Annotated in this window: 107 protein-coding genes and 1 pseudogene (1 of these 108 cut by a window edge); 44 read left to right on the forward strand and 64 right to left on the reverse strand. The window is 62.4% G+C overall.

The annotated features are described in order from the left end of the window. The first annotated feature begins 281 nt into the window (after positions 1-281). Both FHE74_RS02180 and msrB read left to right on the forward strand, forming a co-directional pair. Positions 282-1,499, forward strand: a complete 1,218-nt coding sequence (locus FHE74_RS02180) for a glycosyltransferase family 87 protein (RefSeq protein WP_246049155.1) — start codon at positions 282-284, stop codon at positions 1,497-1,499. Continuing rightward, entirely contained in the window at positions 1,492-1,902 is a 411-nt protein-coding gene (msrB, locus tag FHE74_RS02185) for a peptide-methionine (R)-S-oxide reductase MsrB (protein ID WP_139464794.1), read from the forward strand. The genes FHE74_RS02180 and msrB overlap by 8 nt, the downstream gene beginning before the upstream one ends. A 6-nt stretch (positions 1,903-1,908) precedes the next feature. Here msrB and hemQ read toward each other — a convergent pair whose 3' ends face one another. Beyond that, positions 1,909-2,610 carry a hydrogen peroxide-dependent heme synthase gene (gene hemQ / locus FHE74_RS02190; RefSeq protein WP_139464795.1) on the reverse strand — a complete coding sequence of 234 codons (702 nt, stop codon included), beginning with the start codon at positions 2,608-2,610 and terminating at the stop codon, positions 1,909-1,911. A gap of 134 nt (positions 2,611-2,744) precedes the next feature. Between hemQ and FHE74_RS02195 the strand changes: the two genes are divergently transcribed. After that, positions 2,745-3,368, forward strand: a complete 624-nt coding sequence (locus FHE74_RS02195; protein ID WP_246049156.1) for a DUF3000 domain-containing protein — start codon at positions 2,745-2,747, stop codon at positions 3,366-3,368. Next, entirely contained in the window at positions 3,369-4,556 is a 1,188-nt protein-coding gene (locus tag FHE74_RS02200; protein ID WP_139464797.1) for an HRDC domain-containing protein, read from the forward strand. Here the strand turns inward: FHE74_RS02200 and dxs are convergent. From dxs to dut, 4 genes are all read right to left on the reverse strand, one after another. Continuing rightward, the gene (gene dxs, locus FHE74_RS02205) at positions 4,553-6,421 is read right to left on the reverse strand and encodes a 1-deoxy-D-xylulose-5-phosphate synthase (protein ID WP_139464798.1); all 1,869 of its coding nucleotides are present in this window, start codon (positions 6,419-6,421) and stop codon (positions 4,553-4,555) included. The genes FHE74_RS02200 and dxs overlap by 4 nt on opposite strands. A 95-nt stretch (positions 6,422-6,516) precedes the next feature. Then, positions 6,517-7,728 carry a class I SAM-dependent RNA methyltransferase gene (locus FHE74_RS02210; protein ID WP_281279382.1) on the reverse strand — a complete coding sequence of 404 codons (1,212 nt, stop codon included), beginning with the start codon at positions 7,726-7,728 and terminating at the stop codon, positions 6,517-6,519. After that, positions 7,729-8,502, reverse strand: a complete 774-nt coding sequence (locus FHE74_RS02215; RefSeq protein WP_139464799.1) for a DUF3710 domain-containing protein — start codon at positions 8,500-8,502, stop codon at positions 7,729-7,731. It lies immediately after the preceding gene. A gap of 107 nt (positions 8,503-8,609) precedes the next feature. Further along, positions 8,610-9,092 (reverse strand): dUTP diphosphatase, encoded by a 483-nt coding sequence (gene dut / locus FHE74_RS02220; RefSeq protein WP_246049157.1) that lies wholly within the window; start codon positions 9,090-9,092, stop codon positions 8,610-8,612. 62 nt (positions 9,093-9,154) lie between these two features. Between dut and FHE74_RS02225 the strand changes: the two genes are divergently transcribed. Next, entirely contained in the window at positions 9,155-9,670 is a 516-nt protein-coding gene (locus tag FHE74_RS02225) for a DUF3093 domain-containing protein (protein WP_246049158.1), read from the forward strand. 10 nt (positions 9,671-9,680) lie between these two features. Here FHE74_RS02225 and FHE74_RS02230 read toward each other — a convergent pair whose 3' ends face one another. Together FHE74_RS02230 and FHE74_RS02235 are read right to left on the reverse strand one after the other, a co-directional pair. Continuing rightward, complete coding sequence (locus tag FHE74_RS02230; protein WP_139464801.1) at positions 9,681-9,971, reverse strand: DUF4193 domain-containing protein; 291 nt, start codon at positions 9,969-9,971, stop codon at positions 9,681-9,683. 198 nt (positions 9,972-10,169) lie between these two features. Beyond that, positions 10,170-11,021, reverse strand: a complete 852-nt coding sequence (locus FHE74_RS02235; RefSeq protein ID WP_139464802.1) for an inositol monophosphatase family protein — start codon at positions 11,019-11,021, stop codon at positions 10,170-10,172. A 36-nt stretch (positions 11,022-11,057) separates the two neighbouring features. On the opposite strand from FHE74_RS02235, the gene ppgK reads away from it, so the two are divergent. Together ppgK and FHE74_RS02245 are read left to right on the forward strand one after the other, a co-directional pair. Beyond that, positions 11,058-11,810, forward strand: a complete 753-nt coding sequence (gene ppgK / locus FHE74_RS02240; protein ID WP_139464803.1) for a polyphosphate--glucose phosphotransferase — start codon at positions 11,058-11,060, stop codon at positions 11,808-11,810. A gap of 374 nt (positions 11,811-12,184) precedes the next feature. Then, positions 12,185-13,810 (forward strand): RNA polymerase sigma factor, encoded by a 1,626-nt coding sequence (locus tag FHE74_RS02245; RefSeq protein ID WP_139465128.1) that lies wholly within the window; start codon positions 12,185-12,187, stop codon positions 13,808-13,810. An 82-nt stretch (positions 13,811-13,892) separates the two neighbouring features. On the opposite strand, the gene FHE74_RS10610 is transcribed toward FHE74_RS02245, so the two are convergent. Further along, positions 13,893-14,033 (reverse strand): hypothetical protein, encoded by a 141-nt coding sequence (locus FHE74_RS10610; RefSeq protein ID WP_180339655.1) that lies wholly within the window; start codon positions 14,031-14,033, stop codon positions 13,893-13,895. A 311-nt stretch (positions 14,034-14,344) separates the two neighbouring features. On the opposite strand from FHE74_RS10610, the gene FHE74_RS02250 reads away from it, so the two are divergent. Continuing rightward, complete coding sequence (locus tag FHE74_RS02250; RefSeq protein ID WP_180339656.1) at positions 14,345-15,637, forward strand: alpha/beta hydrolase; 1,293 nt, start codon at positions 14,345-14,347, stop codon at positions 15,635-15,637. A 96-nt stretch (positions 15,638-15,733) separates the two neighbouring features. Here the strand turns inward: FHE74_RS02250 and FHE74_RS02255 are convergent, their stop codons facing one another. Genes FHE74_RS02255 through FHE74_RS02270 form a run of 4 tightly spaced genes read right to left on the reverse strand, consistent with a single transcriptional unit; the run spans position 15,734 to position 19,534 of the window. Next, the gene (locus FHE74_RS02255; protein WP_139464805.1) at positions 15,734-16,924 is read right to left on the reverse strand and encodes a DUF418 domain-containing protein; all 1,191 of its coding nucleotides are present in this window, start codon (positions 16,922-16,924) and stop codon (positions 15,734-15,736) included. 3 nt (positions 16,925-16,927) lie between these two features. Next, positions 16,928-17,479: a hypothetical protein gene (locus tag FHE74_RS02260; protein ID WP_139464806.1), complete on the reverse strand. Its 552-nt coding sequence runs from the start codon at positions 17,477-17,479 to the stop codon at positions 16,928-16,930. Positions 17,480-17,528: 49 nt separating this feature from the next. Beyond that, positions 17,529-19,280 (reverse strand): DEAD/DEAH box helicase, encoded by a 1,752-nt coding sequence (locus FHE74_RS02265; RefSeq protein WP_139464807.1) that lies wholly within the window; start codon positions 19,278-19,280, stop codon positions 17,529-17,531. Further along, positions 19,277-19,534 carry a DUF3039 domain-containing protein gene (locus FHE74_RS02270; RefSeq protein WP_139464808.1) on the reverse strand — a complete coding sequence of 86 codons (258 nt, stop codon included), beginning with the start codon at positions 19,532-19,534 and terminating at the stop codon, positions 19,277-19,279. The genes FHE74_RS02265 and FHE74_RS02270 overlap by 4 nt, the downstream gene beginning before the upstream one ends. 51 nt (positions 19,535-19,585) lie before the next feature. On the opposite strand from FHE74_RS02270, the gene FHE74_RS02275 reads away from it, so the two are divergent. From FHE74_RS02275 to galE, 6 genes are all read left to right on the forward strand, one after another. Next, positions 19,586-20,002 (forward strand): DUF3099 domain-containing protein, encoded by a 417-nt coding sequence (locus tag FHE74_RS02275; protein WP_139464809.1) that lies wholly within the window; start codon positions 19,586-19,588, stop codon positions 20,000-20,002. Then, on the forward strand, positions 19,999-21,471 hold the full coding sequence (locus FHE74_RS02280; RefSeq protein ID WP_139464810.1) for a DUF7782 domain-containing protein: 1,473 nt from the start codon (positions 19,999-20,001) through the stop codon (positions 21,469-21,471). Before FHE74_RS02275 ends, FHE74_RS02280 begins: the two co-directional genes overlap by 4 nt. Next, positions 21,472-21,903, forward strand: a complete 432-nt coding sequence (gene dtd / locus FHE74_RS02285; RefSeq protein ID WP_139464811.1) for a D-aminoacyl-tRNA deacylase — start codon at positions 21,472-21,474, stop codon at positions 21,901-21,903. Between the two features lie 133 nt (positions 21,904-22,036). Continuing rightward, positions 22,037-23,032: a sigma-70 family RNA polymerase sigma factor gene (locus tag FHE74_RS02290; RefSeq protein WP_139464812.1), complete on the forward strand. Its 996-nt coding sequence runs from the start codon at positions 22,037-22,039 to the stop codon at positions 23,030-23,032. 122 nt (positions 23,033-23,154) lie between these two features. After that, positions 23,155-23,838 (forward strand): iron-dependent transcriptional repressor DtxR, encoded by a 684-nt coding sequence (locus FHE74_RS02295; RefSeq protein WP_139464813.1) that lies wholly within the window; start codon positions 23,155-23,157, stop codon positions 23,836-23,838. A 10-nt stretch (positions 23,839-23,848) separates the two neighbouring features. Next, positions 23,849-24,811, forward strand: coding sequence for a UDP-glucose 4-epimerase GalE (gene galE, locus FHE74_RS02300; RefSeq protein WP_139464814.1), 963 nt, complete (start codon positions 23,849-23,851; stop codon positions 24,809-24,811). Here galE and FHE74_RS02305 read toward each other — a convergent pair whose 3' ends face one another. Then, positions 24,812-25,999 carry a DUF4192 domain-containing protein gene (locus tag FHE74_RS02305; protein ID WP_180339657.1) on the reverse strand — a complete coding sequence of 396 codons (1,188 nt, stop codon included), beginning with the start codon at positions 25,997-25,999 and terminating at the stop codon, positions 24,812-24,814. Positions 26,000-26,120: 121 nt separating this feature from the next. On the opposite strand from FHE74_RS02305, the gene FHE74_RS02310 reads away from it, so the two are divergent. The 4 genes from FHE74_RS02310 to hrpA all read left to right on the forward strand — a co-directional run bounded on the left by FHE74_RS02310 (position 26,121) and on the right by hrpA (position 34,643). Then, on the forward strand, positions 26,121-27,215 hold the full coding sequence (locus FHE74_RS02310) for a PAC2 family protein (RefSeq protein ID WP_139464817.1): 1,095 nt from the start codon (positions 26,121-26,123) through the stop codon (positions 27,213-27,215). Continuing rightward, positions 27,175-29,739, forward strand: a complete 2,565-nt coding sequence (locus tag FHE74_RS02315) for a DEAD/DEAH box helicase (protein WP_425456315.1) — start codon at positions 27,175-27,177, stop codon at positions 29,737-29,739. The genes FHE74_RS02310 and FHE74_RS02315 overlap by 41 nt, the downstream gene beginning before the upstream one ends. A 64-nt stretch (positions 29,740-29,803) precedes the next feature. Beyond that, on the forward strand, positions 29,804-30,742 hold the full coding sequence (locus FHE74_RS02320; protein WP_139464821.1) for a hydrogen peroxide-inducible genes activator: 939 nt from the start codon (positions 29,804-29,806) through the stop codon (positions 30,740-30,742). A 31-nt stretch (positions 30,743-30,773) separates the two neighbouring features. After that, positions 30,774-34,643, forward strand: coding sequence for an ATP-dependent RNA helicase HrpA (gene hrpA / locus FHE74_RS02325; RefSeq protein WP_139464822.1), 3,870 nt, complete (start codon positions 30,774-30,776; stop codon positions 34,641-34,643). 6 nt (positions 34,644-34,649) lie between these two features. Here the strand turns inward: hrpA and nrdR are convergent, their stop codons facing one another. Continuing rightward, positions 34,650-35,105: a transcriptional regulator NrdR gene (nrdR, locus tag FHE74_RS02330; RefSeq protein WP_139464824.1), complete on the reverse strand. Its 456-nt coding sequence runs from the start codon at positions 35,103-35,105 to the stop codon at positions 34,650-34,652. Between the two features lie 32 nt (positions 35,106-35,137). Then, the gene (locus FHE74_RS02335; RefSeq protein ID WP_139464826.1) at positions 35,138-35,458 is read right to left on the reverse strand and encodes a DUF1757 domain-containing protein; all 321 of its coding nucleotides are present in this window, start codon (positions 35,456-35,458) and stop codon (positions 35,138-35,140) included. Between the two features lie 260 nt (positions 35,459-35,718). Here FHE74_RS02335 and lexA point away from each other — a divergent pair, with 260 nt between their 5' ends. Next, positions 35,719-36,396 (forward strand): transcriptional repressor LexA, encoded by a 678-nt coding sequence (gene lexA / locus FHE74_RS02340; protein WP_139464828.1) that lies wholly within the window; start codon positions 35,719-35,721, stop codon positions 36,394-36,396. A 133-nt stretch (positions 36,397-36,529) separates the two neighbouring features. Then, entirely contained in the window at positions 36,530-37,321 is a 792-nt protein-coding gene (locus FHE74_RS02345; protein ID WP_139464830.1) for a DeoR/GlpR family DNA-binding transcription regulator, read from the forward strand. A 14-nt stretch (positions 37,322-37,335) separates the two neighbouring features. On the opposite strand, the gene ptsP is transcribed toward FHE74_RS02345, so the two are convergent. Then, entirely contained in the window at positions 37,336-39,024 is a 1,689-nt protein-coding gene (ptsP, locus tag FHE74_RS02350; RefSeq protein ID WP_139464832.1) for a phosphoenolpyruvate--protein phosphotransferase, read from the reverse strand. A gap of 239 nt (positions 39,025-39,263) precedes the next feature. Between ptsP and FHE74_RS02355 the strand changes: the two genes are divergently transcribed. The 3 genes from FHE74_RS02355 to FHE74_RS02365 are packed head-to-tail and all read left to right on the forward strand — an operon-like array spanning position 39,264 to position 42,559. Then, positions 39,264-40,199, forward strand: coding sequence for a 1-phosphofructokinase family hexose kinase (locus FHE74_RS02355; RefSeq protein WP_139464834.1), 936 nt, complete (start codon positions 39,264-39,266; stop codon positions 40,197-40,199). A 13-nt stretch (positions 40,200-40,212) separates the two neighbouring features. Further along, the gene (locus FHE74_RS02360) at positions 40,213-42,252 is read left to right on the forward strand and encodes a PTS fructose transporter subunit IIABC (RefSeq protein WP_139464836.1); all 2,040 of its coding nucleotides are present in this window, start codon (positions 40,213-40,215) and stop codon (positions 42,250-42,252) included. Between the two features lie 43 nt (positions 42,253-42,295). Further along, on the forward strand, positions 42,296-42,559 hold the full coding sequence (locus FHE74_RS02365) for an HPr family phosphocarrier protein (RefSeq protein WP_139464838.1): 264 nt from the start codon (positions 42,296-42,298) through the stop codon (positions 42,557-42,559). A gap of 515 nt (positions 42,560-43,074) precedes the next feature. Here FHE74_RS02365 and FHE74_RS02370 read toward each other — a convergent pair. Both FHE74_RS02370 and hflX read right to left on the reverse strand, forming a co-directional pair. After that, positions 43,075-44,355 carry a uracil-xanthine permease family protein gene (locus tag FHE74_RS02370; protein ID WP_139464839.1) on the reverse strand — a complete coding sequence of 427 codons (1,281 nt, stop codon included), beginning with the start codon at positions 44,353-44,355 and terminating at the stop codon, positions 43,075-43,077. Between the two features lie 21 nt (positions 44,356-44,376). Then, entirely contained in the window at positions 44,377-45,879 is a 1,503-nt protein-coding gene (gene hflX, locus FHE74_RS02375) for a GTPase HflX (protein WP_139464841.1), read from the reverse strand. A 51-nt stretch (positions 45,880-45,930) separates the two neighbouring features. On the opposite strand from hflX, the gene FHE74_RS02380 reads away from it, so the two are divergent. Beyond that, a complete protein-coding gene (locus FHE74_RS02380; protein ID WP_139464843.1) occupies positions 45,931-46,668 on the forward strand; it encodes a hypothetical protein in 738 nt (245 codons plus the stop codon). A gap of 18 nt (positions 46,669-46,686) precedes the next feature. Here the strand turns inward: FHE74_RS02380 and dapF are convergent, their stop codons facing one another. Both dapF and FHE74_RS02390 read right to left on the reverse strand, forming a co-directional pair. Then, complete coding sequence (dapF, locus tag FHE74_RS02385) at positions 46,687-47,511, reverse strand: diaminopimelate epimerase (RefSeq protein WP_139464844.1); 825 nt, start codon at positions 47,509-47,511, stop codon at positions 46,687-46,689. Between the two features lie 10 nt (positions 47,512-47,521). Further along, a complete protein-coding gene (locus FHE74_RS02390; protein WP_139464846.1) occupies positions 47,522-48,595 on the reverse strand; it encodes an ABC transporter permease in 1,074 nt (357 codons plus the stop codon). Between the two features lie 95 nt (positions 48,596-48,690). Between FHE74_RS02390 and FHE74_RS02395 the strand changes: the two genes are divergently transcribed. Next, positions 48,691-49,290 (forward strand): TetR/AcrR family transcriptional regulator, encoded by a 600-nt coding sequence (locus tag FHE74_RS02395; RefSeq protein ID WP_139464847.1) that lies wholly within the window; start codon positions 48,691-48,693, stop codon positions 49,288-49,290. Here FHE74_RS02395 and miaA read toward each other — a convergent pair. Beyond that, positions 49,259-50,158, reverse strand: a complete 900-nt coding sequence (miaA, locus tag FHE74_RS02400) for a tRNA (adenosine(37)-N6)-dimethylallyltransferase MiaA (protein WP_139465129.1) — start codon at positions 50,156-50,158, stop codon at positions 49,259-49,261. The genes FHE74_RS02395 and miaA overlap by 32 nt on opposite strands. 88 nt (positions 50,159-50,246) lie before the next feature. Between miaA and FHE74_RS02405 the strand changes: the two genes are divergently transcribed. Genes FHE74_RS02405 through FHE74_RS02415 form a run of 3 tightly spaced genes read left to right on the forward strand, consistent with a single transcriptional unit; the run spans position 50,247 to position 52,951 of the window. Beyond that, positions 50,247-51,596 (forward strand): DUF349 domain-containing protein, encoded by a 1,350-nt coding sequence (locus FHE74_RS02405; RefSeq protein ID WP_139464849.1) that lies wholly within the window; start codon positions 50,247-50,249, stop codon positions 51,594-51,596. Further along, positions 51,596-52,618: a GNAT family N-acetyltransferase gene (locus FHE74_RS02410; protein ID WP_139464851.1), complete on the forward strand. Its 1,023-nt coding sequence runs from the start codon at positions 51,596-51,598 to the stop codon at positions 52,616-52,618. The genes FHE74_RS02405 and FHE74_RS02410 overlap by 1 nt, the downstream gene beginning before the upstream one ends. Before the next feature lie 33 nt (positions 52,619-52,651). Further along, the gene (locus FHE74_RS02415; RefSeq protein WP_139464853.1) at positions 52,652-52,951 is read left to right on the forward strand and encodes a helix-turn-helix domain-containing protein; all 300 of its coding nucleotides are present in this window, start codon (positions 52,652-52,654) and stop codon (positions 52,949-52,951) included. A gap of 232 nt (positions 52,952-53,183) precedes the next feature. On the opposite strand, the gene FHE74_RS02420 is transcribed toward FHE74_RS02415, so the two are convergent. From FHE74_RS02420 to FHE74_RS02435, 4 genes are read right to left on the reverse strand one after another with little or no spacing between them, the layout of a single operon-like run. Then, positions 53,184-56,318 carry a type I restriction endonuclease subunit R gene (locus tag FHE74_RS02420; protein ID WP_139464854.1) on the reverse strand — a complete coding sequence of 1,045 codons (3,135 nt, stop codon included), beginning with the start codon at positions 56,316-56,318 and terminating at the stop codon, positions 53,184-53,186. After that, on the reverse strand, positions 56,319-57,122 hold the full coding sequence (locus FHE74_RS02425) for an abortive infection family protein (RefSeq protein ID WP_139464855.1): 804 nt from the start codon (positions 57,120-57,122) through the stop codon (positions 56,319-56,321). Beyond that, entirely contained in the window at positions 57,119-58,189 is a 1,071-nt protein-coding gene (locus FHE74_RS02430; RefSeq protein WP_139464857.1) for a restriction endonuclease subunit S, read from the reverse strand. Before FHE74_RS02430 ends, FHE74_RS02425 begins: the two co-directional genes overlap by 4 nt. A gap of 35 nt (positions 58,190-58,224) precedes the next feature. Continuing rightward, a complete protein-coding gene (locus tag FHE74_RS02435) occupies positions 58,225-59,793 on the reverse strand; it encodes a class I SAM-dependent DNA methyltransferase (protein ID WP_139464859.1) in 1,569 nt (522 codons plus the stop codon). 134 nt (positions 59,794-59,927) lie between these two features. On the opposite strand from FHE74_RS02435, the gene FHE74_RS02440 reads away from it, so the two are divergent. Both FHE74_RS02440 and FHE74_RS02445 read left to right on the forward strand, forming a co-directional pair. After that, positions 59,928-60,128: a hypothetical protein gene (locus FHE74_RS02440; RefSeq protein ID WP_139464860.1), complete on the forward strand. Its 201-nt coding sequence runs from the start codon at positions 59,928-59,930 to the stop codon at positions 60,126-60,128. Between the two features lie 305 nt (positions 60,129-60,433). Next, positions 60,434-61,426 carry an Abi family protein gene (locus FHE74_RS02445; protein WP_180339658.1) on the forward strand — a complete coding sequence of 331 codons (993 nt, stop codon included), beginning with the start codon at positions 60,434-60,436 and terminating at the stop codon, positions 61,424-61,426. Between the two features lie 727 nt (positions 61,427-62,153). Here FHE74_RS02445 and FHE74_RS02455 read toward each other — a convergent pair. The 5 genes from FHE74_RS02455 to FHE74_RS02475 all read right to left on the reverse strand — a co-directional run bounded on the left by FHE74_RS02455 (position 62,154) and on the right by FHE74_RS02475 (position 66,381). Beyond that, entirely contained in the window at positions 62,154-62,747 is a 594-nt protein-coding gene (locus FHE74_RS02455) for an Rv2732c family membrane protein (protein ID WP_139464862.1), read from the reverse strand. A 4-nt stretch (positions 62,748-62,751) separates the two neighbouring features. Then, positions 62,752-64,227 (reverse strand): tRNA (N6-isopentenyl adenosine(37)-C2)-methylthiotransferase MiaB, encoded by a 1,476-nt coding sequence (gene miaB / locus FHE74_RS02460; RefSeq protein ID WP_139464864.1) that lies wholly within the window; start codon positions 64,225-64,227, stop codon positions 62,752-62,754. A 58-nt stretch (positions 64,228-64,285) separates the two neighbouring features. Next, positions 64,286-64,867: a recombination regulator RecX gene (gene recX, locus FHE74_RS02465; RefSeq protein WP_425456317.1), complete on the reverse strand. Its 582-nt coding sequence runs from the start codon at positions 64,865-64,867 to the stop codon at positions 64,286-64,288. Beyond that, positions 64,857-66,005, reverse strand: a complete 1,149-nt coding sequence (recA, locus tag FHE74_RS02470; protein ID WP_139464868.1) for a recombinase RecA — start codon at positions 66,003-66,005, stop codon at positions 64,857-64,859. The genes recX and recA overlap by 11 nt, the downstream gene beginning before the upstream one ends. Positions 66,006-66,162: 157 nt before the next feature. Next, positions 66,163-66,381, reverse strand: coding sequence for a DUF3046 domain-containing protein (locus FHE74_RS02475; protein ID WP_139464869.1), 219 nt, complete (start codon positions 66,379-66,381; stop codon positions 66,163-66,165). A gap of 57 nt (positions 66,382-66,438) precedes the next feature. On the opposite strand from FHE74_RS02475, the gene FHE74_RS02480 reads away from it, so the two are divergent. Genes FHE74_RS02480 through FHE74_RS02490 form a run of 3 tightly spaced genes read left to right on the forward strand, consistent with a single transcriptional unit; the run spans position 66,439 to position 68,239 of the window. After that, on the forward strand, positions 66,439-66,972 hold the full coding sequence (locus tag FHE74_RS02480) for a biotin transporter BioY (RefSeq protein ID WP_139464871.1): 534 nt from the start codon (positions 66,439-66,441) through the stop codon (positions 66,970-66,972). Further along, positions 66,969-67,646 (forward strand): energy-coupling factor ABC transporter ATP-binding protein, encoded by a 678-nt coding sequence (locus FHE74_RS02485; protein WP_139464873.1) that lies wholly within the window; start codon positions 66,969-66,971, stop codon positions 67,644-67,646. The genes FHE74_RS02480 and FHE74_RS02485 overlap by 4 nt, the downstream gene beginning before the upstream one ends. Next, positions 67,637-68,239, forward strand: a complete 603-nt coding sequence (locus tag FHE74_RS02490) for an energy-coupling factor transporter transmembrane component T family protein (protein ID WP_139464875.1) — start codon at positions 67,637-67,639, stop codon at positions 68,237-68,239. The genes FHE74_RS02485 and FHE74_RS02490 overlap by 10 nt, the downstream gene beginning before the upstream one ends. A 35-nt stretch (positions 68,240-68,274) precedes the next feature. On the opposite strand, the gene FHE74_RS02495 is transcribed toward FHE74_RS02490, so the two are convergent. From FHE74_RS02495 to FHE74_RS02510, 4 genes are read right to left on the reverse strand one after another with little or no spacing between them, the layout of a single operon-like run. Continuing rightward, the gene (locus FHE74_RS02495) at positions 68,275-69,123 is read right to left on the reverse strand and encodes a PspA/IM30 family protein (protein ID WP_139464877.1); all 849 of its coding nucleotides are present in this window, start codon (positions 69,121-69,123) and stop codon (positions 68,275-68,277) included. A 56-nt stretch (positions 69,124-69,179) separates the two neighbouring features. Further along, on the reverse strand, positions 69,180-69,506 hold the full coding sequence (locus FHE74_RS02500) for a helix-turn-helix domain-containing protein (RefSeq protein WP_139464879.1): 327 nt from the start codon (positions 69,504-69,506) through the stop codon (positions 69,180-69,182). Continuing rightward, positions 69,506-70,003 (reverse strand): CinA family protein, encoded by a 498-nt coding sequence (locus FHE74_RS02505; protein WP_139464880.1) that lies wholly within the window; start codon positions 70,001-70,003, stop codon positions 69,506-69,508. The genes FHE74_RS02500 and FHE74_RS02505 overlap by 1 nt, the downstream gene beginning before the upstream one ends. Continuing rightward, positions 69,988-70,527, reverse strand: a complete 540-nt coding sequence (locus FHE74_RS02510; RefSeq protein WP_139464881.1) for a CDP-alcohol phosphatidyltransferase family protein — start codon at positions 70,525-70,527, stop codon at positions 69,988-69,990. The genes FHE74_RS02505 and FHE74_RS02510 overlap by 16 nt, the downstream gene beginning before the upstream one ends. 20 nt (positions 70,528-70,547) lie before the next feature. Between FHE74_RS02510 and FHE74_RS02515 the strand changes: the two genes are divergently transcribed. Further along, positions 70,548-70,835, forward strand: a complete 288-nt coding sequence (locus tag FHE74_RS02515) for a YciI family protein (protein ID WP_139464882.1) — start codon at positions 70,548-70,550, stop codon at positions 70,833-70,835. 4 nt (positions 70,836-70,839) lie between these two features. Here the strand turns inward: FHE74_RS02515 and FHE74_RS02520 are convergent, their stop codons facing one another. The 7 genes from FHE74_RS02520 to dapB form a co-directional block, all read right to left on the reverse strand. Continuing rightward, positions 70,840-71,985 (reverse strand): TerC family protein, encoded by a 1,146-nt coding sequence (locus tag FHE74_RS02520; protein WP_139464883.1) that lies wholly within the window; start codon positions 71,983-71,985, stop codon positions 70,840-70,842. Between the two features lie 175 nt (positions 71,986-72,160). Continuing rightward, complete coding sequence (locus tag FHE74_RS02525) at positions 72,161-74,908, reverse strand: FtsK/SpoIIIE family DNA translocase (protein ID WP_139464885.1); 2,748 nt, start codon at positions 74,906-74,908, stop codon at positions 72,161-72,163. Between the two features lie 50 nt (positions 74,909-74,958). Next, complete coding sequence (locus tag FHE74_RS02530) at positions 74,959-75,582, reverse strand: TIGR03085 family metal-binding protein (protein WP_139464887.1); 624 nt, start codon at positions 75,580-75,582, stop codon at positions 74,959-74,961. 10 nt (positions 75,583-75,592) lie between these two features. Then, positions 75,593-77,611, reverse strand: coding sequence for a ribonuclease J (locus FHE74_RS02535; RefSeq protein ID WP_139464889.1), 2,019 nt, complete (start codon positions 77,609-77,611; stop codon positions 75,593-75,595). Positions 77,612-77,613: 2 nt separating this feature from the next. Then, positions 77,614-78,522 (reverse strand): 4-hydroxy-tetrahydrodipicolinate synthase, encoded by a 909-nt coding sequence (dapA, locus tag FHE74_RS02540; protein WP_139464891.1) that lies wholly within the window; start codon positions 78,520-78,522, stop codon positions 77,614-77,616. A gap of 51 nt (positions 78,523-78,573) precedes the next feature. Next, on the reverse strand, positions 78,574-79,167 hold the full coding sequence (locus tag FHE74_RS02545; protein ID WP_139464892.1) for an FAD-dependent thymidylate synthase: 594 nt from the start codon (positions 79,165-79,167) through the stop codon (positions 78,574-78,576). 12 nt (positions 79,168-79,179) lie between these two features. Continuing rightward, on the reverse strand, positions 79,180-79,920 hold the full coding sequence (gene dapB, locus FHE74_RS02550; protein WP_139464894.1) for a 4-hydroxy-tetrahydrodipicolinate reductase: 741 nt from the start codon (positions 79,918-79,920) through the stop codon (positions 79,180-79,182). A 66-nt stretch (positions 79,921-79,986) separates the two neighbouring features. Between dapB and FHE74_RS02555 the strand changes: the two genes are divergently transcribed. After that, a complete protein-coding gene (locus FHE74_RS02555) occupies positions 79,987-80,637 on the forward strand; it encodes an AMIN-like domain-containing (lipo)protein (protein ID WP_139464895.1) in 651 nt (216 codons plus the stop codon). A 59-nt stretch (positions 80,638-80,696) separates the two neighbouring features. Here FHE74_RS02555 and FHE74_RS02560 read toward each other — a convergent pair whose 3' ends face one another. The 4 genes from FHE74_RS02560 to FHE74_RS02575 form a co-directional block, all read right to left on the reverse strand. Further along, entirely contained in the window at positions 80,697-82,952 is a 2,256-nt protein-coding gene (locus FHE74_RS02560; RefSeq protein WP_139464897.1) for a polyribonucleotide nucleotidyltransferase, read from the reverse strand. An 84-nt stretch (positions 82,953-83,036) separates the two neighbouring features. Further along, on the reverse strand, positions 83,037-83,315 hold the full coding sequence (rpsO, locus tag FHE74_RS02565; protein ID WP_139464898.1) for a 30S ribosomal protein S15: 279 nt from the start codon (positions 83,313-83,315) through the stop codon (positions 83,037-83,039). A gap of 137 nt (positions 83,316-83,452) precedes the next feature. Next, the gene (locus FHE74_RS02570; protein WP_139464900.1) at positions 83,453-84,406 is read right to left on the reverse strand and encodes a nucleoside hydrolase; all 954 of its coding nucleotides are present in this window, start codon (positions 84,404-84,406) and stop codon (positions 83,453-83,455) included. 21 nt (positions 84,407-84,427) lie between these two features. Beyond that, positions 84,428-85,378 carry a bifunctional riboflavin kinase/FAD synthetase gene (locus tag FHE74_RS02575; RefSeq protein WP_139465131.1) on the reverse strand — a complete coding sequence of 317 codons (951 nt, stop codon included), beginning with the start codon at positions 85,376-85,378 and terminating at the stop codon, positions 84,428-84,430. Positions 85,379-85,425: 47 nt separating this feature from the next. On the opposite strand from FHE74_RS02575, the gene truB reads away from it, so the two are divergent. After that, positions 85,426-86,307, forward strand: a complete 882-nt coding sequence (gene truB, locus FHE74_RS02580) for a tRNA pseudouridine(55) synthase TruB (protein WP_139464902.1) — start codon at positions 85,426-85,428, stop codon at positions 86,305-86,307. Here the strand turns inward: truB and FHE74_RS02585 are convergent. From FHE74_RS02585 to rimP, 9 genes are all read right to left on the reverse strand, one after another. Next, complete coding sequence (locus FHE74_RS02585; RefSeq protein ID WP_139464904.1) at positions 86,304-86,945, reverse strand: 4'-phosphopantetheinyl transferase family protein; 642 nt, start codon at positions 86,943-86,945, stop codon at positions 86,304-86,306. The two genes, truB and FHE74_RS02585, sit on opposite strands and share 4 nt — an antisense overlap. Beyond that, positions 86,938-87,711, reverse strand: a complete 774-nt coding sequence (locus FHE74_RS02590) for a metallophosphoesterase family protein (protein WP_139464906.1) — start codon at positions 87,709-87,711, stop codon at positions 86,938-86,940. The genes FHE74_RS02585 and FHE74_RS02590 overlap by 8 nt, the downstream gene beginning before the upstream one ends. Beyond that, positions 87,708-88,982, reverse strand: coding sequence for an MATE family efflux transporter (locus FHE74_RS02595; RefSeq protein WP_139464908.1), 1,275 nt, complete (start codon positions 88,980-88,982; stop codon positions 87,708-87,710). Before FHE74_RS02595 ends, FHE74_RS02590 begins: the two co-directional genes overlap by 4 nt. Then, complete coding sequence (locus FHE74_RS02600; RefSeq protein WP_139464910.1) at positions 88,979-89,917, reverse strand: DHH family phosphoesterase; 939 nt, start codon at positions 89,915-89,917, stop codon at positions 88,979-88,981. The genes FHE74_RS02595 and FHE74_RS02600 overlap by 4 nt, the downstream gene beginning before the upstream one ends. Beyond that, positions 89,914-90,339, reverse strand: a complete 426-nt coding sequence (gene rbfA / locus FHE74_RS02605) for a 30S ribosome-binding factor RbfA (RefSeq protein WP_139464912.1) — start codon at positions 90,337-90,339, stop codon at positions 89,914-89,916. Before rbfA ends, FHE74_RS02600 begins: the two co-directional genes overlap by 4 nt. A 121-nt stretch (positions 90,340-90,460) precedes the next feature. Continuing rightward, positions 90,461-93,184, reverse strand: a complete 2,724-nt coding sequence (infB, locus tag FHE74_RS02610) for a translation initiation factor IF-2 (protein ID WP_139464913.1) — start codon at positions 93,182-93,184, stop codon at positions 90,461-90,463. An 85-nt stretch (positions 93,185-93,269) separates the two neighbouring features. Continuing rightward, positions 93,270-93,560 (reverse strand): YlxR family protein, encoded by a 291-nt coding sequence (locus FHE74_RS02615; RefSeq protein WP_139465132.1) that lies wholly within the window; start codon positions 93,558-93,560, stop codon positions 93,270-93,272. Positions 93,561-93,694: 134 nt separating this feature from the next. Further along, on the reverse strand, positions 93,695-94,660 hold the full coding sequence (gene nusA / locus FHE74_RS02620; RefSeq protein WP_139464915.1) for a transcription termination factor NusA: 966 nt from the start codon (positions 94,658-94,660) through the stop codon (positions 93,695-93,697). Continuing rightward, the gene (rimP, locus tag FHE74_RS02625; RefSeq protein WP_139464917.1) at positions 94,657-95,190 is read right to left on the reverse strand and encodes a ribosome maturation factor RimP; all 534 of its coding nucleotides are present in this window, start codon (positions 95,188-95,190) and stop codon (positions 94,657-94,659) included. The genes nusA and rimP overlap by 4 nt, the downstream gene beginning before the upstream one ends. A 20-nt stretch (positions 95,191-95,210) precedes the next feature. On the opposite strand from rimP, the gene FHE74_RS02630 reads away from it, so the two are divergent. Both FHE74_RS02630 and uriH read left to right on the forward strand, forming a co-directional pair. Further along, positions 95,211-95,960 carry a hypothetical protein gene (locus FHE74_RS02630; protein ID WP_139464918.1) on the forward strand — a complete coding sequence of 250 codons (750 nt, stop codon included), beginning with the start codon at positions 95,211-95,213 and terminating at the stop codon, positions 95,958-95,960. Next, entirely contained in the window at positions 95,960-96,895 is a 936-nt protein-coding gene (gene uriH / locus FHE74_RS02635; protein WP_139464920.1) for a uridine-preferring nucleoside hydrolase UriH, read from the forward strand. Before FHE74_RS02630 ends, uriH begins: the two co-directional genes overlap by 1 nt. A 3-nt stretch (positions 96,896-96,898) precedes the next feature. Here uriH and FHE74_RS02640 read toward each other — a convergent pair whose 3' ends face one another. Continuing rightward, positions 96,899-98,608: a proline--tRNA ligase gene (locus FHE74_RS02640; RefSeq protein WP_139464922.1), complete on the reverse strand. Its 1,710-nt coding sequence runs from the start codon at positions 98,606-98,608 to the stop codon at positions 96,899-96,901. Positions 98,609-98,633: 25 nt separating this feature from the next. Here FHE74_RS02640 and FHE74_RS02645 point away from each other — a divergent pair, with 25 nt between their 5' ends. Beyond that, positions 98,634-99,314, forward strand: coding sequence for a YaaA family protein (locus FHE74_RS02645; protein WP_139464939.1), 681 nt, complete (start codon positions 98,634-98,636; stop codon positions 99,312-99,314). Here the strand turns inward: FHE74_RS02645 and FHE74_RS02650 are convergent. The 4 genes and pseudogenes from FHE74_RS02650 to cobA all read right to left on the reverse strand — a co-directional run bounded on the left by FHE74_RS02650 (position 99,311) and on the right by cobA (position 102,849). Further along, a complete protein-coding gene (locus tag FHE74_RS02650; protein WP_139464940.1) occupies positions 99,311-100,618 on the reverse strand; it encodes a TRAP transporter large permease in 1,308 nt (435 codons plus the stop codon). The genes FHE74_RS02645 and FHE74_RS02650 overlap by 4 nt on opposite strands. A 12-nt stretch (positions 100,619-100,630) precedes the next feature. Further along, positions 100,631-101,062 (reverse strand): annotated as a pseudogene (locus FHE74_RS02655) (TRAP transporter small permease); the annotation flags it as partial. Next, the gene (locus tag FHE74_RS02660) at positions 101,059-102,084 is read right to left on the reverse strand and encodes a TRAP transporter substrate-binding protein (protein WP_139464944.1); all 1,026 of its coding nucleotides are present in this window, start codon (positions 102,082-102,084) and stop codon (positions 101,059-101,061) included. The gene FHE74_RS02660 and the pseudogene FHE74_RS02655, both read right to left, overlap by 4 nt. A 27-nt stretch (positions 102,085-102,111) precedes the next feature. Then, a complete protein-coding gene (gene cobA, locus FHE74_RS02665) occupies positions 102,112-102,849 on the reverse strand; it encodes a uroporphyrinogen-III C-methyltransferase (protein WP_139464946.1) in 738 nt (245 codons plus the stop codon). An 18-nt stretch (positions 102,850-102,867) separates the two neighbouring features. Between cobA and FHE74_RS02670 the strand changes: the two genes are divergently transcribed. After that, positions 102,868-103,962, forward strand: coding sequence for a protein adenylyltransferase SelO family protein (locus tag FHE74_RS02670; protein WP_139464948.1), 1,095 nt, complete (start codon positions 102,868-102,870; stop codon positions 103,960-103,962). Here FHE74_RS02670 and mqo read toward each other — a convergent pair. Beyond that, complete coding sequence (gene mqo / locus FHE74_RS02675) at positions 103,959-105,458, reverse strand: malate dehydrogenase (quinone) (protein WP_139464949.1); 1,500 nt, start codon at positions 105,456-105,458, stop codon at positions 103,959-103,961. The two genes, FHE74_RS02670 and mqo, sit on opposite strands and share 4 nt — an antisense overlap. A gap of 89 nt (positions 105,459-105,547) precedes the next feature. Here mqo and FHE74_RS02680 point away from each other — a divergent pair, with 89 nt between their 5' ends. Beyond that, complete coding sequence (locus FHE74_RS02680) at positions 105,548-106,483, forward strand: alpha/beta hydrolase (RefSeq protein ID WP_139464951.1); 936 nt, start codon at positions 105,548-105,550, stop codon at positions 106,481-106,483. A 49-nt stretch (positions 106,484-106,532) separates the two neighbouring features. Continuing rightward, on the forward strand, positions 106,533-107,897 hold the full coding sequence (gene mtr / locus FHE74_RS02685) for a mycothione reductase (protein WP_139464953.1): 1,365 nt from the start codon (positions 106,533-106,535) through the stop codon (positions 107,895-107,897). On the opposite strand, the gene map is transcribed toward mtr, so the two are convergent. After that, positions 107,894-108,754 (reverse strand): type I methionyl aminopeptidase, encoded by an 861-nt coding sequence (gene map, locus FHE74_RS02690; protein WP_139464955.1) that lies wholly within the window; start codon positions 108,752-108,754, stop codon positions 107,894-107,896. The two genes, mtr and map, sit on opposite strands and share 4 nt — an antisense overlap. 26 nt (positions 108,755-108,780) lie before the next feature. Between map and FHE74_RS02695 the strand changes: the two genes are divergently transcribed. Next, on the forward strand, positions 108,781-110,163 hold the full coding sequence (locus FHE74_RS02695) for a DUF5129 domain-containing protein (protein ID WP_139464956.1): 1,383 nt from the start codon (positions 108,781-108,783) through the stop codon (positions 110,161-110,163). Here FHE74_RS02695 and ispG read toward each other — a convergent pair. The 3 genes from ispG to dxr are packed head-to-tail and all read right to left on the reverse strand — an operon-like array spanning position 110,160 to position 113,633. Further along, positions 110,160-111,323 (reverse strand): flavodoxin-dependent (E)-4-hydroxy-3-methylbut-2-enyl-diphosphate synthase, encoded by a 1,164-nt coding sequence (gene ispG / locus FHE74_RS02700; RefSeq protein ID WP_139464958.1) that lies wholly within the window; start codon positions 111,321-111,323, stop codon positions 110,160-110,162. The two genes, FHE74_RS02695 and ispG, sit on opposite strands and share 4 nt — an antisense overlap. A gap of 54 nt (positions 111,324-111,377) precedes the next feature. Then, the gene (locus FHE74_RS02705; RefSeq protein ID WP_246049162.1) at positions 111,378-112,466 is read right to left on the reverse strand and encodes a M50 family metallopeptidase; all 1,089 of its coding nucleotides are present in this window, start codon (positions 112,464-112,466) and stop codon (positions 111,378-111,380) included. A gap of 3 nt (positions 112,467-112,469) precedes the next feature. Continuing rightward, on the reverse strand, positions 112,470-113,633 hold the full coding sequence (dxr, locus tag FHE74_RS02710; RefSeq protein WP_139464960.1) for a 1-deoxy-D-xylulose-5-phosphate reductoisomerase: 1,164 nt from the start codon (positions 113,631-113,633) through the stop codon (positions 112,470-112,472). Between the two features lie 115 nt (positions 113,634-113,748). Here dxr and FHE74_RS02715 point away from each other — a divergent pair, with 115 nt between their 5' ends. Then, a protein-coding gene (locus tag FHE74_RS02715; protein ID WP_139464961.1) for a DUF2631 domain-containing protein crosses the window boundary here: on the forward strand, positions 113,749-114,064 show its 5' portion. 137 nt of this gene lie beyond the right edge of the window; the window shows 316 of its 453 coding nt (coding positions 1-316); the start codon lies at positions 113,749-113,751; its stop codon lies beyond the right edge, outside the window.

Below are 114,064 nucleotides of genomic sequence, written 5' to 3' on the forward strand. Positions count from 1 at the left end.
CCGGTTGCTGCTGGGCCTGCTGAGCAGGTGGGTATCAATCTTGTGGGGGTGCAGTGACTCCAAACAGGTTGACATCCACCGTCCTGTCATCATTTGCACTTCCGAGAAGCTTCGCGCCCCGCCAAACCACGCGCCCCGCCAAACCACGCGCTCCCGCCAAACCACGCGCCCCCGCCAAACCACGCTCCCACCAAACCACGCTCCCACCAAACCACGACCGCCCCGCACAATCGGCCAGGCCTCGCCGCCAACCCACTTACCTGCCACTAGCCTGTTCAAGGGTGAGCACTCCCCTTCTAACGAGTTCCCCAGCAGCTTCGAGCATCAGCCGGGTAGTCAGAGTCGGCGCATGGCCCCTGGCAGTGACCCTCGTCATCCACGCCATTGCCGTCTTGGCCGTCGAGGGCTCCCCTACCGACGACTTCACTACCGTCTACTCCGCGATCAGGCGCTTCCTTGACGGAGTCCCTGTGTACAACGAGGTCTACCATCACGTTGACCCGCATTACCTGTACAACCCCGGCGCCACGCTGCTGCTCGCACCTCTGGGAATGATCACCAACTTCACTCTGGCACGCGGGTTGTTCATCCTCGCGAATGCTGCCGGGATTATTGCCAGCCTTGCTATTCTCACTCGCCTCGTCGGTCACAAGCTCAGCGGGGCGCTCTTCCCGCTTTCGATCGTTGTCGCCTTCTGCACCGAGGCAGTGCGCAGCACCCTGGTGTTTTCCAACATCAATGGGCTCTTGCTCCTCGCACTCGTTGGCTTCTACTGGCTGTGGCTTAGCAACCGTCGAGGAGCGGCCGGACTCGTTCTCGGGCTCGCCATCGTAATCAAGCCGATGTTCGCCCCCGTGGCTGTCATCCCGATTGTGCAGCGCTGCTGGAAGACACCCCTCATGGCCGCCCTCGTTCCTGCTGTTCTCAACCTCGTTGCCTGGCCGATCATCCCCGGAGCACAGGGGTACCTCACCGAGGTCGCGCCCTACCTGAAGATCACGCGCGATTATGCCAACGTGTCGCTTCCTGGGTTGACCACCTACTTCGCCACTCCCCCTGTGGTTTTTTGGTCCCTCGCCGTGGTCGTCGCGGTCAGTGTCATCCTTGGCGGGTTGGCGCTTCTGCGCTTGATGCGTATCGACGACTTCACCTGGCTAGTCACCACCACAACCCTGGTGCTCACCGGCGTGTATCTCCTGTCCTCCCTGGGACAGCAGTATTACTCGCTAATGCTCATTCCAGCCTTGTTCACCGCGCTTCGCCCGTCCAGCGCCTTCCACACCACTCCGGCGTGGCTCGCCGCAGTCATGTTCCTGGCACCGCTGGACTGGGCAACTCATGAGTGGCCGACGCTGGGGCGCTGGTTCACGCTTTTCCTGCCCACCATGGGTTGGCTCATGCTCGTGGTGACGATCGCTGCCTGGGCAATCAGCCGCCCAAAAGCAAGCGATAAACTACATCCACCCCACACGGACAAGAAAGTGATTGCCCATGACTGATTTCAAACTGATCCCGGATGCGCAGTGGCGCGAGCGCTTGACGCCGGAGGAGTACCACGTGCTCCGGGAAGCTGGAACCGAGCCGCCTGGGGTGGGCGAATACACCAACACCACCACCGAAGGTGTGTATTGCTGCCGCGCCTGCGGAACCGAACTATTCCGCTCCACGGAGAAGTTCGAGTCTCACTGCGGATGGCCGTCATTCTTCTCCCCCGCCGATTCTGACAAAGTGATCGAACGCGAGGACCGCTCACTCGGCATGGTGCGCACAGAGGTCATCTGCGCGAATTGCGAGTCCCACCTGGGGCATGTCTTCGCCGGCGAGGGTTATCAGACCCCCACCGACCTGCGCTACTGCATCAACTCGATCAGTTTGCGTCTCGACGAGCGCCCGGTGGACTAATCCCTCTTAAGGAAGGACCGCGATGAGTTCGCGGATGCCTGCCACGCGCCGTCCGCTAAAGAACGGCGTCTCCTCGCGCACGTGCAAGCGAGCCTCCGTGTAGCGCATCTTGTGCATGAGATCGACGATGCGGTGCAGCTCGGGTGCCTCGAAGGCGAGCATCCACTCGTAGTCGCCCAGTGAGAACGCCGGCACCGTGTTGGCGCGCACATCCGGGAAAGCCCGGGCGTTCTGGCCGTGCTCGGCCAGGATGCGGCGGCGATCCGTTGGCTCGAGCAGGTACCAGTCGTAAGAGCGGATGAACGGGTAAACGGTGATCCAGTCGCCCGGTTCCTCTCCCATGATGAAGCTGGGCAGGTGCGACTTGTTGAACTCAGCCGGGCGGTGCAGGCCGTTGCCAATCCAGGCGATCTCCAGGCACTGCCCCAGCACGGTGTCTCGTCGCAAGCGGGCAAGCGCGTCCTGGATTTGCTCGAACTCCTCGGCGTGCCACCAGATCATAATGTCGGCTTCCGCGCGGATGCCCGAGATGTCGTAGATGCCACGGACGGTCACCTGGCCGGCTTCCTCCAGCTCGGAGAAGAATGCTTCGGCTTGCGCGATGATCTGTTCGCGCTCGCTACCAAGGGCTCCCGGGATAGCCCGGAAGGTCACCCACTGGGTGTAGCGCTGCACCGCATTGAGTTTCTCGTAATCAAGTTTGGCCATGGAGCCCACGGTCCTTTCGCATCAACCGATCTAACAACGCATCCATCATAAGTTGTAGATGCGGTTTACGGGAACGCCGGGTGTCCGGCGCGCCTCCACCGTGAATCTGCCACCTGAAAGTAGCCTTGGCGCCCGTGAGCAACTCCGATTCTTCTCAGGTGCGCGCCGTTTCTTCCGCCGACGATCAGAACGGCACCCCGCCCGCGTTTACTCGTGCTGTTGAAGCGATGCACGAGGCCTCACTCCGGGCTGAACTGACCCTGGGAACGATTCGTCCGCCCCAGCGCCTCGCCCCGTTCTCCCATGCGGTTGGACTCGAGGTCCACGCAGTTGATGAGGATTTGGGCCAAATCCCGGAGGATTCTCAAGGCGATGCCTTCGGCCGCTTGATCCTGCTGCACGACCCGGGTGCCGACGACGCCTGGGACGGACCTATGCGCCTTGTCGCCTACATCCAGGCCGACATGGACGATGAGGTTGCCGGAGATCCCTTGCTGCCCGACGTCGCGTGGCAGTGGCTCAACGAGGGATTGCACGAGTGTGGCGCGCGCTTTACCAACCTCGGAGGCACAGTAACGTCCACCGCCTCCGTGCGCTTCGGGGAAATCGGGGGCCCGCCACGCGCCCACCAGCTGGAAATGCGCGCCAGCTGGACGGCGGAAGATGTCGAGCTGGCGGCCCACGTGGAGGCGTTCTCCCATGTGCTGGCCAACGTCGCGGGCCTGCCGCCGGTGGGTGTGACGGAGCTCGGCCGCTAGATGTTCCCGCGCCCTGGGCACTTCCAGCTGGTAAATACCCCGGCGGGCTTCGAGGAGGCCGCAGGTCTACTGGCCCAAGGATCAGGTCCTATTGCGGTAGACACCGAGCGTGCCTCCGGCTACCGCTATGACGACCGCGCGTTCCTTGTGCAGGTACATCGGCGCGGTGCCGGGGTTTTTCTCTTCGATCCGGAAGGTCAACGCCAAGACTTTCGCTCAATCCTCGGCCCAGTTCTTAGCGGCCAGTGCTGGGTTGTGCACGCTGCTGCCTCTGATCTCCCGTGCCTGGCCAGCCTCGGGCTGCGCCCAGGCACACTGGTAGACACAGAGCTGGGCGGTCGCCTGCTGGGTATGCCCAAGGTCAATCTCGCCGCGATGCACGAGGAGCTGCTGGGCATCCATCTGGCCAAAGGGCATGGTGCCGAGGACTGGTCTCGCCGGCCGCTGCCGCCCAGCTGGCTCGACTACGCAGCCGATGATGTGGCGTACTTGCTCGATGTGGCGGAGGTGCTCGTCGAAAAGCTCGATCTCGACGGCAAGCTCGACATCTTTGCGCAGGAGTGCGCGCACATCCTCGCCCAGCACGCCCACCCGCTTCAGCCCCCGACCTTCGGTCAGCTTAAGGGGGTGCATCGGGTGCGAGACCCGCGTCAGCTGGGTACGGCACGCGCGCTTTTCGACGCCCGGGACAACCTGGCAAGAAAGAACGACCTATCACCCCAGAGGATCCTGAAGAGTAAGGATCTGATCGAGATAGCGCTCAGTGAGAGACAGCGCCGGCACGTATTTCCGCGATACGTGAAGCCGCGCTATCGCGCCGCGCTTCAGAAGGCTTTGCGCGAGCCTGTCGTACCCGGGCAGGAAACGTCCCTGCCGCCCAAAAACAGCGACTGTCCGTCGAAGTCGAGCTGGCCGGCTGTAGACCCGCATTCCTGGGATGTTCTGACAGCCGTGCGCGATCAGCTCAGTGATTTGGCTGATAGTGTGCGCATCCCCGTGGAAAACCTCATTCAGCCGGCTATCCTCCGTGAGGCTGTCTGGGAGTGCGCGGGGCCGGCGGGGGCCTGGCCTGTGACCGTTAACAGGATCCGAGTGATCCTGGAAAGAGCTGGAGCACGCGCCTGGCAGATCGATGCGGTGGCCGGAATTATTTTTGCCTGCCTCCGGGAGGCTGAAACCGCGCTCTAGAGCACTCCGCGGATAGTCGAGGTCAAGCCCGCAGTATCGAGGCCTACTTCTGCCAGCAGCTCATTGCGGGAGGCGTGCTTGGGGAAGATATGCGGGAATGCCGCGCGAGTGACCGGGGTGGTGATGCCGCGCAGATCCAGTTCCTCGGACACCGCGGAGCCGATGCCGCCGCGAACGAGTCCGTCTTCCACCACGATGACACGGTCCGCCGAGCGTGCAAGCTCCACGATGGAGTCACGGATTGGGAATACCCAGCGCGGATCGACCACTGTCAGCTCCGCATCGGTATCAGCGACAGCTTGCGCTGCCTCCACCGCGTTCTGCGCCAGCGAACCGGTAGCTATCACCAGGACCTTTGTACCTTCGCCTGGCTGCTCGAAGAGGACATCCACACCGTCTTCGGTACGGCGTAGCGCCGGCACCGTGGCTCCCACGGATCCCTTGGGATAGCGCACCACGCTCGGCCCGGTCTCGATGGCAACCGCCTCGTGGAACAGCTCCACCAGGGTGTCCCCATCGCGCGGGGCCGCGATGTGAATCCCCGGAACGATCGAGGAAATAGCCATATCCCAGACGCCATTGTGGCTGGCTCCATCCGAGCCAGTAACTCCGGAACGATCCAGCATCAAAGTGACGGGCAAGTTGAGCAGGCCCACGTCCATGAGCAACTGGTCAAAGGCTCGGTTGAGGAAGGTCGAGTAGAGAGCCACGACGGGGTGCACGCCGGTCATCGCCAGGCCGGCCGCCGACGTGAGGGCGTGGGCCTCGGCGATTCCTACGTCGTAGAAGCGCTCCGGGAAGGCATCGGCAAAGTCCTGCAGTCCGGTAGGTCCGGCCATCGCAGCAGTGATGGCCACAACGTCGTCACGCTGATGCCCAAGTGCGACCATCTCGTCGGCAAAGATGTCCGTCCACCCACGTGAGGCTTGCTTGGTGGGTTCTCCGGTCAGCGGATCGATCGCCCCGGTCGAGTGCATTTGGTCGGCCACGTGGTTGACTGCCGGAGCGAACCCGTGCCCCTTTTCCGTGACCGCGTGCACGATGATCGGCCCGTCGAAGTCACGGGCATACACCAGTGCCTTTTCCAAGGCTTTAATGTCGTGCCCGTTGACCGGGCCCACGTACTTCAAGCCCAGATCCGAGAACATCTCGGTGGGCAGCACCTGCGACTTCACGCCCTCCTTGACGGCCGCGAGCGCCTCAAAGGTGCGCGCACCGACCCAGCCCAGCTGCTTGAGGCGCTTCTTGCCCGACTCCATGAGCTCGTCGTAACCGTGCTGCATGCGAATCGACGCCAAGTTGGCGGCCATACCGCCAATGGTCGGGGAATAGCTGCGGCCGTTGTCGTTGACCACAATCACCACATTGCGCTCTCCCCCAGCAATGTTGTTCAGTGCCTCCCAGCACATGCCACCAGTCAGGGCACCATCGCCCACCACGGCTACCGCATTGCGATCCCCCTGGCCCGCCAGGTCCATCCCCTTGGCCAGGCCATCCGCATAGGACAGCGCCGCGGAGGCGTGGGAGGACTCGGTCCAGTCGTGCTCAGATTCCCCACGGTCGGTGTAGCCCGACAGTCCCCCGCGCTGGCGCAAGGTATCAAACTGGCCTGCTCGCCCAGTCAAAATCTTGTGCACATACGACTGGTGGGAGGTATCAAACACGATGGGATCGTGCGGGGAATCAAAAACCCGGTGCAGCGCCATGGTCAGTTCGACCACGCCCAGGTTGGGCCCAAGGTGCCCGCCGGTGACGGCCACCTTGTGCACCAGAAAATCCCTAATTTCCTGTGCCAGGTCCTCGAGGCGGTCAGAAGGAAGGGCCTTGAGGTCCTTCGGTGAGCCAATCGAGTCCAGGATCGACATTCTCCATTCCTTCCGCGCTCAAACCACTCAGTGTTGTGTGAATCTAAAAATAAGCTTCTCGCAATGCTACCTTTCAGCATTGCGAGCCCGGCAATCTACCGCTCGAAAACGGAGATGACCTCGAAGTGGTGGGTGCCCGGAAAGGCGTCGATAAGCACCATTTCCGTGCAGGAGTACCCCGCCTCGAGCCAGTAACCCAGATCTCGGGAGAACGTGGCCGGATCGCACCCGATATGGACCACGCGTCTGGGCTGTGCAGCCGCAACATCAGAAATGACCTTGTGGCCAGCTCCCGTGCGTGGTGGGTCGAGGACGACCACATCAGGGGCAGGCAGCTGGGCAATCGCACCATCCACCCGCGAGTTGAGGTGCCGCACGTTCAGCCCCTCGAGCGCCGGCTGGGCGGTATCCGCGGCATCGGAGTAGTCCACGGAAACGACCTGCTCGCAGAACTTGGCGAGTACCGGAGCGAACAGACCCACCCCGCCGTAGAGGTCCCAGGCTGTGGCTCCCTGGATGCCGTCGAGTGCTTGTTCGATGACCCGGCAGTATTCCGCAGGCGCTGCGACATGAGCTTGCCAGAAGGCCGTCGGCGGGAAGCGGAACTCAAGCTCCCCCACCTTTTCGGTGACTTCACCCGGCCCTTCCAGGGTGGTGGTCACCGTTTCCACCCGGCGACCTCGCGAGGCCTTGGCGGTTTGGGCAAGGTGGCGGCGCCCCTGGCTGTCTCGCACCGCGACGAGCTCGGCACCCGGTGCAAAGGAGCCACTAGTCGCGTCAACGACACCATCCAGCACACCATCTGCGACCTGAGAGCAGGGCTGACCGGCGACAATGTCACGCGAACCCCGCCGGCGGAAACCAGCACGCCCCTGGGCGTCCACACCAAGGCGGACCCGCGTGCGCCATCCCTGAGTGGGCTGCAACGTCCGCGATTCAACCTGCGGCAATGAGTCCGGAGAGGCCACCCGCGAAAGCTGACCGAGCAGGATGTCTTTCTTGATCTCCAGCTCGGCGTCTTCACGCAGGTGGTGAAAGTCGCAGCACCCTGCCCCGGCATCGGCAGCAGCGCATCGGGACGGTCCACGCAGCTGCGAGGGCTTGACGACGCCCACACTCTGCCCACGCAGGAACTTCTTTTTCACTTGGGTAAGCGTGACGTCCACGGTGTCGCCAGGAAAGGCGTCGGCGACAAAGACCACGCGGCCATCGTCTGCGTGGCCAATGCCCTCTCCCCCGTGTGCCATCCGGGTGATCTCACACGTAATCCGATCGCCCACGCTCAGGGCCACAACATCAGTGGACACTTACTTGTCCTCGGTCTGCTGATTGCGCTGCGCACCAGGATTGCCCACCTGACGCAAGGCCTCGGCGGCCTCGTCCAGCGCCTGCTCGTCATACTGGCGCTGTGCTTGGGCTTCGTTCTGGCGCTGCTGCATGGCCTGCTGCACCTGAGCAACCAACGGGGCCGGCAAAGCGACCGGAAGCGAGGTGCCAGCCAGCATCGGGTCGGTACCTCGGTAAACAAAGGTGCAGGCCATGAGCTTGCGGGCCGTCTCCGCCAGCTGATCGGCCTTCTCGGCCGGGGAGGCCAGGGTAAAGCGCAGCATCCACCGGGATCCGTCGGCGCCGAGTACCCGCATGACATTGCCACCGGCTTCGCCCACGATCTCCTTGCCAAAGGGACCATCGACAAACTCAGCGGCCAGGCCATCGCGATTCATTCCCTCGCAGATCTCCTCGCTTGCCTCCTCCCACTGGCCTCCAGCGGTGGGTGCCGCGAAGGCTACCGGCGTGATGCGGCCTGACTCAGTGACGATGTGCAGCATGCGCGGGCCCTGCTCGCCCATCTCCACCTGAACCTGGCTTCCCTTGGGCAGGGGAAGCTTCATTGACCCCAGGTTCAGCACACCGGTAGAGAACTCGGAGAAGTCGAACTCCTCGATATTGAATTCTGCGCCGTCGAATGGGCCAGAAACCGGCTCATCCCCTACAGGCTGCTCGGGCTGATCAACGGGAAGTTCTTCCGCGGGCTGAACCGGCGCGTCCTGGTTCTTCTTGCCGAATGGCCACATGGGCATGTTTCCACTCACCCTTTCTTAAAAAATGCTTTGCGGGCGTATCAAAGGTCCACTGTACGCACCTGGGTGCGCAGTGCTGGTGTATGCGGCTGATCTATGCAGCTCGCCTACGCACGCGCGTCGGTTCCGGTCGAACCGTGCCCGGCGGCACCGCGAGCTGTTTCGTCGAGCTCGTCGACGACGATGAAGTCACACAGTTCCACCCGCTGCACAACGAGCTGGGCGATGCGCGAGCCGCGCGGTAGACGGATGGTCTCCTGCGGGTCCAAGTTGATGAGGTTGACTTTCAGCTCACCTCGGTAGCCAGCATCAATTGTCCCCGGGGCGTTGACCATGCTCAGTCCATGCTTGTGCGCCAGGCCGGAGCGCGGGTGCACCAGCCCCACCGTGCCGACCGGCAGCGCCACGGCGATTCCGGTCCCCACCAAGGCGCGTTCCCCAGGAGCCAGGATGACGTCTTCGGTGCAGGAGAGATCCACTCCGGCGTCGTCCGGGTGCGAGCGAGTGGGAATAATGGCGTCGGGGATCAGGCGCTTGACCTTGACATCGCCGACAGGAGCTAGGGAGGAAGATACGTTGGGCTTGATCACACGCCTTAGACTATCCAAGGGGGTTCGGGTCTACATCTTTGGATGGACTAGAGTCACCAGACGTGAGTAATAGCCAGAAGGGAACCGAAGTCCTCTTTCGCGAGCGCCAGTGGGTGCCCGCTTATTGGTGGTTGCTAGCCGCGGGCCTGGTAGCGCTGACGACCGCGCAATTGGCGCTCAACCGTTCCATCTGGTGGATGATCATTCCGGCCATCGTGCTCGGCGCCCTTGCTGTGTGGGTTCTGCTCTGGTGGTCCTCCACCATAGTGCGCGTGGAACGTGACCCTGACGGATCTCGCTGGCTCATCGTCGGCCAGGCAACGCTGCCAGCGGACGCTGTTGCCCGGTCTTTGGCAGTCCCCGAGTCTGCCAAGCGAAACGCCATGGGCCGGCAGCTCGACCCGGCGGCCTTTGTGGCCTCCCACGGTTGGATCCCGGAGATGGTGATGATCGTCCTCGACGACCCGGAGGACCCCACCCCGTACTGGCTGGTATCTACGCGACAGCCAGAGAAGCTACTGGAGGCCTTTGTGCCCGATCAGGCTGAGAAGGCGGTATCCCACCTTCCCCGGGTGTGATTCTTCGGATCTATGCGCAGTCGAGGCAGATGGGCTGACCGCCCTCTTCGTGGGACATGCGCTTTTGCTTCTGCACTAGGAAGCAGCTGGAGCAGGTGAACTCGTCTTGCTGGCGGGGAACGACGGTGACGTTGAGTTCCTCGTTCGTCAGGTCAACGCTCGGCGGCTCGAAAGCTTCGACGATCTCTCCGTCGTCGTCCATACCGTTCGACGGGCTCTCGGCAGCCTTGAGTCCCTCGAGGGAATCGGTCTCAATGTCGTCTTCCGCGCGGCGGCGGGGAGCGTCGTAGTCGGTAGCCATGTGCGTTGTCCTCAGGGTGATGCGTTGACGGGTGGGTAACGAGTAACCGTTGTGCGGATGTAAGCGCTTACCCGTTGTAGACAGCTATCCCGGGGCTGCACCTGGCACAATGCGGTGAACGAGGCGCATCCTAAACGATATACATGTGCCGTGTCCACATTCTCCCAGACATTTAACATTTTGCCTGGTCAATACCCATTAGGAGCGAATGTTACCCAGGCTTCCCGTCCGATCCAACAGCTCAGCCACGTCGTCGAAAACTTCTGGGGCAGCGGCCAACACAACCGCCCCTTCACTGCCGGGCACAGAGAGGGCTGGAGTCCGAACTCGCGCACCCGCTTCCTCAGCGATCAGCGCTCCGGCAGCGTAATCCCAGCAGTTGATGCCGTGCTCGTAATAAGCATCTACTCGTCCCGCTGCCACGTGACATAGATCGAGCGCGGCTGATCCCAGGCGCCGTATATCGCGCACTCGTGGTAGGAGCTGAGCCACCAGCTCGCCCTGCACGGCGCGTCGACGAGCGTCGTAAGCAAATCCAGTAGCAAGCAAGGTCTGCTCCAGATCCGTGATGCCGTTGACCTCTAATCTGCGACACTGCTCCCCCGCTTTCAGCACCGCGCCGTGACCGCGAGCGGCAGAATAAAGCTCGCCGTTCGTCACATTGATCACCGCTCCGGCGACAACCCGACCGTCGATAGCCGCTGCGAGAGATACCGCGAACATGGGGATGCCATAGATAAAGTTGACCGTTCCATCGATCGGGTCGACGATCCACGTCACCGATGATCGCCCGTGCTGGCCAGAGCCTTCCTCCCCGATGATTCCATCCTCTGGACGCAGCTGTGCCAAACGCTGCGCGATGAAGTCCTCGGCTGCCGTGTCCACGATCGTGACCGGATCAACCGGGCTGGACTTCGTCATAGCGAACTGGCTGATAGCGGCCTGCTCGAGCAATTCTGCCCGGCGATTGCGGATGAGTTCCGCGGCCTCGCTGACAATTGCTTCCGCCAGCTTCTGCAGTTCCACGTTGTCGTGAGCATGAGGTGTCATAGCTCCCATTGTGCCTGCCCGGTAGGATGAGTCACCATGAGCACGCACGCACTGGGCATCGATGTAGGCGGTTCCGGAATCAAGGGCGCCGTGGTTGATCTACAAACCGGAGAATTTTCCACGGAGCGCCACAAGATTAAGACTCCCAAGAAGTCCACGCCTGAGGCTGTGGCGGAGGTCATCAAGGAGATCGTCGAGCATTTCGACTACCAGGGCGAAATCGGTGTCACCCTGCCTGCGGTCATTCAAGATCAGGTGGCACGCAGCGCTGCGAACATCGATAAGGAATGGATCGGGACCAACGTGAACGAGCTGTTGGCTCGGCATCTTCCGGACCCCACTATCGCGGTTCTCAATGATGCCGACGCAGCTGGCCTCGCTGAGGTCGAGTTTGGCCTCCCGGAGGCCCGCACCGGTACGACGCTCTTTCTCACATTCGGCACCGGTATTGGTTCTGCTTTGCTTATCGACGGCACTTTGGTACCCAATACCGAACTCGGACATCTCATCGTCGAGGGCGAAGAGGCAGAGAAGATCGCATCCTCTGCAGCCAAAGATCGAGAAGAGCTCAGTTATAAAAAGTGGTCCAAGCGCGTCACCACGGTGCTGCAAGAGTATGAACGCCTCATCAACCCAACTCAGTTTGTGGTCGGTGGCGGGATCTCGCGTGAGCACGAAAAGTGGGTGCCCCGCCTGGAGGTAGACACGCCTGTGTTGCCGGCTCAGCTGCTCAACCGAGCAGGAATTGTGGGCGCAGCCCTGGCCGCAGCCGGTCGCGTGACCCCCTGACGCCGCCGGCAAAATTGGAATCGCGTTATAATCGCGCGATAGCCGTACAAAACGACAATGTGCCGGCCGATAGAATAGATTCGGCTAGCCATCGTTGTAACACCCGGCCAGCGTCTACGCGTCTGGCTATACAGGTACGATCCGCACTTTAAGCGTTGAGCGAAAGGTCTTACGTGGCAGCCACTGAATCTTCTGACGAAGCAACCTTGGGCACTCCCAACGACGCGCCCGAATCTGCACCCGTGAAGAAGACGGCCAAGAAGGCCGCCAAGAAGTCTGCCCGAAAGGCAACCCGCAAGGCCACACCTGCCGCAACTGCTGAAACAACGCCTGCTGCAGATGTAGAGAGCACCCCAGAGACCACTGAAGCTCCCGTGAAGAAGACGGCCAAGAAGGCGGCAAAGAAGACTGCCCGTAAGGTCACCCGCAAGGCCGCTCCGGCTGCTGCTCAGGAGGCTCCGGCAGAAGTTTCTTCTGAGGAGAGCGCGGAGGCTCCCGCCAAGAAGGCAACGAAGAAGACCGCCAAGAAGGCGGCAAAGAAGACCGCCCGTAAGGCCACCCGCAAGGCCGCTCCGGCTGCCGCTCAGGAGGCTCCGGCCGAGGATTCTTCCGAAGAGAGCGCAGAGGCTCCCGCCAAGAAGACAACGAAGAAGACCGCCAAGAAGGCTGCGAAAAAGACCACGCGAAAGTCTGCTGCCAAGAAAACCACCAAGAAGGCCTCCAAAAAGGCAGAAGCAGCAGTAGAGGAAGACGAAACCACCCAGGTTGCGGCCGATGCCGCCGACAAGGACGATCTCACTGATAACCAGTCTGACGATGTAGATCTTGATGCTTCGGAGGACGACGACGTCTTCGACGACGACCTCGATAACGACCTCATGGACATCGACGAGGACGACGATCTCGACGTCGATGACGACGAGTCTGACCTCGACGTTGACGAGGATGAGGACGAAGACGACGAGGAGAGCGAGGACGAAGAGGACGAGTCCGGCTCCTCGGTCTGGGACGAGGACGAGTCCGCAGCCCTACGGCAGGCTCGTAAGGACGCCCAACTCACCGCCTCTGCTGACTCTGTGCGGGCTTACCTGAAGCAGATCGGCAAGGTTGCCCTGCTCAATGCCGAGGAAGAGGTCTCCTTGGCTAAGCGCATCGAGGCGGGCTTGTACGCCCAGCACCGACTCGATGAGATGGCGCGTGCCCTGGACGCCGGGGACAAGGACGCCAAGCTCTCCCCTGCTTTCAAGCGTGACCTGAAGAACGTTTCGCGCGACGGACGCAAGGCTAAGAACCACCTCATGGAGGCAAACCTCCGTCTGGTGGTCTCGCTGGCCAAGCGCTACACAGGTCGCGGTATGGCTTTCCTTGACCTCATTCAGGAAGGCAACCTGGGCTTGATTCGCGCCGTGGAGAAGTTCGACTACTCCAAGGGCTACAAGTTCTCCACGTATGCGACCTGGTGGATCCGTCAGGCGATTACCCGCGCAATGGCTGATCAGGCCCGCACCATTCGTATTCCTGTGCACATGGTGGAGGTCATCAACAAGCTTGGCCGCATTCAGCGCGAGCTACTCCAGGATCTGGGTCGTGAGCCCACTCCGCAGGAGCTGGCCAAGGAGATGGACATCACCGAGGAAAAGGTCCTCGAGATCCAGCAGTACGCGCGTGAGCCCATCTCCCTTGACCAGACGATCGGTGATGAAGGAGACAGCCAGCTCGGTGATTTCATTGAGGACTCGGAGGCCGTCGTGGCCGTCGACGCGGTGTCCTTCACCCTGTTGCAGGATCAGCTGCAGGATGTGCTGACTACCCTTTCCGAGCGTGAGGCCGGAGTCGTTCGCCTTCGCTTCGGCCTGACCGATGGAATGCCGCGTACTTTAGACGAGATTGGTCAGGTTTACGGCGTGACCCGAGAGCGCATCCGCCAGATCGAGTCCAAGACGATGTCTAAGCTGCGGCACCCGTCTCGTTCTCAGGTTCTGCGCGACTACCTGGACTAGTCGGTCGCTTATACGACGAAAGTCGGTCCCCACCTCCGATTGGACTGTGGCACGGACCGACTTTTCTCGTTTTCGCCCCTCTTTAGAGCAGACCGGAAGACATCAGCCCCAGTGCGTACACAGGCGAAAGAACCTGGTGGATCGGCCCAGCGATGTTGGTGATGGCAATGATGATCGGATCCCAAATCTGCGGGTCGAAAGAATTAGCGAGGGAGGATTGCATAGTAGACGTCTTCTCCTTGGTTGAGTCGGCAATCTGCTCGCACACTGGAGGCGATCTCACCGGGGAGTGGCGACGCCTATGTGTGCACGAATTGTTGGGATCTTACCCGAACCAGCATCATTCTTCCTAGTCACGCCTTGCCGATCTGAGGGCATGAAACACTATTGCTGAACGGGACGATCCATTAGGTAAAGTTCATAGCAATCGGTGAGATCGCTTACGGCTACGTGGAGCACTCACTTTGCTCTCGTCGCATTCCAGCTTCCTCAATAGAGTTGGAATGTGTTTTCTATAGTCTGATGAGGTTCTGTATGTCTATTCGCTCACGCAGGTCTACCAGTGCCAAGGTTGGCGCTGCAGCATCGGCGGCAACTCTCTTGCTTTCGCTGACCACTGTTCCTGCTTTCGCCGTCGACAATTCAGTGGATAACGAGGTAAGCCCCACCCCGGCCGATCCGGTCGAGGGCGCCGTTGCTCCTGGAGAGAAGGTCGACGCACAACAGAGCCTTGCGCAAATGAGCAGTGAGGCGCTAACCACCCTCCTGCAAACCAACAGCTGGACGCAGTCCAGCGCCCCGACCGGTGGCCCGCAGATGGATCCGGCAGACCGCCCGAAGGCTCAGCCAGCCAAGGTCAAGGTCGGCGAGATGGCACCCGGATATGAGGAGCAGCTCGCATACTTCCAGCATCACGTGGCTGACCATGACAACGTGGTAAACGCCTGGGCGTACTCTCCATCCATGGACGCTGTCGTGCCCTTCCTCATTATTCGCCCCAAGGACCCGGCGAAGCGCGATAACGCCCCGACCCTGTACGCCCTCAATGGTTTGGATGCTGGTGACGGTTGGTTTGCCAATACCAACGCCATCGATTTCTACAGCGACAAGGGCATCAACGTCGTCATGCCGTTGACCGGTGCGTTCTCTTACTACGCCGACTGGATTAAGAGCGACCAGAACACTGACGAGCAGAACAAGCGACAGTGGGAAACTTTCTTGACCCGCGAGCTTCCCGGCCCGCTGGAGTCCGAGCTGAAGGCTAACGGCAAGCGCGCGATCATGGGTGTTTCCATGTCCGCTACCTCGGTCCTCAACGCTGCTCAGCACAACCCTGGCCTGTACAACGGCGTCGCCTCTATCTCGGGCTGTGCTTCGACCAGCTCCACGATCGGCAAGCTCGCCGTGGATCAGGTTCTCAGTCGTGCCGAGGACGGTTCGAAGTACGTCAACATGTTCGGTGATCCCACCGGTGAATACGCCCGCTACAACGATCCGATGAAGAACCCAGAAAAGTTCACGCCACAGCACCAGGGTGAAGACTTCAAGCTGTTCCTCTCTGCCCCGAGTGGTCTGGCTGGTGCGGAGTCCCTGACCACTACCAACCCGATGTTCCCCGGCAACAAGGAAGCAGCAGAGAACTTCGTCATCGCCGGTGGACTCATCGACTTCCCCGCAAACCTCTGCACCCACGCCTTCGATCTACGCCTGAAGTCCGCGGGTGCTAATCCGGAGACGAAGTACTACCCCACCGGTACCCACCAGTGGGGTGTGTTCTCCCGGGCAGTGGAAGACTCCTGGCCGACGCTGCAGGCTGCACTCTTCTAAAGCCTTGCCCGCCTAAACAGGACAGGTAATGCCCCGGTTCGCTAAGCGATGCCGGGGCATTGTTTGTGTTTGGTTTTTTAGCTGTTGGAGCTCAGGCTAGGCAGCGATCCGCCCGTAGCTCAAACGGCGATGGAGCTTCTCAAAGGGGCCCGGCTTACCTGCCGCTTCTAACAGCGCCGCGCAGACGAGAGTCACTACCCACACCGCAGCGGCAAAGCAGAACTTCATCGCAGCGCCTTGCTCATGCAGCAGGTTGAGCGTAAAGCTCTGGGTCAAAGTAAGGAACAGAACAGATTGGGCAAGGTAACCCGACATCGACCGCTTGCCCAAAGCAATAACTGCGCGCAGCGGCCAGGAGAAAGTCGCCCCATCTTCTGCACGCTGTTGTAGACCTTGGCACGCTAGGAGCACTCCCGCGGCGATACCGGGCCCGGTCAAGTAGCCAAAGGCCTGGTTGAACCCCTCGAAGAGGCCCACAGCTTGTGGCATAACACCAATCGCCCCCAGGCCCAGCGGCAGACCGACAAGAAGAATTACGGCAATGGTCAGGGCGACCAGAAGCCGCAACGTCTTGGCATACTTGGCGACGTCGCGATGCACGCCGAGTCGAGCTGCCACAAAACCCAGAATCATTAACGGCAGAAGGCTCCACATCGCCGAGAACGCAGTAAAGGGTGAGAGCAGTGCAGTGGCCAGCCCGGTACCCAGGTATCCCAGGTAGGTCTGCGAGGAGGTCATCTCCATGCTCAGAATCTCGTTCATGCCGTCAAACTTCAAAGAAAGCAATGCTAGGACACCCCACCACAGGATGTTGACCGCGTAGAGGATCGCGGCGATCACTAGCAGAGTCTTGTTCTTGAGTTTGAGCATCGCTATGAGCACGAGGGCAAGCAATCCGTAGACCAGCATGATGTCGCCATAAAAGAAGAAGATGCAGTGCACCGCTCCGAAGGCGGCCAGCCAGCCGTACCTACGCCACAGCATCGAACGGGCCGTTTCGTAAGACGATCCCTTGCGCCACTGGCTCATGGTGATTAGACCGATGCCAAAACCCAGCAGCGTGGTGAACATCGGCAAACCGCGCACGTGGGCAAACATCGCAGAAAGCACCACGAAGATCTTGTCCACCACGCTGCCATCGACCACTCCGCCGTAGGCGATAGCAGGCATATCGACGCTGGTGTTCCAACCGGTGGACACGTTGGCCCAGGCGATTCCCAATAAAGCAAGACCCCGGGCTACGTCGGGAGCGACGATCCGGGGGCCTGATGTGTTAGGCGAGGTCATGCGTTACGTGGTCTGATTTTCCATCGTGTTGGTCACGCACTGTTCGATCGCTGCGGAATCCTGCAGGCTCATGCAGTCCATGATTCCGGGGATGGACAGCACAGCGCCGAAGAGCGCGTAGAGAAGCGCGGAAGCGACCAGGGTAAGCACCGAGAACACGATGCCGGTAATGGCCATGCCCTTACGCTTGTATCCCTCGGTGTAGTTCTTGGCCTTGACCAAGGCAACAATACCGAGGATGAGGCCGATCAGGCCCAGGAGCGGGCTGATGCCGATCAGACCGATGAATAGGAGCATCAGAACAAATCCGACCAGGCCAAGGATCAGGGCGGCCAGAGCCAGCCCATTCTTGCGCACCGGCACATCACCGGTGAACTGCGGCGTGCCGTAGTCCGGGGTGGTGTATCCGGCGTAACCGGGCTCGCCCTGCGGAGCTGGGGTGCCCGCGCCAGGGTAAGACGATACGGGGTTGGCAGCGGCCGGCTCGGAGTTGGAGGCTCCGAAGTCCTTGTTGCCGTCGAATGGGTTAAGACCACCGTTGTTTGGCGTACTCATGGGTTATTCAGCCCCTTGTGTCAGGTTTTTGGCACGTACCTGGACGAGGCTACCAGCTTCGCAAGTATGCGATCCGGTCTCGCAGCTGTTCAGCGGAACACAAGGCAGTGGGCGGGCCTCCGCAGGCCTTGCGTGCTTCCGTATGCACAGCACCGTGAGGCCGTCCAGTCCGGCCCGCCACAACGGACACAATCGTGTTCAATTCCTTGCGCAAACGAGGAATCTCCTCGCTGGCCACTTCATCCGAAGTACTCGTCGACTTCGACGCGGGCTTGATGCCGTAGATCTCTTGCCGCTTGGCCTCCGCGGCCTCTTTCTCCTTACGGGCCCGCTCCTGCTCCTCCCGGGCGTCGAGCTGAGCCTCCTGACGCTTGCGCAGCAAGGCCTTCACCTGGTCGGCGTCAAGCAACCCAGGCAATCCCAAATAGTCCTGCTCCTCGGTGGATCCGGCCAGCGTTCCCGTGCCATATGTCGAGCCGTCGTAGATGAGGGAATCCAATTCCGCAATAGCGCCAATGGACTCGTAGCTCGACGGCTCATCGGGTTCGTTCTGCGTTTTGTTGGCATCGGCCAGCAGGTCGTCGTCCCACCCCTCCTTGGGGCGATCAGGCTTACCCAGAATGTGGTCGCGCTGCTTCTCCAAGTTCTCTGCAAGTCCAAGAAGGACCGGCACGGAGGGCAAGAACACACTGGCGGTTTCGCCAGGCATCCGCGAGCGCACAAATCGCCCGATTGCCTGGGCAAAAAACAGCGGAGTCGAGGCCGAGGTGGCATACACACCCACGGCCAGGCGGGGAACGTCCACGCCCTCGGAGACCATGCGCACCGCCACCATCCACTCGTCCGTGGAATCGGAGAACTGCTTAATGCGCTCGGAGGAACCGGGCTCGTCGGAAAGCACCACCGCCACGGGAGTGGAGCTGAGCTTTTCTAGGTGTTTGGCGTATGCGCGGGCGGTCTTGGTGTCAGAGGCAATGACCAGGCCGCCGGCATCGGGCATGTTGCGCCGCACCTGCTCAAGGCGGGTATGCGCTCCCTGCAACACGGCGGGAATCCACTCACCCTTGGGGTCGAGCGCAGTCTTCCAGGCACGCGCGGTCTGCTCGGCATTGAGAGGCTCACCCAATCGCGCTTCATACTCGTCGCCGGCACTGTCTCGCCAACGCGCTTGACCCGAGTAGGCCAGGAATACCACCGGGCGCACCACGCCGTCGCGAAGCGCCTCCGAATACCCGTAGGTGTAGTCGGAGCGAGAGACCTGATGCCCCTCCCCATCTTCCTCATAGCGCACGAACGGGATCGGAGAATCGTCGGAGCGGAAGGGCGTACCCGTCAGCGCCAGGCGGTGGCGCACATCGTCATAAGCCTCGCGGACTCCGTCACCCCAGCTCTTGGCATCGCCGGCGTGGTGGATCTCATCCAGAATCACCAGCGTGCGACGCGCAGAGGCAACCGCCCGATGTTTGAACGGGTGCATGCCTACCTGGGCGTAGGTCACCACCACGCCGTCGTACGCCGGGTTCACCGCAGACGAGTTGGTGAAGTGGGGGTCCAAAGACATGCCAAAGCGAGCCCCGGCCGCCTCGGACCACTGAACCTTCAGGTGCTCAGTGGGCACGACGACGATGACCCGCTCGACGCTGCGATCGTCGAGAAGCGTGCGCGCCAGCGTGAGCGCAAACGTAGTCTTACCGGCTCCGGGCGTTGCCACCGCCATGAAGTCCCTGGGGCGATGGTCCAAAAACGACGTGAGTGCTTCCTGCTGCCAGGCTCGCAGGTTCGGGCGCGTCGTGGGGCTCACCGCTTGCGCAGGCCCTTGTAGATCCGTTCGCAGTCAGGGCACACCGGCGAACCGGGCTTTGCCGACTTGGTCACCGGGAAGGTCTCACCGCACAGGGCTACGACCATTCGGCCATTGACGGCAGAGTCCACGATCTTGTCCTTTTTGACGTAGTGGAAGAACTTCGGCTCATCACCTCCGGTCGATGACCTGGTGTCTTCCTCCAAATCAGGGCGTTCAATGGTTTGCGTCGTCGTGCTACTCACGCCCTCCATCATGCCCCAGGCCGGTTGCCGTTGCGGGCGGTGGGGTTACGCTTAGACCCCATGAGTGGGCATCAGCAGGACAGACGGCGGCTGCGGTCGTGGCGCCGGTGGCTGCTCAAGCCCGAGTTGATCACCAGTGCCCGTCGCACGCCCTATCAGAATCGACGCCGGCGAGAGGTCATTTACGCCTCCATCCAGCTCGCGCGCATTCCGTTTCTCATCCTGACCTTCGTGTCGCTTCTGGTGTGGCACAACTGGTGGCTCACCATGCTCTTTTTGATCATTTCAGTGCCACTGCCCGGCATCGCGGTCGTGCTGGCCAATGAGAAGGGACAGAAGAGAACCAAGCAGCAGCGCAACGTGTACAAGCCTGCCCTAGCTCGGAAAATGCAGCTCGAGGCCGAGCGCGCCGCCGCCCTGAATGCAACCGCCCCGAAGCCCCTGACCATCGATCACGAGGAACCCGAACAGCCATGACTGACCTGAAGAGTTCAGCCCGCCAGATTGTCCAGCGCTTCCGCGACGCCGGCCTGACCGTCGATGGCTTACATGAGCACCTCGGCCCGGCAGCCACCGCGGCCCTCTATCGGGGCGAGCCGGCAGCTGTTCGTCGCGTTCTTGGAACATCCGTGATCGACGATCTCATCCGCGCATTCATCCTCCGTGACCCCGTCGACCCGGCCCAGCTGGCAGGCGTGGAGACGCAGGCGGTTGACGGTGGGGTGCGTTCGCTTATCGACGTCCGCCCCTACCACCTGGCGGGAACCGACCTGTGGATCCTTTCCGATGCCGATGCGTCCATGACCGAGCACGTGCCCGGTTCAGACCACGTGCTTGGGGTGGGCGCGGCCAGCTTGACCCTGCTGCAGTCTGTTCCACCTGGGCAGGTGAACTCCACCCTGGACTTGGGATGTGGCTCCGGCGTGCTGTCGCTGGCCCTGGCACAGACCTCCGATTCCGTCACTGCGACAGACATTCACCCGCGCGCCCTGGACTTTGCCCGGGCCAACGCACACGCCAACGACATCGACATCGACGTTCGCGCCGGCTCCTGGTTTGACCCCGTGGCCGGGCAGCGCTTCGACCGAATCGTGTCCAACCCGCCCTTCGTGGTGGGTCCGGACTCCGTGGAGCTGGTCTACCGTGATTCCGGGCTGGGACTCGATGGCGCGAGCCAGCTGATGGTCTCTCAAGCACCGGGATATCTGACAGAGAACGGCAGCGCGCACCTCGTCGCTGCATGGGTACACCACGAGGGTCAGTCCTGGCAGCAGCGCGTTGCCTCCTGGCTGCCAGAACGCGGAGTTTGTGCGTGGGTGCTCCAGCGCGATGTGGTGGACCCGGAGACATACGTGAGTACCTGGCTACGTGATGAGTCCCTCGACCCGCGGTCGGCTGCTGGCCAGGAAAAGATGACGCGTTGGCTCGACTACTTCGCTGAGCATGAGGTCACCGCCATCGGCGTGGGGTTCGTGGCCATCCAGAACATTGGCGATGCCCCCAGCGAGATCACGGCCGAGGAACTGACACAGGGATTGTCTGCTGACCTTGGCCCTGAGGTGGCCGAATACTTTGCGCGTGCCGAGTGGTTGCGCACCCGTAGCGCCGTAGACATCGCGCAGTCCCAATTTGCGGTTCGCCCCGGTCTCGCCCGGGAGGAGGTCAGCGTTGCGAATGAGGATGCCGGGGTCGGCTTTGCACCCGCCGCTCTGCGACTGACGCGCACCGACGGTCCTCGGTTTAGCCACGAAGTAGACGAAGCCTTGGCAGCAATCGTGGCTGGATTGCACCCTCAGGGCCTGAGCTTGGTGGACATTGTGGAGCTATACGCACTGTCCCACGACCTTGATGGCGACGCCTTGCTGGATGACGCCGTGGTGGCCATCGTCGATCTGATACGTCACGGTCTAGTCATTCCGACCCAACTATGTGAGGAGAACGAGTAGATGAAGGCTGTATTGACCCGAGTAGCCCACGCAGAGGTGACCGTCGAAGGCGAAGTGGTCGGCTCTATCGACGATGGGGTGCTGGCGCTAATCGGCGTCGCCCGGGACGATGATTCTTCTGACGTCGCTGTCATGGAGCGGAAGATCGCGGAACTGCGGATCTTGGACGGTGAAGTTTCCTGCGCAGACGCTGACGCTCCTGTGCTGGCGGTGAGCCAATTCACGTTGCAGGGGCGAACCGCCAAAGGTAGACGACCCTCCTGGTCAGATGCCGCCCCGGGAGAGGCGGCGGAGCCACTTATCGCCGAGGTTGTTTCCCACCTGCGCGCACGCGGTCTGACCGTTGAAGAGGGCCGCTTCGGCGCGCACATGAAAGTCAGTTCCGTTAACGACGGCCCGTTTACTGTTCTTGTGGATACGCGGGGCCAATAGGCCAACTCTACCCCCGTAATGGGGTGCATTGCCAGAGCTTTCTCGGCATTTTCGACTAAGTGGGCTGCCGGCAGGAACTAAATCTGGCTTGATTACGTTGGGAGTTTACGACGCGCACAACCGAGGAGGCACCATGACCGAACTTGCCACCGACCATCTGGACGAAGACGGCCAGGAGGTCGACCCGGGTAGTCGCCGTAATCAAACGAATGACAACCCCGCCGCGGATCTCGTTCGCGTCTACCTCAACGGAATTGGCAAGACGGCTCTCCTCAATGCCGAGGAAGAGGTCGAACTCGCGCAACGGATCGAGGTCGGCCTGTACGCGCAGCACCTGCTTGACGACCCCAACGTCAAACTCACCCGCGCCAACAAGCGCGACTACAAGATCATCGCGCGCGACGGACGCAAGGCCCGCTCTCATCTACTCGAGGCCAACCTGCGCCTCGTTGTCTCCCTGGCCAAGCGCTACACCGGTCGCGGGATGCCGCTGCTGGACCTTATCCAGGAGGGCAACCTCGGTCTCATCCGCGCAATGGAGAAGTTCGACTACTCCAAGGGCTTCAAGTTCTCCACCTACGCCACCTGGTGGATCCGCCAAGCCATCACCCGCGGCATGGCAGACCAGTCGCGCACCATCCGCCTCCCTGTTCACCTCGTAGAGCAGGTGAACAAGCTCTCGCGCATCAAGCGTGAGATGTATCAGTCGCTGGGGCGCGAGGCCACCAACGAGGAACTCGCGGACGAGTCGGGTATCGAGGAGTCCAAGATCGAGATGCTCCTGCGCCAATCCCGCGACCCGGTGAGCTTGGACATGCCGGTCGGCGCCGACGAGGAGGCGCCACTCGGCGACTTCATCGAGGACGCCGAAGCCACTGACGCGGAGTCTGCCGTGGTGGCCACCATGCGTCACGAGGATATCCGCAGTGTTATCGGCTCCCTGGAGCAGCGCGAACAGGACGTCATCCGCCTGCGCTACGGGCTTGACGACGGCGTCCCGCGCACCCTGGACCAAATCGGTCGCCGCTTTGGTCTCTCACGCGAGCGCGTGCGCCAGATTGAGCGCGAAGTCATGGCCAAGCTGCGGGCTGGTGAACGCGCCGGGCGCCTTCGCGATTACTCCCTCTAGTGCTCACCCCCTGCGCCGCGCGGTAGTAAGCTTTGCCTTACTAGCATTCCCGTCCGCCATACTCGGCAGCTCGCGCGCCTCGCAGCTGCCGACGAGCTTCTAGAAAGGGCCGTCGCACCAGCATGAAAGATCTCGTCGATACCACCGAGATGTACCTGCGCACCATCTATGAGCTCGAAGAGGAAGGCGTTACTCCTTTGCGTGCCCGCATCGCGGAACGCCTTGAGCAGTCTGGTCCTACGGTTTCTCAAACGGTTGCTCGTATGGAGCGCGACGGACTCGTTAATGTCCAGTCCGATCGCAGCCTCGTGCTCACGCCGGAGGGCCGCCAACTAGCCACCAACGTGATGCGCAAGCACCGCCTTGCCGAGCGACTGCTCACCGACATTCTCGGACTGGACATCGACAAGGTCCACGAAGAAGCGTGTCGCTGGGAGCACGTCATGAGCGAAGAGGTGGAACGCCGCGTCGTCGCGGTGCTCAAGGATCCCAGCCGCTCCCCCTTTGGCAACCCGATCCCGGGACTGGACCAGCTCGGAACTTCGGTGTCTGCCGTAGACCACGCCGGCGTGCGTTTGTCCAACGTTGGCACCGGCAACGACATCGAGATGCGGATCCTGCAGATTAACGAGGTCGTGCAGATGGACCACCGTCAGTTCACTGCTTTGGATTCGGCAGGAATTGTTCCCGGCGCGACCGTTACTGCCACCATCGGGCCCGATGGCATCACTCTGCTAGCTCCTGGTAAGGAAGAAATCGAGGTTCCTGCAGACATCGCCCACGCAATCCGGGTAGAGCTGTCCTAATCTGGGGCGTATGAAGATCGTTGTTACCGGCGGCGCCGGATATGTAGGCAGTGTATGCGCAACCGTTCTTGTAGAGCAGGGGCACGACGTCGTTGTCATCGACAACTTCACTACCGGTAATCGAGATGCGGTTCCTGCCCAAGCCCAGCTGGTCGAGGGCTCGGTTGCAGACGTCATTGGCCAGGTCTTGGCGCAAGGCGATGTGGATGCGGTATTTCACTTCGCTGCCCGCTCCCTCGTTGGCGAGTCCATGGAAGTGCCGGAGGAATACTGGCGTGACAACCTCGGCCAGTCTCTCGCGCTGCTCGAAGCGATGCGCATTCATGGTGTGAAGAATCTGGTCTTTTCCTCCACCGCCGCAACCTATGGTGAGCCGGCTACGACCCCGATCACGGAGGACTTCCCCACTGCGCCGACTAACACGTACGGTGCCACCAAGCTGTCCATCGATTACGCGATCACCTCTTACTGCCAGGCACATGGCCTCGCAGCCACCAGCTTGCGGTACTTCAACGTGGCGGGTGCTTACGGTTCGGTGGGTGAGAACCGGAAGATCGAGACCCATTTGATCCCGTTGATCCTCCAGGTGGCTACCGGCAAGCGCGAGGACATCAAGATCTTCGGCGATGACTGGCCGACCCCAGATGGAACCGCCGTGCGCGACTACATTCACGTCCGTGATCTTGCCGACGCTCACGTCCTGGCGTGTGAGACCAACAAGCCGTCGGTTCACCGCATCTTCAACCTTGGCTCGGGAGACGGCTACTCGGTGTCTCAGGTTATTGAGATGTGCCGTGAGGTAACCGGGCATCCGATTCCGGCCGAGGTCGCACCCCGGCGCGCCGGAGACCCCGCGACCCTTATTGCTTCCTCGGACAAGGCGATGAACGAGCTGGGTTGGAAGCCTTCCCGCACAGATCTGCGCACCATTGTGGAGGACGCATGGGCCTTCACTTCTCAGCTGGATAACTAGCTAGGCGCTGAGGCTGTCGTCAGCCTGAATCCCTAGGCGGGCGCGCGCCTCGCGAGAGCCCATGTCAAAGCCGCGCAGCATGGGGTCATACGCTCCAAGGGTGCTGGCCTGCAGTATGAGCTGGCTCAAGGTGTGCCCCGGTGTTTCTTTCAGAGCTGCCATGATTGCCGGGCTTGCCGCCATGGGAAACCCTTGGGCAATGCGGGCAATGGCGTAGAGAGCTAGTGCGTCTGCCCGTACCGAGTCCTGCGCGGTACGGGCACCGGCGAGGAGCAGGCTCGCGTAGGCGGTGGGGTGCAACAAGATATCGGCCACGCATGAGTCTCTGCAGACGGTGATCTGCAGGGCAGCCAGGCATGCGGTGAGCGCATCGGGGGTCTGCAGATGATCCTCCACGGTTTTTCCTGGAAGAGCGACATGGCTTAAGGCGGTAACCAGGGCAGCAAGGTTGCCTTGGTTTTCTGCTTCCTTCGCGGTTGATTGGGCGTCGTCAAGCACATTTCTTCGCGCCTGGTCGCTCAGATATGGGTTGGGGTCGATGACTGCGGATAGGGCTGCGTCGCGGTCTACTTCCGGCAATTGCCCGGTGGCGATCCAAGGGTCCATGGCCGGGGATTCGGTCACGGTGGAGACGTGGTCGTGTTGCCATTGGGTGAGATCGAAGTCGGGACCAAGGTGGACGGCTACAACAGGTTCACCGCTTATGACTTCCTCCGTAGCCCAGAATCCCACCAAGTCGGAGCGATACATCTCCGCGACGTCGTCGACGAAGTGGATAAGGCGATCAAGATCGTCACGGTCAATGTCAGTGTCGGAGACACCGGTGCGGACCAGCTCGGGTCCCCCTTCGCTGATCAGGAAAGCGAGGAGCAGGTCGTGATCGCATAGGGGAAGATCTTCTGGTTCGAGGAAGAGAACATCCTCGGTATCGATGCGCACAATGGGACCCAGGCAATAGCGGTCGCTCGTTTCATGGTGAAAGGTCACCAACACCAGGGATTCATGGGGGTAGAACCCCAAGAGCGCTGGCAAGGCGGCGATGAGTTGTCCGGGTGATGTCATAGGCAGGACCGGGCGGGAGGCGTATGGGCGGCGGTAGAAGTGGCTCATGCCCGTTAGCTTGGCCGGCAGCGGGGTTCGCACGCAGGAAGCGATTGTGGAATTGTCTGCGACACTGAAGTTATCCACAGGAGACGACCTGGCCGAGTAAGCGGCGGGAATGATTCCGGTCTTGGTATCGTTGAGTGCTTTAAACGGGGCGCACAGTGCGCAATGTTTTGCACCGTTGAGGTAAGGAGGCCGAACGCTGATGGTCGAGAAGTCCAACATGTACGAGCTGGAGTACCCAGCTCCCTCGATGGCTCACGATTCCTCCGAGGGACCGAACATGATCATCGCGCTTAATGGATATGCCGACGCTGGGCAGTCCATCGAGCAGTCCGCATCGCACCTCAAGGCTGCCCTAGATCATCGCCCGCTGGTCTCATTTAACAACGATGAGCTGGTCGATTACCGCTCGCGCCGCCCTGCGGTCACGTTGACCGATGACCACATCGCCAGCGCCGAGGACCTGACGTTGTCGATCGACGTGGTGCGCGACAACCTGGGAACCCCGTTCCTGTTGCTGTCCGGCCCCGAGCCAGACCTGCGCTGGGAGGCCTTTACCAAGGCGGTGGCAGACATCGCGGACAAGCACGACGTCCAGAACACCATCTGCCTATATGGCGCGCCGATGACCGTTCCGCACACGCGCCCGTTGGTGGTCTCCGCTCACGGCAACAACCAGGAGCTAGTGGGCGACATGTTCCGCCTCGAGTCCACGCTGACCATTCCGGGATCGGCTTCGTTGATGATCGAGCGTGAGCTGCACAAGCGGGGGCGCAATGTTGCTGGTTTTACGGCGCACGTGCCGCATTACATTGCTGCTGGACCGTACCCGGCGGCGTCGTTACGCCTGCTCCAGTCGGTGCAGGACGCCACCGGACTGTCCTTTCCGCTGCGTAGCTTGGAGGCGGATGCGGAGCGCTCCGCTCAGCAGCTGGGAGAGTATCTGGAGTCGAACGATGAGGTTGCCCAAGTTGTTTCCCAGCTCGAGCAGCAGTACGACGAAGAGATGGAACGTTACCGGGCAGAGCACCCGAACGTTGCCATGCCGGGTGAGCGTTCCCTGCCCAGTGGCGAAGAAATCGGTGCCGAGTTCGAGCGCTTCCTCGCCTCCGTCGAGCATGAGGGTGAGGACGACGCAGCGGGCAATCCCTTCCCTGCGCTAGGCTCTGCCTCTCCTCATGAGTCTCCGGATGCCACCACGCCTGACGTCGAGAACAACTCAGAGGAGACCTCCGAGCCATCCGAGGAGTCCGATGATGACGAGGGACGCTACGGTGGACAGGGTGAATCTCGCTGAGTGCATTACTGACCTAGCTGACGTCCCGGAAGCCCACCTGGACGATGTCACCTTTGACACGTTCACGTCGTGGGTAGCCTCGCGCGGAATTAGCCTCTACCCCGCGCAGGAAGAGGCATCTCTGGCAGTCCTCGCCGGGGATAACGTCATCCTGGCCACTCCGACGGGCTCGGGTAAGTCGATGGTGGCCAATGCCTCCCACTTCTTCTCCCTAGCGCGTGGCAAGCGCAGCTTCTACACCGCTCCCATCAAGGCCTTGGTGAGCGAGAAGTTCTTCGCCCTGTGCGACATCTTTGGCCCCGAAAACGTGGGCATGATGACCGGCGATGCGACCGTCAACTACAACGCTCCGATCATCGCGGCCACAGCCGAGATCGTAGCCAACATGGCTCTGCGCCAGGGTGCGGAAGCCCCCATCGACCAAGTGGTGATGGACGAGTTCCACTACTACTCCGACCCTGAGCGCGGCTGGGCCTGGCAAGTCCCCTTGCTAGAGCTCCCGCAGACTCAGTTTGTGTTGATGTCCGCAACCCTGGGCGACACCACTGCCCTGAAGAAGGACCTCACCGAACGCACCGGACGCAAGACCACCGAGGTCACAGGCAGTACACGCCCGGTTCCACTGGACTTCCACTATGTGTACACCCCGGTGCATGAGACGATCGACAACCTCATGGCCGAGGGCAAGGCGCCGATCTACGTTGTCCACTTTTCCCAGCGCGAAGCCACCGAACGCGCCCAGGCCCTGACCAGCCTGAAGTTGATCTCCGCGGAGGAGAAGGAGGCCATAGCAAAGGAACTGGCCGGTTTCCGCTTCACCTCCACCTATGGCAAGACCCTGTCCTCACTGCTGCGCAAGGGCATCGGCGTCCATCACGCGGGCATGCTTCCCAAGTACCGCCGTCTGGTTGAGCGCCTCGCTCAAACCGGCCTGCTCAAAGTTATCTGCGGCACGGATACGCTCGGGGTGGGCATCAACGTGCCTATCCGCACCGTGCTCATGACCGGATTGGCCAAGTTCGACGGCACCCGTCAACGCACGCTGAAGTCCCGAGAGTTCCACCAGATCGCCGGACGAGCCGGTCGCGCGGGGTATGACACGGAGGGCACCGTGATCATCCAGGCACCGGAGCATGAGATCGAAAACGCGAAAGCCCGCGAACGCGCCGGGTCGGATCCGAAGAAGCTGAAGAAGATCCGCAAGCGCTCCGCCCGCGAGGGCGAGGTTACCTGGTCCCAGCGCACATTCGATCGCCTTACTGAGGCCGAGCCAGAGCAGCTGTCCAGCCAGTTCAAGGTATCCAACTCGATGCTGATTAACCTGCTCGAGCGCCACGGAAATGCCTATGAGCACGCCAAGCACCTGCTGCGCACCAATCATGATCCACGCCCGAAGCAGAATCAGGACATCCTCACCATGGTTGCCCTCATGCGCGGCCTCCTGGATGCTGGATTGGCCACCCGGCGCGAGGAACCGGACCGCTACGGACGCACGTATCACCTCACCCGTGAGTTGCCCCGGGACTTTGCGCTGAACCAGCCGCTGAGCCCCTTCGCCCTGGCCGCGCTCGATCTGCTCGATCCCGAGTCAGATACCTACGAGCTCGATCTCATCAGCGTCTTTGAGTCCATCCTGGATAGTCCCCGCCAGATCCTCAAAGCTCAGGAAAAGCAGGCCCGCGGGGACGAGATCGCGCACCTGAAGGCCGAGGGGGTGGAGTACACCGAGCGCATGGCGCTCATCGAGGAGGTCACTTACCCCCAGCCTCTGGCAGAGCTTCTCGACCAGGCCTATGACACCTTTGCCGAGACCCAACCGTGGGTCAAGGAATTCGAGCTCGAGCCCAAGTCGATTGTGCGCGAAATGATCGAGAAGGCCATGACGTTCTCGGACCTTGTTTCCACCTACCAGCTGGCGCGCTCGGAGGGCGTCGTTCTGCGCTACCTCACCGACGCCTGGCGCACCCTCAAGCACACTGTCCCGGAGGAGTACGTCACAGAGCGCCTGGCAGACATCATCGAGTGGCTCGGAGAGCTGGTGCGACAGGTGGATTCCTCGCTTGTCGACGAATGGGCGCGCATGGGTGATGAAGACACCCCGGTATCTGCCGAGGTGGTTGAACGCGAGCTGGCCTTCGGAGTCGAGGACCCCACTGCCCTGACCGCCAACCGTCGCGCCTTTACCGTCATGGTGCGCAATTACTTCTTCCGCCTCGTGGATCTTTTCGCCCTCGAGCGCGAGGAGGAATTGGCTGCCATGACCGACTATCTCGACGACGCCCCCGATTTCCCGTCTGCTCTGGACGACTACTTCGACGAGTATGACGACGTGGATATAACCCAGGCAGCACGTGGTAGCGAGTACTTCCACGTCACTGACAATGGGCGGTTGTGGACGGTGCGCCAGATCATCAAGGACCCCGAAGGGGATAATTCCTTTGCCTTTGAAGGCGTGGTCGACCTGGATGCTTCGGACGAGGCCGGTGAGGTACGTCTCAGCGAATTAACCCTATCCGAGCAGTAACAGTTTGATAGAGATGAATCTTTAACCCCTCCAGAGACTGCCAGCTTGTCTACAGTTGAAAGACATGAGTAGTAAGGAGTACCGACCAACGCTTGCGCAGTTGCGCACGTTTGTCACCATTGCTGAGCAGAAGCATTTCGGTTCAGCCGCTGCTCAGCTCGGCATTTCCCAGCCCTCCCTCTCACAAGCGCTCTCTGCACTGGAGCAGGGCTTGGATCTGCAGCTCATCGAGCGTTCTACGCGCCGGGTCATTGTGACGACCCCGGGTGAGCGCCTCCTCCCCTACGCCAAGGCAACGCTGGAGGCAGCCGATGCCTTTCTGGCTCATTCCCGCGGCGCCTCCGGCACGCTCTCTGGGCCAGTCTCGATCGGCATCATCCCCACCGCAGCGCCGTACATCCTGACGGAGCTCTTAAGAATTCTGGGCGAACGCTTCCCCAACGTCGAACCCCGCATCGTCGAGGAACAAACCGCCAGCCTGTTGCATAGGTTACGCGATGGTCAGATCGATGCCGCCTTCCTCGCTCTACCGACCGAGGCCACCGGTGTGATCGAGCTTCCGCTGTACCGCGAGCCCTTTTCCGTCGTCCTCCCAACGGGCCATGCATTGGCTGGCCGCAATGACCTGCAGGTGGCGGATCTCAACGATGTGGAATTGTTGCTTCTCGACGATGGCCACTGCCTGCGCGACCAAGTCCTTGATCTGTGCCGCAGAGCCGATGTCAACCCGATGACCTCGCTGAGTTCGGCGACCAGTGCGACCTCGCTGACCACGACCCTGCAGCTGGTCATCGGGGGTTTGGGTGCCACCCTGGTCCCCGCGTCTGCCCTCGCTCAGGAGCAGGGCCGTCCGGGCATGGCTGTGGCCCATTTCGCCCCAGAAGTTGATGCCGGCCGCACAATGGGAGTGGTGTTTCGAGGATCGTCGTCACGCGCGGAGGAATACGCACAACTGGGTCAGTGCTTTGTCGAGGCCTACGAGCGTTCCGTAGGTCAGGAGTAACCCGGGGAGGTAGTAGCATCGTCTAACGATTATGACTACGCCACCACCTGCTTCCCCGGCCTCTCGTGACGAGCTGTTCCCCGCACTCGAGGGGGTATCAATCGCCAGTGAGCGCGCTTTCCGTCGTCGCCTTAAGAAGGCTCGTTCCCCGAAGGCGCTGGCTGCGATCTCTGCAGACATAGCAGAGGCTCAGAAGTCAGTCGCCGCGATTGAGGCTGGGATTGGCGAGATCACCTTCCCGGAACAACTGCCTGTGTCGGGGCGTCATGACGACATCGCGGAGGCGATTGCCAACAACCAGGTAGTCGTCATTGCAGGTGAGACGGGCTCCGGTAAGACGACCCAGATTCCCAAGATCTGCCTGGAGCTCGGCCGCGGGCGTCGTGGACTCATCGGTCATACACAGCCACGTCGTCTTGCCGCGCGAACCGTAGCCGAGCGCATCGCCGAAGAGCTCGGACAGGACTTGGGCGAATCGGTGGGTTATGCCATCCGCTTCGACGACCGGGTGTCTGCCACCACCGCCGTGAAGCTGATGACCGACGGCATTTTGCTCGCTGAAATGCAGCGGGACCGCTTTTTGAACGCCTACGACACGATCATTATCGATGAGGCCCACGAGCGCAGCCTCAACATCGACTTCTTGCTCGGTTACCTCAAGCGACTGCTCCCCCGCCGACCGGATCTGAAGGTGATCATCACCTCGGCGACGATCGATCCCGAGCGATTTGCCCAGCACTTCAATGATGCTGAGGGCAACCCCGCCCCGATCATCGAGGTCTCCGGCCGCACCTACCCCGTGGAGATCCGGTACCGAGAGCCAGACATTGATCGTGATCCGCTGGACGCTCTGTGCGACGCCATCGAGGAACTTATGGCGGAAGGCCCTGGGGACATTCTGTGCTTCTTCGCAGGTGAGCGCGATATTCGCGATGCCATGGAGGCCATCGAGGCGCGCAAGTATCGCGGCGTAGAGGTCACTCCCCTGTTCGGGCGCTTGTCCAACCAGGAACAGCATCGCGTCTTCTCGCCCCACTCGGGACGGCGCATCGTTTTGGCTACCAACATCGCCGAGACCTCGCTCACCGTTCCGGGTATCCACTACGTGGTGGACACCGGCACCGCGCGTGTTTCGCGCTATTCCACGCGCACTAAAGTGCAGCGCCTACCCATCGAGCCGATCTCCCAGGCCAGCGCTAATCAGCGCTCCGGTCGTTGTGGCCGTGTGGCCGACGGTGTGGCCATTCGCCTCTACTCCGAGCAGGACTTTGAATCGCGCCCGGAGTTCACCGACCCCGAGATTCTGCGCACCAACCTTGCCAGCGTGATCCTGCAGATGATGTCGCTGCGTTTGGGCGAAATCTCCGAGTTCCCGTTCGTGCAGGCACCAGAACCCAAGGCCATCCGCGACGGCGTCACTCTGCTGCACGAGCTCGGAGCGGTAGCCGACAATGCACTGACACCTGTGGGCAAGGACCTGGCCGCGATCCCGGTCGATCCCCGCATGGCACGCATGCTCGTGGAAGCTAACCGACTGGGCACGCTCGATGACGTCACCGTCCTGGTGGCCGCCATGACCATCCAGGATGTGCGCGAACGCCCCCTGGAAAAGCAGGCCCAGGCGGATCAGGCGCACGCGCGCTTCAAGGACAAGAGCAGCGACTTTGCCGCCATGCTCAAGCTGTGGGACTACATCAACGACACCCGCGATGATCTCTCCGGCAACCAATTCCGCAAGCGCATGACCAACGAGTATCTCCACTACATGCGCATCCGTGAGTGGTACGACTTGGTCCGTCAGCTGCGCGGGGTGACTAAACGACTGGGCTGGTCGGAACGCGACCAGGTTGCCGGCCCCCGCGACCTGGACGGGATCCACCAGTCTCTGCTGACCGGCCTGCTATCCAACATCGGAGCGCGCGACGGGGATTCCAAGGAGTTCCGAGGTGCTCGCGGCACCAAGTTCCTCATCTTCCCTGGTTCTGCGCTGTCTAAGAAGCCGCCGGAGTTCATCATGGCAGCCGAGCTAGTGGAGACCTCTCGCCTGTGGGCTCGCGACGTCGCCGCGATCCAACCTTCCTGGGTCGAGCGCGTAGCCAAGGATCTGATCAAGCGCACGTACAGCGAGCCGACGTGGTCGGCAAAGCGGGGTGCCGCCATGGCGCACGAGAAGGCCACCCTCTACGGCGTGACCATCGTTGCCGATCGTTTCGTCCCGTACCACCGCGTGGATGCCGAGGCCTCCCGGGACATGTTTATCCGCCACGCGCTGGTCGAACGTGATTGGCAGAGCCATCACCCGTTCCTAAAGCACAACGCAGAAGCACTCGAAACCGCCATGTCGGTGGAGGAAAAGGCTCGTCGCCGCGGAATCGTGGTTGATGACGACGTACTGTTCGACTTCTACGACGCTCGAATCCCCCAAAACGTCACCACCGGCAAAAACTTCGACTCCTGGTGGAAGAAGGAACAGCGCCGTAACCCGCAGCTGCTCGACTTTGATCCCGAGAAGCTTTTCGCCGATGACGCCTCCCACGTCACCGAAAAGGACTTCCCGGAGACCTGGCAGCACGGATCGCTCACTCTCGAACTGAGCTACCGCTTCGAGCCCGGCCACCCACGCGATGGCGTCACCGTCCACATCCCGCTGCCGCTCCTGGCGGGCATCGACTCGGCCGGTTTTGATTGGCTCGTTCCCGGCGTACGCGAGGAGCTCGTCACTGAGCTGATTCGCACGTTGCCGAAGGCTTTGCGACGTTCCGTCGTACCAGCACCCAACTTTGCTGCCCGGGCTACTCCCCAGCTGGTGGCCTATGAGTCGCCGTTGGTGGAACAGCTTGCCGACGTGCTGCGCGAGCTCGGTGGCTCCGGTATTAACTCCACTGACTTCCAGCCCGAAAGCCTGCCAGCACACCTACGGATGACGTTTGCCGCTGTGGACAAGCGCGGCAAGATCGTGGACGCGGACAAGGACCTCGCCGCGCTACGTGAGCGCCAGGCTGGCCACATCACGACATCTGTGAGCAAGGCCAGCCGCAAGAGTGAATCTGCGGTGGCTAAATCCTGGACCCCGGACACCCTCGGCACTGTGCCCGAAACGGTAAAGACCACGATCGATGGTCATACCGTCGATGCGTTTCCTGCCCTGTCCATCTCGGAGCAGGGTGTAGAGGTCAAGGTATTTCCCACCAGGGCCGCAGCGGACGCCTCCATGCGCACTGCCACGCTCACCATGCTCTTGCGAAACATTTCGGTCAACGCCAAGCAGATGGTCAAGGGCCTGCCGCTGCAGCAAAAGGTCGCTATCGATAATTATCCGCACGGCGGGGCTGATGGGTTGGTCTCCGATGCCCGCGTCGCCGCTGTGCGCGACGCCATGGTTAAGGCAGGCGGGCCGGTACGCGACCCGAAGGACTTTGAGGCCCTGAAGGATAAGGTTGCCCCAGAGGTGCCCACCTTGGTTCGCCAGTCTGTGGTCGCTCTGGCCCCCGCACTCGTCGAGTACGGTCGCGTCAAAGCGGAGTTGGAAAAGTGGACCGGGCCGGCAATTGAGGACATGCAAGCCCAGTTGAACTTCATGCTCCCCAAGAACGCCCTCACCACCCACGGGATGACGCACCTCAAGCACCTCCCCCGCTATCTGCAAGCCATGACGATTCGCCTGGATGGCATGGGCTTGGATCCGGATAAGGACGCGGATCGCCAGAGCGAGGTCGACGAGGTCAAGGCCTACTTGCGGGCGCGCCTGCGAACGGCCAAGGCGGGAACGGAAAAGTCCCCTGCTGTGCGCGACATTCTGTGGGCGATTGAGGAGTTCCGGGTTAGCCTCTTTGCCCAGCGACTAGGGACTGCACACGCAGTTTCTGCCCGCCGAATCCGCAAGGCGATAGACAAGCTATAGGCAGAACTAGTCCTCGCGGTCCCGGCGGCGCATGAGGCGGATCTCGGATTCGAAGTCGGCCGCGTTTTCGAAGGACTTATACACCGAGGCGAAACGCAGGTAGGCGACCTCGTCGAGCTCTCGCAAAGGCTCCAGGATTGCCAGACCAATATCGTTGGCGTTGATTTGGGAGCTGCCCTTGCCGCGCACTTTCTCCTCTACTTGCTGCGCGAGCTTTTTCAGAGAGTCATCTCCCACTTCTCGCCCTTGGCACGCCCGGCGCACGCCGCGAATGAGCTTCTCACGGCTGAATGGCTCTGTAATTCCGTTGCGCTTTACTACCAGCAAGATGGCTTTCTCCACCGTCGTAAAGCGACCCTGACATGAAGGGCATTCCCTACGGCGCCTAATGGACGCTCCTGCGTCGACGACGCGGGAATCGATGACCCGTGATTGTTCGTGGTGGCAGAAAGGGCAATACACGTCTCAGATTCTAGTGCTCCCGCCGAGACGGACTAACGCCCAGCTACCGCAGTCACCGTTTGGGTTGGTGCACTGTTATCCGCGCCCAGGTCTGCGCCTACGACCATGCCGGTGAACACTACGAAGCCTGCTGCTGCACCAACAAGCCACGTGCGGGCATTCTCGCGCCAGCGTTCGACTCGATCTCTAGTGGAATGGTCGTCTATTGGCACACGCAGAGCCATAGGCTGTACCGGACGCAGCGTTCGCACGTTCGAATGATCCACGTCAGTGTTTGGGCTGACTGGAACATCCCAGTAGGACGGCTGGGAAACAGGGTATGTACGACGGTTAGAGGTGGTAGCGATAGTCATTGGATGATCCTTTCCTGTATGAGTTCCCCTAATGTATCGAGTGGTCTCGACAGCACTCCGGGAAATACGTTCACATGTTCGAATGTGTTCGTATGTTCGAAAGTTAACAGAGGTTCGAACGTTTGTCCACACCAAGTTCGAATGAATCGAACACAGAGGCGTAAGGTGTGCTAGAAAAGAGATCAGTCCACATAATCCCGCTTATCGATAACGCCTCTGAGGCGATACGCCGAGACCTCACCGATCAAAGGACGGACCCCATGGGTAACCCCCGCAAGAAGCCTGACATCACGACACTTTCGCCCCGCCAGAAGCGCATTCTGGAAGTTATCCGTGACGCCGTGGTGCTGCGTGGATACGCTCCCAGCATCCGTGAGATCGGCGATGCTGCAGGTTTGCAGTCCACGTCCTCGGTCGCCTATCAGCTCAATGAGCTCGAAAAGAAGGGGTTCTTGCGGCGCGACCCGAACAAGCCGCGCGCTGTGGACATCCGGCATCTCAATGACTCACCGGCCGAGGCCCCTGCCCCAGAGAAGAACTCTTCAATTCCGCAGGACGCCTCGCAGCCCAGCTACATTCCCGTGGTGGGGCAGATTGCCGCCGGCTCCCCGATTTTGGCTGAGCAGGAGGTCGACGGTTACTTCCCGATGCCAGCGGACATCGTCGGTGAAGGCGAGCTATACATGCTGCGAGTCGTGGGCGATTCCATGAAACTAGCCGGCATTATGGACGGAGATTGGGTCATCGTGCGCGCACAGCCGGTTGCCGAAGAGGGTGAGTTCGTCGCCGCGCTTCTCGACGGTGAAGCCACCGTTAAGGAGCTGCACCGCGATAGCTCTGGTGTGTGGCTGTTGCCCCACAACGAAGATTACGACCCCATTCGTGGCGATGAAGCCGAGATCATGGGCAAGGTCGTGTCGGTTTTCCGCCGCCTCTAATCCCCCTACTCCTCCCATTCAGGGGTAATCGGGCATAATTCCACACGTTTCTCCAACAATATCCGTGGGGTTGACGGCAAGATAGAGGCGTTATGTTTGCCAGCTCTTAAGTGTGGAAGAGGTAAAGCCCACCATGTACGCCGAGGAACGTCGCCGACAGATTGCGTCTTTGACTTCCGTAGAAGGACGCGTCAGTGTCGCCGAACTTGCTCAGCGTTTCGACGTCACCGCCGAGACCATTCGACGCGACCTCGCCGTTCTCGACCATGAGGGCCTGGTTAATCGCGTGCACGGTGGCGCTGTAGCAACTCAGTCATTCCGGACTTCTGAGCTTTCGCTCGATACGCGTAGCCGTTCCGCACAGCCCGCCAAGATGGCTATTGCCCGAGCGGCCGCAGATTTCCTACCTCCCGCACGGGGCGCGTTCTTTTTGGATTCCGGATCCACCACTCGCGCGTTGGCGGATATTGCAGCGGAGCGTGCAGCGGTACAGGGCTGGTCGATCGTCACCAACTCCCTGCCCATTGCGCTGAGCCTGGCTGCGCAGGAAGTTCCCGAGGTTCAGTTGCTCGGCGGGCGCGTTCGTGCGATCACACAGGCCGTGGTTGGCGACACGGCGCTGCGCACGTTGGCACTGATGCGCGCGGACGTCGCGTTTATTGGCACCAACGCGCTCTCGTTGGACCACGGGCTTTCCACTGCGGATTCCCAAGAGGCCTCGGTCAAGTCCGCAATGGTGACGAATGCCCACAAGGTGGTCGTCTTGTGCGACTCTTCCAAGTTGGGCAATGACTACCTGGTGAGCTTTGCCCCGACCTCGTCGATCGATGTGGTCATCACCGATGACCAAGCCCCCGAGTCATACCTCGACGCGCTGCGCGAGCGCGAGATCGAGGTCGTGGTGGTGCCTACTCCACGCGGATAGGCACCCGCTGGCGATTAATCCAGAACGGCAGAGACTGCGCGACGAGCGTCTTCGGCGCTGGTCGCTGCCAGGGCCGCTTGGGCCATGGCGCGGCAGGTCTCCAGGGAAACTTCTGCCAGCTGGGCACCTACACCGGCCAGTGCGTTTGCCGCAGCCGACAGCGAGTTAACGCCCATACCGGTGAGCACGCAGGCCAGCAGCGGATCAGCTGCTGCCTCACCACACACGCCCACCGGAACCTCGTGGCGCTGGCCGGCACGGCAGGTCATGTCGATCAGGCGCAGGACTGCCGGCTGCCACGGATCGGTCAGGTAGGCCAGCTGCGGCGAGAGGCGGTCCGCGGCCATGGTGTACTGGGTCAGGTCGTTGGTGCCGATGGACACGAAGTCCAGGTGCGGCATGATTTCCTCTGCGAGCAGGGCTGCAGCAGGAACCTCGATCATGGCGCCAGCGGTCAGTGAGCGCTCGGCGCACAGTCCAGCAAACCACTTGGCCTCGTCGGCGGTAGCGACCATCGGGGCCATGACCCAGGTAGTGGCACCCTCGGCACGCTCGCCAGCTGCCTGAGCCACGGCATCGAGCTGGCGGGTCAGCAGGCCCTCATTGTCACGGGCAATGCGCACGCCGCGCACGCCCAGAGCCGGGTTCTCCTCATCCTCGAAGGTGGCGTAGGCGATCGGCTTGTCGGAGCCGGCATCGAGGGTGCGCACGACGACCTTGGAGTCCCCAAACGCGGCGAAGACCTCGCCGTACAGCTTGGCCTGCTCCTCCACGCTCGGCTCAGAGGAGGTGGACAGGTAGCTCATTTCCGTGCGGTACAGTCCCACGCCCTCTGCCTGGGTGGTGGCAGCTGCGCGGGCCGCCTTGGGGTCTGCCACGTTGGCCAGCAACTGCACGCGGTGGCCGTCGCTGGTCTGGGCGGGGCCCTGCCAGGCGGCGATGCGTGCGGCGCGCTCCTGAGATTCCTTCACCAGCTCGTTGGCCACATTCTCGTCGACCTCGGTGACGATGGCGCCGGCAGCACCGTCGACAAGCACAGGGCGATCAGCCGGGATGTCACGCAGACCATTGCCAGCAGCAACGATGCAGGGCACACCGAGCTGGCGCGCGATGATCGCGGTGTGGCTGGTCGGCCCGCCAAGCTCGGTGACCAGGGCGACGAAGATGTCAGTGTTCAGGTCGGCCGTATCGGCCGGAGCGAGGTCGTCGGCAAACAGGATCGAGGGGCGATCAACGCTCGGCAGACCCGGCTCCTCGGTGCCCTGCAGCTGAGCGATCACGCGGTCGCGCACGTCTTTCAGGTCGGTGGTGCGCTCGGCCATGAGGCCGCCGGCGGCCTCAAACATGGTCACGAACTTGTCGGTCGCGCCAACGACGGCGTACTCGGCGCGCTGACCGGTATTGACGTTCTTGCGCACAGTCTTTCGCCAGCCGCGGTCGCGAACCATGCCCACGGTCGCGGTGAGCACCTCGGCGGCGTGGCCATCAGCGTTCTCTGCGCGCTCGGCCAGGCGCTGTGCCACAGCGTCGGCAGCCTCGGTGAAGCGGGCGAACTCGGCCTCGCGGGCGTCCTCGGCAACCGGCGCACCAGCGTCAGGCAGAGCAGGACGGGGCCGCACCCACACCGCGGGGGCGAAGGCCACGCCAGGAACCACTCCGGTTCCCTTGACGGCGACGTTCAGGCTGCTTGTAGCGTTGTTCACGAGTGGTGTCCCCTCATTGTCAGAGTCATCCGCAAAGATTGTTCTGGCAAAGTCTACCTACCAGTCATGGTGATAACGGGAATCGCCGCTCTGTGCCACCCGTCACTATCCCAACCTTTCCAAACCTGCAGCCCACGAAAGCAAAAGCATCCAGGCAGGAAACGTTGACTTTCCAACATGTTCGGGCAATTATGTGAGGGTAGCCATACCGACCTCTACGAGCCCCAAGGACTCACACGATGATCGTGACCTGTACTCCCAACCCGAGCATCGACACCACCGTGCACATACCCGAAGGCCTCCAGGTCGGCGAGGTCAATCGCGCGGCCTCCGTCGAACGCATCGCAGGCGGCAAGGGAATTAACGTCTCCCGCGCCGCTCACCTCGCCCGCACCGAAACGTGCGCAGTCTTTCCAGCCTCGCAGCACGACCCCTTCGTGCCCCTGGTCGACGCCACCGGGATTGCCGCCCGCCGCGTCGATTCCACCGGCGAGGTCCGCGTAAACACCACCGTCACCGACGCCAATGGCGAAACAACCAAGCTCAACGGCCCCGGTGCCGCGCTTTCCGACGCCTGTGCCAACCAACTCATCAGCACTACCGCCTCAGCCGCCGCCAACGCCCAGGCGATCGTATTGGCTGGCTCCCTGCCTCCCGGTTTGGCTATCGACTACTACGTCACAGCCAGCGCGCAACTGCACCGCCAGTGCCCGCAGGCTCTTATCGCGGTGGATACCTCGGATGCTCCGCTGCAGGCACTCGGCACACACCTGGATGAGGCACACGTCGACGTGCTCAAGCCCAACGAGCACGAGCTGGCCCAACTGAGTAACACGCCCGTGGAGTCCCTTGACGACGTCGTTACCGCAGCCCGTCACCTCATTTCTCGCGGAGTCGGTGCGGTCCTAGCTACCCTCGGCGGACATGGTGCCGTGCTGGTTACCTCCGAGGGCGCCTGGCATGCCCAGGCCGGCCCCGTCGAGGTCCGCTCGACCGTGGGTGCTGGCGATTCCTCCCTGGCCGGCTACCTTTTGGCCCGGCTTGCTGGCCTTTCGCCTGACGAGTGCCTAGCTCGCGCCGTAGCCTATGGGTCAGCAGCAGCGTCGTTAAGCGGAACCCACCTCCCGGCACCCGCCGATGCCGACAAGATCTCCGTAACCACCCAGGCCCTGTAAGGACGGCTCAGCTATGTCAGACCCCATCATCACCCCAGAGTTGGTCGCTCTCGACAGCGACCTGGGATCCACGCATACCAGCGTGATCACCCGCCTCGCCGAGCTACTTGCCGAGCAGGGGCGTACCACCGACCCACAGGAGCTCGCCCAGGCTGCCATCGCGCGTGAGGAGTCCGCCGGCACCGGAGTCCCCGGACAGGTGGCCATCCCCCACTGCCGCGTCGAGTCCGTCACCCAGCCCTCATTGGCCTTCGCGCGCCTGAGCCGAGGGGTGAATTTCAATGGCCCGGACGGCGATTCTGAACTCGTCTTTCTCATCGCCGCACCCGCCGGTGGCGGCAAGGAGCACCTGAAGATCCTGTCCAAACTCGCCCGCGCCCTGGTCAAGGGCGATGTGCGTGAGCAGCTGCGGGCGGCAGCTTCTGAGCAGGAGGTTGTGGAGATCGTCGATAAGGTCCTAAACCCCGCCCCCAAGGCCGCCGCTCCAGCCGCTGTGCCCGCGACGCCCACGGGACGCACCACAGTCGTCGCCGTCACCGCCTGCACCACCGGCATCGCGCACACATACATGGCGGCGGACGCGCTCGCCCAGGCTGCGCAGGGGCGTGACGACGTCACCCTCCACGTGGAAACCCAAGGATCTTCCGGAAACACCCCGCTCGAGCAGTCCGTCATCGACTCCGCCGACGCTGTGATCTTCGCCGTCGACGTGGCCGTGCGCGACCGCGAGCGCTTTGCGGGCAAGCCGGTGATCCAGTCGCCGGTCAAGCGCGGAATCAACGAGCCCAACCAGATGCTCGATGAGGCGATTGCCGCCTCCAAGAACCCCGACGCCAAGCGCGTGCCCGCCGGCGCGAGTGCCGCGAGCGAGTCGAGCGCTTCGTCCAAGGAAGAAAGCTGGGCCAAGCGCATCCAGCAAGCCGTGATGACGGGCGTGTCCTACATGATCCCGTTCGTCGCCGCCGGCGGGTTGCTTCTGGCCTTCGGCTTCTTGGTGGCTGGCTCGCAGGTGGCCAACGTGTGGGAGCAGGTTCTTACCACGCATTCTCTGACAAACCTGCCGGGCTCCGACATCGTTGCCGACGGCCAGACCTACAGCTTCGATCGCGCCGGCCTGTGGCTCTATCTGGGCGCAGTCCTGTTCGGCACCGGCCAGATGGCCATGCAGTTCATCGTGCCGGCGCTCTCCGGATTCATCGGCTTCTCGCTGGCTGGCCGTCCGGGCATCGCGCCCGGCTTTGTCGGCGGTGCAATTTCTGTTTTGCTCGGCGCCGGCTTTATCGGCGGTCTGGTCACCGGCATCATCGCCGGCCTGATCGCGCTTGCTATCGGTTCGCTGAAGGTTCCGCGCGTGGTGGGTTCCCTCATGCCCGTGGTGATTATCCCGCTGGTGACCTCTCTGGCCGTCGGCCTCATCATGTTCCTGCTGCTCGGCCGCCCGCTCGAGGGCATCATGACCGGCCTGACCTCCTGGCTTAACTCTATGTCCGGCTCCTCGGCCATCGTCCTGGGCATCATCCTGGGCCTGATGATGTGCCTGGATCTCGGAGGTCCCGTGAACAAAGCGGCATACCTCTTTGCCACGGCGGGCTTGTCGACGGGTGATGAAGCCTCAATGCGCATCATGGCCGCCGTCATGGCCGCTGGCATGGTGCCGCCAATCGCCCTATCGCTGGCGACCTTCCTGCGCAAGAACCTGTTCACGCCTGCCGAGCAGGAAAACGGCAAGTCCGCCTGGCTCTTGGGGCTGTCCTTCATCTCGGAGGGCGCTATCCCCTTCGCTGCAGCTGACCCGCTGCGCGTGATTCCCGCCATGATGCTGGGTGGTGCCACGACCGGTGCTGTGTCTATGGCCTTGGGGGTCGGCTCACACGCCCCGCATGGCGGCCTGTTCGTCATCCTGGCCATCAGCCCCTGGTGGGGATTCCTGCTCTCCCTGGTGGCCGGCACCGTGGTTTCCACCGTGGCTGTCCTGGCGCTTAAGCAGCTATGGCCCAACAAGGCTCTGCGCGCGATGACCAGGCAGGGTGACCCACAGGCGATTAACGCCTAAAGTGTGACCCAGAAACGTTTCGTCTTCTTCGAAAGGACCATTCATGGCTTCCAAGACCGTTAAGGTCGGCTCCTCCGTCGGCCTCCACGCCCGCCCGGCCACCGTCATCGCCGAGGCCGCCTCGGAGTTCGACGAGGACATCTTCCTCACCCTGGCTGGCGAGGACGACGAGGAGACCGACGCTGCCTCCTCCCTGATGATCATGGCTCTGGGCGCCGAGCAGGGCGACGAGGTTACCGTGACCTCCGAGAACGCTGACGCCGTGGAGAAGATCGCTGCGCTGATCGAGAAGGATCTCGACGCCTAAAGCACTTTTCGCTTGCTTAGCCGGCTCCACCTTGTACTTGGTGGGGCCGGTTTTTTGCTGAGTTCGGTCCGGGCTTGGATTCTTTCGGCTCGTCAGTAAAAGGGGTCGGCGGTCCGAAAACCCCAGGTCGCGTATCGCGGCGGGCGTTTTGGTGACGACCCGAAGCCTAGAGCACCTCCACCAACCGGGCCTGGTCGACCGGAAGCGCGACGGTCTCCTTCCGGTCGACCACGGTCGCAGCTGGAGAGCCTAAAACCCCAGGTCGCTACTTCCGGAGCGACGGGTCTGGTCGACCGGAAGCGCGACGGTTTTCTTCCGGTCGACCAGGTGTGCTGCCGAGGAGTTCCGAAATCCCTTCGGCTCGACACCTGGAGGTGTTTGCAGGCCTAAAACCCCAGGTCGCGATTCGTCGGAGGACTCCAGGTGTCGAGCCGAAGGATTTTCAAGGCCCGCACCCAACAATCGTGTTACGGGTGGGACTGGTGGGGCTGCGTCGGCGGTGATTCCGGGCAGAATTATTTCGGCTCGGCCCGCCCCTCGCCGACGTTGTCGTACGCCCAGCGCACCAGCGGGTAGCCCACCAATATCCCGATGGAGCCCCAGGCAATGCCCTCGAGCTCCACGCCAAATACCGGCAGGGTCAGGTTGCCGATTCCGGCGATCAAGGCAACAGCAGCGGCAGAGAGGTTGACCGGGTCGGAGAGATCGACCTTGTTCTCCATCCAGATCCGCACACCCAGCAGGCCGATCATGCCGTAGAGCATCAGAGTTGCCCCGCCAAGAACTCCGACGGGGATAGTCAGAATCAGCGCACCGAATTTGGGCACGAACGCTAGGGCGATGGCGCAGAAGGCAGCTACCCAATAGGCGGCGGTCGAGTACACGCGGGTAGCGGCCATGACGCCGATGTTCTCCGCGTAGGTGGTGGTGCCCGATCCGCCGAAGGCTCCGGCGAGGGTGGTGGCAAGGCCGTCGCCAAGCAAGGCACGACCAGACAGGTCATCGACGTTGCGCCCAGTCATGGAGGACACCGACTTCACGTGGCCGACGTTCTCCGCGATCAGCACGATGAGTACAGGCAGCGTGGCCGCGATGACCGGGAAGTGAAACTCTGGCGCGTGGAAGGTGGGCAGGCCGACCCAAGGAGCGTCGGCGATGGCTGCGCGAGACTCGTCGCTGATTCCCCCGACAAGCGCCGCGAAGAACCAGCCGACGATCACGCCGAGCAGGATGGACAAGCGAGAGAGCAGGCCGCGGGCAAAGACGGTGAATGCCAGGATCGCTGCCAGAGTCACAAAGGCGATCAACGGCTGCTTCTGAAAGTTCCCGGTCGCTGCGGGCGCCAAGTTCAGGCCAATCAACGCCACGATCGCACCGGTGACCACCGGCGGCATGACGGCATCCAACACGCGCCGGCCAGCCACGTGCACCACCAGGCCGACCAGCATCAACGCCACACCGGTGACCAGCACGCCACCCAGCTGCGCACCGATCCCCGACCCTTGGCTGGCAGTCAGCGGAGCGATAAACGCAAAACTAGAGCCCAAATAGCTGGGCAGGCGATTGGCGGTGATCACCAAGAAGATCAGCGTGCCCAGGCCGGAGAACAGCAGGGTGGTGTTCACCGGGAAACCGGTCAGCGTGGGCACGAGCAGGGTGGCGCCGAACATGGCCACCACATGCTGAAGCCCCACACTGATTGTGCGGGGCCAACTCAAACGTTCATCCGGAGCAACAACGGCACCGGGGGCAATGGTCGTGCCATCGCCATGCAGGGTCCAACCAAAAGATTTCACAGACCCTTATTATGTACTGCCCTAGGCCTCCACCACGAATTCGGCCAACTCGCTGGCGACTCGCTGCGGCAAACGCACGTCCACCAAGGTGCCCTGCTCGCCATATTCCTCGCTCAACACGGTGCCCACCTCGTGCAGGCGGGAAACCACGTCACCGCGAGTAAACGGCACCAGCACGTTGACCCGCACATCCAAGGAGTTGAGGTACTGCTCCACGCGGGTGGTCAGCTCGTCGATGCCCTCGCCGGTCGCGGCCGACACGTACACAACGTTGTCTCTATCCAGCACGTGACGCAGGTGAGCCAGCGTAACGGGGTCGGCGGCATCGATCTTGTTGATCACAATGATCTCGGCGGGCACCTCCTCCCCTGTCTCGCGCACGAGGTCGTAGATCACCTTGTTCACGGCCTCGATCTGCTTAAGCGGGAAGGGATCGGAGCCGTCCACAACGTGCAGTATCAGGTCGGCGCCCAGAACCTCCTCGAGGGTGGACTTGAAGGCCTCCACAAGCTGGGTGGGCAGGTGGCGCACAAAGCCGACGGTGTCGGTGAAGACGATCTGGCGGCCGTCGGTAAGCTCCGCGCGCCGGGTCGTGGGATCCAGGGTGGCAAAGAGAGCGTCCTCCACGAGTACACCCGCGCCGGTCATGGCGTTGATCAGCGAGGACTTGCCCGCGTTGGTGTAGCCTGCGATGGCGATCTGCGGGATCACGGACTCCCGGCGCGCCGCGCGTTTGACCTCGCGCGCGGTGGTCATGCCGGCGAGTTCCTTGCGCAGGCGGGCCATTTCCTGGCGCAGGCGACGACGGTCGGCCTCGATGCGCGTCTCACCAGGACCACGCAGACCCACACCACCGTTGGAACCGGCGCGGCCGCCGGCCTGGCGTGAGAGGTTGCCACCCCAACCGCGCACACGCGTGTACAGGTACTCCATCTGGGCCAGTGCGACCTGCGCCTTGCCCTCCTTGGACTTCGCGTGCTGGGCAAAGATGTCCAGGATGAGCATGGTGCGGTCAATGACCTTGGTCTTGAGCTTGTCCTCCAGCGCGATCATCTGACCGGGTGAGAGCTCGCCGTCGCAGACCACGGTGTCCGAACCGGTGGATTCCACGATCGCCTTGAGCTCCTCGACCTTGCCGGAACCGATGTAGGTGCCGGAATCGGGCTTGTCGCGCTTTTGGTAAAGCATGTCCACGACTTCGGCGCCGGCGGTCTCTGCCAGGGCGGCCAGCTCGTTCATGTTGGCGTCGACTTCGGCGCTGGTGCCGGTGGTCCATACGCCCACCAAAATGACGCGCTCGAGGCGGAGTTTGCGGTACTCGACCTCGTAGCCGTCGTCGAGGTCCTCGGCGCGAATGTCCGTCTCGCGGGTCACACGGCGGAAGGAGTTACGTTCAGCGAGGTCAAGGTCGCCAACGGTGGGTTCGGAGCCGGTCACCGGTGCGCTTTCGGTATCGCGCAGGGCTCGGTCAATCAGGCGCTCCCGCTCGCGGTCGGCGGGGCGGAAATCTTCAGTATTCGTCATTACCGGCCCATCATCTCACGTTTACACACCCCAGCGATACACTTAGCCCCCATGAGTAGGGATCTGCATAGCCTGGGCATGAGCTTTGACACGTGGCAGGAGGCCGTCGAGGCGGCGATCGCCACCAACCAGCTGAGTGTGATCGGTGAACTAAACGGGGGCCAGCTCGTTCAGTACGGCGACGCCTCCGGCGCGCTGATCACCATTCTGGCCGTCGAGCCCTTTGCCACCTTCGCGGGCTTCCAGGCGGAGACCCAGACGTTTGGCAATGTGACCATGCTCAACGACGTCCTCGCGTTCTGCGAAGTTCTCGATCCGCGCGGCAAGGTCATGACCGCCGTGACCGCCAACCTGGTACAGGGTCCACTGCTGGCAGAGCTGCCCACCCAGGAATGGCAGCAGCTGGGTATTACCGCTTTGACCATTGAGCACGCCGTCTACGAGAGCGCCCAGACCTACGAGGCGCAGACCGGCCAGCCTCTGGGCATGTTGCTCTCGGAGGGCGCGCAGGTCGTGGCCGCGGGCAACGGGAGCTCGGCACCCGATGCCGCCGCCCAGTTCTCTGCCCGCGTGCTGGAGGCCGAGTACCGCCACAACCAGCTCACCGGCCAGCGCTTTATCCACGCCATCGTCGACGGGGCTTTCCCCTTCGACGTCTGCCTGCCCGATAGCCCGCAGCTACCGGCCAAGGATTCGGTTATCGCCGGCACCGCGGTGATGACCGCCATGGTGCTCTCCCCCGTCGGCGGCGGATGTGGCGGCTGCGGCGGCAGCTGCGGTTGTAGCTAGCTCGCTTATCGACGCCTTTTAAACCACCAAGTGCCCGCGCGCCACGATGCGCGAGGGGCCGGTGAGGGTGCAGTTTTCATCCTCGATGGTGACCTGTACCTCGCCGCCGGGAACGACGACGGTCACGCTTCCGGTTGCCTGGCCGGCGTCGGCAAGCGCGGCGCGAGCGGCAGCCACCGTGCCGGTTCCGCAAGAGCGGGTCTCGCCCACCCCGCGCTCCCACACGCGCATGTGCACGCGGCCGTCCTCGAGAGGTGTGAGCACCTCGACGTTCACGCCCGCCGGGAAGAACTCCGGGTCGAACTCGGGGGCGACCAGCTCGAGGGCCTCCAGGTCCGATGCGGTCATGCCCGGAACCACGCACGCCAGGTGCGGATTGCCCACATCCACACCGAGGCCGGCAAAGTGATGCGAGCCAATCAGCGCAGTGGACACGCCGGTGACCTCCGCGGCGCCCATGCCCACGGTCACGCTGGCCTCGCTTTCAGTAGCCGAGTGCACGGTCACCTCCCGCTCGCCGGCGCGGGTACCGATGCGGAAGCTGCCCTGAAGCCCCTCTTCCACCGCCAGCCAATGCGCGAAGACGCGCACGCCGTTGCCACACATCTCGGCAATCGAGCCGTCGGCATTGCGGTAGTCCATGAACCACAGCTCGGGATCGCATTCGGCGTCAACGTGCTTGGCACGCACTACGCGCAGCAGTCCGTCGCCGCCGATGCCGGCGCGGCGGTCGCACAAAAAGGCCACGGTATCGGGACTTAAGTCGATCTCCCCGTGCTCATCGGGGATGATCACAAAGTCGTTTTCCGTACCGTGGCCCTTGGCAAAAATCCGTGCAGTCATGCCAGCAATGCTAGCGCGAGTCCCCATCTGCCTTGGTCTTGCGAGCGTGCCCCAAAAGAAGGAAGGCAAATCCCATCGCGACCCAGCCAGAAAGCACCAGCCAGGGGTGCGTGGTGGAGGCCTCGGGGAAGAAGGTGAGGTCGCGAATCAGCGTGTTGGTCGCGCCTGGGACAAAGAGCTGACCGATTTCGCCCCAGCTACCAGGCAGGAATGCGCTGGGCAAACTTGTTCCGGAAAGTGGGATACCCAGGAGCATGGTGAGTACCGCGCCGACGCCGATGCCCGCCTTGCCAATCAGATGAGTCAGACCGGTGATAAGGGAGACCGTGGCTGCCAGGCTCAGAGTCAGCGCGCCCCAGATGGCAAAGTTTGCCTCTGGCAGGAACCCGAATCCGTTGTGGATGATGGCCAGCAGCAGGGATCCGGCAACGGTGGAGTACAGAGCGACTGCCCACACGCGGCGCCACGTACCTCGGATCAGGAGCGAAATCAGAGCACCTCCCATGATGCTGCCGATGGTCAGCGGGAGCGCGGCGAGCTTCAAGCCCATTCCTTGCGGGTCGCCAGCGCTTTGCGGCACGACCTCGGTGATCGTCGCACCCTGCAGGGCCTGGCCGGTCAGCTGCGGTGCCATCTCAGGGTGTTGCTGGATTGCCTGGCCGATGCGGGCCTTCTCCATGCCTTGGGCGGTGTCGGTGATCATGCCGGTGATCGCGGCGTCGCCTGCCGGGGCGGTCAGCGCTTCAAGGGACGCTCCGGGCTCAGTGGGAAGGACGAAGGCACCGTAGGCGTCGCGGTGCTTGATGTTGTCGATCGCCTCTTCGCGGGTGTCCACGCGGTGCAGCTCGAAGGGCATCTCCTGGCCCTGCGCCTGGGCGGCTTGCTCGGCCTGCTCTTCAAAGGCGGCGAAGGATTGCTCGCTGGCGACCACGTCAACGTCGATGCCGTGGGGCTCGGCGGTGTAGGCCGGCCACAGGAAGGCCAGCACAACGAGGCTCACGATGGCAACTGGAATCAGTGCCGTCAGGGTGGTCTTGAGCCACGAGGTGGGCTCATTCTTGGGTGGTGTTGCGGCGGTGGACATATCCCCTCCTCAAAACGAATGTTCTTTCTGTTTGGAGATCATGCGCTCGCATTCCGGGATTGTCAAAACGAACGTTCGCTCTCTATGATCGGGTCATGCCGAAAATCACCGAAGAGCGACGTCAAGCCCAGCGCACCAAGATCCTCGACGCCACCATCGCCGTGATCCAGCGCAAGGGCATCGCCGAGATGTCCATGGGCGACGTCATCGCCGAATCGGGGCTCTCAGCAGGCGGCATCTACGGGCAGTTCACCAACAAGCGGGAGCTTTTGGCCACCACCGCCAGGGTGCTCCATGACCAGCGCGTCAGCTACCTCCAGGCCGCAGCCGCTGCGACGCCACTCTCCCATCCCGCCGACGTGCTCACCGACCTAGCTAATCGCAGCTTCGGCGAGGGCGATCTGCAGGCCCCCGCCCTCCAGGTGTGGGCGTATGCTGCGGCGCATCAGGATCAGTTCCCGGAATCGAGCACCTTCAAGGACGCCATCACCTCAGCGCTCATCGACTATCTCCAGGCTTGGTACGCCCACCGCGGTGCTACGGACCCGGAAGCCATCGCCCGCGAGATCACGCCCGCGGTGCACACCTACCTGGCCGGGATCATCGTCCACTCCACGCTGAACAGCTACTCCGCGCACACCCTCAAGTCCGGCCTCGAAGCCCTTATCGCAGCGCCGCTAAAGCCTGAGCACTGACGTCACCGCTCGCATCAATCCAGGTAATCCGCGGGTCGCGCTTAAACCACGATCGCTGCCGGCGCACGTAGCGCCGCGTTCCGGTGGTGGTCTTCTCGCGTGCCTCAGCCTCGCTCATCTCACCAGCCAGAACCTGCAGCACCTGCGCGTAGCCGATCGCGCGGCCGGCGGTGGAATCGGCAACGAGCCCTCGCTTATCGACGAGCTCACGCACCTCCTCCACAAACCCCGAGTCAAACATCTCGTTGGTGCGCTGCTCGATGCGCGGATTCAACCACTCAGCCTCCGTGGCCAGCCCGATGACCTGGGCGTTCCAACGCGGCGGGGCGTCCTTGGGCGGCTGCGAGGCGGCGAATGGCTTGCCGGTGAGCTCGATGACCTCGAGCGCGCGCACGGTGCGGCGCGGATCCTTGTCCTCGATCACCTCGGCCGCGGCCGGATCGACCTGGGCCAGCTCGGCGTGCAGCGCATCCACGCCGATCTCCTCGAGCCTGGCCTGATAACGGGCGCGCACGGCTGGGTCGGTGGGCGGGAAGGCGAAGTCGTCGATAAGCGCCTGGTAGTACAGCATGGACCCACCCACGAAGATGGGCCGAACCCCGCGCGCCATGATCTCCTCGGCCGCCTCAACGGCCATTTCCTGGTAGCGCGCGACGGAGGCGGTGGTGGTCACATCCAGGACGTCGAAGAGGTGATGCGGGATGCCGCGGCGTTCGCTGACTGGCAGCTTGGCAGTGCCGATGTCCATGCCGCGGTACATCTGCATGCTGTCGAGGTTGATGATCTCGCCGCCGGTGCGTTTGGCAAGCTCGAGGCTGAGCGCGGTTTTTCCGGAGGCGGTGGGACCAACGATGACGAGGGGGCGAATCACAGGTGTTAAGACTACGGGGCGGTATATATTGGTTCGAGACTGCCCGCAGCCTGCACGTGTATCGACTGTGAGAGACTAATTAACCATGACCATTGAGCAACCGAACCAGCCCACCTCGACCCCGAAGCCGGGGCCCAAGCCAGGCCCTAAGCCAGGTCCGAAACCGGGCCCCAAGCCAGGGTCGAGCGGTGTTCGCCCGGTGCCGGTGGCAGCACCGGTAACTGCTAACCCGCAGGAGTTCGGCCGCGTGGATGAGTCCGGAACGGTGTACCTCAAGACCAAGAGTGGCGAGCGTGCCGTGGGCTCTTGGCAGGCTGGTTCCCCGGAGGAGGGCCTGAAGCACTTTTCTGCCCGCTTTGCGGATCTGGCCACCGAGGTGGAGCTGCTCGAGGCTCGCGTGAAGGCCAACCCGAGTGAGGCGGCGGCGATCCGCACGCAGGCCGCAGCACTGCTCGAGGGGTTGCCCACTGCTGCCGTGGTCGGGGACGTGGACTCGCTGGAAGCGCGCCTGAAGCAGGTCATGAACCACTCCATTGAGGCCGGCGAGCAGGCGAAGCAGGACAAGCAGCGCCGCCGCACCGAGGCGATTGCTCGCAAGGAGGCGCTGGCCGCCGAGGTCGAGGAGATCGCCGAGAACTCCACCGAGTGGAAGGCCGCGGGCGATCGTATCCGCGAGATCCTGGATGAGTGGAAGACCATCCGCGGCATTGATCGTCAGACCGACGACGCGCTGTGGAAGCGCTACTCGCGTGCCCGCGATAGCTTTAACCGCCGCCGCGGAGCGCACTTCGCCGAGCTCGATCGCGGCCGCGCAGCCGCCAAGCGCAAGAAGGAGGAGCTGGTCGAGCGTGCCGAGGCCCTGTCCGCCTCCACCGACTGGTCCGAGACCGCCCGCGCGTATCGCGACCTGATGAGCGAGTGGAAGGCCGCCGGACGCGCTCCCCGCGAGGCCGATGACGCCCTGTGGGCCAAGTTCCGCGCCGCCCAGGATGCCTTCTTTGGTGCGCGCGACAAGGTCAACGCCGAGCGCGACGCCGAGTTTGCTGCAAACGCCGAGGCCAAGGATGCGCTGCTGGCCGAGTACGACGCCCAGATCGATCCCGCCAAGGGCCTGGGTGCTGCGAAGGCCAAGCTGCGCGAGCTGCAGGACAAGTGGGACGAGATCGGTTACGTGCCGCGTAACCAGGTCCGCGAGTACGAGGACAAGATCGCCGCGGTGGAAAAGCGCGTTGCCGACGCCGAGGACGCGCAGTGGCGTCGCACCGACCCGGAGGCTCAGGCGCGCGTGGCCCAGTTTGAGGCCAAGGTTGCGGACTTCAAGGCCCAGGCAGAGGCTGCCGAGGCCAAGGGCAAGGCCGCCAAGGCCGCCGAGCTGCGCGCTCAGGCCGAGCAATGGGAGCAGTTCGCTGCCGCTGCGCGCGCCGCGGTGAACTAGTGCACCTGGTTCAGGTTCCGGCAGCAGAGTGCGACCTGCTGCGCACCTTCGTCTTCTCCTCCAATCTGGCCGCCCAGGAGCTCACGGGTGACGCGGCGGCCTCAGTGGACATCGAGCGCGTGATTACGCGGCTCAAGGGTTCCGACGAGTCCCGCGCCGTCTTGCTCGCCGCGCTGGAAGCACCTTCTCTGGGGGATCTTGGCGAGCTTGGCCTTCCCGTGGTGCGTGGTGAGGCAGATGCCCTCGGGTTCGTGTGGCTCACCCTGCCGTTGTTGGAGGACACGGACACACTCGAGCTCGATGTGGTGCTCGCTCCTGACTTATTGCCCCTGCCGGGCGAGGAGTTGGAGCCGGAGGCGCGCGAGGTGACTGAGGCGCTTATCGACGCTTCTTTGCACGCCGCGCCTCTATTTGGGCGCGTGCGTCTGCAGTGGTGGACGGATCGCGCGCCGGGTGGCGAGTGGGAAGAGCAAGTAACCGTGGCGCAGTATGTGGTGGATCTCTCCGCCGTGCAGCTCGGCGCTGCTACGGAGCACTCAGTTCTGCGAGACCTGGACTGTGGAGAGCACACACACGATGTTTGCCGGCTGCTGAGCATCTTCTCCGAGGACGAGGACACCGGCAAGCTCGTCACCGAGCCCATCCGCTGGGACGCCGAACGCCTACGCGGTGCCCGAGAACGCCTGCTGGATCGGCGCGACCGCGATCTCATCGTGTTGCTGCGTGACAGCGCGGGCCGAGCACTAGCGCTGGCCCAGGCCACCCACCACGAGGGCACCACTGTGGCGGAGCTCGGAGCGGTGGTGGTCGAGCGCGATCAGCGCGGCCACGGGCACGGCCGCCAAGCCCTCGACGCGCTACTCCATTCCATGCATCTGCACTGGCCGCACATAGAACACCTGTACGCGGCCGTAAACGCACAGGACGCCGCAGCATTAGCCCAGCTCAACGCGCTGCACGCCCGCGAGATTACGCGGCTGACCTGCTTCGAACACCGGGGGTACACCCCCGCAAACGAATAACTCGCGTGCATTCCTGGCAGTACTCTGTAAGCCATGACCGCACCTGCTTCATCCATCACCGATTCCACCTACTTCTCCCTTGGCATGTCGGTGGAGATCCGCGACGAGGAATGGGTGGTCACCAAGGCCGACAAGGCCGTCAACGGCTGGCGCCTGGAGGTGCGCGGGGTTTACAAGGGTCGGGCGAAGGTGCTTACTGACGCCCAGGTGGACCAGGCTCATCAGTGGGCGGCTGATGGAATGCCAAAAATTGAGGTGGCCCGTCGGCTCGGGATCGGACTGACTACGTTCTACAAATATCTCAGTGGGGACAGTGAGGTGGCTGTGAAGTGAAAATCCAGCTAGTCGCCAGATTTCTCCGTCTCTACGCCCGCTCCTGCCTTGAAGGGGCTTCGGGGAGTCACCAGTCTTCGGGCTCTGACTTCATAAGGGACCGGTTGAACATGTGTTCCTTGGAGTACGCCTGATTGTCTTCCTAGTCGATCACGAGATATCCGATCGGCACGAACACCAACAATGCAGAGAGCGTTATCCCCTAGGCAGCAGACATCCCCGTCGGGGTTGATCATCCAGCTGTTGTTGAGGCAAACACCTCCGCCTGCTCCAAGACGAGTTCAATCGCTTTCTTCTCAGCATCGGGCGGGTAATCATACTTGGCGAGAATGCGACGAACCTTCGAACGCATCGCAGCAAGTACCGACTCCTTCAAGTTCCAGTCAATCGTTGCAGACTGACGCACCGACTTCACCAGCTCACGGGAGATCGCCTTGAGCGTCTCATCACCGAGCTCCAGCACCGCAGCATCGTTTTGCACAACCGCGTCGTAGAACGCGATCTCGTCCTCGCGCAGCCCCAGTTCTTCGTGGCGCTGCTGGGTGTCACGCAACTCCTTGGCGAGCTTTACCAGCTCAGCAATGACCTCAGCGGTCGTCAGGGAACGGTTAGTATACCGGTTGACGGCTTCATCAAGCATCTCGGAGAACTTCCGGCCCTGCACAACATTCGTTCGCTGCACCGTCTTGATCTGATCGTTTAGCAGTCGGTGCAACAGCCCCATCTGAAGATTCGGCTTGTCCTTCTCTGCCAGCGAGTCCAGGAACTCATCGCTGAGAATCGAGATTTCAGGCGACTCCACTCCAGCAAGTTTGTAGACATCGACTACCTGGTCGGCGGCCACGGCCTCGTTGAGCAGCTGACCGAGTGCAGTGTCGATCTCGACGGTTCCAACACCACCACGACCGGAATCAGGGTTCTGAATCTTCAGAATCGCCGCCCGCACATCAGTGAACAATCGAACATCGTTCCTGATTGCCGCTGCTTCGTCCCGAGCACCCGCCAGCGCGAAAGCCTTGGCCAGAGCGAGTACTTGGTTGTTGAACCTCGATGTTCGATCCGGGTCAGCAATCACGAAGTCCAGGACCTTGGCATACTCGTTCAACCGCTGAGATGCCGACAGCTCGGGTGAGGAATCGTAGTCAACGCCGTGCAGCAGGGTTCGCACGATGTCGTGCCTCTCCAGCATCACCTGCACCATCTCATCGATCGGCACACCAGCCTGATCACGGTCCGACGGTGAGTACTCGGCCAGCGCCGTCTGCAGATTGGCGAACACTCCGATGTAGTCCACGATCAGACCACCGGGCTTGTCGCGGAAAGTCCGATTCACGCGGGCGATAGCCTGCATGAGTCCCGCACCCTGCATCGTCTTGTCGACATACATCGTGTGCATCGACGGCGCATCGAAGCCGGTCAACCACATGTCACGGACAATGACCAGCTCCAGAGGGTCACCAGCGTTCTTGGCCCGAAGCTTGAGGTCCTTGCGCACGTCCTTCGAGTGGATGTGAGGTTGGAAGTCCGCAGGATCAGATGCCGAGCCCGTCATGACGACCTTGATTTTGCCTTTGGCAGGATCATCTGAGTGCCAGTCGGGTCGCAGCGCCACGATCTTCTCGTAGAGCCGCACCGCGATTCGGCGACTCATGGTCACGATCATGCCCTTGCCGAACAGCGACTCTCGCCGCTTCTCCCAGTGCTCCACGATGTCGCGAGCTACCAGCTCCAACCTAGACTCCGCGCCGACGATCGCCTCCAGGCGTGACCATCGTGACTTCGCCGCCGTGGCCGTGTCTTCTTCAACGGTCTCGGTGATCTTATCTGCGAGGTCGTCCAGGGCAGCAAGATCGGTCTCTGACAGATCGATCTTGGCCAGGCGAGATTCGTAGAATATCCGAACCGTCGCGCCGTCCTCAACGGCCCTCGTGAGGTCGTAGACGTCCACGTAGTCGCCGAACACTGAACGGGTCGATTTGTCGTTCGACTCGATCGGAGTGCCGGTGAATCCGAGGTAGGTCGCTCCAGGCAGCGCATCGCGCATGTGCTTCGCCAGGCCCGATTTCAGACGGCCGTGTCGGTCGAGGGTCTCGCTGAAGCCATACTGACTCCTGTGCGCTTCGTCAGCGATCACCACCACGTTGCGCCGGTCCGTAAGGACGGGGTTGATGTCACCGTCTTCACCAGGGGCGAACTTCTGCAGCGTGGTGAAAACGATGCCACCCGAGGCGCGTTTGAGCTTCGCTCGCAGGTCGGTGCGGGTCGTCGCCTGTACAGGCGCTTCCGGCAGGATCCGCGCTGGCGCGAAGGTCTCCCCAAAGAGCTGATCGTCGAGATCATTGCGGTCAGTGATGAACACCAGCGTCGGGTTCGCCATGCGCTGATCACGCATGATCTTCGCGGCGTAGAACACCATCTCGAAGCTCTTGCCTGACCCCTGGGTATGCCACACAACGCCACCGCGACGGTCTCCGTCGGGGCGAGAAGCCTGCACAGTTGACTCGACAGCCGCGTTCACCGCCCAGTACTGGTGATACTTGGCCACACGCTTCACGAGTGCCCGGGTCGGCTGTCCTGTCGACTTGTCGGTGACTGTCTCGTCACTGAACACGACGAAGTTCTTCAGCAGGTCCAGGAAACGCTTCGGCTCGAACACACCCTTGATGAGGACCTCAAGTGCTGGCCGATCGCTGACGACCTCACGACCTTCGATGGTCTTCCACGGCGCGTAGTGCTCGAAAGCCCCCGAGTAGCTACTCATCGCAGCCGAAGTGCCGTCTGAGATCACGGTGACTGCGTTGGGGACGAACACTGAGGGAATGTCGCGTCGGTAGGTCTGCACCTGGTTCCATGCCGACTTCAGCGTCGCGTGCTCAGCGGCAGGATTCTTCAGCTCCAGCAACGCGAGCGGGAGCCCGTTGACCATGACGAGTACGTCGGGGCGGCGGTTTTTGCCGTTCTCGACGATCGTGAACTGATTGGCAGCCACCCAGTCGTTGTTTTCCGGCTCCTCGAAGTCCACGAGCCACAAGCGCATCGTCCGTAGTAGACCATCGTCCCCACGATGCTCAACCGGTATTCCTTCCGTGATGAGCTTGTGCAGGCGAGCGTTCTCGTCGATAGGGCTCTGTGACTCGGCACGCTGAAGTGTCTTCACAGCTTCTGCGATCAGCGCGACGTCCACAGCAGGGTTTATCCGCCGAAGTGCGTCACGCACACGCCCCCATAGCACGACGTCCTCATACGAATCCCGCTCAATGCCAGGCTCTCCTGGCGCGATGTCAGGGCCGTGCAACCGTCGGTAACCCAGCTCGGCGAAGTACTCCAGAGCGGCCTGCTCGACGACGTTCTCGTTGAAGGTGCTCATTCAGCGCTCCTCGCTGCGGTAACCGACGTCGGTGTGCCGCGTTTTTGCTAGGTAGACCTCGACAAGGAAGCTAGCGACGGTCTTCGCCGAGTTCACCGCTACACGCGCATGTCGATCTTGTGGCTGCACATGACGCGCATGTCCGTCACTCGCCATATTCCGGATCGTTGCCAGACCGTTGACGATCTGGACCAGGCCGCGTGCGATCTGCTTGAACCCTTCGTCGACTTGGTCGTCTTTGTCATCGATCCGAAGAATCTTTGCGACCGCCTTGTACTGACGCTGAAGATCTCCAGCATAGTTCCCGCTCTGACCCGTCAAACGAAGCTCCAGCTGCTCCAGTACCGCCTCGACCAAGGTGCGCGACACTGTAATCGCCCCTTCTAGGTCAGAGGCCGCGAGACGGCGCTCGGCCTTGTCGGACAGCTCACGGACATACGCCAGCGTAAGGACGTTCGGTGCGACTGGCGCTGCGCTCAGCGGAACGGCGACGCCCTCCAACCGTGAAACGATTACGCGATACTTGTCGATCGAGCCACGTTGATCGTCTCCGTCTTTCTCGCCTCTGTATTCGAGAAGTGCATGGAGAACACGCGCACATTCCGCCGTTGGCGCAGAACGGAGGAAAGCCCGTAAGCGCTTCGCTTTCGAGAGACCTGTCTCTTCAGGCTCAATCTCAACATCGAGATCAGCAAAGAACTCAGCGAAGGTGCGGTTACTGAAGTCGAGGACATAGCCACTCCCCATGTCGAGAACCTGCTCAACGATGCGGAGATCAGCCGTACTCAGGCGCGATGCGCTCATGGTGTCCCCACCGGAACTCGTAGCCGACCAGAGAGCAGTTCGGGCAAGAGTGCATCGCGAAGAGCGGCGAGGCGATGAGACTCGAACGTCAACTGCGTGAGGCTTTCGACAAGTGGGTCTACGCGGGCAGATAGCTCGATTCGCTCAGTGGCGGAAAGGACCGGAACCCGCCACGCTGCGAGATCTTTCCACGACGCACGAGGCATCCGTGTCCCAGTAGATCCTGCTGACAAGGAGTCAATTAACGCGTCGGATGCTGCGACGACTGCTATCAAGGCAATGTCGCGAGGATCGTTCGGACGAACTGCCAAGATGTCAGTCGAACACACGCCATCGATCGGAGCAATACCGACCTTCTTGAAGTACGGGCGAAGCTTGCCGAAGAGGAGATCCCCTCGCTTAAAAGCAGTCTTATTACTCCCGAGCCCCTTAGCTCTATCCCATTCTGACAAGAAAATCGATCCTTTAGGCATGTGTTCAAGACCGATATAATTGGCGGCAGGGTCAATCGCTTCTACTTTCACTGGCGACTTCACTAGCGTGCAATAATCGCTCAGGGTCCCAGCCTCACCCTCGGAGGCACCGAGCGTAGATTCAACGATCGTGCGGATAAGAGACTCCCCCGTGGCCATTACCCGTCGGTTCGACTCGATCTTGTCGTCGAGCGCGCCAAGCGTCGCAGCGATGGCCTGTTGAGTCCTCAACGGAGGGGCCGGTACCTCAATGGCGGACAGGGAGGCCTGGCTCAGTTTGGGCTGTGCAGAGCCAGTAATATAGCCCGAAATGTCGGCTGCTTCGAGGGCGTAACACAAGAACTTCGTGTCATTCGCGTTATTAGCCTGAAGCACATGCGCGTGATTATTTACCCAGAATTGGCCGTCGGCCAAGAAAGAGACAGGGGTCCTACGGCTCCGGAGATTCTCGCCATCCTCAGCTACGAGTAGGTGGAGGCCCTCAAATAGGTACGAGTCGACGAAATCCACGACCCCACTCGCACCGTAGTAAGGGTAGGGGCCCTGCCGCCTGTTTGAAGCTTTGACGGGCACGCGTTTCCGGTCGAGGTTCATTACTAATTCGCCTAACGGGCGGTAAGGAATCTCTATCACGACTTCAACGCCCCTATTCGCTGCCGAACCTCGTCCTCCAGCTCCCGCCCGCGCTCGAACTCCGCGAACAGCTCGCTCGTCAAGCGCTCGATCTTCTCGTCGATCGGCTCCTCGTCCGGCTCGGCTTCCTCAGCGCCGACGTAGCGGCCTGGCGTGAGTACGAAGTCGTACTTCTCGATGTCGTCGATCGTGGCGGACTTCGCGAAACCGGGAACGTCCTTATAGTTGCCGTCATGGTTTCGCCACTCGTGGTAGATGTCCGCGATCTGCGCAATGTCGTCGTCCGAGAGCACGCGCAAGCGTCGAGTCTCCATCGTCCCGAGCTTGCGGGCGTCGATAAACAGCACCTCGCCACTTCGCGCGCGATGGCCATTGCCATCGCGTCCCTTGGAGATGAACCACAGCGACACGGGGATGCCTGTATTAAAGAAGAGCTTGTCCGGCATCGCGACGATGCAGTCCACCAGGCCTGCTTCAACTAGTTTGCGACGGATATCGCCTTCACTGCCGTTCTTCGAGGACAGGGACCCGTTGGCAAGCACGAAACCTGCCGTGCCGTGAGGTGCAAGATGGTGAAGGAAGTGTTGCACCCATGCGAAGTTCGCGTTGCCCTTCGGCGGCGTGCCGTACTTCCAGCGGGGATCGTCACCGAGTTTCGCATCCCACCAGTCCGAGACGTTAAACGGCGGGTTCGCGATCACGTAGTCAGCACGCAGGTCCTGGTGCAGGTCTTCGGTGAACGAGTCCGCTGAGTGGGACCCCATGTCTGCTTCGATGCCACGCAGAGCGAGGTTCATCTTCGCTAGCTTCCATGTCGTGTCGGTGAACTCCTGGCCGTACACGGAGATGTCGGTGCGCTTGCCGCCATGGGCCTTCACGAACTCAGCTGACTGGACGAACATGCCTCCCGAACCTGCTGCCGGGTCGTAGACGCGCCCCTTGTACGGTTCAAGCATCTCTACCAGCGTCCGGACGACGGAGCGCGGTGTATAGAACGCTCCAGCGTCCTTGCCTGCCTCTTTGCCTGCGAACTGGCCGAGGAAGTATTCGTAGACGCGGCCGAGCACGTCATCGGCTCCGTGGTCGTCGGTCTCGGTGAAACCGATCGAACCGATGAGGTCGACTAGCTCGCCAAGGCGTCGCTTGTCTAGGCCATCACGGCCATAGTTCCGTGGGAGCACGCCTCGTAGTGAGGGGTTTTCTTTCTCGATGGCGTCCATGGCGTTGTCGATGATCTCGCCGATCTGTGGATGCTTCGCCGAGTCCTGCACAGATGCCCAACGCGCGTTCTCGGGTACCCAGAAGACGTTGTTTCTGGTGTACTCATCGCGTTCTTCAAGGAAGGCGCCGATCCGTTCGGGCTTAATGCCGTCAGCGGTGAGCTCTTCCTTGAGCTGTTCGCGGCGTTCCTCGAAGCGGTCTGAGACGTACTTCAGGAACACCAAGCCGAGTACGACGTGTTTGTACTCGCTAGGTTCTTGGTTGCCGCGCAGCTTGTCTGCTGCTTCCCACAGGGTCTGTTCGAGCGTCTTGGCAGGTTTGGCTTTGGTGGAGCGTCGTGCCATAGGAGCGGGTTTTACTTTCTACGTGATGTGAAGCGTCCTGGGTTTCGTTCTGTGGTCACCACGCAACGGACGCTGTGTCTTTTTCGTGAGTATAGGGATTCAGCTTCCGCGGGGGTGCGATAGCCCAGAGCCTCATGCAGACGGCAGTCCCTCTCGTTGGCGCGACGCAACTGCTGATTTTCTCTGCACAGTCGGGTGACATCTTCGGCTTCGGTGGTGATCACGCCTGGGGTGTGTCCGTGGTCGATGCGGTGCTGTTTCCACCAGTTGCGCTGGGTGTGGGCCGAGATCCCGTCGAGTGCCGCGCCGACGGCGGTGTAGACCACCCATCCTGATTGTCGCTCAAGGCGGAAGCGTTCTTCGATGAGTTGTAGGGCTCGGACCCTAAACTCGGGGCTGTCCTCTTTGGGCAAGGTCCGATCCTCCTTGAGGAAATAGGACGCAACTCGCCAGGCAATTACCTGTCAGGCACGGATGGCACCGAAACCGGAGACGGTGTGAGGATGACTCTCGCCCATACGCCCCCGAGCACCGACGAATCCGGACGGGTCAGAGGGCACACTGATGCGTTAACGTACCGATGGCTCCGTGCCGCGTGCTCTTGCTTCGGTATCGTCAACCAGGTAACCTTGCAGACAACATGACCGGTTCCGCTGCCCGCTTCGGTGGGAGTCCAGGGCCGGTCTTCGTCTTTTCATCTTCAGCAGGGGTGCGCGTGGAGCAGATGAAGAAGTTCAAGACCTACGGTGAACAGGTCGAATTGCTTAGTCAGCGTGGGATGCGAGTTAATGATCCCGAGCATGCCGAGGCGCTGCTAGCGCGATTGAACTACTACCGCTTGTCCGGATACTGGTACCCGATGCGCCGTTTCTCCAAAGGCGACGGAACCGCCCGAGATGAATTTGTTGACGGTGCATCGTTTGACCTGGTGGTAGCACTTTACGGGTTTGACGAACAATTACGCCACAGCGTATTCATCGAGCTTGATCGCGTAGAGTTGGCCATTCGAACCAAGCTTGGCCACGAGCTGGGTCGCCTTGACCCTCTGATCTATTTGAATCCCCAACGTTTGAGCGCTCGGGCACAGCGTCGAAGCAAAGACGGACGTAGTCTGCACGAGGTGTGGCTAAGGAAGTACCAGTCGGCATTGAAAGCGTCGAAGGAGGACTTCGTCGCCCACCACGAATCCAAGTATGGCGGGACTCTACCCATCTGGGCGGCCGTCGAAATTATGGATTGGGGAATGCTGTCGTACCTGTACGGCATTGCACCCAATATAGTGCGCAATCGGATTGCTCAACCCTGCGGTCTAACCGGTCCTCAGCTCGAATCGTGGCTGAAATCCTTGAATATTCTGCGCAACTACGCAGCTCACCATGCAAGGATGTTCAACCGTGTTTACGACATCAAACCGAAACTGAACGATGACATCAGGCTCGCTCCGATAGCTGAAGGAATAAATCGTGCATTCGGGCAGCTCTCACTTATCCAATACCTGCATCGCCAACTGGACCTGTCTCCCGCCGACCGGCTACCGAAACTGTTCGACACCTACCCGCACAATCCCATCGTGCCGTTTTCTCGCACAGGCGCACCTGACAACTGGAGCGAGTTACCTCTCTGGCGCGTCTAATCCTTGCGGTAGTAGTCGCATTCGTAACCGTCGGCAACTAGCGGCATCCCGTCTGCCTTGGAAGGCGGTCTCGGCATGAGCTAGCAGGCATCGGCGACGGTGAAGTCGGAGTCTTGGGGTACGTCGAAGACGATTTCGCCGTGGACGTGCATGGCAACCTTGCGCCCAGCCTGAGCGACGAGTGTCATGGAGTGGACAAGGAGGTCACGGGCGACTGTTTGGATGATGTTCTCAACGAGTTTCCCGCCGTAGGCTTCCAGTCGCCCCCCACTTGTGCCCGGTCGTGACACCGCTGTTAATGATCGAGGTACCGCCCCACCGGAGTCTCACCAAGCTGGGGCTTCACGTAGGCCAACCGTCTCCAGGAAAGAAGAGTGATGAAATGGATGCCGGACTCGACGGTGAAGCAGAGATTGCGCAGCCGAACGGCCCGTAGGATAGTAATGGCCTCGAGCACGGCCCGTTCGACGTCTGCCTGGGACTGCTGCAGGGATAGGTGACACTCAATGTGTGGTGATCTGCGGGTCACTGCGGAAGGATGTGTGTCATGCCGAAGGCTTTTCCTAAGGAGTTCCGTGCCGGTGTTGTCCGAATCGTCAGTAATCGGGTCGAGTTTCTTCCGGTCGACCGTGGGCAGCGAGCTCGGCAGCGAAAACCCTGGTCGCGGTACGCGAAACCGCTCCCGTGGTCGACCGGAAGGAATTGGCGGTCGACAAAGCCCAGCGAACTACCCCTTCTTCTTCCGCAACCGCTGGCGACGGTCGTCGATAAGCACAGGATTCTCCATGGGGATGCGAGCCTCCATCTGGGCCTGCCCCACCTCGTCAAGTCCGGAGCTGGCGGCGCGCTTTTCTGCGATGGTGCGCTGGGCGTCGCTGCGTCGTAAAGCAACCGTGGAGTAGGCGAACACTGCAAGGGCCACGCCTACAATGCTGATGTACATGCCGATACCGGTGGCCTCGCCCTCCCCTGTCTGGCGCAGCCACAGAGAGAACAGCGCGGCGGCAAGCCCGACGGTGGTCAGCATCCACGCGATCAACGCGAACGCGGTGCGACGGGTGATGAGCGTCAAGGTGGTGAAGACACCGAGGCCCAGAGCAATAAGCACGCCGTAGACGCACTCGACGATGTAGGTGCCGTGCTCGCGGGCTGAGGCACTGAACAGGGTTACGTCCAGGCCCCGCACGCTGCCGGATTGCGGCAGCACCAGGAACAGGACCCAGCACACAACGGCCGCGGCGAGCCAGTAGAACTTTGAACCTAAGTCGATCTGGCGGGCGGCCTGCTTTTCCTCGGCGGCCAGCTGTGCGGGGTTGGACATGTGTTTAAGCCTTTCGCAGGGTGGGCAGTCCCAGACCAACGCCGATCGGCGCGGTAGTCGGGGTGCAGCCGGCTTCGGACATGTCGCCGGCACGGGTGCGACGGTGAGTGTGCACGCCGCTATCGGCGATGAGGTAGTGGGGCTTGGCGTCGGTAACCGTCACGGTGACCACATCGCCCGGGCGGATGTCGCCCTCGGGGGTGAAGTGGACCAGGCGACCGTCGCGGGCGCGACCGGACATGCGCTGGGTGCGATCATTTTTGCGGCCACCGTCTTGAACCAGCAGCTCAACCTCGGTGCCCATCAGCTTTGCGTTCTCCTCCTCGGAGATGCGCTCCTGCAGAGCGACCAGGCGCTCGAAGCGATCCTGGACAACCTCCTTGGGCACCTGCTGCTCCATTTCGGCGGCCGGGGTGCCAGGGCGCGGCGAGTACTGGAACGTGTAGGCGCTGCTGAAGCGGGCCTTTTCCACTACGTCGAGCGTGCCCTGGAAATCCTCCTCGGTCTCTCCCGGGAAGCCGACGATGATGTCGGTAGTGATGGAGGCATGCGGGATCTTGGCGCGCACCTCGTCCAGGATGTTCAGGAACTTCTTGGTGCGGTAGGAACGTCGCATGGACTTGAGCACCGCGTCCGAACCCGACTGCAAAGGCATGTGCAACTGCGGACACACGTTCGGGGTCTCGGCCATGGCGTCGATGACGTCCGAGGTGAACTCCGCCGGGTGCGGGGAGGTAAAGCGCACGCGCTCCAGGCCCTCGATGTCGCCGCAGGCGCGCAGCAGCTCGGAGAAGGCGGAGCGGTTGCGCTCCAGGTCGGGATCAGAGAAGTTCACGCCATAGGAGTTGACGTTCTGGCCCAGGAGGGTCACTTCGCTGACTCCCTGATCCACCAGGGCCTGCACCTCGGCGAGGATGTCACCGGGGCGGCGATCCTGCTCTTTACCGCGCAGCGAAGGCACGATGCAGAACGTGCAGGTGTTATTGCAACCCACAGAGATAGATACCCAGCCGGCATAAGCCGACTCGCGCTTGGCGGGCAGGACGGAGGGGAACTCCTCCAGGGACTCGACGATCTCTACCTGGGCTTCGTCGTTGTGTCGGGCGCGTTCCAGAAGCGCCGGCAGGGCACCCATGTTGTGGGTACCAAAGACGGCGTCGACCCATGGGGCCTTGGACACCACAGTGTCGCGGTCCTTCTGCGCCAGGCAACCGCCCACGGCGATCTGCATGCCAGGGTGGTTTTCCTTGGAGTGCTTCAGGTTGCCGAGCGTGCCGTAAAGACGCTGGTCTGCGTTGTCGCGCACCGCGCAGGTGTTAAAGACGATGAGATCGGCCTCGTCGCCAGCCTCGGCAGCCACGTAGCCGGCGTCCTCGAGCAAGCCCGAGAGTCGCTCGGAATCGTGCACGTTCATTTGGCACCCGAAGGTGCGCACCTCGTAGGTGCGTGGGCCATCTACCTGCTGCGTCGTCTGTGTCACGGAGGGCCAGTGTAATAGTGCTGCTTGCTGGTCCGAAATCCCCGGAAATCCCGTCGGCCTACTCTTCGAGATCAGCGATGCGCTCGTCCAAGACTTTGCGCCCGATGCGCATGGACATCTCGCTGGAGAATCCGCGGCGAGCCAATGCCCCAACCACGCGGCGCAGGGCTTTGTCGTACTCCGCACGGTCCTCGGGTACGTGCTTTTCAGAGCGGGCCTTCTTGCGGGCGACCTGAAAGGCCGTCTCCTCCTCGCTGGCGGAGTCGACCTGCTCCAAGGCAGCCCGGCGGTCGCTCTCCCCCACGCCCTTGTCTTTGAGCTCTCGGTCAAGGGCCCAGGCGGACTTGCCGCGGCGGGCGTGGCGCTGGCGAACCCACTCGGAGGCAAAGTGCGCGTCATCGAGGAGGTGGGCACGCTCGAGGTCGGCCAGAACCTCGTCGATCACCTGGGGGTCAAACTCGGCATCTACGAGGCGGCCGCGCAGTTCGTGGCGCGAGCGCGCTCGCTGATCCAACAGGCCCAGGGCACGCTTGCGCACCGCCGCCTTGGCTTCCTCCGCTTCGGCATCAAAGATCGTGCCGCCCTGGAAGTTCTCCACGGCGGCACGTAACGCCTCGATGCGTTCGTCTTTAGGCGTCATCGTCCTCATCGTCGAAGTCGACGTTCGGGATCATGTCCACCGGGTCGTCGCTGAGCTCGTCGCTCACGCCGGGCACGGCCATATCACCCTCGGCAGCTGTATCCTCGGGCTTGGCACCAATACCCAGTGCGGCGAAGATCTTCTTCTCCAACTCGTCGGCCAGATCCGGGTTGTCCTTGAGGAAGAGGCGGGCCTTCTCCTTGCCCTGGCCCAGCTGGTCACCGTCGTAGGTGAACCAGGAGCCGGACTTCTTCACAATGCCGTTCTCCACCGCCAGGTCGATGATGGAGGACTCACGGGAGATGCCCTCGCCGTACATGATGTCGAACTCGGCGATCTTGAACGGCGGCGAGACCTTGTTCTTGACGATCTTCATCTTCGTGCGGTTACCGATAGCATCCTGGCCGTCCTTGAGGGTCTGGATGCGGCGGACGTCGCAACGCACCGATGCATAGAACTTCAGCGCCTTACCGCCGGTGGTGGTCTCCGGCGAGCCGAACATCACGCCGATCTTCTCGCGCAGCTGGTTAATAAAGATTGCGGTGGTGCCCGAGCTGTAGAGCGCGCCGGTCATCTTGCGCAGAGCCTGGGACATCAGGCGAGCCTGCAGACCCACGTGGCTGTCACCCATCTCACCCTCGATCTCGGCCTTCGGGGTCAGGGCTGCGACCGAGTCGATGACGATGATGTCGATAGCGCCGGAGCGCACCAGCATGTCCGCGATCTCGAGCGCCTGCTCACCGGTGTCGGGCTGGGAGACCAGGAGATTGTCGGTATCCACGCCGAGCTTCTTGGCGTAGTCCGGGTCGAGGGCGTGCTCGGCGTCGATAAAGGCCGCGATTCCGCCACCCTTTTGGGCCTGCGCCACGGCGTGCAGGGCTACCGTGGTCTTACCCGAGGACTCCGGGCCGTAAATCTCCACGATGCGCCCGCGCGGGAAACCGCCGATGCCGAGTGCAACGTCGATAGCCGTGTTACCGGAGGAAATAGCCTGGATCGGCGGACGGTTATCGTCACCCAGGCGCATCACGGCACCCTTGCCAAAGTCCTTCTCAATCATGGACAGCGCTGCATCCAGCGCCTTCGTCCTATCCCCCTGAGCTGAGGCCTGGCTCTTGGTACTCTTCTTACCTGCCATAGCAGTCTTTTATCCTTCTCGTGGTTGGAGTTTGTGGCTAACTATTTAGACCGCGCAAAACACGCGGCGGTTCCATTTGTTTGGGCAGAATAATTCCCGGCCCGGACATCACTTTCGACCATACACGCACAGATGTTCGAAAACCAACGACACGCGCCTAACCACGCGAGGGGCGATCAATTCCCAGCTGACGCTCCTCGGGCACGTCGAAGTCCCGACACAGCTCGCGCCAAACGTCTCGCGGGCTCACCCCGGCGTCGATAAGCTCATTCGCCGTGCCACCCAATGCAGCCACTACGTGGGAATGAGCAATCCATGCCCCGCGCGTCGCTCCGAATTCATCCTCGAGCAGCCTGGTGAACTCCGTTAATCGCATGCGCGCGAGCCTACCCTGTAGGCGTTGTTGAACGGTGTTCAAGCTAGGATGTTTCCCATGACTAATCGTTCTCGGGTCACTGACCTGGCCTACATTGCCGTCTTCGCGGCGCTGATCATCGTCTGCGCGTTCGTGTCCATTCCGGTGGGCGCGGCTGGAGTGCCCGTCGTGCTGCAAAATGCCGTGGTCATCCTCACTGGACTCGTACTGGGCGCGCGTCGTGGATCGCTCGCCGTCGGCCTTTTCCTCCTGCTGGGCCTCGTTGGTCTGCCCGTCCTGGCTGGCGGCCGCACAACCCTGGCGGCTCTGGCTGGCCCGACGGTGGGGTACATCGTCGGCTACCTCGTATCCGCCTTCGTGGCCGGGCTTATCGCCTACCGCGTCAGCATCATCGTAGGCGGCATCGCCGGACTGGCCTGCCAGTACATCTGCGGTTCCCTGGGTCTGATGCTGCGCAGCGAGCTCACGCTCAGCGGTGCTGCCCTGGCGCAGGTTCCGTTCCTCCTCCCCGATGCCATCAAGGTCGGTGCGGCCATCCTCATCGCCATCGGAGTGCACAAGGCCCTGCCGGATCTGCGCCGCAACGCATGATTGTCTTCGACCATGCCCAGGTGGATGTCCCCCACACCATCCTGGGCCCCATCTCTCTGGAGCTTGCCGAAGCCCGCATCGGCATCATCGGTGCCAACGGCTCCGGCAAATCCACCTGCGCGCGCCTGATCAACGGCCTGGTCTCACCCACCTCGGGCACGGTTCGCGTCGGTGATCTCGACGTCGCCTCCCACACCAAGCAGGTCCGCCGACGCGTCGGCTTCGTGTTCTCGGACGCGGATAACCAGATCATCATGCCCACCGTGCGCGATGACGTCGCCTTCTCCCTGCGCCGATTCAAACTCAGCCGCGAGGAAAAGTCCGCGCGCGTCAGCGAAGCGCTTAACCGCTTCGGCTTAGACACTCACGCCGACGACTCCCCGCATACTCTCTCCGGCGGGCAGAAACAGCTGCTGGCCCTGGCCAGCGTTCTGGTCATGCGGCCCGAGATCATCGTGGCCGACGAGCCAACAACGCTTCTCGACGCCCGCAACCGCCTGCGCATCAAGCGCGAATTCAGTCGCTTGGAGCAGCAGCTCATCGTGGTCACCCACGATCTCGACCTGATCAGCGACTTCGACCGCGTCATCTACATCGACAAGGGGCGCGTGGTTGCAGATGGCCTGCCCGATGAGGTCATTTCCACCTACCTGGAGAGCATGACGTGGGAGTAAACGTCCCCCTTGGGGTATATATCCCCGGCACGAGCGTTATCCACCGCACGCCTGTCTTGCTCAAACTCGCCGTGCTCGTTGCCTACGTCATCGTGGTCGCCCTCGGAGCCCCGCTGATCGTAGCGGTCCCGCTGGTAGCCCTTGGATACCTCTGTGCGCGCATACCGGTGCGCATTGCAGCCGGCCAGATCTTGCCCGCACTGCCCATTCTGGTGCCCCTGGCAGCAGTGCAGTGGTGGCAGGCCTCGCTGGCGGTCGCACTCACCACGATCATCGGTCTGCTAGCCACCATTGCTGCTGCAGCCCTCATGACTCTGACCACCACCGTGGCCGAGCTCATGGACGCACTGGAGCGCGGCCTGTCCCCCTTCGCCCGCTTCGGCCTGCCGGTAGAGACCATCAGTCTGGCGATCTCCCTAACCATCCGGCTCATTCCACTCCAGCTGCATAGCGCCCAGGAGATCCTGCAGGCTCGCGCGGCCCGGGGCGCCAGCTGGTCAATCACCGCGTTCGGCGTGCCCTTCATCGTGCGCGCGATTCAGCGGGCCCGGAAACTAGCAGAAGCGCTAGTCGCCCGGGGTGTGGGAGACTAGCGCTTCTGCAGAAAAAGAAGCTTTTTCGCCGTTCTTTAGACGTCGCCGCGCAGCTCACGCATCTTGCGAGCAACCGCGTCGTCGGAGACATTTACGGTCGGCTGGCCGGCGGCGGAGGTGTTCTCCGCCTCGATGGCCTTCTTCTGGCCGGTGCCCAGCTGCTTGTCCTTGTTCATCTCGCTGCGGATCTGCTCCAGGCGGGAGTGGCCGGCCATCTGCACGCCAGCAGACTCGATCTCAGCCATGCGGCCCTGCACAGAGTTCTGCGCCAGCTCTGCCTGGCCCAGAGCGTTGGCGTAGCGACGCTCAATCTTCTCGCGCACCTGATCCAGGTTCGGGGTGGAACCAGAGGTGATCGAGTTCATGGAGTTCAGGGACTCGGAGACCTTCTCCTGCATCTTGGCCTGCTCCAGCTGGCTGAGCAGCTTGGTGCGCTCGTTGACCTTCTGCTGCAGGTTCATGGAGTTGCGCTCCACGGCCTTCTTGGCCTGCTCGGCCTGCTGCAAGGCCTGATCGTGCAGCTGCTTGGTGTCCTCCACAGACTGCTCAGCGGTCACGAGCTGGGCTGCGAAGGCCTCAGCGGCGTTCTCGTACTCCACGGCCTTGGCCTCGTCGCCCTTGGAGCGGGCCTCGTCGGCCAGCGTGAGGGCCTGGCGGGTGTTGGCCTGCAGCTTCTCAATGTCACCCAGGCGACGGTTCAGCTGCATCTCCAGCTGACGCTGGTTACCAATCACGGCCGCTGCCTGCTGGGACAGCTCCTGGTGCTGGCGCTGAGCGTCCTGGATAGCCTGCTCGATCTGCACCTTGGGGTCAGCGTTCTCCTCGATCTTGGAGTCGAACAGAGCCATCAGGTACTTCCAGCCCTTAACAAATGGATTAGCCATGGTGGTGTCTTTCAGACCTTTCTAGGGTTTGTGCTTAATCGTGAATAATCGTAGCGCTATTCCGCGGCGGCTGGCTGAGTATTGGTCAGCTCATCCACCACCGACGGCAGCGTCATCGTGCCAGCGGCCTCCACCAGAACATCCGAGATGCGCACACCTAGGGCGTGGCAGATGGAGGCTAGGAGCTCCGAGGAGACCTCCTTGCGGCCGCGCTCCAGTTCGGAGAGATAACCGGGGGAAACACGGGCGGTCTCGGCAAGCTCACGCAGGGTGACGTTCTTATCAGCACGAAACGCGCGCAGCGTCATACCGAGCGCCTCGCGCAAAAGCATCTCCTGAGCTGCCGGCTGGGGGCGGGTTAAAAGAGCAGTCGTGGTCATCATTACCCCGTATAACGAGTGTCGGTGCCGTTTTGTTCCCGAGCAAGCGTGAGCAGCATATTCAGCGCACTGGCCACCGCCTGGTTGCGTACCTGCTCGCGTGATCCGCTGAAATCATACCGGCGCCAGAACGTTCCTCCCGGGTGCGCGATCGCGATGTAGACCAGGCCGACCTGGTCACCAGTGGGGCCGGCAAATCCGGTCAGCGCCACGGCCACATCACTCGAGCACTCCCGCCGCGCGCCGAGCGCCATAGCCTGGGCCACATCGGGGTCCACCGCTCCGCGAGCTGCCAGCAGCGCAGAATCCACTCCGGCCAATTCTGCTTTCAGTGCGGTCGCATACGTGATCAGTCCCCCGCGCAGGACGTTCGAGGCTCCTGGCACATCAGCAATCGTTGCAGCCAGGCGTCCGGCTGTCAGCGATTCGCACGTCGCTAAGCTCCATTCCCGCGCGCGCAGCGCTGCAACGACATCCGCCGCGCTCATCGTGTACGGCATGAGTCGAGGAGATACTGCACACCGGTGACCACCGTGACAGCCACGGCCGCGAGCATCACACCCAACGCCAGCCACTGGGGAACAATCGGTACCAGGTACAGCGCCACCGCGAGCGCCTGGAGGGTGGTCTTAATCTTGCCGCCCTTCGAGGCCGGCACCACACGCCCTTGACGCAGCAGCACCATGCGCCACAACGTGATGCCAAACTCGCGCACCAGAATGACCACCGTGATCCAGACGGGCATGCCCAGCTCGATATTCAGGCAGATGAGCGCGGCGGTCATCAGCGCCTTATCCGCGATCGGATCGGCGATCTTGCCAAAGGTGGTCACCAGCCCCTTGGCGCGGGCGATGTCGCCGTCGAGTTTGTCCGTGATCATGAGCGCCGCGAAGATGCCAAACGCGGCCCATAAGGAACCCGAAAGTGTGACCCACACAAAGACGGGGATGAACAGAATGCGCAGGCTGGTGAGCACATTCGGCAGATTCAGGTTCGAGCTAGATCCAGAAGTCACAGGCCTCATCCTACCGATAGGATGAGCGCATGACGTACTTCTCCTGTGTATACCGGTATCCCGACGGCGACGAGAACATCGTGCGCCTTCGTCCCGTCCATCGGGAGTTTCTTGCCTCCCTCAAGGAGGACGGAAAACTTATCGCCTCCGGCCCATTGACCGGAGGCGATGCCTTGATTGTGCTTCAGCTACCAGGTGAGGCCACGGTTGCTGATGCAGAGCAGTTAATGGATCAAGATCCGTTCACCCAGGAGGGTGTGCTCCACGGCCGGGAGATCCGACCGTGGAATCCTGTGATCAACGTCTGGGAGAACTAACCCCTTAGTGGACGTGGCCTCCTGTGGGGTCACCGCCCTTTTCAGCCAGGACGTTGCCGTCCCAGTCCAGCTCGTTACCGTCCTCGTCGATCATGTAGCCATCGGCGTCGACGCGGTGCTTGTTGCCCAGATCGTCGTAGTCGTACTTTTGCGCCTTCTGGTTCGTTGCCCCGTTGGATTCGTCGCGCTTGTTCTTAATCACGGACGCGATCACGGTCACGGCCAGGATGCCCAGGATGACCACCAGAGACAGGACGGTAGGCACCTCGGGAACGGTGACGTTCTCGCCGCCGTTGATAAACGGCAGGTTGTTCTCATGCAGGGCATGCAGCAGCAGCTTGACGCCGATGAAGCCCAGGATGAGTGCCAGGCCGTACGGCAGGTACACCAGGCGATCCAGCAGACCGTCGAGCAGGAAGTACAGCTGGCGCAGACCCATCAAGGCGAAGGCGTTGGTGGCAAAGACCAGGAACGGCTCCTGGGTGATGCCGTAGATCGCCGGGATGGAGTCGAAGGCGAACATGATGTCCACCATGCCGATGGCCATGAGTGCCACAAACAGCGGCGTCATGGCACGCTTACCAGCCTGCTTCACCCACAGGTGATCGCGGTAGTAGCGATCGGTCACGGGCACAACTTTGTTGAGCATCTTGACCACCCGCATATCCTTCGGGTCCGTCTCTTCGGCGTCGGTGACTTCGTCCCAGAACAGCTTCACAGCCGTCCAGATGAGGAAGATGGCGAACAGGTAGAACACGTCCGACCAGGCAGCAATGACTGCGGCACCCAGCAGGATGAAGATCAGGCGGAACACCAGCGCCAACACGATGCCGATGAGCAGCACCTTCTGCTGGTAGCGGCGAGGAATCTTAAACGCACCCATGATGAGCGCGAAGACGAAGAGGTTGTCTACGCTTAGTGCCTTCTCGGTGACGTAACCGGTCAGGTACTGCACGCCGTGCTCGTGGTCCCAGACCGTCCACACGATGCCGCCGAAAGCTAGAGCCAGTCCCACGTAGAACAAGGACCACAGCCCGGCTTCTTTCAGCGTGGGCTCGTGCGGGGTGCGCACGTGGGAAACAAAGTCAAAAACAAAAAAGCCCAGAATGACCACGATGGTCAAAATCCAGACCCATAGGGGAACACTCATGTGTTTTACCTCCGGTCGTGTGACATGAACAGTGACCGGAGGTCTCCCCCACCCGTTGTCTCATCGAGCGGGCCGGCGCGACCGGGGAGCGCTACGTACAGCTCCCGTGTTGACGATCCACGCCGCAAAAGGGGTACTCCCCTCCACCACGGCGCCCCACTATATCTGATGTGACCTAAACGGCGCCGTTGGAGGGGTTGTAGGTGGCCTCCACCACCGTGGTGTCATCACCCGGCTGATCGTCCGCGGCCATGTCCTTCGGCGCCTCGGCGGGGTCAGCACCCTTGATCATCCACAGGATGGTCTCCAGCTCCTCGGGCTTGACCAACACGTCGCGGGCCTTGGATCCCTCCGAGGGCCCAACCACACCGCGGGTTTCCATCAGGTCCATGAGGCGACCGGCCTTGGCAAAGCCGATGCGCAGCTTGCGCTGCAGCATGGAGGTGGAACCGAACTGCGAGGTCACCACCAGCTCGACGGCCTCGAGGAGGTCGTCCATGTCCTTGCCGATCTCCTCGTCAATGTCCTTCTTCGCATCGGCGGACTTATCGTCGGTTACGCCTTCGGTGTACGAGGGCTCCGCCTGCGCCTTCGCCGCGTCGACGACTGCCTGGATCTCCTCGTCGGTAACAAAGGCACCCTGCATGCGACGCGGCTTTCCCGCTCCCTGCGGGATGAACAAAGCATCGCCCATACCGATCAGTCGCTCGGCGCCCCCCTGGTCAAGAATGACGCGCGAGTCCGTCAACGAGGAGGTAGCAAAGGCCAGGCGGGACGGCACGTTGGTCTTGATCAGACCGGTGACCACATCCACCGAGGGGCGCTGGGTGGCCAGCACCAGGTGAATGCCTGCGGCACGCGCCTTCTGCGTGATGCGCACGATGGAATCCTCGATCTCCTTCGGCGCAGTCATCATGAGGTCGGCCAGCTCGTCCACCACACACACGATCAGCGGGTACGGCCGCATCTCGCGCTCGGAACCGGGAGGTGTGGTGATCTCGCCGGAGCGAACCTTGCGGTTGAAGTCCTTGATGTGGCGCACGCGCGCGGACTTCATGTCCATGTAGCGCTGCTCCATCTCCTCGACCAGCCACTGCAGCGCGGCCGAGGCCTTCTTCGGCTGCGTGATGATCGGAGTAATCAGGTGCGGGATGCCCTCATACGGGGTCAGCTCGACCATCTTCGGGTCAACGAGGATGAGGCGAACTTCCTCCGGGGTAGCGCGCGTGAGCAGCGAGATCAGCATCGAGTTCACAAACGCCGACTTACCGGAACCGGTCGAACCGGCGACCAACAGGTGCGGCATCTTCTGGATCGAGTGCGAGACGAACTCGCCCTCAATGTTCTTGCCCAGACCCACCAGAGTCGGGTCGTGGTCTCCCACCACGCTCGGTGCCTCCAGCACATCGGCCAGGCGCACCATCTCGCGGTCCGCATTGGGCACCTCGATGCCCACGGCGGACTTGCCCGGAATCGGAGTCAGCAGGCGGACATTGTCCGTCGCCACGGCGTAGGCCAGGTTGGGCTGCAGGTTGGTGATCTTAGAAACCTTCACACCCGGGCCCAGCTCGACCTCGTAGCGCGTCACCGTAGGTCCACGCGAGAACCCGGTCACGGTGGCATCCACCTTGAATTCCTCGAAGACGTCCGTAATTGCCTCGATCGTGCGATCGTTAGAGTCCGTGCGCGTCTTCGGCGGCTCACCTGCGATCAGCAGCTCCGTGCTCGGCAGCTCGTAATCCGAGCTCGTCTCCGGAATGCGCGGCTGCGGCGCCGGAACGTTGGCTTCCTCTTCGCTCTTGGGCGTGGAGGCCGGCACGGCCGAGGGATCAATTCCCGACCGCGCAATGATTGCCTGACGCATCGCCTCGCGCGAGGTAGCCACCGCGTCCTGCTCGGCCGGTTCCTCGGCCTCAGCTTCGGGCTCGGGAGCCGGTGCTGGCTGAGGCTTAGGAGACAGCTTCTTGGTCTGCTGAGGCTCGGCCGCGACCGCCGGAAACTCGTCCGTCTGTGGGGACAGCCCCGTGGTCTCGTCGATCTCCGGGTCTTCCTTCTCGACGTCGAAAAGCGAAGGAGTATCCGGCGGGTAGTTACGCAGGCGGCTGCTGCGGGTGGATGTCGACGGCAGCGACGGGCGTGGGCGGGGACGTCGGGGACGCTTCTCGACGACCGGAGCGGCCTCCTGCTCGTCCTCCTCCTCATCCCAGTCGTCCTCGCCAGGCTCGGAGCGCAGCGTTTCCTTGAGGTAGTCGATTCCCTCGCGCACGGTAATACCCGTGACCTGGAGCGCTCCGTAGACGATGACCAAGATCAGCAGCGGAATTGCCACATAGGCCGAAAAACCTGCGGCCAACAGCCCGCCGGTCCAAGCACCCACAGCACCACCGGCGTTCATCCGCTGCTCCCACTCCGGTGGGTTACCCGCGAAGAGATGGATCAGACCCAGCATGCTCACCACGATCAGCGCGGTGCCCAGCGCGACCCGGCTGTTGGCATTCGGGCGCACCTGCAGCATAAGGGCAACAGCAATTGCCACGAGCGCGACAGGCAGCACGAGGGCTCCGGCACCGATGACCATGTGCGCGGCAAAAGAAATCGCCCGGCCAATCGGCCCGGCGATGTGCAGCCACACCGACGCTCCCAGCACAGCGGCCAGACCTAAAAGGATCAGCGCGGTGCCGTCGTTGCGGCCGTTATTGCGCGGGCCCTCGTCCTCGGGTTCGCGCTGTGGTTGCGGCTGGTGGTCAACCAGCTCAGATTCCTCCGAGCTGCTTGAACCGCGTAGCGAAGACAGCATCGACCCAAAGGCACTCACCGCGGGCATGCTGCTGGTGCGCTCGCTGGCAGTTTCAGCGGCGCGACGGGAGGCAGGCGTGCGGGGGCGGCGCGATCGAGAACGCGGTGCCGTGTTCTTCACAGACATGGCAGCCACTCTAACCGCTCAACCCCCTTTGATCACATCTGCCACACCGGTTACACGCCGCGTTTTAGGGCGCTGGGGTCGCCCTGGACCTCAACTTCGGCGGCATCGCGGCCGTACATCCACAGCACCAGCTCACCAGGCTCGCCGGTCACGCGAATAACGTCGTCACCCAGCTCGGCCACGCCCGGCTTGCCATTGATGATGATCGGCTTAGCACCGCGCGGAGTCAAGACCACAGGCTTGTCACTGCCACGCAACAGCACCTTAGAGAAGCGCTTCAACACGTTGATGAGCTGATCGTTGACCACCTGGCTAAACTCGCGGGGCTTGATCTCCCCTCCCCCACGGCGCACATCCTCGTGGTGGATGAAGTTCTCGGCAGCGTTCACCTTGGAGTCGGCGTACTTCATCGGGTTCCATTTGGGCGCCCCGGCTGCCCAGGCGTCGATAAGCGCGTCGTAGTCGCGGGCACGCGCCTCATCCATCGCCGCCTCGAGCTTGTTCTCCAGCGGGCTGACAAACATTCCCGCCGCGGCCGGCAGGTTGTGCTCACGCACAAAGAGATGCGCCGCCAGATCTCGCGTGGTCCATCCCTCGCACAGCGTCGGGGCATCAGGCCCCTTGGCGTGCAAGAGCTGGGCGAGCTGGCGGCGTTCAGAAGCGGCAAAAGACATGCCGCTTAGCTTAGAGCGACTCTCGGGAAGTTTCCACGTCCTCGTCGTCGGCGAGCAGTCCACCCGTATTCATCGGAACGACGGTCGGCAGGATCACCGGCTCGCGCTTCCACTTCTGCTCGATGGCGCGGGCGACGCGACGGCGCAGCTGCTGAACCATGCGGTAGGTGTCATTCTCCCCCTGGGCGGCCAGGTCGGCCATGGTGGACTCGACCATCTCCTTGACCTCGGGGATGACACCGCGGTCATCGTCTGCGAAGCCGGTGGTGGACACACGCGGAGCCTCGATGAGGCGACCGGTGTTGTCATCGATCACACAGGTAATCGAGACCGCGCCGCCGGCACCCAGGTTGGTGCGATCCGCCAGCACGTCAGCATCCACGTCACCCATGGTCACGCCATCGACGTAGAGGTGGCCCACGGACATCTGGCCGGTGACCTGCGCTTTGCCGTTAACCAGGTCAACGACCACGCCGTTCTGCGCCAGCACGACGTTCTCGCGCGGCACACCGGTGGAGATGGCCAGCTCCTTGTTTGCGCGGATGTGGCGCCATTCGCCGTGGACCGGCATCGCGTTCTTCGGGCGGGCCGCGTTGTACAGGAAGAGCAGCTCGCCGGCGTAGCCGTGGCCGGAGGCGTGAATGTTGGCTTCCTTGTTGGTGATTACCTCGGCGCCGATCTGCGCCAGGTTGTTGATCACAGCGAAGACGGCTTCCTCGTTGCCCGGGATGAGCGAGGAGGACAGGATGATCATGTCGCCATCGCGCACGGTGATTTGGCGGTGCTCGCGACGCGACATGCGCGACAGTGCCGCCATCGGCTCACCCTGAGTACCCGTGGTGATGAGCATGACCTTGTGGGGAGCCATCTTGGAGGCGTCGTCCACCGAGATGATGGTGCCCCGCGGAGCCTTGAGGTAACCCATCTTCTCCGCGATCTCCATGTTGCGGATCATCGAGCGACCGTTAAAGGCAACCTTGCGGCCTGAAGCCACGGCGGCGTTAACGGCCATCTGCACGCGCGAGACGTTCGAAGCGAACGAGGCCAGGATGACGCGCTGGCGAGCACCCTGCACGATGCGGATGAGGTTGTTCTCGATTCCAGCCTCCGAGCTGGAGATACCCGGGATGGTGGCGTTGGTGGAGTCAACCAGGAAGAGGTCGATGCCCTCATCGCCCAGGCGAGACAGCGCCGGCAGGTCGGTCGGCTTGCCGTCATACGGGGTCTGATCGAGCTTGATGTCGCCGGTCATGACCACGTGGTTGTTGCCCGCCTTGATGGACACACCCAGAGCATCCGGGATGGAGTGGCCAACCGTCCAGAAGCGCAGGCGGAACGGGCCGACGTTGATGTCGGAGTCCTTGGTCACCTCATGCATCTTCGGACGCTGGCGGTGCTCCTTGGTCTTTGCCGCGATCAACGCCAGGGTGAACTTGGCGGAGTAGATCGGGATGTCGTGGCGCAGCTTCAAAATCCACGGGATCGCACCAATGTGGTCCTCGTGACCGTGGGTGATGACGATGCCGTCGATCTTGTCCAGCTTGTTCTCGATCGGGCCGAAGTCGGGCAGAATCAGATCCACACCCGGCTCGCCGGACGACGGGAACAGGACTCCCACGTCCACGATAAGCAGGCGACCGTTGTACTCGAAGACGGTCATGTTGCGACCGATCTCGGAGATACCGCCCAGGTTGTACAGGCGCACGCCACCCTTCGGCGGCTTCGGCGGCTCGGGCAGGCGCTTAGTCAGGTCATTGCCCTGCATCGTCTTGCGACGTCCGCCGCCGTTGTTGCTGTTGTTGTTTCCGCCACGACCGCGACCACGGCCACCACGGCGTCCGCGGTTGCGGCCGTTGTTGCCGTTCTTGTTCTCGGACTTGTTCTCGTTCTTCTGCTCGCGGTTGGAGCGATTGCCGGCATCCGAGTTGTTCTCGCTCAGCTGCTCGGCGGTCTGGAACGTCGGCGCCTCCGCCTCAGGCGGGCCCGCCTTGCGGGTCACCTTGCGGGGGCGCTTGTTCGGTTCAGTCATATTTAGAGGACTCCAGCTTGTTCTAAGTCATTACGGAGGACATCCAGCTCCTCATCAGTGACCTCAGCCACCGGGAGACGTGGGTTGCCCACCTCGATGCCCTGCAGTCGCAGGGCTGCTTTGGCAAAGCTCACTCCGCCCAGGCGTGCCTGAGCGTGAGTCAGCGGGGTCAAAATGTTGGCGTTAATTTCCCGCGCTCGGGCAAGGTCGCCAGCCTCGAAGCTCGTGTACAGCTCGCGCAGCGCTGCTGGTGCCGCGTGACCAACCACAGAGATGAAGCCCGCTGCACCCAGCGCCAAGAAGGGCAGGTTGAGGGGATCATCACCGGAGTACCAGGTCAAACCGGAATCGTGGATCAGCTCAGCGGAGGCCGCCAGGTCTCCCTTGGCGTCCTTCATGGCCACGATCGTCTCGACCTCCGCCAGTTGACGGATGGAATCAGACTCGATCGGAACTGCCGATCGGCCCGGAATGTCGTACAGGCACACCGGAAGATCAGTTGCCTGGGCCACTGCGGTGAAGTGTTGGACGATCCCACGCTGCGTGGGCTTGGAGTAATAGGGCGTGACTACCAGCAGGGCATCGGCGCCCGCCTCGGCAGACACCTTGGCAAGCTCGATGCTGGTGGCGGTGTTGTTCGTGCCAGCTCCAGCAATGAGCTGTACACGATCCCCTACTTCGTCCTTCACTGCGGAGAGCAAGGCAAGTTTTTCCCGCGTGGTGGTGGTCGGCGACTCGCCGGTGGTTCCGGCAAGTAGCAGTGCGTCCACACCATAGTCCGCCAGGTGGGCGGCTAATTGACGACCAGCGGCGAGGTCTAGCTCGCCGTCCTGATCGAACGGGGTGACCATGGCGACGCAGACAGTGCCGCAGGCGCCAGTGTCGGAGTTCGCGGTCAAACCTGTGCTCATGGGGAACCAGGTTACCGCGAACCAGGTCAATTGTGCGTATCGACGTGCCAGCTACATGCGAGCAAACACCGTCGGGGCATAAGGCACCAGCGCTTCTCGCACGGATTCGGCCAGCGCCTTTACCTCCTCATCCACTTGCGGTTGCTCGCACTCGGCGAGTAGCGCGCGCCACTGGCGCAGGTTGGCGGTGATCACCATGTTGGTACTCATCGCTCCGGGGACTACATAGCGTGCCACCTGCTCCGCCATCCGCTTGCGCTCGACCAGGTTGGGCTCATCCTCGCGTTCTAGAAGCGCCGATTGCATGTCACGGTAGACAAAAACGGCCTCATCGACCGCTCGACGCAGAATCCCGGCCAACTCCTCCTGATCCGCCAGGGCCTGGGGCACCACGATGTCAGTGCCCACGCCTTCGGTGATACTCACATTCACCCCGCGGGCAGAGTCCAGCGTGCGCACGACCCAAGCAGCGCCCCGGGCGATGCCTGTCACCTGCACGCTCAGGTGCGCATGTTCCAGGGGCTGTTCCTGGCCGATTTCCACCAAATAACGCACGCATTCGGCCGGGGAAAGATCCAACTGGGAGACGCGCGCAACCAGTTCCTCGGCACCCCCTTCGGGCGCTGCGATTACAGATACATCCATTGAGGCTCGAACCTACAGGTCAAGGAAGGATTCCAGGCCAATGGTCAGGCCCGGACGATCCGCAATCTGACGCACGCCCGTGAGCACTCCGGGCACAAAGCTCTCGCGCCCGTAAGAGTCTTGGCGAATAGTCAGGGACTGATCTTGGGTGCCAAAGATAACCTCCTCGTGCGCCACCATTCCGGTCATGCGCACCGCGTGAACGGGCACGTCCCCAACGAGTGCGCCGCGCGAACCGTCCAGCGCCTGCTTGGTGGCATCCGGCATCGGGTCGATCCCCGCGTCCTTGCGCGCCTGCGCGATAGCCTGGGCGGTCTTGACCGCGGTACCGGAGGGAGCATCCAGCTTGTTCGGGTGGTGGAACTCCACGACTTCGGCGGACTCGAAGAACTTGGCGGCCTGAGCGGCAAACACCATGGTCAGCACGGCAGAGATGGCAAAGTTGGGCGCCACCAAAACTCCGACCTCAGGATTCTTCTCCAGCCAGGAGCGCACTGTGTCGTAGCGCTCATCATCAAAGCCCGTGGTACCCACCACGCAGTGCACGCCGTGCTCGATGCAGTACTTCAGGTTGTCCATGACGGCATCAGGGGTGGTGAAGTCCACGGCAACGTCAGCACCGTCGATAGCGGACAGGGCGTCGTCACGCCCCACGCTGGCATGCAGGGTGAACTCGTCGGATTCCTCGACGCCCGCAACCACGGCCTGGCCTACACGCCCGTGTGCACCAAGTACGGCAACCTTGATCGTCATAACAGTCCTTTTCCTTGAGGTTAGGTTCTCTCCCCTACGCTACCTTCACCAGGTAGCCTGTTAATTATGACAGTCAAGCCCCACGGACCCCGTTACCGCACAGCAGCCGCATCCGTTGCAGCGCTCGCCCTCGTGTTGGTCGCTTGCGACAACGAGGACAACGCCGCGGCGCCTAACCCGAGCACGACCACCATGACGGCCTCGCCGAGCGAGAAGCCGAGCTCACAGAAGCCCAGCACGGACAAGAACGAGCCCAGCACCATGCAGGGCTCGGTGCAGCCCCAGACCGGTTCTGCGGGACCGAAGAACGCCGAGCCGCAGGGTGAGACCCAGCTGTACGTCACAGACGTGCGCGCGGGCAGCCACGAGAATTTCGATCGCGTGGTCATCGAGCTGGGCGGAACCGGTATCCCCGGCTACTTCACTGACATTACTTCCGAGCCGCGGCAGCAGGCCTCCGGCTACCCCGTAGAGGTGGGCGGTGATACCGCCATCAACCTGATGATTCGGGGCGTGGGACTTCCCTTCGAGACCGGCCACGAGGACTGGCCCATCGGCCAGACTCCGGGAGCCGGGGCCATCGCTGGTGTGGCACACGCCGGAGTTTTTGAGGGTCAGGACCAGTTTGTCATCGGGCTCAATGGCGCGCCGCGTAATTACTCGGTACAGGTACTACAGAACCCGACCCGCGTCGTCGTGGATGTGGACCGCCCCTAATATCCGCCCAACAAGGCAAAAGCCCCAGGACTCGATAGGTCCTGGGGCTTTATCGGCTTCTAGTCCTCTACGGGGACCAGGGAGATCTTGCCACGGTTGTCGATGTCCGCAATCTCTACCTGGATCTTGTCACCAACGTTGACCACGTCCTCGACCTTTTCGATGCGCTCATCGCCACCCAGGTTGGAGATGTGCACCAGGCCGTCCTTACCCGGGGTGATCGAGACGAAGGCACCGAAGGCCACAGTCTTGACCACAGTCCCCAGGAAGCGCTCGCCCACCTTGGGCTGCTGCGGGTTGGCGATGGCGTTGATCTTCTCGATCGCCTCATCCGCCGACTTGCCCGTGACCGCCGAGACGAACACGGTGCCGTCGTCCTCAATGGAAATGTTGGCGCCGGTCTCCTCCGTGATCGAGTTGATCGTCTTACCCTTCGGGCCGATAAGCTCACCGATCTTGCTGACCGGGATGGTCAGCGAGGTGATCTTCGGAGCCAGCTCGCTCATCGGGTCCGGGCCGTCGATGATGTCGCCCATCGTTTCCAGGATCTCCAGGCGTGCTTCCTTGGCCTGCTTCAGCGCATCGGCCAGCACCTCAGACGGGATACCGTCGAGCTTGGTGTCCAGCTGCAGCGCGGTGATCACGTCCGCGGTACCGGCGACCTTGAAGTCCATGTCGCCAAACGCGTCCTCGGCGCCCAGAATGTCGGTCAGTGCCACATAGGTGGTCTTGCCCTTGACCTCACCGGAGACCAGACCCATGGCGATGCCAGCGACCGGAGCCTTCAGCGGAACGCCCGCGTTGTACAGCGACAGCGTCGAGGCGCAGACCGAACCCATCGAGGTCGAGCCGTTAGATCCCAGCGCCTCAGAAACCTGGCGAATGGTGTACGGGAACTCCTCGCGGGTGGGCAGCACAGGCTCCAGGGCACGCTCTGCCAGCGCACCGTGGCCGATCTCGCGACGCTTCGGCGACCCCACGCGACCGGTCTCGCCGGTGGAGTACGGCGGGAAGTTGTAGTGGTGAATGTAGCGCTTGGAGTTCTCCGGGGTCAGCGAGTCGATCTGCTGCTCCATCTTGAGCGTGTCCAGGGTGGTCACGCCCAGAATCTGGGTCTCTCCGCGCTCGAAGAGCGAGGAACCGTGAGCGCGCTTGATCAGCTCAACCTCAACGACGAGCTCGCGGATGTCCTTCGGACCACGGCCATCGATGCGGAATCCCTCGGTGAGGATCTTCTCGCGCACGATCTTCTTCATCACATCGTTGTAGGCGGCGCGCACGCCCTCGCCCTCGATGGATTCCTCGATCTGAGCCATGTACTCGTTGGTGGCCTCGTCGCGCTCGGCCTTGGTGGGGATCTCCAGCAGGGAGGCCAGCTTCTTGCCGGCCTTCTTCTCCACGGCCTTGAACACGTCGTCGGTGTACGGCGGGAACAGCTCGAGCTTCTTGTTCTCCTTGCCTGCCTCGTCGGCCAGCAGCTTCTGAGCCTCGCACAGCGTCTTGATGTGCGGCTTGGCGGCCTCCAGGCCCTGCGCGACGATCTCCTCGTCCGGCGCGGTAGCACCATCGGCAATACGCTGCAGCACGTCGTTGCCAGCGCCGGCCTCGACCATCATGATGGCCACATCGGAGCTCTTCTTGCGGCCCTGACGTTTCTCGACGACGCGACCAGCCACGACCATCTCAAAGACAGCTTCTTCGCGCTGCTGAACATTGGGGAAGGCGACCCACGAATCGTCGATAAGCGCCATACGAACACCACCCACCGGCGAAGTCACCGGCAGACCAGAGATGGACGTGGCGGCCGAGGCGCCGTTGATGGCCACGACGTCGTAGTACTCATCCGGGTGCTGGCTCAGGACCGTCACCACGACCTGCACCTCGTTGCGCACGCCCTTGGCAAAGATGGGGCGCAGCGTGCGGTCGATCAGGCGCGCAGCCAGGATGGCGTTGGTGGACGGGCGCCCCTCACGGCGGAAGAACGAGCCGGGGATTCGGCCGGCGGCGTACATACGCTCTTCCACGTCCACGGTCAGCGGGAAGAAGTCGATGCCCTCGCGCGGGTTGTTGGAGGCGGTGGTGGTGGCCAGCATCATCGTGTCGTCGTCGAGATACGTGGTCACAGAGCCGTCGGCCTGGCGGGCCAGGATGCCCGTCTCAAAGCGAACGGTACGGGTGCCGTGCTTGCCGTTATCCAGCGTGGCGATGGCCTCAGTCAGGCCGTATTCATCGTTGATACTCAGGGTTGCGGTATTACGCGGACTCAAGATTCTCCTAGTACTTAGGGCGAGGGGACGATCGTCGATGCCGTCCATTCTGTCTCTTCGCCACAGCGTAGCAGGTTAAGCCACGAAAAAAGCACCCCGAAGGGTGCTTGGTTCTTTTTAGATCGCGTGGGCTTAGCGACGCAGGCCCAGGCGAGCGATCAGATCGCGGTAGCGATCAACGTTGGTCTCAGCCAGGTACTTCAGCAGGCCACGGCGGCGACCGACGAGCAGCAGCAGACCACGACGGGAGTGGTGATCGTGCTTGTGGAACTTCAGGTGCTCGGTGAGGTTGCGGATGCGGTCGGTCAGCAGTGCGACCTGTGCCTCCGGGGAACCGGTATCGGTCGGGTGCAGGCCGAACTCGGCCAGGATTTCCTTCTTGCGCTCGGTGCTCTGGGCGCCAACAGACATGATAAGTCTCCTTGGTAGTTATTTCAGTCCACAGGACACGCTCCCACACGTAGTGGGCGCGACGACTGCCGTGGACCGCAGTCGTACCCGACCACGCTACCTGGCGCTGGTGGCCCCGACCAAATCCTGGGGAAGGGCTAGTGCTCGCGTGCCAGGCGGGTCAGGCGCTCCATGAACTCCTTGAGGAAGCGCTCGACGTCGACGCCGACCGCGACCTGGGCGGTCTTGTTGGCGTCGTTCAGGCGAGTCTCATCGCCGATGACGCGACCACGCGTGGGGCCCTCGGTCTCGACCTTGAGGTTGATGCCCAGAGTCGTGACCAGGCTCGGATCTACGGCAACGCCGACAGCCAGTGGGTCGTGCAGGCCGCAGCCACCCAGGTGAGGCGAATTCGTCTCGTAGGACTTGATGTAGTAATCCGTAGCGTCAGCCAGGAAGCGGCCGCCGGCAGTGCCCAGCTCACGCCACAGCTTGGTCTCTTCGTAGGTCAGCAAGGTCTGCAGGGTCACATCCAGGCCGATCATGGTGACGTCCTGCGCGCGCTGGAACACGGTATTGGTCGCCTCTGGGTCCTGGTTCACGTTGGCCTCTGCTACCGGCGACACGTTGCCCGGCACGGTGAGCGCGCCACCCATCATGACGATGTGCGCGTTACGGGCGAAGTCCTCATCAGCCTCGATGGCAGCGGCAATGGTCGTCGACGGGCCGGTCGGCACGATGACCAGGTCGTCTCCATACTTAGCCACCGACTCCACAAGGAAGTCCACCGCGCTCTTGTCCTGCACGGAGGCGCTGGGCTCGGGCAGCTCTGCCTCGCCGACACCGTTCTTACCGTGGATGAACTCGGAGATCGGCAGGACCTCGAAGCCGTCCTTGGTGGAGGCATGATCCGGCCCGGCGAACACCGGAACGTCGCTGGCGCCAAAGAGCTCCAGGATGGCCAGGGTGTTGCGCACACCGGTTTCCACCAGGACGTTGCCGTAGGTGCCGGTCACACCGATGAGTTCGAGCTCCTCGGAGGCCAGCGCGTAGGCCAGTGCCAAGGCGTCGTCGACGCCGGTGTCCAGATCCAGGATGATCTTCTTGGTCATGAGTCTCCTCGAGTTGCGTCGTTAATCCACGTGCAGAATCTGTCGGGTCGTGCGCACGTCCCGGGCCATGTTCTCTAGAAGTTCCTCTACGGAATTGAACTTGACCATGTCACGCACCTTATCCACAAAGTAAACGGTGGCGTCGCGCCCGTACAGATCTGCTCTGCGATCGAGGATAAAGGATTCCACGGAACGCTCGTGGTCCCCGAAGGTGGGATTCGTCCCCACAGAGATAGCTGCCGGGTAACGGGTGCCCGGCTCCATATCCCCATCGATCTCGTCCTCGCCATGGATGACGACCCACCCGGCGTACACGCCATCGGCCGGCACGGCTACGCCATCCTCGAAATACTGGTTCGCCGTGGGGTATCCCAGCTCCGCCCCTCCGCGTCCAGCGCCATGCACGATGGGCCCAGTCAACGAAAACTCGCGTCCCAAACCCCACCCGGCGCGCTCGACGTTGCCTGCAGACAAGCTATCGCGCACACCCGTGGAACAGATTCGCTCCCCTTCGTCGACAAGCAACCCAACGACATCCACGTCGAAGCCGAGTTCACGGCCCAATGACTGGAGATCCTCCACTGTGGCCGTGCCCCCGGCACCAAAAGTGAAGTTCTCCCCCACCACCACGCGCTGGGCACGCAGGGTGTCCACCAGAAGCTGCTGGGCGTAGTCCCGAGCGCTCAGGCCCGCCAGCTCAACCCGGAAGTCGATGACTAACGCCGCGTCTACCCCCAAGCTTTCCAGCTGATTCAAGCGATCGGCGAAGCTGTTGAGCCGGGTCGGCGTACGCTCGGCGGCGAATACGGCCACCGGGTGCGGGTTGAAGGTCACCGCTACGCTGCGCACCCCAAGCTCTTGAGCGTGCGACACGGCAGTAGAGATGAGACGCTGATGCCCGCGGTGCACGCCATCGAAAACACCGATTGTGACCACCGATGCCTCAATTGCATCGCGGTCAACCTCACTCATGCCGTGCCAAACAATCACCGCACCAGACTACGACATAGAATTTCCGCATGACTGATCCGCTTGCCTCATCTGGTCTCGTCATCGTGGATAAGCCCGCGGGAATGACGTCGCACGACGTCGTTGGTCGCCTGCGGCGCATCATGGGTACGCGAAAGGTGGGCCACGCCGGCACCCTCGACCCCATGGCCACGGGCGTTCTCGTCGCCGGCATTGAGCGGGGCACCAAATTCCTGGCTCACATGGTCGCGGCGACCAAGTCCTACGAGGCCGTCGTCCGGTTTGGCTCCACCACCACCACTGATGATGCCGAGGGCGAAGTACTCACCCGTGCCGACGCCTCGGGGTTGACCACCCAGCAGATTCACGAGGCGGCGGACGCCTTCCGCGGAGACATCATGCAGCGTCCCGCGGCGGTGAGTGCCCTGAAGATTAACGGCAAGCGCGCCCACGAGCTGGTGCGGGCGGGCGAGAAGGTAGAGATTCCCGCACGCGAGGTCACCGTTTTCGACCTACAGCTCGGAGAGCTCGAGGGCACTGACATCCCCCTGAGCGTGACCTGCTCGTCCGGGTTCTATGTCCGTTCCTTGGCTCGCGATCTCGGGGAGGCATTGGGTACCGGTGCGCACTTGGTCCAGCTGCGTCGCACTGCGGTGGGGCCCTACGGGCTTTCCGACGCTCGCACCCTCGAAGAACTCGAGCACCACCCGGCGCTCTCCTTGAGCCTGGATGAGGCCCTGATCCGCTCCTACCCCACCCTCGAATGCACCGAGCAGGAAGCAGCAGACCTTGCTATGGGCAAGTGGCTGCAGCCGCGGGGCCTCAAAGAGACTCATGTGGCCGTGGCTCCTGATGGGAAAGCCATTGCACTCGTGCGCGAAAACGGAAAGCGCCTCTCCACGGTCTTTGTGGCCCGCCCCTCAACGCTCTAGCGGCGCGGAATCGTCGTCGCGGCCCACACGAACCCGTCGCGAATGCGCCAGCGTCCCTCGATCAAAGGGACAGGTGTGGGCCGCACCAACAGGTAGGAGATGAACGTGCCGTCGCTGCGCACGTCAATATCCGCGTCCTCAAACCCCAGCCACCGCAGAGTCAGGGGGAACCACGCCTTGTAGGTCGCCTCCTTAGCGCAGAAGAGCAGTCGGTCCGCACACGGGATGTTGAGCTTGTCCAGCAACTCGCGCTCGGCAGGCCGGGAAATGGAATCCACCACTCGATCCGGCAAAGGTTCGGCAGGTTCCACGTCCAGGCCGAGCGAGCGGAAGCGCTCTGCCCGAGCCACCGCGGCTGCTCGCAGGCCCTCGGTGTGGGTCAGGGTGCCCACCGTCCCACCAGGAAAAAGCGGCATGCCGCGCTCTCCCCGGCCAATCGGTTGGTCGACATTGCCTAGCCGCTGTAGCGCTTGGTGGGCACACCATCGAGCGTCGCCAAACGCGGACTTTCGGGAATTCACTGCCTGGTCCACGATGGACTTCTCCTGCGGGTCCAGAGCGTCAAAGCGCTGGAGCGAATCCTCCTCTACGCGCAGGGCACAGCTGGTGACTCCGGGAGGGAAAAGATCGCTAATCATCTTTGGCCTCCATGATCTCGACCGGCCACGCGTAGTCGCGCCATTCCCTCGGGTATCCCAGAGAGACCTCATGATGCGGGACTCCGTCAACCACCATGGTGCCAGGCATATGCAGGTGCCCGTAGATCACGGCCTGAGCGTTGTAGCGGGTGGGCCACTGCCGGGTATGCCTGGTCCCACACCACAGCGCGATATTCGGGTACCGCAGCTTGAGCGTCGGCTCCTGCACAAGCGGCCAGTGATTGACCAATACCGTCGGGCCGCTGATCTGGGATAGTCGGCGCACTGAGTACGTCAGGCGCTCCCAACACCATGCCCGCACGTCCACGTGTGGGGCAATCGCGAATTCGTCCGTCATCACCTGTTTGCGATCCTCGGCCTGCCGCAACGCCTCCTGAATGCTCAGGCCCGCACCGCGGAAGGAGTAGTCATAAAGGGTGAATAGTGGGCAGATGGTGACTCCGCCGAAGGTGGCAAACGGGTCTTCCGGCGTCAGCACATCGATCTCACGCAAGCGCGTGACCAGCTCTTGATACTTCTCCTTGGCGGCCAATCCCTCGGTGGCAAAGAGCTCATGGTTTCCCGGCGCCCAGATCACGCGCGCAAATCGCTGACGTAGATCGCCCAGGATACGCACTGTGTCGTCGATACGCTCGGCTACGTCGCCGGCCACGATGAGCCAATCGTCGGGCGCATTCAGCTCACTCACCCTTCTCCCGTTGGCCGGAATATTGGCGTGGAGGTCTGCTGCCGCCCACAACTTCATTGTCCAACCACCGCCCACTTCATCGATTGGAAACGCCACACTACCGCTATCAACCGCAACGCAATGAACGCCCCGAGACCGAGCCACACGCCTGTCAGCCCTCCGCCCAGAGCGTAGGACAGCCACACCCCCGGCAGGAAGCCCAACAGAACAGATCCGATGGAAATCGTGCGCAGGAAGGCAGCGTCGCCGGCGCCCAAGAGCACGCCGTCGAGTGCGAAGACCACCCCGCCCATCAGAATGAGCCCAATAAGCACCCACCACGGGGTGGCCAGCGCGCTCAAAACGGCTGCGTCGTTGGTGAATAGGCGCGGGATCACGCCCGCTCCGAGCGCAAACACTCCGGCCAGCGCCACCGCAAACACGGTGGAATACAGCGTGACGCGGACACCGGTAATTCGAGCCTTATCGACGCTTCCCTTGCCCAGCGCAGCGCCCGTCAAAGTCTGGGCGGCGATGGCCAAGGAGTCGAGTACCAGCGTGAGGAAGTTCCACAGCTGCAGCATGATCTGGTGTGCCGCCAGCGGGGGCGCACCGAAGCGCGCGGCCACCGCAGCCGCGGACAGGAACGCGACCTGGAAGCTCAAGGAACGCGCAATCAGGTCGCGGCCCATGACCAATTGCCTGCCAATGATTCTCAGCTCCGGACGCCAGGAGCCCGAGTGCTCGCGGGCTAGGCACCATACGAAAAGAATGGCGCTAATAGCCATGCCCAGAACGTTGGCCATTGCCGATCCCACTAGGCCATAGGCGTTTACCAGGACCACCACCGCGATCGCACCAGGAATTAACCCGGCAAGCACGAAGATCAAGGGCCGCCGGGTGTCCTGGATACCGCGCATCCAGCCGTTGCCTGCCATGACCACCAGCGAAAAAGGAATGGCAAGTGCGGCCACACGCATCCAGCGCGCAGCCGAACGGGCGACCTCATCTTCCGGTGTCAACGCGCCGGCGATGGGTCCGGCAAAGATCCATACGAGGATAGCCAGCACGCAGCCCACCGCTAGCCCCAACCAGGTGGCATGCACTCCCTCGGCCACCGCGGCCTCGCGCTTGCCGGCGCCGAAGAGCCGAGAGGAACGCGCCGTCGTGCCGTAGGACAAAAAAGTCAACTGGGTGGTCACCGTGGATTGCACCGCAGTACCAGCGGCCAGAGCGGCCAGCTGCGCTGCTCCCAGACGGCCGACGACCGCGGTATCCAGCAGCAGGTACAACGGCATTGCGGCCAGCACTCCGAGAGCTGGCAGGGCTAGGCGGAGAATAGTGATCATGAATCAGCAAGCGCACGCAGGAACCGGGCAACAACGTCTTCTCTAGAGCCGTGGTCGGTATAGCCAGCCGAGGGAACGTGCCCTCCCCCGCCGAGCTTCTCGGCCAGGCGGGACACATCCCACGTGGACGAACGCAGGGATACCGCCCAGCGGGCGAAAGCGATCTCCTTGAACACCGCACCGCAGTCGGTTCCCTCGACCGCGCGGATGAAGTCAACCAGGGACTCTACGGCGCTCTCCGAATGCCCCTCGATCGTCTCTTGATCAGCGATGAGGATTGCGGCCACGTGATGCCCCGACCGCCGCACCTGGGCACCGGCGAGGACGCGACCCACCATGTGAACGTCTCCTGCCGTGGTGGAATCGAGCAGATCCACCGCGATCTGTCGGGTGTCTAGGTTGTACTGGATGAGCTCGCCAGCCAGCTGGTGCATCCGGGGGCTGCCCCAGCGGAAACTACCCGTGTCCGTCATCAACCCGGCGTACAGCGCATGGGCAATATCGCGGTTGAGCTGTACGCCCAACTCCGTGAGCACGTCGTACACGATGACGGTCGTGGATTCGGTTCGCTCCAGAAGATTGTGTTCACCGAAGCCTTGATTGGTCGCGTGGTGGTCGATGACCACCACGTCCTGCCTCCGATTTTCGATCTGCTCTGCATAGCGGCCGGTGCGATCTAGTGAACCGCAGTCCACCGCCACAATCAGGCCACCAGCAGGCAGCTCACCATATCCGATGAACTCGGAGCCCGGGATGCTGTGCAGATTGTCCGGAATCGGGCCGTCGACAAAGCCGTCAGCGGAAACACCGATCTGGCGTAGTCCCTGGATAAGTGCTGCAGCGGAACCTATCGTGTCAGCATCCGGGCGCAGATGGGAAACGACGCTGACGTGATCTGCGGCGCGCAGTAGCTGCGCGACGTGTGCGTGACTCACTTGTACGGATCAGCCTCACCGGCCGGCTGAGCGTTTTCTTTCAACTTGGCCAACTCCTCGTCGCGAGCGCGTGCCTTGGCCAGCAACTCCTCCATGTGCGCGCTGGCCTCGGGGACGGCATCAAACTCGAAGCTCAAAGTCGGGGTGAAACGCACCTGCAGTTGATCGCCTACGGTCTTGCGCAGCTGACCGCGGAAACGATTGAGCACCTCAGCGGCTGCTTCGAGGTCCGGCTCCTGGTCCACGGTCGCGCCCCGCACGGTGTAGAAGACCGTGGCATCGTGCAAATCACCGGTCACGCGGCAATCCGTCACGGTGATCGTCTCCAGGCGACGATCCTTGTGGTGCAGTCGCTCGATGGCGGTGGCCACGATGGTTTGGATGCGCTTAGCCAGTCGCGCCGCGCGTGCATGATCAGCCATGGAAATACTCCTCGTGGTCGCTTGTAGTGATACCGGCATTCTACCCAGGCACCCGGACAGCAATGCAGGCCCCCACGCAGCGAGCGTAGGGGCCTGCACAGCTTAGGCACTAAGTCCGGTACTAGGTACGCGGAACCTCGACCATCTCGAATGCCTGGATGGTGTCGCCAACCTGGATGTCCTGGAAGGAGAGAACCATACCGCACTCGTAACCAGCGGCGATCTCGTTGACGTCGTCCTTCTCATGACGCAGCGAGTTGACGTTGGCCTCGGCCGCGATGACGTTGCCATCGCGCACGATGCGCACCTTTGCATTGCGCTTGATCTTGCCCTCGGTGACCATGCAGCCGGCAATGTTGCCGACGGCAGAGGCCTTGAAGATGGCACGGATCTCGGCAGCACCCAGGTCGCGCTCCTCGTAGATGGGCTTGAGCATGCCACGCAGAGCCTGCTCGACCTCTTCGATCGCGCGGTAGATAACCGTGTAGTAGCGGATATCCACGCCCTCGTTGTTGGCTTCCTCGGTGGCCTTGCCCTCGGCGCGCACGTTGAAGGCAATGATCACTGCGTCGGAAGCCGCTGCCAGCGAGACGTTCGTCTGCGTGACAGCACCAACACCGCGGTCGATGATGTTGAGCTCGACCTCGTCGTCGACCTCGATCTTGAGCAACGCCTCCTCCAGGGCTTCCACCGAACCGGCGTTGTCGCCCTTGAGGATGATGTTGAGGGTCGAGGTCTCCTTGAGCACTGCGTCCAGGTCTTCCAGGGACACGCGCTTCTTGCGACGTGCCTGCTCAGCGGAACGCTTACGGCTATCACGCTGGGCAGCGATCTGGCGAGCCACGCGGTCGTCTTCCACAACCAGCAGGTTGTCACCAGCGCCCGGAACGCCGGACAGACCCTGGACCTGAACCGGCTTGGACGGGCCAGCCTCTTCCACGTCGGCACCCCACTCGTCGGTCATGCGGCGCACGCGACCGTGCGCGGAACCGACCACAATGGAGTCACCCACGCGCAACGTACCGCGCTGGACGATGACGGTGGCCACCGGGCCACGGCCGCGGTCGAGGTGGGCCTCGATGGCCACACCCTGTGCGTCCATGTCCGGGTTCGCCTGCAGCTCGAGGGCTGCATCCGCGGTAAGCACGACAGCCTCGAGAAGGTCGTCGATGCCCTCGCCCTGCTTGGCCGAGACGTTGATGAACATCGTGTCGCCGCCGTAGTCCTCAGGCACGAGACCGTACTCGGTCAGCTGTCCGCGGATCTTGTCCGGCTGAGCCTCCGGCTTATCCACCTTGTTCACGGCAACCACAATCGGGATGTCCGCAGCCTTGGCGTGGTTGATGGCCTCCACGGTCTGCGGCATAACGCCGTCGTCCGCGGCCACAACCAGGATGGCCAAGTCGGTGGACTTCGCACCACGGGCACGCATGGCGGTAAACGCCTCGTGGCCCGGGGTATCCAGGAAGGTGATCTGACGATCGGTGCCGTCGATGGTCAGCGGAACCTGGTAGGCGCCAATGCCCTGGGTGATGCCACCGGCCTCGCCCTTACCCACGTTGGTCTTACGGATGGAGTCCAGCAGGCGGGTCTTACCGTGGTCGACGTGACCCATGACGGTAACCACCGGAGGACGCTTAGCCAGGTCCTCCTCGCTGCCGGCATCCTCGCCGAACTGAAGGTCGAAGGACTCGAGCAGCTCGCGGTCTTCGTCCTCGGGAGAGACAACCTCGACGTTGTAGTTGATCTCAGCACCCAGCAACTGCAGGGTCTCCTCCGGAACGGAGGCGGTAGCGGTGACCATCTCGCCCAGGTTGAACAGTGCCTGAACCAGAGCGGCCGGGTCGGCCTTGATCTTCTCCGCGAAGTCAGACAGCGAAGCGCCGCGACGCAGGCGAACCGTAGCGCCGCCGCCATCGGGCAGACGCACGCCGCCGATGACGTTCGGCTGGTGCATCTCCTCGTACTCGTTACGCTTCTGACGCTTCGACTTGCGTCCCTTGCGGGGAGCGCCACCCGGGCGTCCGAAGGCACCGGCGGTGCCACCGCGACGACCACCGCGGCCGAATCCTCCGCCGCCAGGTCCGCCACCGGAGCGACCGCGGCCACCGCCGCCGCCCGGGCGTCCACCCTGGCCCTTGTTGCCGGACTTAGACGGCATCTGGCCAGGCGACGGATGCGAAGGCATCATCGCCGGGCTCGGACGACGTCCGCCACCCTGCTGCGGCTTCTCCGAGCTCTGAGCACTCTTGCCACCCTTAGGACGCGGCGGCTGCGAAGTTCCAGAGGAGAACGGGTTGTTGGCCACGCGCGGCTTTCCACCCGGCTTTGCCATCGGGCGCGGCATCTTGCGCTCCTGGCGCTCCGGCTTCGGCGCGCCCGGCTTGGGAGCACCCGGCTTCGGGGCTCCAGGCTTAGGAGCGCCCGGCTTGGGAGCACCCGGCTTGGCGGCAGCAGCAGGTTTGGGTGCACCAGGCTTAGCTGCGGCGGGCTGCGCTGCGGCAGGCTTCGGAGCAGCAGGCTTGGGAGCGCCCGGCTTCGGGGCAGCAGGCTTGGTGGCATCTGCGGGCTTCTGCTCGGCCGGCTTAGGCGCACCGGGCTTGGGTGCGCCCGGCTTCGGGGCAGCAGGCTTAGCAGCACCAGCCGGCTTGGCAGCGGGCTTGTCTGCCTCCGGCTTTGCTTCTGATGCGCCGTAGTGGGAGCGCATCTTCTTAATAACGGGCGGCTCGATCGTCGAGGACGCCGTCTTCACAAACTCACCCTGCTCCTTGAGCGTGGCGAGTAGCTCCTTACTGGTTACGCCGAGCTCCTTAGCGAGCTCGTGGACGCGTAGCTTTCCGGGCACTTGTCTCCTCTTCGTTGGGCTAGAGGCCGCGGAAAGCGCATCCGCCGACCTCTAGAGGTTACTTACGACTCTCATCGCTGATGCTTCATTGTTGAGCGCTCATCAGTGGTCGGTCTTCCTTACAGTGTTGGGTCCGTAATGCATGTTCTGCGAGGTACGTGCGTACATGACCAGTGTCCACGACGTTAACACGCAACGCGCGCGCGAACGCACGCCTGCTGGCAGCGACGTCAAACGCCTCCAGGCTCGGAGTGATCCAGGCGCCCCGCCCGGGCATTGTGGCGTTCGGATCGGCAATCAAAGCGCCGTCCTGGCAGACAACCCTGAGCAAGCTCGATCGCGGATGCCGCTGGCGCGTGGCGATGCACGTGCGCATTGGTTCCGGCAATCGGCGCTCCTTCGGGGCAGTTGACGTGTTTCAGCTCGTGGGCCGCCGTCAATCTTAAACCAAAGAGAACAGAAATTGAACTTGCCCGGATCTCGGCTCGCTCTCGCTTGACTCGAGGCGGTTTACTCCGCGTCGGAATGGATGTCGATCCGCCAACCAGTCAGTCGAGCAGCCAAGCGAGCGTTCTGCCCCTCCTTGCCAATGGCAAGCGAGAGCTGATAGTCCGGCACCACCACGCGCGCAGTCTGCTCCTCCAGGTCCAGCACCTCAACGTGGACGGCACGCGCCGGAGCGAGGGCATTGCCAACATAGACTGCCGGGTCCTCGTCCCAGTCGACGATGTCGATCTTCTCCCCGCCGAGCCCCTTCATGACGTTGTTGACGCGCTGACCGCGCGGGCCGATGCACGCACCCTTGGCGTTCACGCCCTTGACGGTGGCCTTGACGGAAACCTTCGAGCGGTGTCCGGCCTCGCGGGAAATTCCGACGATCTCAACGGTGCCGTCGGCAATCTCCGGGACCTCGAGTTCGAACAGGCCGCGCACGAGCTCCGGGTGGGTGCGCGAGAGGTTGATCTGCACCTTTGCGCTGTGCTTGTTCACACCCACCATGTAGGCCTTGACGCGATCGCCATGGACGAGCTTTTCGCCTGGCAGCTGCTCGGCCGGCAACAGGATGCCGTCCTGGCCATCGTGCTCGGTTCCCAGCTCAACCACGACGATGCCCTTTTCGTTGGCGAAGGCGTCGCGCTGAACAACTCCGGAGACGACCTTGCCCTGGAAACCGGAGTACTCCTCGTACGTACGGCCGGACTCAGCCTCGCGCAGCTTGCGGATGATGGCGTCGCGCACCGCACGCGAACCGACGCGGGCGAAATTGGCAGGGGTGTCATCGAACTCGGTCTCGCCAGTTACGATGACGCGTACATCACCGGTAGTGCGGTCGATGTCTACCCGCGCCTCCGGACCGGGGCCGCGGAACTCGCGGTATGCCCCCAGCAGGGCGGTTGCGATGGTGCGCAGCATGTCCTCGACGGGCACATCCTGGTTGCGCTCGATGTCGCGCAGGGCTCCGAGGTCGATATTCACTTGTTGTCCTCTCCCCATTCAAGGGCTTCGTCGTACGTCATTGCCGTCAGCTTGAGTTCGCTGTCCGGCGCCTGATTGAACTCAATGTCTACCACTGCTTTCTGCTCGGACGAAACCGAGTGAGTCTGCACACTCTGCTTCGCACCAATCAGCACGACTGACGTCTCCTCCGGGTTCAACGCTCCGATGCGGTAGGTCGCACCGTCGATACGCACCTTTCGATGTCGGTTGCGACGCCAGTGCCGGGGATGCGTCAGGGGCGTATCGACGCCCGGTGTGGACACCTCGAGGGTGTAGCCGGCCCCAAAGTTTGCGCTGCCCTGCTCTTCGGCAGCGTCAAAGGCCGCAGAGATGTCAGCGGATACGAGCTCCAGGGTGTCCAAGGTGGGCCGCTCATCGGCGTCTACCTTGATCTCCACTTTGGACTTCTTGCCCGCCGGGGAGGCCTTGATCGCCTCGATGTCCATGCCGTGGGAAGCCACCACGGGCGCGACCAGCTCGCGCAACTGCTCGTTCGTAGGAAAAGCCATATCGGATAGGATAAGCCCCCGTGAATTCTGTTGCCCGGACGCGTCCTGCCCGTGCCCTCGTCGCGCTTGCCTTAGCGGGCACGCTGGTTTCGTGTACGGCACTGGGACCTAAGCCCAACCAGACCCTGCTCAACCTGGCTCGTCAAGCCTCCGCGGATGCCCAAACCGCGCCCCACGAGCAATCACGCGCGTTGCGCCAGGAACACGCCTCCATGCTTTTTGCCGAGGTCGAGCGCCTCTGTGGCTTTGACGAAAATGGAGCCGTCCCGGATTCCTGCGCCTTCGATCGGACTGCCTCTGCCCCCTCTCCGGACCCGCTGGGCGCTTACCTCGCCGCGGTAAAGAAGGTTCCAGAAGAAAGCCGCGACCTGGTGATTCAACAGGCGGTGGACTTGGCCGCTTATGACGACAGCCCGCTGACCGTGGAGTCATTCAACAACGAACACGACCAGGCTCTCGCGCGCGATCTGCTGGAACGTGAGTATGCCGCGATCTACGCCCTCGAGGCGGCCCGCGCCTTTAATGGGGACCCGAGCTATGACAAGGTCGTGGCCGAGCACGAGAACATGGCCTTGGCGCTGCGCTCTGTCACGCACAATCCACCGGCCCCTGAAGCCGGGTACGTGCTGCCAGAGAACCTGGATGCTCATGGCATCGACACCAACATCAAAGACGCGTGGCGCGCTGCCGCTTCCGCCGCCGAGAGCGACGAGGGCCGGACATGGTTTGTCCGCGCGGCTGGACACGCGATCAGTGAGGAGAACGAATAATGGCTCGCCCGATCATCCTGGACTGCGACCCCGGACACGACGACGCCGTCGCGCTTTTGCTGGCCGCAGGCAATCCCAACATCGAACTGCTGGGCGTGACCACTATTGGGGGCAATCACGTCCTAGACAAGGTCACGCGAAATGCCCAGGTCGTGGCCACCATCGCGGGTATTACTGCCCCCATTTTTGCGGGTTGTTCGCGTCCGTTGATCAGGGATGTGGTGGTGGCCGACGACATCCACGGTGATTCCGGCATGGACGTTGACTTCTCCCTGCCAGAGCCGACCGCCAAGGTGGAGTCCACTCACGCCGTCGATTTCATCATCGACACAGTGATGAGCAGGGATGACGTCACGCTGGTTCCCACCGGCCCCCTGACCAACATTGCGCTAGCCGTGCGTAAGGAGCCGCGCATTGTGGAGCGCGTGCGCGAGGTTGTTCTCATGGGCGGCGGTTACCACACCGGCAACATCACGCCCGTGGCCGAGTTCAACACCTGGGTCGATCCCGAGGCTGCCCACATAGTGTTTAACGAGTCCTGGCCCATCACCATGGTCGGCCTAGACCTCACGCACCAGGCATTGGCCACACCCGAGGTGGAGGCAAAGATCTCGCGGGTGGGCACGACCCCGGCGGCGTTTACCGTCGCGCTTTTCGACGAGTTCCGCAACAACTACCGCGATGCCCAGGGCTTTGACAATCCCCCGGTTCACGACCCGTGCGCCGTGGCCTACGTGGCCGACCCCGAGGTCTTGAGCACCCGCCGTACCCCCATCGACGTGGAACTTTCCGGAAAGCTCACCGCTGGCATGACTGTTGCGGACCTGCGTGCACCAGCTCCGGAGTCCTGCCGCAGCCAGGTAGCGGTCGACTTGGATTACGACCGCTTCTGGGGCTTGGTCGTCGATGCGCTCGAGCGCATCGGCGAGCCCTAAGCCTTATTGAGTGATCAGGGAAACAACCTCGTCGAAGGGAACTTCCTTGGTCTCTCCGCCGCGGATGCGCAGCTCAACCTTGCCGTCGGCAAACGCGCGGCCAAGGATGACGGCGTAGGGCATTCCGAGCAGCTCGGCGTCCTTGAACTTCACGCCCGGGGAGACCTTCGGGCGGTCGTCGAAGAGCACCTCGACGCCGGCGGCGTCCAGATCGGCCACCAGCTGCTCCCCTGCTTCGAGGGCAGCCGCGTCCTTGTTCGCAACCGCCACGTGCACCTGATAGGGCGCAACCTCTGCCGGCCAGTTCAGCCCCTTCTCATCGTGCAGCTGCTCGGCGAGCACGGCCATCACACGCGAAATGCCAATGCCGTAAGAGCCCATCGTAGGGATGGCACGCTTGCCGTTTTCGTCGAGGATCTGCACGTCGAAGGCCTCGGTGTACTTGCGTCCCAGCTGGAAAATGTGACCCAGCTCGATGCCGCGGGCCAGAGTCAGCTCAACTCCACCCGGCCCGGTGTCGCCAGCACGCACCTCGGCGGCCTCGACAAAGCGATCCACGTGGAAGTCGCGCTCGGCGACCAGCCCGGTGATGTGCTTGTTGGCCTCATCAGCACCGGTGATCCAGGTGGTGCCTGCCACCACGCGCGGGTCAGCCAGCAGCGGCACACCATTCGCCTGCAAGCCCTTCGGGCCGATGTATCCCTTGACCAGGAATGGGTGCTCGGCGAAGTCTTTCTCCTCGGCCAGACGGAACTCTGCCGGCTCGAGAGATGCCTCGAGGCGCTTGGGATCGAGCTCGCGATCGCCCGGCAACAAAACGCCATGCAGCTGCCACTCCTCACCCGGCTCACGCACCATCACGGCCATGCACTTGAGTGTCTGGTCAGCCGGGACGTCGAAAAGCGAAGTCAAAGCAGCGATGGTCTCGCAGTCCGGGGTGTCGTGGACCTGCGGCTCCGGCAGCCCCTCCACCGACTTCGGCTCCGGAGCCTGAGTGACCACGGCCTCCACGTTGGCGGCATAGGAACCATCCACCGCGCGAACGAAGGAATCCTCGCCGTTCTCCGAGATTGCCAGGAACTCCTCCGAGGCGGAACCACCCATGGCACCAGAGGTCGCCTGGCAGATGGCGTAGTCGATGCCGAGACGGTCGAAGATGCGCTGGTAGGCGGCGCGGTGGGCGGCATAAGCCTCGTCCAGTCCTTCGTCGGTCATGTCGAAGGAGTAGGAATCCTTCATCACAAACTCGCGACCACGCAGGATGCCTGCGCGCGGACGCTCCTCGTCGCGGTACTTGGTCTGCACCTGGTACAGGCGGACCGGGAAGTCCTTGTAGGAGGAGTAGAGGTCCTTAACCGTCAGCGCGAACATTTCCTCGTGGGTCGGGCCCAGGAGCATGTCGGCATTCTTGCGGTCCTTCAAGCGGAACAGACCGTCGCCATACTCGGTCCACCGGCCGGTGGTCTCGTACGGCTCACGCGGAAGCAGGGCCGGGAACAGCAGCTCCTGCGCGCCAATGGCCTCCATCTCCTCGCGCACGACGTTCTCAATCTTGCGCAGCGTGCGCAGACCCAACGGCAACCAGGAATACACACCGGGCGCGGCGCGGCGAATGTATCCTGCCCGAACGAGCAGCTTGTGGGAGGGAACTTCAGCGTCGGCGGGGTCCTCGCGCAGCGTGCGCAGGAACAGCTGGGACATGCGTGTGATCATGGCTTTACACGCTACCCTGTCCCCTATGCTCATCGTCCTGCCTCCCTCCGAAACGAAGGCCCCCGGCGGCAGCGGCCCCGCGCTCGATCTGGCAAAGCTCAGCTTTCCCAGCCTCAATCCGATCCGCGCCGACCTCATCCGCGAGCTCACCAGCCTCAGCGTGGACGACACCATGGCCACCTTAAAACTCAGCGAGAAGCTACGGAGCGAGGCCGAGGCCAATCACGTTCTGCAGTCTTCTGCCACCATGCCGGCGATTCACCGGTACACAGGGGTGCTTTACGACGCCCTGGATGCCGCAACACTTCAGGACCACTCATCAATCGCGATCGCCTCTGCACTCTTTGGGCTGGTGCGGGCAAAAGATCCGATCCCCCACTATCGACTGTCCGGTTCCTCAAAGCTAGATGGCCGCACGATGAAGTCATGGTGGAAGAGCTCCATCGCTGATGCCTTGGCGGACGAAGAGTTCGTTTTGGACCTGCGCTCCGGAACGTATCAGCAGCTGGGAAAGGTGGCAGCTACCACCGTGCGCGTGGAAAAGGACGGCAAGGTAGTCAGTCACTTTAATAAGCACTACAAGGGCCAGCTGGCGCGGATTATCTCGCAGGAGTCGTGCTCCAGCACCCAGGATGTGGTGGACGCAGCCCGCGCGGCTGGCATGGACGCGCAGGCTGAGTCTGACGTGATCACGCTGCGGGTCTAAACCAGGCCAAGAGTGGTGGGCAGCCAAAGCGAAATCTGCGGCAAGAAGACCACCACGAGCAGGGAGAGCAGTAGTCCCAGCAGATAGGGCCATAGCTTGGCGATCACCGGCTCGATGCGCAGGTCTGCAACTTGTGCCCCCACAAAGAGCACATTGCCCACCGGCGGAGTAATCACACCGAGCGACAGGTTCATCACCACCATCGCGCCGAAGTGCACCGGGTCTACTCCCAGCTCCGTGACGACGGGCAGGAAGATGGGCACGAAGATCAGGATTGCCGGGGTGGGATCCATGAAGGTTCCCACGGCCAACAGGATGAACATGATGAGCACGAGAATGACCACGCGATTGTCGCTGACCGCGGTCAGGCCGTCGGCGATCATGCTTGGGATGCCGGCGAACGCCATCACCCAGCTCAGCGCGGCCGACACCGCGACCAAGAGCATGACGATCGAGGTCGTACGCGTGGCGGTGAGCAGGATGCGCGGAAGATCAGCGACGTGGATGTTGCGGTAGATCATGCCGAGCACCAAGCAGTAGACCACCGCAATCGCCGCGGACTCGGTCGGGGTGAACCAGCCGAGCAGAATGCCGCCGATGACGATGAAGATCATGAACAGGCTGGGCACCGCCCGCCACAGCGTCAGCAACACGACCGACAGGTTGGGACGCTCGGTCTCACGCTGGTAGTTCTCCTTGCGTGCTAGCAAGAGTGCCACCACGATGCAGGTGAGCACCCACATCAGGCCTGGGCCCACGCCGGCCATAAACAGCGCGGCGATGGAGGTCGAGGACACCAGGGAGTAGACAATGAAGGTGTTCGACGGCGGGATCAGCATGCCCGCCGGCGCGCTGGCCACGTTCACGGCTGCGGCGTACGGCGCCGAGTAGCCCTCTTGGCGCATACGCGGGTGCATTACTGTTCCCACCGCAGAGGCAGCCGCCACCGCCGCGCCAGAAACAGAGCCGAACATTCCGTTGGCCACCACGTTGGTTTGAGCCAATGAGGCGGGCATTCGACCAACCAGGATCTTGGCGGCGTCGATAAGCCTCGCCGCGATGCCACCCGAATTCATGAGCGCACCTGCGAGCACGAAAAACGGGATCGCCAGGAGACTAAAAGAGTTCACTCCGGTGAACATGCGCTGGGTCACGGCCATCGCGGCGTTCTCGGGACCGAGTACGGCCATTGCGGCGAGTAGGGACGGCAGGCCGATCGCCACGGCGATGGGCACGGAGGCGGCGATGAGCACCACCACGCCCACCAAGAGGATCAGCGCGGCAACTGCAGAAGGTGCGAGCATGTTCTATTCCCCCTTAACCATGTCGAGCAGCGCGAAGGCTGCGATAAACGCACCGGAGATGGGAATGACTACGTAAGCCCAACCAATTGTCAGGGGCAGTGCGGTGAGGTTTTGGTCCCAGGCGTTTCCAGCGGCGACAATTCCGCCCCACACCATGCCCACCATGGCGAATATGAGAATGATGAGCTGTACAAATACCGTGGTCAGTTTCTGCGGTAGGCGGCGCGCCAAATAGTCCACGGCAATGTGTCCGCGCTCGCCGAAAAGGAAGGCGGACCCCAGAAAGCTCAGCCAGACGAAAAGTAACTTTGCAGCTTCTTCTGACCACGTAGATGGCTGACCAATGAGCTGACGGGCGATGACCTGCCACACGGTGATGCATACCAGCAGGCCAAACAGGGTAATGCTGGTGACCGCCAGGATGTTTTTTAAAGCTTTTCTCATCGTGCCTTCTCCGTGATTGCCTCGTACATCGCACGTTGCTTGTCCGTAGTCAGAAACTCGTCCTGAAGTGGAGCGAGCGCGTCGTGGAAAGCCTGTGTGTCCGCCTTGTGGAAGGTGGCTCCACCCTCCTGCGCCTGCTTTATGGCCTCCTTGGTTTCTATGTCCCAGAGTGTGGTGTGTTCGGTCATCGCCGCATCCCACTCTTCGTCGAAGATCGCACGATCTTCCGGAGACATGGCTGCGCGCAAGTCAGCTCGCATAATCATGTAGTCCAGGCCGACTAGATGCTCGGTGCTGCTATAAAACGGTGCAACCTCGCTGTGTTTCTGGGTGGTGTAACTGACCTCATTGTTTTCGGCCCCATCAAGCACGCCAGACTGAATGGCGGTGTACACCTCGCCGTAAGACAAAGGTGTTGCTGACCCGCCCATGAGCTCAATCATGCGGATGTGCATGTCCGATTCCTGTACTCGGATCTTCTGTCCCTGCAGGTCCTTGGGACTGGTAATCGGAGCGCGCGAGGTGTAAATATTGCGCGTTCCCTGAGTGAACCCGCCGATGACGGTGACGTTGTTGCTGCCTTCCAAAGAGGTAAACAGTTCACCCACGATTTCTGGGTCACGGATCACGTCCATCTGTTGTTCGACAGACGTAAAAGTCGTGGGCATGTTGGGAACCTGGAAGTCCTTATTCAGATTCTCCAGCTGAGTCCCGGAGACAATCGCCATCTCAATGGCACCGGAGGAGATGAACTGCAGAACCTCCTGTTGGGACCCTAGCTGCTCGTTGGGATAGATTTCGATGTCCCAGCGGCCATCGGTGCGCTCGGAGAAGCGTTCTGCGAAGTGCTCCAGGGCAATGTAGCTGGGATGGGATTCCGTCTGATTGAGCGCGAGTTTCACGTACGTGGTGTGGTCGGGATCCCCAACCGTTTCCAAGTCCAACCCTCCGAGGTTGGCGCAACCGGACAGTAGGGTGCATGCCCCCACAACCGCAGTCAATCGGGTCACAGTGGTATGCACAATGACACCTTTCGTCTTTAGTGTGATCTATGACGAAAAGTTAGCAAATTGCGCGACGTTTCCCAGAATGTACACAGCCGGCGAGCCCACCCCCGCCCGCTCCATCTCCGCCGCGAGAGTCTCCGCAGTAGCCCTGACCTGTAACTGCCTGGAGGTCGTTCCCTCACTCACCGCCATGGCGGGGGTAGCCGGGTCTAGCCCCTCTTCAATAAGGGTGCGGGTGATGGCCTCGACGTTCTTGACCCCCATAATCACCACAATGGTGCCACCTACTCGGGCTAGCGCACCGTAGTCCACGAGAGACTTTTCATGGCCTGGAGGAAGATGCCCCGACACGACAGTGAATGAGTGCGTCAATCCTCGGTGCGTTACCGGAACACCAGCCGCCGCCGGAACGCTAATCGCACTCGTTACTCCAGGAATAACCTCGCACTCCACCCCGGCCTCCGCCAGCGCCAGTACTTCTTCATGCCCACGGCCAAACACATACGGGTCGCCGCCTTTCAGGCGGGCCACCCGCCTGCCGGCCTTCGCATGCTCGATCATTAGTCGATTGATCTCGTCCTGCGCCACAGACTTGCCATAGGGCAGCTTGGCCACGTCAATCACGGTCTTCTGAGAGGTATCAACGATCTCCTCCAGGGCTTCTGTCGGCCCCAGGTGGTCGGTGAGGATGACCTCGGCATTCTCCAACGCCCGGGCACCACGCAGGGTGATCAGATCCCAGGCCCCTGGGCCTCCACCAATCAATGTCACTCGCGCCATACACCTAGTGTAGAAGTCATGTTTGAGCACACATTCGCCGATACCCTCCCCGAGCTGGCTACCGAAGCCAAGGGAGAGGAGCATCCCGACGCACGCCTGATTCTGCTCAACGATTCCCTTGCCCGAGAGCTGGGCCTTGACCCCGACTGGCTGCAATCTACCGAGGGTGTGCAGTTTCTCACCGGACACGGAGCCCGGGCTGTCGCTATGGGGTATGCCGGCCATCAATTTGGTTCGTACAATCCGCAGCTTGGCGACGGCCGTGCCCTCCTCATCGGAGAGACAAAGGGCCACTTCCTCCACGCCAAGGGAACCGGGCCCACCCCGTATAGTCGCCGTGGCGATGGCCGGGGAACCTTAACGTCGATGCTGCGCGAATACCTCTTCTGCGAGGCCATGCATGCCTTGGGAGTGCCCACCACCCGCGCGCTCGCAGTGCTGACCACCGGACGAACCGTAGTGCGTGAAAACGGCCCCGAAGCCGCAGGCATCGGCGTGCGAGTAGCCCGGGGGCTCACGCGCGTAGGCACGTACCAATACGCCCGGACCATGGGGCTGGAGAAGCGTCTCTGCGATTACGACATCGCGCGGCTAAAGCCGGGCGCGAGCTACGCGCAGTTCCTAGAAACGGTGCGTGATAGCCAGGTGGCTACGGTTACGGAATGGATGCGCGTTGGGTTTGTCCACGGGGTCATGAACACCGACAACACCTCGATTACCGGAGAGACCCTCGACTACGGTCCGTGCGCCTTCACCGAGGACTACTCCCCCGACTCGGTGTACTCCTCAATCGATACAGCTGGGCGTTATCGCTTTGGCAACCAACCGCTGATCCTGAAGTGGAATATGTTCCGCCTCGCTGAAACGCTGGTTGAGCTCATCGACATCCCCACCTTGGAGCGCATTGCCAACGAGACTGTCGTGCCCGAGGTCGCACCCAGCCGTGGGTTATACCCACGCAACGACCTGGTGGACAAAGCTCTGCGCCAAGTGCGTGAAGGAGACCTCGGCCCCTACCTAGATCTCCTCGAGTCGGTGAGCACGCAGAAGGGGCCGGCCCCCGGCCCGGTGGCGGAGGACTTCGGCCCCTTTGTTACTTACTGCGGAACTTAGCGCTCGAGCTTCAGACGCTTCTGGGTGAAGTCCCAGAGCTCGTTGAAGAGCTTCGGATCGTCGTTAAGCTTCGTTCCGTAGGACGGAATCATCTCGTAGAGCTTCGGGCCCCAGTCGATCATGCGCTCGCCGAAGCAGCGCTCGAGCAGCTCGAGCATCGCAGCCGGCGCGATGGAGGCACCCGGGGATGCGCCAAGCAGACCGGCGATGGAGCCGCCGTAGCCGTCAACAAGCGCGGTACCGAACTCGAGGGTGCCAAAGCGCGGGGCTGCCGAGGGCTTGATCACCTGAACGCGCTGGCCGGCGATGACGGTCTCCCAGTCCTCGGGGCGAGCGGACGGCACATAGGTCTTGAGGTCCTCGACGCGTGCCTCGAAGTTCTTGGCCACCTCCTGCACGAGGTACTTGGTCAGGTTGAACTCGGTCACGGCCACGCCCAGGTAGGACGGGATGTTATCCGGGCGGATGGACTTGAACAGGTCCAGCATGCTGCCCTTCTTCAGGAACTTCGGGCTCCAGCCGCCGTAGGGGCCAAAGAGCAGTCCGCGCTCACCATCGATCACGCGGGTGTCCAGGTGCGGGGTGGACATCGGCGGGGTTCCCACCTGTGCCATGCCGTAGACCTTGGCATTGTGCGACTCGATGAGCTCCTTGTTGGTGGAGCGCAGCCACAGGCCAGACACCGGGAAGCCTGCGTAGCCGTTGACCTCCGGGACGCGTGCCTTTCGCAGCAGACCCAGGGCGTATCCGCCGGCACCCACGAAGACGAAGCGTGCGGTCACCGAGCTGAGATCGCCGGTGTGCAGGTTCTTGGACGTGACCTTCCACTTGGTGCCCACGCGCTTGAGGCCCACAACCTCGTTGCCGTAGCGGATCTCCGTGCCGGCAGCCTGAGCAGCGGTGAGGAACTGGCGGGTCAGGGCACCAAAGTTGACGTCCGTGCCGGTGTTGAAGCCGGAGTAGGCAACCTTCTGCTTGCCAAAGTCGCGGCCCTCAGACATCAAGGGCAGGCGCTCGGCAAACTTGTCCGCATCGTCAACGAACTCCATGCCTGGGAAAAGGGTCTGGGTGCGCAGCGCCTCGTAGCGGCGGCGTAGGTAGTCCACCTGGGTCTGGCCCTGGGCCAGCGACAGATGAGGCACCGGGTTGATGAACTCACGCGGGTCATCCAACACGCCGTTGTCTACCTGGTGGGACCAGAACTGCCGCGAGACCTGGAACTTCTCATTGATGTTCACGGCCTTGGACAGGTCGATCTTGCCGTTCTTCTCCGGCGTGTAGTTCAGCTCGCACAGGGCAGAGTGTCCCGTACCAGCGTTGTTCCATGGGGAGGAGGACTCGAGTGCCGGGGCATCGAGACGCTCAAAAATCATCTGAGTCCAGCTGGGCTCGAGCTCGCGCAGCATGGCTCCAAGGGTGGCGGACATGATGCCCGCGCCCACGAGGGCGACATCGACCTCGTCGGTCGCCTTAACCTGCGAAGACTTGTCAGTCACTGTTGTCTATTCCTCTTGACGTCGACGAAGCTGTGGATCTACGGCATATCAGCGTACACCGGGGGTAGCACCCGCTATGGTGGGAGACCGTGAATACCCATGACTTTCACCCTGATATCCTGGGCCCCGACTTTGGGGCGCTTACCCTCGAATTAGGGAAAGACCCAGAGGGTGAGGGTGACATTTACGCCACTTTGGTGCGCTATACCCCCTCCGTGCATCATCGTAAGGCCGTGCTGTGGATCCCGGGCATGACCGACTACTTCTTCCACGACCACGTCGCCCGTGAGTTGGACAAGGCCGGTTATAGCCTGTACGGGATTGACCTGCGCAAGTGCGGTCGTTCACGCCGTGCCGGGCAGCGGTGGCACTACTCCGAGGATTTCACCCGGTACTTCCAGGAGCTCAACCTGGCGGTCGAGGTGATGAGCCAGAGTCACGACGAGATCACTCCGCTCGCTCATTCCACCGGTGGCTTGATCGCGGCACTGTGGCTCAACCAGCACCCGCACCCAGCAATTGGCAAAGCCGTGCTCAACTCTCCTTGGCTGGACATGATGTATCCCGCTCCCGTCGTGGCAGCTGCCAAGGTGCTCACCTCCGCGCTGGGCAAGCGCTGGCCTGGCTTAGAGATCCCCGGTGGTGGCTTGTCTACCTATGGCGAGTCCTTAAAGGATTGGGACTTTGATCGCGCGCTTAAACCCACCGGGGGCCATGCCAAGACGATCGGCTGGCTGCGCGCTGTCTTGCGTGCGCAACACCAGGTCCACCAGGGCCAGGTTGATGTGGGCGTGCCCCTGCTTACGCTGACCTCCTCGCGTTCTTACCTGGGAAAGCCCTACTCCGCCGCAGCAGATACCGCCGATGTGGTGCTGGACGTCGAGCAGATCTGGCGGTGGGCGCCCACACTCTCTGCAGACTCTCAGATCGTGCGCATCGACGGAGCGCGTCACGACGTCTTCTTGTCCACCGAATACGCCTTGCGACAGGCCCTGGACGCCACGGTGAGCTTCCTGGACGAATAATGCCCGGTTGGAGGGAATGATCGGCGAGGAACCGGTGTTGAATAGCAGCATGACGCAGCACTACGACCTCATCATTATCGGCACCGGCTCGGGCAACTCAATCCCGAGTGAGGAGTTCGCCGATCAGAAGATCGCCATCGTGGAAAAGGGCGCCTTTGGCGGTACTTGCCTCAATGTGGGATGTATCCCCACGAAGATGTACGTGTACGCCGCCGACCGCGCTTTTGAGGCGCAGGATTCGCAGCGTTTGAACATCGAGACTTCCTACCATGGCGCCGACTGGCAGGCGATCGTCTCGCGCGTTTTTGAGCAGCGCATCGACAAGATTGCTGAGGGCGGAGAGGCCTACCGACGCGGCCCAGAGACCCCCAACATCGACGTGTACGCAGACCACGCCCGATTCGTCGGCGAGCGAACCCTACAGGTCGGCTCTGACACGATTACCGGCGATCGCATCGTCATCGCCGCCGGCGCCCGCCCCAGCATCCCGCCAGTCATTGCGGAGTCCGGCGTCCCGTATCACACCAACGAGGACATCATGCGGTTGGACAAGCAGCCGGAGTCTCTGGTGATCGTCGGCGGCGGGTTCATCGCCATGGAGTTCGCCCATGTCTTTAGCTCCCTGGGCACCAAGGTCACGGTGATCAATCGTTCCCCGCTTCTGCGCAACCTTGACGAGGATCTGTCTCGCCGCTTCAACGAGATCAATCAGCAGCGTTTCGACGCCCGCATCGGTCGCACCGTCGCCTCCGCCACCAGCGACGCGTCTGGCGTCACGCTCACGCTTGACGACGACTCCGTCGTCACCGCCGACGCTCTCTTGGTCGCCACCGGCCGCCGCCCCAATGGCGACCAGCTGGACGTTGATAAGGCCGGAATCGCCCTGCACGAGGACGGGCGCATCAAGGTCGACGAGTTCGGGCGTACCACCGCCGAGGGTGTCTGGGCACTCGGCGATGTCTCCTCGCCCTACCAGCTCAAGCACGTAGCCAACGCCGAGCAGCGCGCCGTGGCGCACAACCTGCTGCACCCCGAGGACATGCGCCCGATGCCGCACGAGCACGTGCCCTCCGCGATCTTTACTCACCCGCAGATTGCCACCGTCGGCCTGACCGAGGCCCAGGCCCGCGAGCAGGGCTACGACGTCACTGTGAAGGTCCAGGCCTACGGCGACGTCGCCTACGGCTGGGCCATGGAGGATTCCGAGGGCATCGTCAAGCTCGTGGCAGACAAGGCCACCGGGCAGCTGCTCGGCGCACACCTCATGGGTGCGCAGGCCTCCACCCTGATCCAGCAGCTGATCACCGCGATGGTCTACCAGCTGGATATGCGCACCTTCGCCCGCTCCCAGTACTGGATCCACCCGGCGTTGCCCGAGGTGATTGAGAACGCCGTCCTCGGGCTCGAGTTCTAGTCGGCCAGGGTCAGGATCTCTGGCCCGTCCTCGGTGATGAGGATGGTGTGCTCGAACTGGGCGGTGTACTTGCCGTCCAGGTTCTGCACCGTCCAGCCGTCATCCCAGATGCGGTACGGCAGCTCGCCCAAGTTGATCATCGGCTCGACCGTCAGCGTCATGCCGGGCACGAGCTCTTCGGTGTAGTTGTCCGAGTCGTAGTGGAGCACCACCAGCCCGTTGTGGAAGGTGGTGCCGATGCCGTGGCCGGTGAAGTCCTCCACCACCGTGTACCCAAAGCGCTTGGCGTAGGACTCGATGACGCGCCCGATCACGTTGATCTTGCGCCCCGCCTTGGCCGCGCGAATTCCGCGCATGGTGGCTTCCTTGGTGCGCTCGACCAGCAGGCGGTGCTCCTCCGAAACGTCGCCAGCCAAGAACGTCGCATTGGTGTCGCCGTGCACGCCGTTCTTGTACGCGGTGACGTCAATGTTGACGATGTCGCCGTCCTGGATCACCGTGCTGTCCGGGATGCCGTGGCAGACGATCTCGTTGAGCGAGATGCACGACGCCTTAGTGAACCCGCGGTAGCCCACGCACGAGGGGTAGGCGCCGTGGTCGACGATGTACTCGTGCGCGATCTGGTCGATCTCAGAGGTGGTCTTTCCGGGGGCCACGGCCTCGCCGGCGGCCTGCAAAGCACCGGCAGCGATCTTGCTGGCCTCACGCATCGCCTCGATGGTCTCGGGGGTTTGCACGAAGGGCTCACCCACGGCCTCCTGCACGGTGTCCTTCCACACGTACTCTGGGCGCTCGATGCTCTCCGGGATGGGCAGGCGCGGGGTGGGTTGGCCAGGTGTCAGCAATCCTCGAGTCATAATCACCCACGATAGTATCTAGTCCTATGAAGTCTATTCTCGCGGTGGCGGCAGCAGGTCTCCTCGGCGGCGCAGCAGCGGCCGGAACGTACCTAGAAACCATCGATCCTCCCCAGCACGCGGAGTTTCAAGTCACCACAGCCGCGCCCGCCCAGACCATCCACGATCCCCAAGACGTCCTCTCCCCTGGCGACGAGCAGCGCCTCGAGCAGGAGATCGTCACCCCGGACGTGATCAAAGAAGTCCATTACGTCGTCTTCGCGCACAACCGCGAGAACGTCAAGGACACCCTCGAGGAGTACCTGCGCGCCGAGGTCCCGAACACCATCGGCCAGGACTCTTATGCCGACGGCGTGCTCATCGTCGGCGTGGGCCTGGATCCCCGGCAGTCCTTCGTCGGCGCGGGCGACGACGTTGCCGCAGCGCTCGATCTCAAGGAGAGCGACCACCTCGACGAGACCCTGGAGGCCATCAAGCCCGGAGTCAAAGACGGCAACATCCCCGCCGGTCTGCAGGCCGGCCTGCGTGAGGCCATCAATACCGAAGGCCTCTACGACTCCGCCCGCGAGGACTACACCATCGGCGCGGTCGGCTCCGGTGCCGCCGGAGCTGGATTCGCGGCCGCCGGCGTGGGTGGGGTGATCGCCACCCGCAACTCCCGCCGCAAGCGCATCGCCCAAGCCCGCGAGGACCATCACGCCCTGGTCACCGAATACACCTCGGTGGCCTCGCGCCTGGATTCCCTGGACATCCGAGCGCACTCACTCTCTTCTGCGCTTGTCGACGCAACCCTCCGCCAACAGTGGGAAGAGGTCCGGGATCGCTTCCTGGCGTTGAACTCCACCGTCGACTCGTTGCCTGTGACCGCGGCATCCAGCGACAAGGAGTTCCTCAAGGCCGCTAAACAGCTGCGCGAGGCTGCCGAAACGATGGAGGATACGACGACGGCCGAGGACAACATCGAGACGATCTTCGCCCTGGAAAACGGCGACGAGCCCGCCCGCGCAGCACAAGTCCGGGCCATGGATGAAGACGCAGCCGAAGCTCAGCTCAAGCTCGACGACGCCAGCGATCCGGCCTATGTCCACCTCGATGCAGTACGCAAGGAGTTGGCGGCACTCGACACCGCCTCGGATGACTTTGTGGAGCGCTACGTCGACATTCTCAAGGACTACCAACGCGCGCTCACGGCGGTACAGGAACGCAAGTTCTCCGACGCCAAGGGCGCGCCCGAGGCGCCCGGGTTGACCTCGCCGGACTACCGACCGGGCTACGGAATCAATGGCTTCGTGCCCTACGTCTCCATGTCCAACTGGCACGCCACCCACGTGGCGTCGTCGCAGTCCAGCTCGACCAACACCTCCTTCTCCTCCGGTTTCTCCGGAGCGGGAGGCTCGTCGAGCTTTTAGCGGGTGACCTTAACCTCGGCCTTGGCGCCCGACTCGCTGAGGCCCTGCTCCTCCACGATGCGCTCAGCCTCTTCGATCAGGGTCTCCACGATCTTCGATTCGGGAACAGTCTTGATCACTTCACCCTTAACAAAGATCTGGCCCTTGCCATTGCCGGATGCTACGCCGAGGTCTGCATCGCGCGCCTCGCCCGGGCCGTTGACCACGCAGCCCATGACGGCGACGCGCAGCGGGTAGTCCATTCCTTCGAAGGCGGCAGTGACCTCGTCGGCAAGCTTGTACACGTCAACCTGCGCGCGACCACAGGACGGGCAAGAAACGATCTCAAAGCCGCGGTCACGCAAGTTGAGTGCCTGCAGCATCTGGTCGCCTACCTTGATTTCCTCGACCGGATCGGCCGAAAGGGACACGCGAATGGTGTCGCCGATGCCCTGGGACAGCAGCGCCGAGAATGCGGCCGTGGACTTGATGGTGCCCGCGAATTTGGTGCCGGCCTCGGTCACACCGAGGTGCAGCGGGTAGTCGCACTGCTCGGCCAGAAGGCGGTAGGCCTGCACCATAAGCACCGGATCGGAGTGCTTCACAGAGATTGCGATGTCTCCGTAGCCGTGCTCCTCAAAGAGGGAGGCCTCCCACAGTGCCGACTCCACCAGGGCTTCCGGGGTGGCCTTGCCGTGGTACTTCTCCAGGATGCGCTTGTCCAAGGATCCGCCGTTAACACCAATACGGATGGGGATTCCCGCCTCTCCGGCGGCCTTGGCCACCTCGCCCACGCGACCGTCGAACTCCTTGATGTTGCCCGGGTTCACGCGCACGGCGGCGCACCCGGCATCGATGGCGGCGAAGATGTACTTCGGCTGGAAGTGAATGTCCGCGATCACCGGGATCGGAGACTTCTTAGCGATCGCTGGCAGCGCCTCGGCGTCGATCGGCTTCGGCACTGCCACACGCACCATGTCGCAGCCCGCGGTGGTCAGCTGGGCGATCTGCTGCAGAGTGCTGTTGATGTCGTGCGTCTTGGTATTCGTCATCGACTGCACGGACACCTGGTGGTCGGATCCCACGCCGACGTTTCCCACCATCAGCTGGCGGGTCTTGCGGCGTGGTGCCAACGTCGGTGCGGGTCCGTCGGGCAGTCCAAGTCCAATAGCGGTTGCCATGTGCTCTCCTCGCAAATTACGGCAGCTTAAGCCGGGTTGTTGGCACTCATGCTATCAGTTGAATAGCTGCACGGGATTGACCACATCAGCCACTATGGTCACTAACCCCAGGCCCAACATCAGGCCCGCTGCCACATAGGTAATCGGCATCAGCTTGGTGTAGTCGACGGGGGTGCGCCGCCGGGTCAGCTTCTCGTACAGGACGACGGCGATGTGCCCGCCGTCCAGCGGTGGGAGCGGAATGAGGTTGAACAAGGCAAGGAAGAAGTTCAACGAGGCCAGCATGAGCCAGAACCCGTCCCAGATGGAGTGGGACGCTAGCTCTCCCCCGACCCGCGAGGCGCCCACCACGCTCATTGGCGAGTCATCGGCGCGCTCAGCACCGAAGATAGAGGCAACGACGCCGGGAACCTTCGCAGGAAGGCTTGCTAGGCCTTTAACTGTTTGGCTCAGTCCTCGGCCGGCAAATTCTGCGGTTGCAGAAATCCCCTCGACCGGGCCGTATTTCTTGACGGCGTCCTTGATTGGCGCGCTAACCACCCCGACAGTGCCTTGCGGCCCCACCGTGACCGAAACGGGTGCGCCATCTACGGTAAGGGTCACCTGCTGGCCGGGCTTCTGACTAATCACCTGCGCCAGCTGTGGGAACGTCGCCACGCGCTGCCCATCGACCGCCGTAATCCGGTCCCCAACCTCGATCCCAGCCGCCTGCGCTGTGCCACCCGGAAGGACCTCTCCCACCACCGGGGTCGTATCGGCATGCGGATTGGGCAGACCCGAGGTCAATGCGACGCCATAGATGACTGCCAACCCCAGCAGAAGGTTAACGATGATGCCGCCGGCGAGCACCACCACACGCTGCCACCAGGGCTTATTGACCATCGCGTGGGGAGCTTCCTCGGGCGTGACCTCATCCTGGGCCGTCATACCCGCGATCTCGCAGAACCCGCCAAAAGGTAGCGCTGCCACTCCGTACTCGGTCTGCCCCACCTTCTTGGACACCACCGTCGGCCCGAAACCAATGAAGTAGCGTCGCACGCGCATGCCAAAGGCACGCGCTGCCAACATGTGGCCCGCCTCGTGCAGCGCGATGGTGACGGCGATGCCGACGGCGAACAGGATCATTCCTGCCAGGTATGCCATTGCTTAGCGAGTCTCTCTCGAAATCAGCGTCCGTGCTTGCTCCCGCGCCTGCTTCTCGACGTCCTGAATCGCCTCGATGCTCGAGCACTCCACCGCGTATCCGTCCGCCTGGGAAACGACCTCGGCGACGATGTCGACGATCGAGGTAAACGGGATGCGCTTGTGGAGGAACGCCTCGGCAGCCTCCTCGTTAGCTGCGTTGTACACGGCTGGCAGGGTGGCCCCGTGACTAGCAACGTGACGAGCCAGCTCGATGGCCGGGAACGCCTCATTGTCCACCGGTTCGAACTCCCACTGCGAGGCCGCGGTGAAGTCCAGGGCGTGCTGTGCGCCATCGACGCGCTCGGGCCAGGCCAATGCATGGGCAATCGGGAGCAGCATGGACGGTGGCGAGGCCTGTGCGATGGTCGCCCCATCCTTAAAGGTTGCCATGGAGTGGACGATCGACTGGGGGTGGACGGTGACGTCAATGCGGTCTGCGGGAACGTCGAAAAGCAACGTCGCCTCAATCAGCTCCAGTCCCTTGTTGATCAAGGTGGCGCTATTAAGCGTGTTCATCTGCCCCATCGACCACGTGGGGTGGGCGGCGGCCTGCTCGGGCGTGACATCGCGCATCTGCTCGCGGGTCCAGCCGCGGAATGGCCCGCCCGAGGCGGTGAGCACGAGTCGGTCGAGCTCTGCCGTCGTGCCCGCACGCAGGCATTGCGCCATGGCGGAATGCTCGGAGTCGACCGGAATGATTTGTCCCTCGGCCGCCTGCTTGGTCACCCAGGTACCGCCAGCGACCAGCGACTCCTTGTTGGCCAGCGCGAGACGGCGGCCAGACTCGATCGTGGCCACAGTAGATCGCAGCCCCATGGATCCAACCAGCGCGTTCAGGACCACATCGCTGTCCTGGGACTGGACCAGCTCGTGCGGCTCGCGTAGAACTTTACCCCCCAGTTGCTCGCTAATTTCGCGTGCGCTGTCTTCCCGAGAAACCGCGACCTGGCTGGGTGACAAGCCAAATTCTTGGGCCTGGGCAACCACCGTAGCGGGATCAGAACCCGCTGCAGCAATACCCACCAGCTGGAAGCGCTGGGGATTTCGACGCAGGATGTCCAAAGCCTGAATGCCGATGGAGCCAGTAGATCCGAGAACAATGACGCGGCGTTGAGTATCAGTCACAACGGCTATTGTGTCATGCCTTTTAGGGGGTGCCTCGTCGCGCCCCGACACTAAGTGTGGAAGAATAGTCGCGAGTTATATCGCGCCGATTTGTCGTGTGTTAAAGGAGAACATCATGGCTGCGTCCCATTCAGAGAAGGCGTACGAGGTCCACAACGGGGTATCCACCCGCGATGTCCCGTCCGCAGCCTTCGGTTACAGTGCGGTCAGCCGCACTACCGTCCAGCTGGCCGGTTGGTTCAGCGTCTTCGTTCTGCTGATGTTCAACTTTGGTAACCACAGCGGACACGTGGAGACGATCTGGCTGTTCTCCCTGGCCGCCGTGATCGCCCTTGGCCTGATCCTGCACGCATTTGAGCCGAAGCTGTCCCAGGTGCGCACCCTGACCGGACACAACAAGCCGCAGGGCCACCAGGAGCCGGACTGGGCTT

Source organism: Corynebacterium tapiri, from assembly GCF_006334925.1.
Lineage (GTDB): Bacteria > Actinomycetota > Actinomycetes > Mycobacteriales > Mycobacteriaceae > Corynebacterium > Corynebacterium tapiri.

Excerpts from the sequence above, each read along its gene's own strand:
- recX (WP_425456317.1), bottom strand. The coding sequence starts at position 64,867 with ATGACGCCTAAAGACGAACGCATCGAGGCGTTACGTGCCGCCGTGGAG.
- FHE74_RS02215 (WP_139464799.1), bottom strand. The coding sequence starts at position 8,502 with ATGCCCATGTGGCCATTCGGCAAGAAGAACCAGGACGCGCCGGTTCAG.
- hflX (WP_139464841.1), bottom strand. The coding sequence starts at position 45,879 with ATGACGAATACTGAAGATTTCCGCCCCGCCGACCGCGAGCGGGAGCGC.
- FHE74_RS02390 (WP_139464846.1), bottom strand. The coding sequence starts at position 48,595 with ATGTCCACCGCCGCAACACCACCCAAGAATGAGCCCACCTCGTGGCTC.
- FHE74_RS02650 (WP_139464940.1), bottom strand. The coding sequence starts at position 100,618 with ATGCTCGCACCTTCTGCAGTTGCCGCGCTGATCCTCTTGGTGGGCGTG.
- FHE74_RS02275 (WP_139464809.1), top strand. The coding sequence starts at position 19,586 with ATGAGTGGGCATCAGCAGGACAGACGGCGGCTGCGGTCGTGGCGCCGG.
- map (WP_139464955.1), bottom strand. The coding sequence starts at position 108,754 with ATGACTCGAGGATTGCTGACACCTGGCCAACCCACCCCGCGCCTGCCC.
- FHE74_RS02615 (WP_139465132.1), bottom strand. The coding sequence starts at position 93,560 with ATGCGCACGTGCATCGCCACGCGCCAGCGGCATCCGCGATCGAGCTTG.
- FHE74_RS02575 (WP_139465131.1), bottom strand. The coding sequence starts at position 85,378 with ATGAGTGAGGTTGACCGCGATGCAATTGAGGCATCGGTGGTCACAATC.
- FHE74_RS02435 (WP_139464859.1), bottom strand. The coding sequence starts at position 59,793 with ATGGCACGACGCTCCACCAAAGCCAAACCTGCCAAGACGCTCGAACAG.
- FHE74_RS02430 (WP_139464857.1), bottom strand. The coding sequence starts at position 58,189 with ATGAACCTCGACCGGAAACGCGTGCCCGTCAAAGCTTCAAACAGGCGG.
- rimP (WP_139464917.1), bottom strand. The coding sequence starts at position 95,190 with ATGGCTTTTCCTACGAACGAGCAGTTGCGCGAGCTGGTCGCGCCCGTG.
- FHE74_RS02555 (WP_139464895.1), top strand. The coding sequence starts at position 79,987 with ATGACAGTCAAGCCCCACGGACCCCGTTACCGCACAGCAGCCGCATCC.
- FHE74_RS02440 (WP_139464860.1), top strand. The coding sequence starts at position 59,928 with ATGCAGACGGCAGTCCCTCTCGTTGGCGCGACGCAACTGCTGATTTTC.
- FHE74_RS02525 (WP_139464885.1), bottom strand. The coding sequence starts at position 74,908 with ATGTCTGTGAAGAACACGGCACCGCGTTCTCGATCGCGCCGCCCCCGC.
- rbfA (WP_139464912.1), bottom strand. The coding sequence starts at position 90,339 with ATGGCTGATCATGCACGCGCGGCGCGACTGGCTAAGCGCATCCAAACC.
- FHE74_RS02475 (WP_139464869.1), bottom strand. The coding sequence starts at position 66,381 with ATGCGATTAACGGAGTTCACCAGGCTGCTCGAGGATGAATTCGGAGCG.
- dxs (WP_139464798.1), bottom strand. The coding sequence starts at position 6,421 with ATGTCGATCCTGGACTCGATTGGCTCACCGAAGGACCTCAAGGCCCTT.
- cobA (WP_139464946.1), bottom strand. The coding sequence starts at position 102,849 with ATGGCGCGAGTGACATTGATTGGTGGAGGCCCAGGGGCCTGGGATCTG.
- FHE74_RS02405 (WP_139464849.1), top strand. The coding sequence starts at position 50,247 with ATGACCATTGAGCAACCGAACCAGCCCACCTCGACCCCGAAGCCGGGG.
- FHE74_RS02355 (WP_139464834.1), top strand. The coding sequence starts at position 39,264 with ATGATCGTGACCTGTACTCCCAACCCGAGCATCGACACCACCGTGCAC.
- FHE74_RS02560 (WP_139464897.1), bottom strand. The coding sequence starts at position 82,952 with ATGGACGGCATCGACGATCGTCCCCTCGCCCTAAGTACTAGGAGAATC.
- FHE74_RS02200 (WP_139464797.1), top strand. The coding sequence starts at position 3,369 with ATGTTCCCGCGCCCTGGGCACTTCCAGCTGGTAAATACCCCGGCGGGC.
- msrB (WP_139464794.1), top strand. The coding sequence starts at position 1,492 with ATGACTGATTTCAAACTGATCCCGGATGCGCAGTGGCGCGAGCGCTTG.
- FHE74_RS02420 (WP_139464854.1), bottom strand. The coding sequence starts at position 56,318 with ATGAGCACCTTCAACGAGAACGTCGTCGAGCAGGCCGCTCTGGAGTAC.
- FHE74_RS02645 (WP_139464939.1), top strand. The coding sequence starts at position 98,634 with ATGCTCATCGTCCTGCCTCCCTCCGAAACGAAGGCCCCCGGCGGCAGC.
- FHE74_RS02590 (WP_139464906.1), bottom strand. The coding sequence starts at position 87,711 with ATGAAGTTGTGGGCGGCAGCAGACCTCCACGCCAATATTCCGGCCAAC.
- uriH (WP_139464920.1), top strand. The coding sequence starts at position 95,960 with ATGGCTCGCCCGATCATCCTGGACTGCGACCCCGGACACGACGACGCC.
- dapB (WP_139464894.1), bottom strand. The coding sequence starts at position 79,920 with ATGACGATCAAGGTTGCCGTACTTGGTGCACACGGGCGTGTAGGCCAG.
- dapF (WP_139464844.1), bottom strand. The coding sequence starts at position 47,511 with ATGACTGCACGGATTTTTGCCAAGGGCCACGGTACGGAAAACGACTTT.
- ppgK (WP_139464803.1), top strand. The coding sequence starts at position 11,058 with ATGAGCACGCACGCACTGGGCATCGATGTAGGCGGTTCCGGAATCAAG.
- FHE74_RS02280 (WP_139464810.1), top strand. The coding sequence starts at position 19,999 with ATGACTGACCTGAAGAGTTCAGCCCGCCAGATTGTCCAGCGCTTCCGC.
- FHE74_RS02595 (WP_139464908.1), bottom strand. The coding sequence starts at position 88,982 with ATGATCACTATTCTCCGCCTAGCCCTGCCAGCTCTCGGAGTGCTGGCC.
- FHE74_RS02480 (WP_139464871.1), top strand. The coding sequence starts at position 66,439 with ATGACTAATCGTTCTCGGGTCACTGACCTGGCCTACATTGCCGTCTTC.
- FHE74_RS02380 (WP_139464843.1), top strand. The coding sequence starts at position 45,931 with ATGAGTAGGGATCTGCATAGCCTGGGCATGAGCTTTGACACGTGGCAG.
- FHE74_RS02360 (WP_139464836.1), top strand. The coding sequence starts at position 40,213 with ATGTCAGACCCCATCATCACCCCAGAGTTGGTCGCTCTCGACAGCGAC.
- rpsO (WP_139464898.1), bottom strand. The coding sequence starts at position 83,315 with ATGTCTGTTGGCGCCCAGAGCACCGAGCGCAAGAAGGAAATCCTGGCC.
- FHE74_RS02515 (WP_139464882.1), top strand. The coding sequence starts at position 70,548 with ATGACGTACTTCTCCTGTGTATACCGGTATCCCGACGGCGACGAGAAC.
- FHE74_RS02230 (WP_139464801.1), bottom strand. The coding sequence starts at position 9,971 with ATGGCTACCGACTACGACGCTCCCCGCCGCCGCGCGGAAGACGACATT.
- FHE74_RS02445 (WP_180339658.1), top strand. The coding sequence starts at position 60,434 with ATGACCGGTTCCGCTGCCCGCTTCGGTGGGAGTCCAGGGCCGGTCTTC.
- FHE74_RS02510 (WP_139464881.1), bottom strand. The coding sequence starts at position 70,527 with ATGAGGCCTGTGACTTCTGGATCTAGCTCGAACCTGAATCTGCCGAAT.
- FHE74_RS02310 (WP_139464817.1), top strand. The coding sequence starts at position 26,121 with ATGGTCGAGAAGTCCAACATGTACGAGCTGGAGTACCCAGCTCCCTCG.
- FHE74_RS02255 (WP_139464805.1), bottom strand. The coding sequence starts at position 16,924 with ATGACCTCGCCTAACACATCAGGCCCCCGGATCGTCGCTCCCGACGTA.
- lexA (WP_139464828.1), top strand. The coding sequence starts at position 35,719 with ATGGGTAACCCCCGCAAGAAGCCTGACATCACGACACTTTCGCCCCGC.
- FHE74_RS02570 (WP_139464900.1), bottom strand. The coding sequence starts at position 84,406 with ATGACCAAGAAGATCATCCTGGATCTGGACACCGGCGTCGACGACGCC.
- FHE74_RS02520 (WP_139464883.1), bottom strand. The coding sequence starts at position 71,985 with ATGAGTGTTCCCCTATGGGTCTGGATTTTGACCATCGTGGTCATTCTG.
- truB (WP_139464902.1), top strand. The coding sequence starts at position 85,426 with ATGACTGATCCGCTTGCCTCATCTGGTCTCGTCATCGTGGATAAGCCC.
- FHE74_RS02705 (WP_246049162.1), bottom strand. The coding sequence starts at position 112,466 with ATGGCATACCTGGCAGGAATGATCCTGTTCGCCGTCGGCATCGCCGTC.
- FHE74_RS02260 (WP_139464806.1), bottom strand. The coding sequence starts at position 17,479 with ATGAGTACGCCAAACAACGGTGGTCTTAACCCATTCGACGGCAACAAG.
- FHE74_RS02295 (WP_139464813.1), top strand. The coding sequence starts at position 23,155 with ATGAAAGATCTCGTCGATACCACCGAGATGTACCTGCGCACCATCTAT.
- FHE74_RS02250 (WP_180339656.1), top strand. The coding sequence starts at position 14,345 with ATGTCTATTCGCTCACGCAGGTCTACCAGTGCCAAGGTTGGCGCTGCA.
- FHE74_RS02320 (WP_139464821.1), top strand. The coding sequence starts at position 29,804 with ATGAGTAGTAAGGAGTACCGACCAACGCTTGCGCAGTTGCGCACGTTT.
- FHE74_RS02345 (WP_139464830.1), top strand. The coding sequence starts at position 36,530 with ATGTACGCCGAGGAACGTCGCCGACAGATTGCGTCTTTGACTTCCGTA.
- FHE74_RS02495 (WP_139464877.1), bottom strand. The coding sequence starts at position 69,123 with ATGGCTAATCCATTTGTTAAGGGCTGGAAGTACCTGATGGCTCTGTTC.
- FHE74_RS02530 (WP_139464887.1), bottom strand. The coding sequence starts at position 75,582 with ATGTCTTTTGCCGCTTCTGAACGCCGCCAGCTCGCCCAGCTCTTGCAC.
- FHE74_RS02270 (WP_139464808.1), bottom strand. The coding sequence starts at position 19,534 with ATGGAGGGCGTGAGTAGCACGACGACGCAAACCATTGAACGCCCTGAT.
- FHE74_RS02505 (WP_139464880.1), bottom strand. The coding sequence starts at position 70,003 with ATGCCGTACACGATGAGCGCGGCGGATGTCGTTGCAGCGCTGCGCGCG.
- dapA (WP_139464891.1), bottom strand. The coding sequence starts at position 78,522 with ATGAGCACAGGTTTGACCGCGAACTCCGACACTGGCGCCTGCGGCACT.
- FHE74_RS02585 (WP_139464904.1), bottom strand. The coding sequence starts at position 86,945 with ATGATTAGCGATCTTTTCCCTCCCGGAGTCACCAGCTGTGCCCTGCGC.
- FHE74_RS02670 (WP_139464948.1), top strand. The coding sequence starts at position 102,868 with ATGTTTGAGCACACATTCGCCGATACCCTCCCCGAGCTGGCTACCGAA.
- FHE74_RS02365 (WP_139464838.1), top strand. The coding sequence starts at position 42,296 with ATGGCTTCCAAGACCGTTAAGGTCGGCTCCTCCGTCGGCCTCCACGCC.
- FHE74_RS02500 (WP_139464879.1), bottom strand. The coding sequence starts at position 69,506 with ATGATGACCACGACTGCTCTTTTAACCCGCCCCCAGCCGGCAGCTCAG.
- FHE74_RS02535 (WP_139464889.1), bottom strand. The coding sequence starts at position 77,611 with ATGACTGAACCGAACAAGCGCCCCCGCAAGGTGACCCGCAAGGCGGGC.
- mtr (WP_139464953.1), top strand. The coding sequence starts at position 106,533 with ATGACGCAGCACTACGACCTCATCATTATCGGCACCGGCTCGGGCAAC.
- galE (WP_139464814.1), top strand. The coding sequence starts at position 23,849 with ATGAAGATCGTTGTTACCGGCGGCGCCGGATATGTAGGCAGTGTATGC.
- FHE74_RS02415 (WP_139464853.1), top strand. The coding sequence starts at position 52,652 with ATGACCGCACCTGCTTCATCCATCACCGATTCCACCTACTTCTCCCTT.
- FHE74_RS02425 (WP_139464855.1), bottom strand. The coding sequence starts at position 57,122 with ATGAGCGCATCGCGCCTGAGTACGGCTGATCTCCGCATCGTTGAGCAG.
- dtd (WP_139464811.1), top strand. The coding sequence starts at position 21,472 with ATGAAGGCTGTATTGACCCGAGTAGCCCACGCAGAGGTGACCGTCGAA.
- recA (WP_139464868.1), bottom strand. The coding sequence starts at position 66,005 with ATGGCAGGTAAGAAGAGTACCAAGAGCCAGGCCTCAGCTCAGGGGGAT.
- FHE74_RS02695 (WP_139464956.1), top strand. The coding sequence starts at position 108,781 with ATGAAGTCTATTCTCGCGGTGGCGGCAGCAGGTCTCCTCGGCGGCGCA.
- FHE74_RS02235 (WP_139464802.1), bottom strand. The coding sequence starts at position 11,021 with ATGACACCTCATGCTCACGACAACGTGGAACTGCAGAAGCTGGCGGAA.
- FHE74_RS02395 (WP_139464847.1), top strand. The coding sequence starts at position 48,691 with ATGCCGAAAATCACCGAAGAGCGACGTCAAGCCCAGCGCACCAAGATC.
- FHE74_RS02290 (WP_139464812.1), top strand. The coding sequence starts at position 22,037 with ATGACCGAACTTGCCACCGACCATCTGGACGAAGACGGCCAGGAGGTC.
- FHE74_RS02640 (WP_139464922.1), bottom strand. The coding sequence starts at position 98,608 with ATGATCACACGCATGTCCCAGCTGTTCCTGCGCACGCTGCGCGAGGAC.
- FHE74_RS02455 (WP_139464862.1), bottom strand. The coding sequence starts at position 62,747 with ATGTCCAACCCCGCACAGCTGGCCGCCGAGGAAAAGCAGGCCGCCCGC.
- hrpA (WP_139464822.1), top strand. The coding sequence starts at position 30,774 with ATGACTACGCCACCACCTGCTTCCCCGGCCTCTCGTGACGAGCTGTTC.
- FHE74_RS02315 (WP_425456315.1), top strand. The coding sequence starts at position 27,175 with ATGACGAGGGACGCTACGGTGGACAGGGTGAATCTCGCTGAGTGCATT.
- hemQ (WP_139464795.1), bottom strand. The coding sequence starts at position 2,610 with ATGGCCAAACTTGATTACGAGAAACTCAATGCGGTGCAGCGCTACACC.
- FHE74_RS02485 (WP_139464873.1), top strand. The coding sequence starts at position 66,969 with ATGATTGTCTTCGACCATGCCCAGGTGGATGTCCCCCACACCATCCTG.
- ispG (WP_139464958.1), bottom strand. The coding sequence starts at position 111,323 with ATGGCAACCGCTATTGGACTTGGACTGCCCGACGGACCCGCACCGACG.
- FHE74_RS02335 (WP_139464826.1), bottom strand. The coding sequence starts at position 35,458 with ATGACTATCGCTACCACCTCTAACCGTCGTACATACCCTGTTTCCCAG.
- FHE74_RS02545 (WP_139464892.1), bottom strand. The coding sequence starts at position 79,167 with ATGGATGTATCTGTAATCGCAGCGCCCGAAGGGGGTGCCGAGGAACTG.
- FHE74_RS10610 (WP_180339655.1), bottom strand. The coding sequence starts at position 14,033 with ATGCAATCCTCCCTCGCTAATTCTTTCGACCCGCAGATTTGGGATCCG.